At 41.3% G+C, this 115,343-nt stretch carries 88 protein-coding genes, 1 tRNA gene and 3 pseudogenes (1 of these 92 running past the window's edge); 46 read left to right on the top strand and 46 right to left on the bottom strand.

Going from position 1 to position 115,343, the window contains the following annotated elements; all coding sequences use genetic code 11:
* Nucleotides 1–335: the 5' portion of a CPBP family glutamic-type intramembrane protease gene (locus N3A72_05060; protein ID MCX7918971.1), read on the bottom strand. 298 nt of this gene lie to the left of the window's left edge; 335 of the gene's 633 nt are visible here — the first part of the coding sequence; it begins with the start codon at nucleotides 333–335; the stop codon falls past the left edge of the window.
* 270 nt (nucleotides 336–605) lie between these two features.
* Between N3A72_05060 and N3A72_05055 the strand changes: the two genes are divergently transcribed.
* The 3 genes from N3A72_05055 to N3A72_05045 all read left to right on the top strand — a co-directional run bounded on the left by N3A72_05055 (nucleotide 606) and on the right by N3A72_05045 (nucleotide 7,281).
* Complete coding sequence (locus N3A72_05055) at nucleotides 606–1,757, top strand: transglutaminase domain-containing protein (protein ID MCX7918970.1); 1,152 nt, start codon at nucleotides 606–608, stop codon at nucleotides 1,755–1,757.
* Nucleotides 1,758–1,938: 181 nt separating this feature from the next.
* Entirely contained in the window at nucleotides 1,939–5,475 is a 3,537-nt protein-coding gene (locus N3A72_05050; protein ID MCX7918969.1) for a DUF748 domain-containing protein, read from the top strand.
* 255 nt (nucleotides 5,476–5,730) lie between these two features.
* Entirely contained in the window at nucleotides 5,731–7,281 is a 1,551-nt protein-coding gene (locus N3A72_05045; protein ID MCX7918968.1) for a discoidin domain-containing protein, read from the top strand.
* Nucleotides 7,282–7,515: 234 nt separating this feature from the next.
* On the opposite strand, the gene N3A72_05040 is transcribed toward N3A72_05045, so the two are convergent.
* The 12 genes from N3A72_05040 to N3A72_04985 all read right to left on the bottom strand — a co-directional run bounded on the left by N3A72_05040 (nucleotide 7,516) and on the right by N3A72_04985 (nucleotide 27,382).
* Nucleotides 7,516–9,423 carry a DUF4914 family protein gene (locus N3A72_05040; protein MCX7918967.1) on the bottom strand — a complete coding sequence of 636 codons (1,908 nt, stop codon included), beginning with the start codon at nucleotides 9,421–9,423 and terminating at the stop codon, nucleotides 7,516–7,518.
* Between the two features lie 101 nt (nucleotides 9,424–9,524).
* Nucleotides 9,525–10,163, bottom strand: coding sequence for an SGNH/GDSL hydrolase family protein (locus N3A72_05035; protein MCX7918966.1), 639 nt, complete (start codon nucleotides 10,161–10,163; stop codon nucleotides 9,525–9,527).
* Nucleotides 10,164–10,284: 121 nt separating this feature from the next.
* On the bottom strand, nucleotides 10,285–10,992 hold the full coding sequence (locus tag N3A72_05030; GenBank protein ID MCX7918965.1) for a class I SAM-dependent methyltransferase: 708 nt from the start codon (nucleotides 10,990–10,992) through the stop codon (nucleotides 10,285–10,287).
* Nucleotides 10,993–11,097: 105 nt separating this feature from the next.
* Nucleotides 11,098–11,817, bottom strand: coding sequence for an ABC transporter ATP-binding protein (locus tag N3A72_05025; GenBank protein MCX7918964.1), 720 nt, complete (start codon nucleotides 11,815–11,817; stop codon nucleotides 11,098–11,100).
* A gap of 151 nt (nucleotides 11,818–11,968) precedes the next feature.
* Complete coding sequence (locus N3A72_05020) at nucleotides 11,969–12,934, bottom strand: ChbG/HpnK family deacetylase (GenBank protein MCX7918963.1); 966 nt, start codon at nucleotides 12,932–12,934, stop codon at nucleotides 11,969–11,971.
* A gap of 531 nt (nucleotides 12,935–13,465) precedes the next feature.
* A complete protein-coding gene (locus N3A72_05015; protein MCX7918962.1) occupies nucleotides 13,466–15,364 on the bottom strand; it encodes an O-antigen ligase family protein in 1,899 nt (632 codons plus the stop codon).
* Nucleotides 15,357–15,821 (bottom strand): Mut7-C RNAse domain-containing protein, encoded by a 465-nt coding sequence (locus N3A72_05010; GenBank protein MCX7918961.1) that lies wholly within the window; start codon nucleotides 15,819–15,821, stop codon nucleotides 15,357–15,359. Before N3A72_05010 ends, N3A72_05015 begins: the two co-directional genes overlap by 8 nt.
* Before the next feature lie 111 nt (nucleotides 15,822–15,932).
* Nucleotides 15,933–20,597, bottom strand: a complete 4,665-nt coding sequence (locus tag N3A72_05005) for a translocation/assembly module TamB domain-containing protein (protein MCX7918960.1) — start codon at nucleotides 20,595–20,597, stop codon at nucleotides 15,933–15,935.
* Between the two features lie 776 nt (nucleotides 20,598–21,373).
* Nucleotides 21,374–22,777, bottom strand: coding sequence for a discoidin domain-containing protein (locus tag N3A72_05000; protein ID MCX7918959.1), 1,404 nt, complete (start codon nucleotides 22,775–22,777; stop codon nucleotides 21,374–21,376).
* 157 nt (nucleotides 22,778–22,934) lie between these two features.
* A complete protein-coding gene (locus N3A72_04995; GenBank protein ID MCX7918958.1) occupies nucleotides 22,935–24,101 on the bottom strand; it encodes a glycosyltransferase family 4 protein in 1,167 nt (388 codons plus the stop codon).
* A gap of 3 nt (nucleotides 24,102–24,104) precedes the next feature.
* Nucleotides 24,105–25,655 (bottom strand): DUF2079 domain-containing protein, encoded by a 1,551-nt coding sequence (locus tag N3A72_04990; GenBank protein MCX7918957.1) that lies wholly within the window; start codon nucleotides 25,653–25,655, stop codon nucleotides 24,105–24,107.
* A gap of 95 nt (nucleotides 25,656–25,750) precedes the next feature.
* Entirely contained in the window at nucleotides 25,751–27,382 is a 1,632-nt protein-coding gene (locus N3A72_04985; GenBank protein MCX7918956.1) for a glycosyltransferase family 39 protein, read from the bottom strand.
* A 159-nt stretch (nucleotides 27,383–27,541) separates the two neighbouring features.
* On the opposite strand from N3A72_04985, the gene N3A72_04980 reads away from it, so the two are divergent.
* Nucleotides 27,542–28,762: a DUF401 family protein gene (locus tag N3A72_04980; GenBank protein ID MCX7918955.1), complete on the top strand. Its 1,221-nt coding sequence runs from the start codon at nucleotides 27,542–27,544 to the stop codon at nucleotides 28,760–28,762.
* A gap of 256 nt (nucleotides 28,763–29,018) precedes the next feature.
* On the opposite strand, the gene N3A72_04975 is transcribed toward N3A72_04980, so the two are convergent.
* From N3A72_04975 to N3A72_04945, 7 genes are all read right to left on the bottom strand, one after another.
* Nucleotides 29,019–29,504, bottom strand: coding sequence for a type II secretion system protein GspG (locus N3A72_04975; GenBank protein ID MCX7918954.1), 486 nt, complete (start codon nucleotides 29,502–29,504; stop codon nucleotides 29,019–29,021).
* Between the two features lie 99 nt (nucleotides 29,505–29,603).
* On the bottom strand, nucleotides 29,604–31,325 hold the full coding sequence (gene recJ, locus N3A72_04970; protein MCX7918953.1) for a single-stranded-DNA-specific exonuclease RecJ: 1,722 nt from the start codon (nucleotides 31,323–31,325) through the stop codon (nucleotides 29,604–29,606).
* A 291-nt stretch (nucleotides 31,326–31,616) separates the two neighbouring features.
* Nucleotides 31,617–32,597, bottom strand: a complete 981-nt coding sequence (locus N3A72_04965) for a peptidylprolyl isomerase (protein MCX7918952.1) — start codon at nucleotides 32,595–32,597, stop codon at nucleotides 31,617–31,619.
* Nucleotides 32,598–32,751: 154 nt separating this feature from the next.
* Nucleotides 32,752–34,170 (bottom strand): sigma-54 dependent transcriptional regulator, encoded by a 1,419-nt coding sequence (locus tag N3A72_04960; GenBank protein MCX7918951.1) that lies wholly within the window; start codon nucleotides 34,168–34,170, stop codon nucleotides 32,752–32,754.
* 54 nt (nucleotides 34,171–34,224) lie between these two features.
* Nucleotides 34,225–35,928, bottom strand: a complete 1,704-nt coding sequence (locus N3A72_04955) for an ATP-binding protein (protein ID MCX7918950.1) — start codon at nucleotides 35,926–35,928, stop codon at nucleotides 34,225–34,227.
* Nucleotides 35,929–36,102: 174 nt separating this feature from the next.
* Nucleotides 36,103–37,026: an NAD(+)/NADH kinase gene (locus N3A72_04950; GenBank protein ID MCX7918949.1), complete on the bottom strand. Its 924-nt coding sequence runs from the start codon at nucleotides 37,024–37,026 to the stop codon at nucleotides 36,103–36,105.
* Between the two features lie 56 nt (nucleotides 37,027–37,082).
* Nucleotides 37,083–37,916 carry a TlyA family RNA methyltransferase gene (locus tag N3A72_04945; protein MCX7918948.1) on the bottom strand — a complete coding sequence of 278 codons (834 nt, stop codon included), beginning with the start codon at nucleotides 37,914–37,916 and terminating at the stop codon, nucleotides 37,083–37,085.
* A 193-nt stretch (nucleotides 37,917–38,109) separates the two neighbouring features.
* On the opposite strand from N3A72_04945, the gene N3A72_04940 reads away from it, so the two are divergent.
* From N3A72_04940 to N3A72_04905, 8 genes and pseudogenes are all read left to right on the top strand, one after another.
* Nucleotides 38,110–39,054 carry an ABC transporter ATP-binding protein gene (locus N3A72_04940; protein ID MCX7918947.1) on the top strand — a complete coding sequence of 315 codons (945 nt, stop codon included), beginning with the start codon at nucleotides 38,110–38,112 and terminating at the stop codon, nucleotides 39,052–39,054.
* Between the two features lie 105 nt (nucleotides 39,055–39,159).
* Entirely contained in the window at nucleotides 39,160–39,936 is a 777-nt protein-coding gene (locus N3A72_04935; GenBank protein ID MCX7918946.1) for an ABC transporter permease, read from the top strand.
* A 9-nt stretch (nucleotides 39,937–39,945) separates the two neighbouring features.
* Nucleotides 39,946–40,707, top strand: a complete 762-nt coding sequence (locus tag N3A72_04930) for a soluble NSF attachment family protein (GenBank protein MCX7918945.1) — start codon at nucleotides 39,946–39,948, stop codon at nucleotides 40,705–40,707.
* Nucleotides 40,708–40,812: 105 nt separating this feature from the next.
* Nucleotides 40,813–42,339 carry a PAS domain-containing protein gene (locus N3A72_04925; GenBank protein ID MCX7918944.1) on the top strand — a complete coding sequence of 509 codons (1,527 nt, stop codon included), beginning with the start codon at nucleotides 40,813–40,815 and terminating at the stop codon, nucleotides 42,337–42,339.
* 15 nt (nucleotides 42,340–42,354) lie between these two features.
* Nucleotides 42,355–43,755, top strand: a complete 1,401-nt coding sequence (locus tag N3A72_04920) for a sigma-54 dependent transcriptional regulator (GenBank protein ID MCX7918943.1) — start codon at nucleotides 42,355–42,357, stop codon at nucleotides 43,753–43,755.
* 319 nt (nucleotides 43,756–44,074) lie between these two features.
* Nucleotides 44,075–44,176, top strand: a pseudogene (locus tag N3A72_04915) (prepilin-type N-terminal cleavage/methylation domain-containing protein).
* A 395-nt stretch (nucleotides 44,177–44,571) separates the two neighbouring features.
* Nucleotides 44,572–44,664 (top strand): annotated as a pseudogene (locus N3A72_04910) (prepilin-type N-terminal cleavage/methylation domain-containing protein).
* 530 nt (nucleotides 44,665–45,194) lie between these two features.
* Nucleotides 45,195–46,832: a tetratricopeptide repeat protein gene (locus N3A72_04905; protein ID MCX7918942.1), complete on the top strand. Its 1,638-nt coding sequence runs from the start codon at nucleotides 45,195–45,197 to the stop codon at nucleotides 46,830–46,832.
* A 24-nt stretch (nucleotides 46,833–46,856) separates the two neighbouring features.
* On the opposite strand, the gene N3A72_04900 is transcribed toward N3A72_04905, so the two are convergent.
* Nucleotides 46,857–48,875 carry a DUF2723 domain-containing protein gene (locus N3A72_04900; GenBank protein MCX7918941.1) on the bottom strand — a complete coding sequence of 673 codons (2,019 nt, stop codon included), beginning with the start codon at nucleotides 48,873–48,875 and terminating at the stop codon, nucleotides 46,857–46,859.
* Between the two features lie 312 nt (nucleotides 48,876–49,187).
* Here N3A72_04900 and N3A72_04895 point away from each other — a divergent pair, with 312 nt between their 5' ends.
* The 19 genes from N3A72_04895 to atpA all read left to right on the top strand — a co-directional run bounded on the left by N3A72_04895 (nucleotide 49,188) and on the right by atpA (nucleotide 65,917).
* On the top strand, nucleotides 49,188–50,231 hold the full coding sequence (locus N3A72_04895; protein ID MCX7918940.1) for a DUF1611 domain-containing protein: 1,044 nt from the start codon (nucleotides 49,188–49,190) through the stop codon (nucleotides 50,229–50,231).
* A 480-nt stretch (nucleotides 50,232–50,711) separates the two neighbouring features.
* The gene (ndhC, locus tag N3A72_04890) at nucleotides 50,712–51,068 is read left to right on the top strand and encodes an NADH-quinone oxidoreductase subunit A (GenBank protein ID MCX7918939.1); all 357 of its coding nucleotides are present in this window, start codon (nucleotides 50,712–50,714) and stop codon (nucleotides 51,066–51,068) included.
* A 17-nt stretch (nucleotides 51,069–51,085) separates the two neighbouring features.
* Complete coding sequence (nuoB, locus tag N3A72_04885) at nucleotides 51,086–51,568, top strand: NADH-quinone oxidoreductase subunit NuoB (protein ID MCX7918938.1); 483 nt, start codon at nucleotides 51,086–51,088, stop codon at nucleotides 51,566–51,568.
* A gap of 191 nt (nucleotides 51,569–51,759) precedes the next feature.
* Nucleotides 51,760–52,137, top strand: coding sequence for an NADH-quinone oxidoreductase subunit C (locus tag N3A72_04880; protein ID MCX7918937.1), 378 nt, complete (start codon nucleotides 51,760–51,762; stop codon nucleotides 52,135–52,137).
* A gap of 133 nt (nucleotides 52,138–52,270) precedes the next feature.
* On the top strand, nucleotides 52,271–53,425 hold the full coding sequence (locus tag N3A72_04875; protein ID MCX7918936.1) for an NADH-quinone oxidoreductase subunit D: 1,155 nt from the start codon (nucleotides 52,271–52,273) through the stop codon (nucleotides 53,423–53,425).
* 69 nt (nucleotides 53,426–53,494) lie between these two features.
* Nucleotides 53,495–54,553 carry an NADH-quinone oxidoreductase subunit NuoH gene (nuoH, locus tag N3A72_04870; GenBank protein MCX7918935.1) on the top strand — a complete coding sequence of 353 codons (1,059 nt, stop codon included), beginning with the start codon at nucleotides 53,495–53,497 and terminating at the stop codon, nucleotides 54,551–54,553.
* A 108-nt stretch (nucleotides 54,554–54,661) separates the two neighbouring features.
* A complete protein-coding gene (locus tag N3A72_04865) occupies nucleotides 54,662–55,084 on the top strand; it encodes an NADH-quinone oxidoreductase subunit I (protein ID MCX7918934.1) in 423 nt (140 codons plus the stop codon).
* A gap of 59 nt (nucleotides 55,085–55,143) precedes the next feature.
* Complete coding sequence (locus N3A72_04860; protein MCX7918933.1) at nucleotides 55,144–55,740, top strand: NADH-quinone oxidoreductase subunit J; 597 nt, start codon at nucleotides 55,144–55,146, stop codon at nucleotides 55,738–55,740.
* A gap of 50 nt (nucleotides 55,741–55,790) precedes the next feature.
* The gene (gene nuoK, locus N3A72_04855) at nucleotides 55,791–56,099 is read left to right on the top strand and encodes an NADH-quinone oxidoreductase subunit NuoK (protein ID MCX7918932.1); all 309 of its coding nucleotides are present in this window, start codon (nucleotides 55,791–55,793) and stop codon (nucleotides 56,097–56,099) included.
* A 77-nt stretch (nucleotides 56,100–56,176) separates the two neighbouring features.
* Nucleotides 56,177–58,102, top strand: coding sequence for an NADH-quinone oxidoreductase subunit L (gene nuoL, locus N3A72_04850; protein ID MCX7918931.1), 1,926 nt, complete (start codon nucleotides 56,177–56,179; stop codon nucleotides 58,100–58,102).
* A gap of 43 nt (nucleotides 58,103–58,145) precedes the next feature.
* Complete coding sequence (locus N3A72_04845) at nucleotides 58,146–59,651, top strand: NADH-quinone oxidoreductase subunit M (GenBank protein ID MCX7918930.1); 1,506 nt, start codon at nucleotides 58,146–58,148, stop codon at nucleotides 59,649–59,651.
* The gene (locus N3A72_04840; protein MCX7918929.1) at nucleotides 59,648–61,078 is read left to right on the top strand and encodes an NADH-quinone oxidoreductase subunit N; all 1,431 of its coding nucleotides are present in this window, start codon (nucleotides 59,648–59,650) and stop codon (nucleotides 61,076–61,078) included. The genes N3A72_04845 and N3A72_04840 overlap by 4 nt, the downstream gene beginning before the upstream one ends.
* A 75-nt stretch (nucleotides 61,079–61,153) precedes the next feature.
* Complete coding sequence (locus tag N3A72_04835) at nucleotides 61,154–61,399, top strand: AtpZ/AtpI family protein (protein ID MCX7918928.1); 246 nt, start codon at nucleotides 61,154–61,156, stop codon at nucleotides 61,397–61,399.
* A complete protein-coding gene (locus N3A72_04830; GenBank protein ID MCX7918927.1) occupies nucleotides 61,389–61,778 on the top strand; it encodes a hypothetical protein in 390 nt (129 codons plus the stop codon). The genes N3A72_04835 and N3A72_04830 overlap by 11 nt, the downstream gene beginning before the upstream one ends.
* Nucleotides 61,779–61,783: 5 nt before the next feature.
* Nucleotides 61,784–62,602, top strand: a complete 819-nt coding sequence (gene atpB, locus N3A72_04825; protein ID MCX7918926.1) for a F0F1 ATP synthase subunit A — start codon at nucleotides 61,784–61,786, stop codon at nucleotides 62,600–62,602.
* Between the two features lie 77 nt (nucleotides 62,603–62,679).
* Nucleotides 62,680–62,910, top strand: coding sequence for an ATP synthase F0 subunit C (gene atpE, locus N3A72_04820; protein ID MCX7918925.1), 231 nt, complete (start codon nucleotides 62,680–62,682; stop codon nucleotides 62,908–62,910).
* 125 nt (nucleotides 62,911–63,035) lie between these two features.
* Complete coding sequence (gene atpF / locus N3A72_04815) at nucleotides 63,036–63,542, top strand: F0F1 ATP synthase subunit B (GenBank protein ID MCX7918924.1); 507 nt, start codon at nucleotides 63,036–63,038, stop codon at nucleotides 63,540–63,542.
* A 75-nt stretch (nucleotides 63,543–63,617) separates the two neighbouring features.
* Nucleotides 63,618–64,178: an ATP synthase F1 subunit delta gene (gene atpH / locus N3A72_04810; GenBank protein MCX7918923.1), complete on the top strand. Its 561-nt coding sequence runs from the start codon at nucleotides 63,618–63,620 to the stop codon at nucleotides 64,176–64,178.
* 224 nt (nucleotides 64,179–64,402) lie between these two features.
* On the top strand, nucleotides 64,403–65,917 hold the full coding sequence (gene atpA, locus N3A72_04805) for a F0F1 ATP synthase subunit alpha (protein MCX7918922.1): 1,515 nt from the start codon (nucleotides 64,403–64,405) through the stop codon (nucleotides 65,915–65,917).
* 24 nt (nucleotides 65,918–65,941) lie between these two features.
* On the opposite strand, the gene N3A72_04800 is transcribed toward atpA, so the two are convergent.
* Nucleotides 65,942–67,324: an MFS transporter gene (locus tag N3A72_04800; protein ID MCX7918921.1), complete on the bottom strand. Its 1,383-nt coding sequence runs from the start codon at nucleotides 67,322–67,324 to the stop codon at nucleotides 65,942–65,944.
* Between the two features lie 415 nt (nucleotides 67,325–67,739).
* Between N3A72_04800 and atpG the strand changes: the two genes are divergently transcribed.
* From atpG to ssnA, 8 genes and pseudogenes are all read left to right on the top strand, one after another.
* The gene (atpG, locus tag N3A72_04795; protein ID MCX7918920.1) at nucleotides 67,740–68,642 is read left to right on the top strand and encodes an ATP synthase F1 subunit gamma; all 903 of its coding nucleotides are present in this window, start codon (nucleotides 67,740–67,742) and stop codon (nucleotides 68,640–68,642) included.
* Between the two features lie 65 nt (nucleotides 68,643–68,707).
* The gene (gene atpD, locus N3A72_04790; protein ID MCX7918919.1) at nucleotides 68,708–70,123 is read left to right on the top strand and encodes a F0F1 ATP synthase subunit beta; all 1,416 of its coding nucleotides are present in this window, start codon (nucleotides 68,708–68,710) and stop codon (nucleotides 70,121–70,123) included.
* 148 nt (nucleotides 70,124–70,271) lie between these two features.
* The gene (locus N3A72_04785; GenBank protein MCX7918918.1) at nucleotides 70,272–70,694 is read left to right on the top strand and encodes a F0F1 ATP synthase subunit epsilon; all 423 of its coding nucleotides are present in this window, start codon (nucleotides 70,272–70,274) and stop codon (nucleotides 70,692–70,694) included.
* Nucleotides 70,695–70,734: 40 nt separating this feature from the next.
* Entirely contained in the window at nucleotides 70,735–72,087 is a 1,353-nt protein-coding gene (locus tag N3A72_04780; GenBank protein ID MCX7918917.1) for a cation:proton antiporter, read from the top strand.
* 164 nt (nucleotides 72,088–72,251) lie between these two features.
* Nucleotides 72,252–72,341, top strand: a pseudogene (locus N3A72_04775) (prepilin-type N-terminal cleavage/methylation domain-containing protein).
* Nucleotides 72,342–73,222: 881 nt separating this feature from the next.
* Nucleotides 73,223–73,993 carry a tetratricopeptide repeat protein gene (locus tag N3A72_04770; GenBank protein ID MCX7918916.1) on the top strand — a complete coding sequence of 257 codons (771 nt, stop codon included), beginning with the start codon at nucleotides 73,223–73,225 and terminating at the stop codon, nucleotides 73,991–73,993.
* A 6-nt stretch (nucleotides 73,994–73,999) separates the two neighbouring features.
* A complete protein-coding gene (locus N3A72_04765) occupies nucleotides 74,000–74,902 on the top strand; it encodes a tetratricopeptide repeat protein (GenBank protein MCX7918915.1) in 903 nt (300 codons plus the stop codon).
* Nucleotides 74,903–74,945: 43 nt separating this feature from the next.
* A complete protein-coding gene (gene ssnA / locus N3A72_04760) occupies nucleotides 74,946–76,283 on the top strand; it encodes a putative aminohydrolase SsnA (GenBank protein ID MCX7918914.1) in 1,338 nt (445 codons plus the stop codon).
* 3 nt (nucleotides 76,284–76,286) lie between these two features.
* On the opposite strand, the gene N3A72_04755 is transcribed toward ssnA, so the two are convergent.
* On the bottom strand, nucleotides 76,287–79,085 hold the full coding sequence (locus N3A72_04755) for a molybdopterin-dependent oxidoreductase (protein ID MCX7918913.1): 2,799 nt from the start codon (nucleotides 79,083–79,085) through the stop codon (nucleotides 76,287–76,289).
* Nucleotides 79,086–79,238: 153 nt separating this feature from the next.
* Between N3A72_04755 and N3A72_04750 the strand changes: the two genes are divergently transcribed.
* Nucleotides 79,239–80,462 carry a sugar phosphate nucleotidyltransferase gene (locus tag N3A72_04750; GenBank protein MCX7918912.1) on the top strand — a complete coding sequence of 408 codons (1,224 nt, stop codon included), beginning with the start codon at nucleotides 79,239–79,241 and terminating at the stop codon, nucleotides 80,460–80,462.
* A gap of 103 nt (nucleotides 80,463–80,565) precedes the next feature.
* Nucleotides 80,566–81,948: a sigma-54 dependent transcriptional regulator gene (locus N3A72_04745; GenBank protein ID MCX7918911.1), complete on the top strand. Its 1,383-nt coding sequence runs from the start codon at nucleotides 80,566–80,568 to the stop codon at nucleotides 81,946–81,948.
* 10 nt (nucleotides 81,949–81,958) lie between these two features.
* Here N3A72_04745 and N3A72_04740 read toward each other — a convergent pair whose 3' ends face one another.
* From N3A72_04740 to N3A72_04635, 22 genes are all read right to left on the bottom strand, one after another.
* Nucleotides 81,959–83,995: an O-antigen ligase family protein gene (locus tag N3A72_04740; protein MCX7918910.1), complete on the bottom strand. Its 2,037-nt coding sequence runs from the start codon at nucleotides 83,993–83,995 to the stop codon at nucleotides 81,959–81,961.
* Between the two features lie 135 nt (nucleotides 83,996–84,130).
* Complete coding sequence (locus N3A72_04735; GenBank protein ID MCX7918909.1) at nucleotides 84,131–84,544, bottom strand: VanZ family protein; 414 nt, start codon at nucleotides 84,542–84,544, stop codon at nucleotides 84,131–84,133.
* Between the two features lie 179 nt (nucleotides 84,545–84,723).
* Complete coding sequence (locus N3A72_04730) at nucleotides 84,724–86,433, bottom strand: hypothetical protein (GenBank protein ID MCX7918908.1); 1,710 nt, start codon at nucleotides 86,431–86,433, stop codon at nucleotides 84,724–84,726.
* A 155-nt stretch (nucleotides 86,434–86,588) separates the two neighbouring features.
* Nucleotides 86,589–87,314, bottom strand: coding sequence for an ABC transporter ATP-binding protein (locus N3A72_04725; GenBank protein ID MCX7918907.1), 726 nt, complete (start codon nucleotides 87,312–87,314; stop codon nucleotides 86,589–86,591).
* Nucleotides 87,315–87,401: 87 nt separating this feature from the next.
* The gene (locus N3A72_04720) at nucleotides 87,402–88,910 is read right to left on the bottom strand and encodes a transglutaminase-like domain-containing protein (protein MCX7918906.1); all 1,509 of its coding nucleotides are present in this window, start codon (nucleotides 88,908–88,910) and stop codon (nucleotides 87,402–87,404) included.
* Between the two features lie 133 nt (nucleotides 88,911–89,043).
* Nucleotides 89,044–89,628, bottom strand: a complete 585-nt coding sequence (locus tag N3A72_04715; protein ID MCX7918905.1) for a thymidine kinase — start codon at nucleotides 89,626–89,628, stop codon at nucleotides 89,044–89,046.
* Nucleotides 89,629–89,946: 318 nt separating this feature from the next.
* A complete protein-coding gene (locus tag N3A72_04710) occupies nucleotides 89,947–90,906 on the bottom strand; it encodes a hypothetical protein (protein ID MCX7918904.1) in 960 nt (319 codons plus the stop codon).
* Nucleotides 90,907–91,006: 100 nt separating this feature from the next.
* Nucleotides 91,007–91,180: a Trm112 family protein gene (locus N3A72_04705; GenBank protein ID MCX7918903.1), complete on the bottom strand. Its 174-nt coding sequence runs from the start codon at nucleotides 91,178–91,180 to the stop codon at nucleotides 91,007–91,009.
* Nucleotides 91,181–91,229: 49 nt separating this feature from the next.
* Nucleotides 91,230–92,111, bottom strand: a complete 882-nt coding sequence (gene dapA / locus N3A72_04700; protein ID MCX7918902.1) for a 4-hydroxy-tetrahydrodipicolinate synthase — start codon at nucleotides 92,109–92,111, stop codon at nucleotides 91,230–91,232.
* Nucleotides 92,112–92,575: 464 nt separating this feature from the next.
* Nucleotides 92,576–93,205 (bottom strand): DUF4433 domain-containing protein, encoded by a 630-nt coding sequence (locus N3A72_04695; protein ID MCX7918901.1) that lies wholly within the window; start codon nucleotides 93,203–93,205, stop codon nucleotides 92,576–92,578.
* A gap of 527 nt (nucleotides 93,206–93,732) precedes the next feature.
* Nucleotides 93,733–94,116, bottom strand: coding sequence for a four helix bundle protein (locus N3A72_04690; GenBank protein MCX7918900.1), 384 nt, complete (start codon nucleotides 94,114–94,116; stop codon nucleotides 93,733–93,735).
* Nucleotides 94,117–94,218: 102 nt separating this feature from the next.
* Entirely contained in the window at nucleotides 94,219–95,199 is a 981-nt protein-coding gene (locus N3A72_04685) for a DUF1566 domain-containing protein (protein ID MCX7918899.1), read from the bottom strand.
* 304 nt (nucleotides 95,200–95,503) lie between these two features.
* A complete protein-coding gene (gene dapF, locus N3A72_04680; protein MCX7918898.1) occupies nucleotides 95,504–96,400 on the bottom strand; it encodes a diaminopimelate epimerase in 897 nt (298 codons plus the stop codon).
* A 120-nt stretch (nucleotides 96,401–96,520) separates the two neighbouring features.
* The gene (lysA, locus tag N3A72_04675) at nucleotides 96,521–97,762 is read right to left on the bottom strand and encodes a diaminopimelate decarboxylase (GenBank protein ID MCX7918897.1); all 1,242 of its coding nucleotides are present in this window, start codon (nucleotides 97,760–97,762) and stop codon (nucleotides 96,521–96,523) included.
* A gap of 155 nt (nucleotides 97,763–97,917) precedes the next feature.
* Nucleotides 97,918–99,234, bottom strand: a complete 1,317-nt coding sequence (locus N3A72_04670; GenBank protein MCX7918896.1) for a hypothetical protein — start codon at nucleotides 99,232–99,234, stop codon at nucleotides 97,918–97,920.
* Between the two features lie 40 nt (nucleotides 99,235–99,274).
* Nucleotides 99,275–100,684 carry an argininosuccinate lyase gene (gene argH / locus N3A72_04665; protein ID MCX7918895.1) on the bottom strand — a complete coding sequence of 470 codons (1,410 nt, stop codon included), beginning with the start codon at nucleotides 100,682–100,684 and terminating at the stop codon, nucleotides 99,275–99,277.
* A gap of 114 nt (nucleotides 100,685–100,798) precedes the next feature.
* Nucleotides 100,799–101,866: a bifunctional phosphoglucose/phosphomannose isomerase gene (locus N3A72_04660; protein MCX7918894.1), complete on the bottom strand. Its 1,068-nt coding sequence runs from the start codon at nucleotides 101,864–101,866 to the stop codon at nucleotides 100,799–100,801.
* An 81-nt stretch (nucleotides 101,867–101,947) separates the two neighbouring features.
* Complete coding sequence (gene ptsP, locus N3A72_04655; protein MCX7918893.1) at nucleotides 101,948–103,681, bottom strand: phosphoenolpyruvate--protein phosphotransferase; 1,734 nt, start codon at nucleotides 103,679–103,681, stop codon at nucleotides 101,948–101,950.
* A 91-nt stretch (nucleotides 103,682–103,772) separates the two neighbouring features.
* Nucleotides 103,773–104,069, bottom strand: coding sequence for an HPr family phosphocarrier protein (locus tag N3A72_04650; protein MCX7918892.1), 297 nt, complete (start codon nucleotides 104,067–104,069; stop codon nucleotides 103,773–103,775).
* A gap of 118 nt (nucleotides 104,070–104,187) precedes the next feature.
* Nucleotides 104,188–105,117 (bottom strand): PTS system mannose/fructose/sorbose family transporter subunit IID, encoded by a 930-nt coding sequence (locus N3A72_04645; GenBank protein ID MCX7918891.1) that lies wholly within the window; start codon nucleotides 105,115–105,117, stop codon nucleotides 104,188–104,190.
* 68 nt (nucleotides 105,118–105,185) lie between these two features.
* Nucleotides 105,186–105,896, bottom strand: a complete 711-nt coding sequence (locus N3A72_04640) for a PTS sugar transporter subunit IIC (protein ID MCX7918890.1) — start codon at nucleotides 105,894–105,896, stop codon at nucleotides 105,186–105,188.
* 253 nt (nucleotides 105,897–106,149) lie between these two features.
* Nucleotides 106,150–106,761, bottom strand: a complete 612-nt coding sequence (locus tag N3A72_04635) for a histidine phosphatase family protein (protein MCX7918889.1) — start codon at nucleotides 106,759–106,761, stop codon at nucleotides 106,150–106,152.
* 174 nt (nucleotides 106,762–106,935) lie between these two features.
* Here N3A72_04635 and N3A72_04630 point away from each other — a divergent pair, with 174 nt between their 5' ends.
* The gene (locus N3A72_04630) at nucleotides 106,936–108,561 is read left to right on the top strand and encodes a glycosyltransferase family 39 protein (GenBank protein ID MCX7918888.1); all 1,626 of its coding nucleotides are present in this window, start codon (nucleotides 106,936–106,938) and stop codon (nucleotides 108,559–108,561) included.
* Between the two features lie 111 nt (nucleotides 108,562–108,672).
* On the opposite strand, the gene N3A72_04625 is transcribed toward N3A72_04630, so the two are convergent.
* Nucleotides 108,673–110,241 carry a calcineurin-like phosphoesterase family protein gene (locus N3A72_04625; protein MCX7918887.1) on the bottom strand — a complete coding sequence of 523 codons (1,569 nt, stop codon included), beginning with the start codon at nucleotides 110,239–110,241 and terminating at the stop codon, nucleotides 108,673–108,675.
* A 147-nt stretch (nucleotides 110,242–110,388) separates the two neighbouring features.
* Here N3A72_04625 and mgtA point away from each other — a divergent pair, with 147 nt between their 5' ends.
* From mgtA to N3A72_04605, 4 genes are all read left to right on the top strand, one after another.
* Nucleotides 110,389–113,028 carry a magnesium-translocating P-type ATPase gene (mgtA, locus tag N3A72_04620; protein ID MCX7918886.1) on the top strand — a complete coding sequence of 880 codons (2,640 nt, stop codon included), beginning with the start codon at nucleotides 110,389–110,391 and terminating at the stop codon, nucleotides 113,026–113,028.
* Nucleotides 113,015–114,400 (top strand): MFS transporter, encoded by a 1,386-nt coding sequence (locus N3A72_04615; protein ID MCX7918885.1) that lies wholly within the window; start codon nucleotides 113,015–113,017, stop codon nucleotides 114,398–114,400. Before mgtA ends, N3A72_04615 begins: the two co-directional genes overlap by 14 nt.
* A gap of 122 nt (nucleotides 114,401–114,522) precedes the next feature.
* Nucleotides 114,523–114,810: a hypothetical protein gene (locus N3A72_04610; protein MCX7918884.1), complete on the top strand. Its 288-nt coding sequence runs from the start codon at nucleotides 114,523–114,525 to the stop codon at nucleotides 114,808–114,810.
* A gap of 134 nt (nucleotides 114,811–114,944) precedes the next feature.
* Nucleotides 114,945–115,020: transfer RNA gene (locus N3A72_04605), tRNA-Thr, on the top strand.
* Nucleotides 115,021–115,343 lie beyond the last annotated feature (323 nt).

Below are 115,343 nucleotides of genomic sequence, written 5' to 3'. Positions count from 1 at the left end.
ATACCCCAAATCGGATATAATAAACATATCATCCAGAACGTCTGCGGTAACAGATAGTGGCCAGTTAATATACCGTATCCAACCAACAATGCGATAGCTGGAATGGTGAAATATAAACAGGACCGGATCGAAGGCAGAAAATTATCACCGCGGAATCCCCAATAGGTAAGAATCCCTTTATTTTTAACTGCTTTCCAGACCACATACCCTACCCAGGCAATGATGATACTAATAGAAACTATTTTTATATCCGGAATAATTCGGATAAATTCTAATAGAACATAAACGATACTGCTAAGAATTAAAAAACTTAATTCGAAATAATTCGGTTTCATTAGTTTAAAAAGAACAGAAAAAACAGATTAAACGGTCACACCGGTTCTACCTATTTTTAACCACGGCGGTCTAACAGAGGGTTTAACGCCTTTGACGGAAAACCTCGATAACCCACAGCTACCCCCCGGGTAGAAGTTTTATACGGCGATTCAGCGCATTGGGAATATTAGATACCTTAAGGTTTCTACAAAAAGCAGTCGAAACTGCTGGTTTAATCAGAATAAGATATGATATTATTATGTAAAACTCGCTGGTTAGGATAGTGAAAAATGCAAAAAAAATATCAATGTATTATTTTATTAATATGCGGTTTAAGCATATCCGGTTGCGCAGGATTGCATACTTCAATCACGCAAAAATCTAATCAACCGAGTTCGATTATGAAATCCTATTATATAAATCCGCGAGAAGTAGAACTGAAGATAACCTATGAATTGAAAGGAATCAAGCTAGTTAATTCGGATACAGTCACGCTGTATGAATTCTCTGAAGAACCGGTCTTCTGGAAGATGGAAAAAAATCCAGGCAGACCGATTTTATTGCTCTATATTGCCCGGCAATCAGAACAACCGAACCAGCGGAATGTAGAATATCTTTCTATTTCGCCGCAACCCGACCGGATCACTGCTAAAGATATTGACGGGAACATTATTGAGTTCTGGGATTTATCGAACCAAGTCGAAGAAGGAAAAGATATAACTATCACCCGACATTTTAAGTTCATCGCATATGAAACCGCATTTAAAATCAACCCTGCGCGAGTCGGTTCCTACGATATGAACGACCCGATGTATAAATATTATACCCGAACGCAAGAGTTTATCGAGCTGACTCCGGAAGTAGTCCAATTAGCGAAGGAGATTATCGGGTCGGAAACCAATCCTTACTATCAGGCGAAAGCAATTTATACCTGGTGTATCAATAATATCGCGTATGTGTATCCGCCGAATCGCGGGATTCGGTTTTCACTCCCTCGGAAAACCGGGGATTGTGGCGAGTATAGTTTGATATTCACTGCGTTATGTCGTGCGGTCGGCATCCCGGCGAGAGTCGTTAATGGGCATTGGTGTTGTGCCGCAAAAAAGAACTATCATGTCTGGAATGAATTTTATCTTCCGAATTACGGTTGGATACCTGCGGATGCTACTGACGGTAGAACGAATATCGATGCACCTGGAAAACTCGCCGGAAATGGTGACCCGTATTATTTTTTCGGCAACCTTGATTCCGGCCGGTTCATCTCCAGCAAAGGGACATCAATCCAGCTTGAGCCATCACCGCCATGGCATGATTGGGGGTTTGCGGATACCAACCGGAACCCGATTTTCTTCCAGACCGCAGCAACGGTTTATTCCGGACTGACGATTGAAAAACAGGGAATAACTATGGAAATAATTAAAGGAAATGATATTCTCTGGTAACACCTCTTAAAAGTAATGGTTTTAGTTCCCTCATAATTCATAATTGCTTTCAAAACAAGTAATTTAAGGTTATTATTTATCCTAAGTGCTATACTATATCTACCAGATTTAACGGTAAATTGTAATGTTATAATTTTGATTTATAATCAAAATACCCCACACCCGCTGGGGAGATACAACCATGAAACCGCTATCGTCGAAACATAAAAAAATCGGAATATGGTTCCTCGCCATTCTAGTAATATATACCATTCTCGGATTTGGTATCTTACCGCCACTGGTCAAACATTATGCGCTTAAAAAATTATCGCAGGTTCTGCATCGGGAAGTGAGTATCGGAAAAATCAAACTGAATCCATATACCTATGCAATAACCATTAACAATTTCCAAATTCAAGAACTGAAAAGCCAGCGGAAATTTATTGCTTTTGACGAACTCTATCTGAATTTCCAGTTAAGTTCGCTATTCCGTGGCGGGTATGTATTTCATGAAATCAGACTCAAAAAACCATATATTAATATCGTTCGGAATCAGGATTTAACCTATAACTTTTCGGATCTACTCCCCGCCAAATCTACCCCACCGCTAAATGAGAAACCGAAAAAAATCCGATTCTCGTTGAATAATATCCAGATTAGCGATGGTATCATTGATTTTGCTGACACTCCGAAAAAGACTAACCATCGTATCGAACAGCTGAATTTAAACGTTCCGTTTATTTCTAATTTACCGGCGAAAGAAACGATTTTCGTCCAACCGTCATTTTCCGCAATCATTAACAATGCGCTGGTTACATCAGCTGGGAAAACCAAACCATTTTCGAGTTCGCGAGAAACCGAGTTTACGTTTAATTTCAAGAATATCGATATTCCGTATTATCTCGCGTATATCCCGATAAAAATGGAGTATAAACTCGCTTCCGGCTATGCGAATTTCAGCACCAGTTTTTCGTTTATCAATACCACCAAGGATTCACCCTCATTAATTGTCCGCGGGTTGATTACCCTGCAAAACCTAGAAATCCAGGATTTGAAAAGCAATCCAATGCTGATTTTCCCATTAATTCGAGTTGATATTAACACCGGCGATGTGTTCCGGAATCAATGGCATCTGAATGAATTCACGGTTTCCTTAGCGACAGTTAATGTTATCCGAAATAGAAATGGGAATTATAATTTGGAAGTATTAAAACCGAAATCTGAAAAGAAGAGCGAATCGGGCTCGGCTCAGATTAATATCGACTCGTTTCGAATAGAGCAAGCCAGAATTGCGTTTCAAGATTTTAAACCAGCAAATCCGTTCCAGACCGTTATTGAATCGTTCGACTTAACTGCAGAAAATATTAGTACTGCCTCGTCAAGTTCAGCTAGATATCTATGTTCTCTAACTACGAAAGAAAAAGAAGAAGTTACGGCTGCTGGCACCCTCATCATTGAACCGTTCGCATCACAGGGAACGTTTGCGTTCAATAGAATTCCGGTAAAAAAATATACCCCGTATTATCAAACCGAAATTTTGTTTCAAGTAAAAGATGGAACATGTCAAGTCGCTGGAAACTATAATGTTACGCAGGAGCCGACGAAACCAATACAACAATTTTCTGCGGTCACGATTACCATCAGCAATTTGAAACTAACAAAAGATATCGGACAACCAGATTTCGTCATTATCCCAAATTTCACTGCAAAAGATATTGCGGTCGATGTGCTGAATAAAACTATACTCGCTAAAGAAATAGCGAGTTCTAAAGGGAAATTAGTGGTTGAGCGATATCCCTCCGGTCGATTTTCTTTCGATTCACTATTTCAAACCACGAATCCTGAACCTACGATACCGGTTCCATCGCAACCCACCAACCTTGAACGGCAATGGAGAGCGAAAATCGAACGAATCAATCTTGATAAATATACTATCAACTGGATTGACCAAACGCTCGCACGAGCGGCAGAAATTAATTTAACTGACCTGAAACTTAATATCGCCAATCTCTCAAATGTAAGTAGTGATGGAAGAGCGCGGTTAAATTTATCGTGCCAATTCGATAAAAAAGGGAGTTTTAATACTTCCGGATGGTTAACCTTAACTCCGGTCATGCTGCAATCGGATTTAGCGTTGCAGAAACTCGAGGTGTTTTTATTGCAGCCCTATATTGAAGATAGAATAAAAATCCTAATCACTAGCGGATATGCATCTATCACAGGCGCAATAACGTATCGCACTAATCAGAACGGAACGCCGGTGATAACCTATACCGGTCAAGCACAACTTGCTGAATTCGTTTCTAAAGAAAAGTTAACAGGAGAAGATTTTTTAAAATGGAATTCTTTTGAAGTTAATGGAATCGAGTTCGCTTCTGACCCGTTTACCGTTCACATTCGCGACATCGGATTAACTGATGTTTATACGAATGTGGTGATTAATGCGGATAGTACTATTAATTTATCGGATATTTTCGTTTCGAACGACACGACACAAATTGTTACGGTTAGCACTACTAAACCGGCAGAACCACCGACTAGCAAACTGATTAAAATCGACCGGATTACTTTAAATCAGGGAAAAATAAATTTCGTTGATAAATCTATCTCTCCCGCATACACAACGCAATTTAGTGATATAACCTGCCAAATTATCGGATTGACTTCTGAATCCACCACAGCCGGAGATATCATGTTAACCGGCAGAATTGATAATACCGCACCCATTCAAATCATCGGTAAAATCAATCCGTTACGCGAGGAACTCTATATCGATTTAAAACTGGCGATGAAAAATTTCGATATGAATGCATTAACTCCATTTTCCAGTAAGTATGTTGGATATACAATTGAAAAAGGGAAATTATTTCTCGATATATCCTGTTTAATTGACAAACGGAAACTCGATTCGAAAAATACGGTTTTTCTCGACCAATTCGATTTCGGGAATAAAGTAGATAGTCCGGACGCGCTGAAGTTACCGGTTAAACTAGGGGTAGCGCTGCTGAAAGATTTAAATGGTGAAATCCATCTTGATATTCCGGTGTCCGGCAATCTTGATGATCCGAAGTTTCGTATAGGAACGATTATTCTAAAAATTATTATAAATATTTTTACGAAAGCGCTCACTTCGCCATTCAGTTTACTCGGAGCGATTCTGGGGGGAAATGCGGAAGAATTTTCGTATCTAGAGTTTGCGCCAGCTCATTATCAGATTACCGAAGCGAATATTCAAAAGCTAGATAAATTGGTTGATGCACTGGTTAAACGGCCAGCATTACAGCTTGAGATTACCGGATATGTTGATGTTAATCAAGACCGGGAAGCGTTGCGGGAATTAATGTTCTCCCGAAAATTGAAATCGCTAAAGTTGCAGGAGTTGATTAAAAAAGGCGAACCTGACCGACCGGTTGACGAGGTGGTTATTGACCCTAAAGAATACGAACGATATCTCACTATCGTGTATAAAAAAGAAAAGTTTCCGAAAGAAAAAAATATTATCGGATTAACCAAAACTTTGCCGGTACCGGAAATGGAACAACTTATCCGGCAGAATATTATTATTACCGATGATGATTTGAAACTACTTGCGGCTAACCGAGCAAAATCAGTCCAACAATATATTATTGCAACGAATAAAGTTAAACCCGAACGGATATTTTTAACCGAACCGAAACAGTTGGAACCGGAGAAAAAAGAGAAATTAAGTAATTCTCGAGTAGAATTTAAATTGCAGTAAACTTTGGAATGCGGTAGCTTGCTACCGTTTTGATGTTCCGAAGCTTGCTTCGGAAAATGTTATTATGGTTGAAGCAAGCTTCAACCATTGAAAGCGCAAGTAAGCTTGCGCAATCCAGAGTAAACAATCAAATTGCAAATTTTGTCATTTGGTTCATGCAAACGAATTGAACGGATTACCGCCTTGAGTTTTATTTCTATGCACCGCTTTTTCTTTCGAATCATTTCCATTCTATGCTACAGTATAATCTCAATTATGCGAAACTATAAATTGAATATCCTAAACATCCTTTTTCTACTTACTATTTTTTCTCAAATGTATGCGGTGCCACGCGAGATAATCAAACCGTATGGTTCAGAATTTTATCTGAATGGAACCACATTTCGGTTCGTTGGGGTTAATATTCGCGGGTTAGTTCATTATGGTTATGGTTATCCATTATACTGGCCTACTTCCGGGCATATTGACGAAAATCTCGATGGGGTTAAATCGTTCGGTGGAAAGGTTATCCGGATTTTTGCGCCTGCAGCGAATACAACACATCAGGAAAATGTCAACCGGTTGAAAACCGTTCTCGATAAAATGGATGCTCGTGGATTGAAAGCGATTATCTGTTTAACTGATGGATATAATACTGGATATTGCCCAGCAGGAGATTATAGCTATTATTCAACGCAACCCGGCGGATGGACGCTGCTCGATGATGTCTGGTTCGCTGGCGGGTTCCGAGTTAATTATCTGCCATTTGTTAAACTTGCGGTATCCCAATTGAAAGACCATAACGCTATTTTCGCCTGGGAACTCGGCAATGAACTGACTGATATCAAGAATCCGAATAATATTATCAATTTCGCGCTTGAAGTATCGTCAACTATCAAATCGATTGATACGAGCCATATGGTTACTACCGGATTCATCGGAATTGACCATACGCAAATCGGCGAAACTGCAGGGTATAACCTTTATGCAAGTCCATATCTCGATTTTATGACCCAGCATTGCTATAACGGGGAAGACCAAACCCAAAATTGGACGATCCATAGCCGGCTCCAGAAACCGCTGATTATCGAAGAATTCGGCTGGGAAACAACCTACGGTAATCGAACAGTGAACACCGTAGCGCAGATGACTAAATGGCTGGATACTCGCGGTGCGCGCGGGTTTATGCATTGGGGGTATCAAGCACAAAGTTATGATATCGGCGACGGTGATAATCGGTTTGGCATTGACCGATATCATTTCACCGACTACTCGCAAATGGTTTCGATTTATAGCTCTCGAGCAGCGCAGTTTGCAGCGATAACCACCACGCAACCAAAACGATTAACCCCGATTGGAACTAACATTGCGTTATCGTGCGCGAGTTCTCAAACAGATAGTATCTATGGTTCCGGTTGGGAAGGGTATAAAGCGTATGATGGGGTCATTAGCGGCAGTAGTAAATGGTGTTCGAACGGAACTCCGCCACCGCATTGGTTGGCGCTTGACCTCGGCCAACCGCGGTGGGTTAGCGGATTCACTGTTCAAATGCCGGGAGCAGCAGGTGAATGGATTATATACAATTTCAAAAATTTCCAAATTCAATCCGGAACATCTTTGAACGGACCGTGGACAACCGAGTTTACGGTGGATAATTCACCGCAGTTCAGTTCGGTTAACTGCCTCTACAATACCCCGAAGCAACTTCGATTCATTCGGATATATATCACCAACTGCGGAATTGATAACTACGCGCGACTCCCTGAATTTGAAGTCTATGAAACGCTCCCCACGGAAATAAAATCGTTCTGGCAACTCTTCGAATAACAAAATTGTTACCGAATTATGCTGGGATTACAAGCGGAGTGTCTACGAACGAGATGATATCTCGTTCGTAGACACTTCGGTATCGAACTGAAGTCAAATCTATACAGAAAGATGAACAACTTGAATTATCGTCCCGATACGAATTTTTACAAAATGAACTTCATCATTGGATAGCTACTGCCATAGATGTGACGATGTAAAGGTTAGAGAGTTGCAAGAGTAAAAATTTTTTTATTATTCGTGCTGAATAAACTGAACATAATCGCTAATTTTGCCACCGTCTAAACAGCAATAAATAATGTTTTGTCCTAAAACATCAAGGTCAGGTTCAAGATATTTTACTAATTCCTGCCGGAAGAAATCATAGAGGATTTGCGCGCCTGCATCATATCCTTCCAGCCCAACCTCCGGTTGGGTTTCTACCTGGAGAAACCAATGGGGAATTGTGGTTCCTTCGACATGCATCGAATAAATCGCATAGCCTAATAAGGGACATCGGGCAGGTTGAATTTGGTCAGATTTGAATTTTGCACTGCCACGCCGAGCGAGATATTCTCGCATAATCCATTGCGGCATAAACCCAACTCGCCATGCGCCAATATATTGGTTAGGACAAAGAACATAGCGCACCCGCGGAGTTTCGATAATCTGGCGTAATAATAAGTTCGCTTGGTCAACTCGCCGCCCAGTGGTAAATGGCCAATATGATCCTACTCCTTCACTACTCAATCCTTCGGTTTTGATGATACTCGGATTCGCATGACCACGTGGTGCAACCAACCGCCATAACCATGCTAATGCTGGCGGTAAAATATGAAACAATCCAATAATTCCATAACTTGGATTCTCTTTAGTACAAGGCGGCGTGCGAACTCCGAAACTTCGAATATCAACCGCGACTGCGCGATTAACTATCTCTGGAACGATTTTCCGCGGAATAATTACTCGCGGATTCGGACATCGTTTTCCCGGTTCATCTTCGATATGCTCCCAGATAAGCGCCCGACTTTTCGGTACCGCATCAATATTGAGAAATAATAACGGGGTATCCGGTTGCGCTGTAAGTTTTTCAAGAAACGGGTCGGTTCCATATTCGGTGATATGATCAACTCGGACAAACCATGCATCTTCTGCATCCGTCAGATACAGTTTCCCATCATCTTTCTGTAACGATGGATGACATAATGCTATATCATCATTAACTGGCGCAAGGTCGCAGGCGCGCGGTAACGATAAAAACCGTTGTTCTCCCGTAACGATATTCTGCCCGATTAATAACCGTCCGTCCGGTTGCCGATGCACATGTTCGAGCATCTCACTTTTCCCGCCGCCACTCGCTCCTTCATGCATTATGGTGATAGAATTATCATACGGCGTTATCACCTGTACCGTAGAACAATGCGCCGCAACCCAACCTTCTCGCGCACCAAGTTCGATTAATACACCATAAATTCCTTTTTTCGCACTCGGTCCCGGGTAAAGATTGTATGCAAATATCTCATGGAGTTCTTCATGGCGATTATGCACGACTATCTGTTTTCCATGAAAATGTGAATGCCGAAACGGCGGTGCAATATAAACTATCGCTCTCGGCTTAAATCGAGGCGATAATTGATTCGGTGCGATTATTCCTTGTAATAATGCTAACCCGAGCGCAAAAAACCCAGCATTATCTGGCGCGATTGCTACCGCATCAACGCCCATTTCTTTCTGTCCAGCAATAAACGCAAACACCAATAATTTCTGTTGTTTCAACCAAGCGAATGTTTCCTGCCGTAATACTTCAAAATTGTTGCCAAACAATTCGTCGAACCGTTTTTTATCTGTTGGTTTATCATCCGCAACGATTAGACTATCCGGATCACGACGGCGCATATATGGGTCAGTATAATTTGCAACGATGCCATTTCGTACTCGGTTCACAACCGCTTCAACCACCACACCTTTTCCGGGAACATCATAGGCGACTGTAAATGTATCACTGTTTGGTCCGCCGCAAGCAACATCAACTAACTGCTCGATATTCTCTCCAAGAGTCACCTGCGGACTCGCTGATAATATCGCATCAACTTCGGGTGGTAAATGTAATATCGCCCACGGCGGAGTTGCGTTAAACGATTGTAGTTTATTCGACAATTGCATAATACATCGGTTCGAGTAGATACGTTATATATTATTATATTATATCCTATAATAAACTAATTTTCCTAGGGTTACGTTCGTTGACGAACAGGTTCGCTCCACTAACTGACGGAATTAAATAGTAATAAAGGTTCAACTTTTTGTAACCAATATTGTGCCATTAACGCATGACCTACGGGAGTCGGATGGACGCCGTCAACGGCCCAGAATGATGGTGGACGGACACTTGATACCTGTTGAAATATTTTATCGAAGGGAACCAGAATCGCATTAAATTCTTCTGCTAATTTATGTACCACTGCTATTTTCGGATTTAAATCTTCTCGATATCGAATCCGGTCTTCTGAGATATGGAGAATAAACGGTTCGCAGAGCACTATTTTTGCGCCGCACTGGCTGGTTTGATTCAAAATATCCCGATATTTTACTTCAAACTGTTCAGCGGTAGTCGGGTCGTTCTGGTCGTACCGACGCCAGGTATCATTGATGCCGATAAGAATCGATACAATATCCGGGGTTAAGTCCAAGCAATCTTGCTTCCAACGCGCTTGTAAATCTTTTATTCGATTTCCACTAATCCCACGGTTTAAAAATCGAACTGGTTTTTCCGGATGCGACGCATGAAACCAACTCGCAGCAAATAATACATAGCCAAACCCTAACGAATCCGATTCATTTCGATTTCGTCCGGCATCGGTGATACTGTCACCTTGAAATAAAACCGTTATATCTTTTACCATAATGTAAAGCTAACCGCAAAGCACGCAAAGGTTAAACAAAATAAATACACACCGTATTCTCGTTACGAGCCCATGTGTGATGAATCTTTGCATCTTAGCGATTAAATATTTTTTATTTTATTTAATATTTTATTTTTCTTGCTACAACAGAAATCCTACTGGCAATCAGTGGGTGGTCAGTATGTTTCGGTGGGGACCGTTTCAATTCAAGAATTTCAAATGCTGCTGTGTTAAGTTCAGTGAAGAACTCCTTCTCCCGCGAGAGATAATAATATGGGAGCCCGTGCTGAGTCAAACATTGGGTTTGCGGGTCGAAAATATTATCCGGATTAATATAATATCGGTCCTGTAAGGATTCATTCAGCAGGAGCGCAGCTGCGACGAATAATCCTGCTGGTTTTAGAACACGACAGATATTCGATAGACATTGTTTACGGTCGGAACCGATAACCATCTGCAAACATTCGCCGTCAATAATGCAATCGAAATAATCGGTACTATAATCAGCTAACTCGATTATATTACCCAGGGAAAAGGTAGCAGATAGGCCAAGGAGTGTTTTTTTCTCTTCCGCCCAAGCGATGGCTTCGGGACTTAAGTCGATACCAAACGCTTCATAACCGCGTTCCGCAAGATACAAAACAATATTCCCAGCACCACACCCTAATTCGAGTATTCGACAATGTTGCGGTATTGAATATCTGGCAAGAAATTCGTTGATTTGAACGAACCGCATCTGATAACAATCATTCCAGCCAGCTCTCCCATCAGCTTTCTGTTTCCGATATCTGACATCAATATTGGTTCTTTGCGAATAATCAATAATCATTGGTCTATCTATAAATCACACAAACACAAATAGTATATACTAAAAGAAAGTCCATTAAAAATAAATGCTGGAAAGTATATTGCGGTAAGACAAAGGTATCTAATCTTACAAACTTTTTATTTCTTTGGCTATAATCCGGTCTTTTTCTTGTATCGGATGGTCAAACTGAATTTTACCGTCTTTAACGAAGATGATACGTTTGGCATGCTGCGCAATATCATGCTCGTGAGTAACTAGAACAATAGTTCTCCCCATTTCGTTAATTTTTTGAAATAGCGCCATAATTTGTTCGCCAGTTTTTGTATCCAAGTTACCGGTTGGTTCATCCGCAAGAATCAGTTTCGGGTCGTTCGCGAGCGCACGCGCAATCGCTGCCCGTTGACTTTCTCCGCCGGATAGTTTGGTGGAAACATGATTCAGCCGATGGCCTAATCCGACAGCATCAAGCAACTCTTTCGCTTTTTTAGTTCGTATCCGACGCGATACTCCGGCATAAATCAATGGCATCTCTACATTCTCAAGCACGGTCAACTGCGGTAATAGATTATGAAACTGGAATACGAACCCAATTTGCGTATTTCTAATTCGAGATAACGCTTTATCATCCAACTCGCTAACTTTAATTCCATCGAGTTGATATTCCCCTTGAGACGGTTTATCTAAACAGCCAAGAATATGCATTAAGGTTGATTTCCCGCTACCGGAAGGGCCCATAATTGCAATAAATTCACCCGATTTAATTTGGATATCAACTCCGCGCAACGCTAAAACTTCGGTCTGATCGAACCGATAAGTTTTATGGAGATTCGTCGCAGAAATTAGCATAGAATAGAAGATAAAAGCTCGAGTCGAAATATATAGGAATTGTTATATAAGACGATTCACTCAGTTCACAGGTTGCTTTTATTATAAAACCAAACTAACTCCCAAATTTTGAAATCCAGAATTTTGTGGTGATATTTGAATTTCGGATTTACTATTTTACCGGTCGAATGGTCGTATCTTGCATCACGGTTTCGTAGGTATCAGAAGTGAACGGACGTTTCATTGTATCCAGTCCTTCTTTAATCAGTTCATTATATCCGATAAGTTGAATCCCTTTCTTTTGAAGTGCTTGTTTGAACTGCGCATTGCAGAGCATATCCGCTTCCGCCTGCCGATGGACAGACATATTTTTTAAACCGAACGGATGAACATCTGTCATCGCTTGCATCTCCGGAGTATCCGTTCCGATATGACAGACCAAGAGATAGGTTCCAGCGGTGGTCATCGCATCAAGGAGTTTTAATCCTTCCGCTAATTTCTGTTCCGGCGGAAACGAATATACGTTCCCGATATCTATCTCTCCGAAATATCGCGAGATCCCGATCCTATATTCCTTTGCGAGTTTCTCCATCTCTTGTTGGAATTCAAGCGTTGATATCGCTGTGCCCATATGATTATCGATATACGAGATTTTCAAACCTTTTCGGAGCGCAAAATCAAGTTGCGCCCGGATTTCTTTCGCTACTTCACCTACTTTCGGTTTATGTGCCATAAATTCTTTCCGGGTGCTATAGAATTTCCCGAATTCATTTACCAGAGTCGGAACCTGGTCATAGGGAAGAATCGGTCCCCATTTATATTCTTTCCATTCGCTATTGAGCGTTAAATGGACACCAACGCTGATTTCCGGATGCTGGTTCAGGATTTCAACCGCTTCATCTATCCAGGGAGTGGTAACCATAACTGAAGCCGCAGTAACCATTCCCTGTTCTGCAACCCGTCTAAATGCCATATTTACCCCGTGACAGAGTCCGATATCATCGCAACGGATAATCAGCCTGGTTCTAGGTTTTTCAACTATGGATGTCATATTGTTGAGTTCTCCTTTAGTCATAGTTACTTCAAATAGAACACCAGATAAAATACTTAAAATTAATAAAAACGAAATAATTCGCATAAGTTTTTTTAACTCCATATTTACGATGGCGCTACAGCGCACGGTTGATATCCCTTTAGGGTTAATTTATGTCCGGCCAAAGACAAATCTAACTCTCGGCGACAGTGATTAGCCCTGCTAAGGACAATTGAGTTTTGCCCAGCTTGGAATGCTCGGAAATTGGGTCGGGTAAACCTTTCGTCCTGTTCGGTACCGCTCAATCAATACCTGAATCGATAACAGTAAGTCTTCTCTAGCGGGACTAATGTGCCAGTAGTTAACCCTTGCATCTTCAACCATGTACATGAAGGGATTAAATACCATCATTCCTTCGGGATTGACCTTCACTTATTTGGCACCAGGGATTTTCGCATCGGCTGCGAATATATGTCGGGGTCGAAATAAAACAACCTCCGAATTGCTAACTATTATTATTAAATAAAATCCTAAATTTAGCAAATGCTGGTTCAATTAAATCTAACATCCAAATTTCATAAATAATCAAAATAACTCCACTAAATTCAAATCGCTAAATACTTAGAGATTGGGTGTTCAATCATTGTTTTTCAGTTCAGTTGCTTTCAGATGCGCTTCATGAGATAAATCAAGCTTTCCAAGTTTTAGATATACATACGATAATCGCTCCCAATATTCCGGATTATCCGGCTGTCGTTCCGTTAAAGGTTTAAAACAGGTTAATGCATCCTGATATCGTTCTGCTAATTGATATGCGACTCCAAGTTCATAAAGTAGATATTTATCGTTCCGTTGTTTTCGAGCGGATTCAAATTCGGTTATCGCTAAAGTAATCTGCCCGCCGTAGTCTCGACCGCGAAGATAGAGCTCGCCAAGATGATAATGCGCATCCGCATGGTTATCCCACTTTGTGGCAGCAATAAATGCAGCTACCGCTTGCGGTTCATTCTGGATTTTTAACGCATCTTTCCCGATACGGAAATAGATATCGGCGATGAACGGACGAACCGCCCAGAATGATAAAAGGATAAATAAGATTGAACTTAGAAGATAGAAGCTAGTAGATAGGGAAAAGCTGATACTTTCAAATTGTGGTCGGGGTTTTGATGTGCTACTATCGAGGATTGGAGATTGATTGCTAAGATTCAAAATAATCTCCGGAATCGCAAGATAGAAGATAAACACCATAGCGGTTGTCGGTAGATGAAGCGGATAACTCATTAATCCATAGATGAGCAGTGCGGTAAACCCACCGATTCCCCCAAGTAAAGAGGCAGACAATAGACAGTCGTTAGTATTTAGAGATTCATTGGTTTTAGGGTTACGAGATAACATTTCAGTCTGCTTAAAGAGTATTCTCCAAACAGAAAAATAGAAGCTAGTAATCAGTAAAAGTAAGATTATAACTCCAGGTAGCCCGAGTTCTGCCCAAGTATGAAGGATCTCATTATGCGCTGCATTCGTATATTCGCCGGAATATGGTTTCATTCGCGGATTCGTTAAAATCTGGGGGGCGATGTAATCAAGATAGCGATAAGTAAAATTGCCGGCGCCGGTTCCAAAGAACGGCTGGGCTTTGATAAGTTCCCAAGTGTTCGACCAGATAACGAATCGGGTATTCCCGCCCTCTTTCCAGCGAGCGGATTTAAATGCTTGGGTAAAAATAGATTCGCCGCGACCATTGAATGGAATCGGTAATGAATAGAACGCAGTAATCCCAGCAAAAATAAGTATTAGCCAGAGCCAACGACGAATATCCTGAAACCAACCTTGTTGTTTCCGATGATAAAACATATATCCGAGAACCAGAGTCATCCCGAGAATCAAACCTGCATTTGCTCCAACTGAAAACGTGATAATTAACGCCGCGTAAATCAAGGATAAGCTGATGAACAAAAAAACTTTCCGTTTCGTTTCAGTAACACCAGCATAGTAAACAAAGCCGAGCGGAAATATCGAAACGAGAAATCCGGCGACATAATCGGAATTACCCAGCCCGGCAACCAAATATCCGCGCCAGTCAGGTAGTCTTGGTAACACTCGGAATAATGGTATTCGGTAATCTTGCAGTATCGTCCAAATAGCGGTTACTAATCCAGAAACAAGTAAACTATACCCAATTTTTTCGAGCTGTTTTTCGGTTCGGATTAGCCAAATAAAAATGAAATACAGCAAAACTAAAAAGACCCATTTCTGGATTTCTTTCGCAGCTAACTGGATGCTTGATGCATAACTAAGCGAGATAATATTGAGAACAAGAAAGACCACTAAGCAGTAAGCAATCAGCGATAAGTGCACATTTAAGATCTGATGTTTAAGATTTCTGATTGATAAAAATAAGATTAGGATAATGCCGAAATATAATAAGGTAAATTTTGGAATAAGATAGGAATCCTCAGCAAGCGGGAAAATAAATTGCGGGAGAAGGAATAATAATATCAGGAGAAGAGAAAATGATAATAACGGTTTATCCATGTAACATCGTATCTATTTTTTTTCGCATCAGATTTAAATGTGTTCCTGCCCAATAGAGGCGGTTGCAGCTCGGACAACGGCTGAATTTATCCTGCGTTTTGGCAACATAGAGCGGCAAACGATGGATGATTTCAGTTTTATTAACTGGAACTAACGGAGTATTACATTCCGCACATCGGGTGAAAATATATTGATTCGTGTTTAATTGAAATGCGGTAACTACTTCTCGAAACTGGTCGGCTAACCGTGTGCTTGAAATTAAGAAATGATTTTTCGCTGATTTCATTTTCGTAAAATGCCGATCCCGGGTTAAGATAATTCGTTGTTCTCGAATCGCTTGCGCCACAATAACCGCATCGCTGGTATGCTTGCGATATACCGTATCATATCCGAGGATACGTAACCAGCGAGCTAACCGACCAAGCATAGCATCTGCAATAAACTTCTTAGATTCCATCAAGTAATGATTACTCAGACTTCAATCTAATTCCAAGAATTTTTTCTTTGGATTTAAATTGAATATAATCGTTAGAATTTTCCGTTTTTACTCGGGCGTAATTGCTTACAATTATTTTGTTCTAAATTTCAGTTCCAAATCTACCGCACCGGTAGCCGTCTGGGTTAACGTATTTTGACCGGTAGACCCAATTAACGATAGATGTTTGCCGAGTTGCAGTTCAACCTGCGCTTTCGGGTCAGCATTTTTAGTTACTCCCATGCTATACGAAACCGTAACGCGTTTCCCTAAATCTTTTTCAACTTTAACCCGGGGTTCATTACTGGTCTCATAATCTACCCCTACCCGGTCTATGCCTACCGCACGAACCAACGGATTCCCAATAGTATTTAAAATTTCTTCACCAATATATCCTGCAGCTAATCCGTATGCAACGCGTTCACTGCCAGTTCCTGTTGCCGTGCGTAATTCTTCCGTGGTTTTTCCGGTAGCTAATAATGCCATAATATCAGATTGCTCTAATGGCGGGTCAGAAGTCAAGGTTATTTCATAATCCTGCAGCGTGCCGTAGAACCGAAGGTTAACATCCATCGTTCGGATTTTTCGTTGTGCAAATAAATCGAGTAATGGATTAAAACTATTCGATTCAAATGGTTTCGCTTCCGCTTTAACGATCTGGAATTTATATCCGCGGAAAAACACTGCGCCACCAACTGACCGAAATTCATATTCAACTTTCGGCTCATTCGCTGGTCCGGTAAGTTTAATCCATCCTTTGCCATCCACTTCGAGTAGATTTGTTTTAAGATGGAGTTTATCTTGGGCTCGAAACAGTAAATCTAACTCTAAGGGAGAAGCTTTAAAATTGGTCACGTGATTTGATTTCGGAATATTGACAGGAGATGGAGCGAACATAATCGGTCCGTTAATATCGGCTTTAGTAATCAGAAAATCGCCAGAAAAAATAGTGCCGGTAGTTGTTTTGCGCAATGATAACTGTGGATGATATACCGCTTGTAACCCGCGAAGAATAGGCCAAGTAACGTCTTGTCCTTGCAGCGTAAATACATAATTTTTTAACCGATATTCCGGCGTTAACTCGATTTCTCCTTGTAAAGTAAATGTTCCGGTTCCATCGGTAAATTTAGCGACCGGGACCAATACCCGATCATTCTGCCAGGTAATAATTACATCCTGCCCATTAACCAATGTCGGGCGAGACCCGAGTCCCCACGATTTCGCTTTTGAAACAATTTGGAATTGGTGAAAGATTGCGGTCGCAGTATGTTGTTTATAGTTCCCATTAAATTCTCCCTGCAAATAAACATCACCAGACTCCCAAAGCGGCGCTTGTTTCCCAGAAAACAGTAAACTCAAAAGATCGAGTTTTTTCCCAGTTAAAGTTAACGTAACCACTCCAGTTTGCAGATTGACCTTTCCTGTTGCGTGTGCACCGCCATCACTTAGATTCGCTTCAAATTGTGACATTTCTACTACTGGGTCTTTGAGGAGAATATTGGCGGTAGCGCGGTCAAACTGTTGGGTCCCGATATGAATCCGATCGCTGCTGAACGTTATTGTTCCCTGCATTGCATCTGATAGTTGTACATAAATCCGCGCCTGTTCCCAAAGAATCCGACCATATCCACCAGCGTCTGATTCGAGTTCGGCAAATAATACCGGCGCTTGTAACGTATTCGTCCAATGCAACGTAAACTGCGCTGCTCCTTTCGTTTTCGGCAACCATTGGGTTAAATCATCCGTATTACCTTTAGCGATTATATCAAGATGCTGGGTTCTATCGAACCAGCCGGTTAAACTCGCGGTAGTATGATTATGGGTTAAATTCGCGGACGTAATCAGCAATTTATCCCGACTGATTTCAACCGTTGCCGTAATCGAATCGATGTTGCGGTTCATAATTCGAACTTGGCTTAAACTCAGATTTCCTTTTCCCACAAAGGTCGTAACATCGAACTCAGACCCGGAAATATTCAAGCTAGCGTTAATCAGTCCGGTAGCATCGCGGAACCGGTCTGTTCCTGGAAGATAGCGAAGTAGGGTATTCGCTTGCATATTGCGAATCGTTGCTGAGAATTGGTAGCTAGATGGTTTCGTCATCCATTTAACCGTTCCCGTTAAATCAAATATACCATCACAACTTCTAAACCGGCTATTTGCCACTGTTAACTTTCCGGAATCGAGCTGGAGTTGCAACTGCAAATTTGTTATTGGAATTGAAGAAATAGTCCCATGCACCGCAGTAATTATTCCGTTGCCCTGAATTTGGTTGTTTTGATTTTCATTTGCCCAGCTAAATTCGGTTTTTATATTATCTAAACTTGCGATTAGGTCTTGAGTGGTGGGAGTGTTTCTTTTATAGTTAGTTTCAAACGCTTTGACTGCTCCTGCGATTAATTGGATGTTCCCGGATTTCCCACTGATTTTTCCGGAATAGGTTCCATCAACTACCGATACTTTTTGGTTAGATTTTGCTAGAATTAGGTCTAATGTCTGGCAATTCCCGGACAATAGTAGATTCAATTTTTTCCCGGAGATAGTTCCGGAACCGGTTAACTGAGCGGAGGCGAATTGCACCGGAAACCGTAGTACAGCAGCAATAAGCCGAAAATCTGCTCGTTGAGCAGTAATCAGGAAATGATAGTTCGGGTCTTGTCCAACACCGACGATATTCCCCTGGAGACGATATCCTGCTCCGGTGAGGTCAAGTTCAATCGATTTCTGTGCCATTTGATAACTCAGGGTACCAGTCAAGTCTGATATCGGCTGTCTATTCGCGGTTATTGAATATAGAAAGACTCTGCTGGAAATAACCGGAGCGGTAAATGGTCCAGTAATAGTTCCATCAAGGTTAAATTTACCAGCTATATTCGGTAATATTGCCTGTAGTTGCGAAACATCAGCAAGCGACATTGATTTCCCTGAAAACTGGAATGTGGTAAGTTTTTTGGTTAAATCAATGGTTCCGCTGCCGGCTAATTCTGAGTCACCGCGGGTTAACCGTGCAGAAATTATTTGGAGTTGGTTCCCTTCAAGAAATTTCAATTCCGCGTTCCCGTTTACATCCATTCCATCTCCCACTCGAAGTTTAGAGACTCGGACAATCATCTCATTTTCAGCCGTCATCTGACCGGAGAGCGAAGCAAATTGCAATCTCCCAACCGTTCCGTTATTTACAATAAATGTGCCGGTTATGCGCGGAACCGTTTTCACCGAACCGATTAACTCGAACTCTGCGGTTCCCTGACCAGAACATTCAGGGAGATTCGTCATCTGATTTAATAGCGATAAATTCAATGCGGTTACCTGAACTCGAAACCGATATTCGCTTGAGCTTGGTTTAAATAAGCCCGAACCAACCGCGGTTAATTCCGGTGTCTGAATTCGAGTTTCTTGCAGTGCAACATATCCGGTAGCTATACTGAACCGCGATTCAGCAACAGTAACTGTAATCTTCTTATATCTTCCATTCATCCAAGTTACTCGTCCGGTTCCGGTCCAAGTTTTCGGACTCGTTAAATTTCCCGTCATTTCCAATTCGCTATTGATACTTCCGGAAATTTTTGATTGCGCTTCGCGGGTAGCTGAACTCCGTACTTGGAATTTATCAAGCGCAATATTTTCCGCTTTTACCGCGAGCGAGAATTTATATTCCGATTGATTGTGCTGTAGGTCGTTCCTGCGTGTGGTCGTCGGTGTTTCCACTCTTTCGTTTTGGAGAGATACCGTTGCACTTGCTGTAACCGTCCCGCCGAACATTGAACATTTCACTCTATCGAACGTTATTATTCCAGTCGAGATACTAAACCGCATGTGGAATTCCGAAAACGGGATACTCGTATAACTGCCTTCTGGAATAAAGAGTTCCCCGGTTCCGGTAAGATTTTTTCCGCTTCCAATAATCGTAGCAAAACATTTAGCAGTTCCGGTTAATGGAATCGATTTGGAAACTGGGTGAAGTGCAACCAGATTTTGCAACGGAAGTTTGGTAGCGTTTAGTTCTAGATTAACTGTAGGTTCAGTAGAATTATAGCCAATGATAGTTCCGTTTGCTACCAGCTGGATATTCTTTCCAGTGACCCGTAGGTTCTGAACTACAACCTGTTTATCGTCTAGCCGCAGTGACCCGCGTAACTCTTGAATCGGAATGCCAGCAATAGTCCCGGAACATTTCCGAATCGCGAGATATAATTTGGGGTCGGTATAACTAATACTACCAGCGAAATTGAATTGTTCCAGCGCATAGGTTTTATCTCGATGATGTAATTCAACGGTAGCTGACTCGAGTTGAATCCAACGGAATTGAATTCTCGGTTTCATTCTCTCAGGAACTGCATGACGCGGTTGGGTGAACGTTTCGGTATATAGGATGAGTTTTGGTCGAATCAATTGTAAATGGGCAAATCCGAGATTTCCCTGGAATGCTTCCCAAAGGCTAAACCGAACCGAGACCTGCTCAGCAGTAAATAGATTTTTCAATGTTGATTGTTGCCCATTGATCGCTGAGGTTATCTGAACATTCCGAATTCGAACGCGCGAAAAAATATTTCCAGAAATTTCGCCTATTGAAACTTTCGCATGTAGATTTTTTTCTAGCTCAGCAATTAATTTCGATTTTAGATACCCACGAAACTCCGAGCTTTGTAATAAAATGCCACCTATTAGAAATACATAGCACCAGCCGAGCGCAAAACCTATTAACAGTTTATATCGTAATTTTAATTTGCGAATTTTATTGATCCTATGACGGAACATAGTTACGGTTAAATTCTAATACCCTTTGCTTCAACTTTACTCCCATGGTCTAATGTCGTTCTGAGAAGTTACAGTCAAGGCAACCCGTATTTACGATTATTATAACTGAAAACCACGAACCAAGTCGAGAAACAGTGCACCTTTAATTTCGGATTAAGTTGAGCTAATAATAGTTACGTTACCATTAAATTTCGGATAGAAATAGTATCATTGCAGATTCTACATTAGGACCAATGTATGGACTAAAGTCTAATTCTATTAAAGGTATAAAAATCCGCTTCATCAATAGAAAGGGTTGAACATAAAAGACAAATATTTCTTATGATAAAATTTAGGAATGATTAAAAAATTCAGATGTTGAATTCTCACCGCTGATGACGGATTTTTTCACGGGTAAAGTTAAGTCAAAAATTTCGACGGTGCGCGAAACACCGGTTCTAGACCTGTTAGGGTTGAAAGTCTATTAGCTCTAGTTCCAACGAGTGAGATTCGTTGAGCATAAAATGAAATGCCGGGTGAATGGTTACAGAAACAAGAGGGAGGTCCTTAGGAGGGTTGAATCCCGATTCTTGATACTCGATGTACGAAGGTTTATTCGTTCCCTACAGGTCTAGGATTCAGGCGTTCATACTTAAATAACTGAACCATCCGTTCTATAGGTAAATTCCACTAAATTTTGTATTAGGACTAAGTATGGATAAAGTCCAATTCTATTGATGAAACTTATTCTAATCATTATATCTTACCATAGGAGTTAGTCAGTCGGTTTAGTATGATTATTCCACTTGAAGAGTAAACGGAATCTCTTGGAATACTAAAGAACTTCGATTTTCTGGATTTAGGAGACTTATCCGCAGGATTTTTTGATAAAGTCCAGGACTAGCTGGTGATTTTGATTTCAATTGAAATGAGATGGTTCCAGATCCGCGCAGGTTCGAATACCCCGGGGTATGTTCTGTATCGAAATGAATCGTAGTATGATAATCATCCGCGCTTATCTCCAGAGAACGGCGTAGGTCCGCGTTGGTCCAGAACTCAGTTGCTTCCGGAAGGATACTCGCAGTAAATACTGCGGAATTTTCAGCGGTATATCGAACCGAACAGAATAGCGGATACCAGGTGGTAGTAGCAACAATAATTGTCGGTTTGGAAGTTAATAATGAAGTCGGACTAAGGAGCTGAACCTGATAATTGCGGATGCTCTCAGATGAATAAAGTTTGCGGTCTTTTGGCTGAAAGAGTTCTCGGGTCAAAATGCGCAGTTCGTAAACCCGGGCAATGTTATCTCGTTTACTTCCGTGGGTAATATAGAGTCGAACTTTTTGTGCGGTCAGTTCGGTAAAGGTAAATATTGGATTCTCAATTAGATTATTCTTTTTCCTCGTCCCGGGAATATCAATCCATTCTGTTCCGCTCCAGTATTGAAGCGAAAAATCGCGCAATAGATAATCGAACTGATGCGCTTCACCAGTATATAATTCGATGCGACTAAACGGTTTCATAGTTCCGAACTCAACTTCAAGCCAATGCGGATTAAAACTCGAATCGGAAACCCAGCGACTCGCTAGGTCAACACTATTCCCGTCAATAGCGTTTTCTGCCGGATACTCTACGAGTTGGCTATCTGTGGTAACTCGCGCGCCATTGAACGATAATGCAATATTTTGTTCAATCACTGCTGTTGATGAAATGCTCGCGGATCCGGGTTCTGATACTAACCGGAACAATTTTCTTCCAGTAATTCCTGCGATTGGCAAATTCGTTGAGGCTATCCGTCGCGCAATCGCAATCGTTTCGCTTTCTTTTCGAACCGGACCCAACCAAACTCGATAATACGGCGGGTCATCAACTATCTGCACCGAAGGATATCCAAGCGAATTCAGCGCAGATTGTATCGTTTCCGCTTCCTCATACCTAATTACGCTACCAACCTCTAGATACCAATTGAATATTGATTCAGATTCAGAACCATTCTGCTGAACAATTCGTAATACCATCGCCGGGTCTACCGTGAATGTTCCTCCTTTCCCTTTAATCAGTACCATTCCAGTTACGGTCTCACTGATCTCACCGTCAATCACTTTACCATTTTGGAGATAAACTAAATCTGCTCGGCTTATCGTACCTAACGCTAAACTAGCTAACGCAATTAGTATGATTATAACTATTGATCTTTCCATAGGACTTTTACTCAATGATAATTAATAAATTATATCACTTAATCTGTGAAAACCAAAGAGTTTAAAACCAATCCTTTCGTTTTCACCAATCCATCCTATTGATTCAAAAATTTCCAGTGCAGGATTTTAGAAAAGCTTGATGCCCGAGTTTTGAAAATTAAACTTTACTTCGAATAACGGTAGTATAAATTTCAATAATTCGTCGAGTTAATTCCCGCCAATCATAATAGGTTACCACAAACTCGCGAGCGTTTGTTCCCAGTTCTTCTCGTAACATTTGATTTTTCGCTAATCGGACTATCGCATTAGCTAATAGGGCTAACTTCTCGTCGGGCAGTGACAACGGTGCAGAATATGTTGAAGTTTCGGTATCAAATAAGTTGACCAGAATCCCGCGCTGGTTATCTCCAAGTAAATCCGGATATCCACCTACCGCACTTGCGATGACTGCCTTGCCCATAGCCATTGCTTCTAAACACGCGATACTGGTTGACTCTGCCCGAGATGGAAATACTACGATATCCGCATTTGATAAATAGTCAGGTAATTGTTCGTTTTCAATTTTTCCAAAAAATTTTACATACTGTTCTATCTCGAGAAGTTTGACTCGCTTGCGGATATACTCTTCTAATTCTCCGGTTCCAATAATATGAAATTCAATATCATCTATTTGATTCAATACCGCTGGTATCGCTTCGATAAGATATTGGACACCGTTTTTCGGAACCAGTCGTCGGGCGGTTAGCACAATTATTTTATTTCCTTTATTCTGCATTTTTCTCGGTGAAAATCGGCGCGTATCTACTCCGTTTGGAATAACGGTTATTTTATTCGATGGAACGTATTTCCGAGCCAACGATGCCATTTCATTACTAGTTGAGATAATATACGTAGCGAATTTTAATGATAGAAAGCGATATATCCACCCAAATCTCGACCGACGCGTAGACGAATCTAACGTACCAGCACCATGTAAAGTGACCACGACCGGTATATGGCGGAATTTCGAAACAAGGACAGATATGGCGGTTAAATAGGAGGTATAGTGGCAATGGAGAACATTTTTATCTTTCGAAAATTGATAGAGGTTTTTAACCGTTCTAAGTAGATAAGGAATATAAAGGAAATAGCGATACCGTTGATGGTTTGGCGATCGTGGATATCGATGAATCCGAATTTGGTCGTACTCTGACCAACCTTCAGTAATCGTGTAAATTTCAATTTGAATTCCCGCTGCTGTTAAAACTCGAGCTAAATTGGCTATATGTATTTCCGCACCACCGACTATTGGCAGATAAGAATCAGTGATAATGCCTACATTCATACATTACCTCCATTTTTCAAGCCTGTGTGCAATTGTCGTATCCGGATGTGCCATAACCCACAAATAGTAGTCATTGACCCGAAATGGTAATATTTTAATTGGAACCATACCGCACTGTATCGCCGTGTTGTATAGAGATTGTTCCCAAGGTAGTTTCGGTATAAATATTGAGTCGGATTCAGAAATCAGCACGAGGATGTCAGGGTTCTGTGCAAAAATTATCTTCGGATCACGGTTTCCAGTTAATGCTATTGCAGGGTTATTGAGCCCATAGGTATCTATGGTCCGCCACCGGGAATAATAAGGGACCGCGCCGGCATCCGCAATCGCTAGTGTCAGAGAAGTTGGGTTAGTCCGGTTTTCAAAGATGTAATCCGATTTTAGTTCAGCGAGTTTTTTGCCGAGCGTAATATGAGCGGTAGTTAATCCGCGTGCATAAGTTTGTTTGCGCTTAATTTCGGTAGGTAGTTCCGATAGAAAACCTAGTGAGATACATATACATAAACTGGATACAACTATATGCCAAACGGTTTGCTCCGAATTGATGGCTAGCGATAGATGCCGTTGCAACCAATTAGCGAAGATAACTACTCCTCTAGTCGCGATAATGAATATGAATGGTATTAACGGGAAAAAGTATCGCCAGTTAAATCCCATAATGTGTGATGGGACAGCAAAAAATACTAGTAATATTCCAGATGAAATAATTACTGGTAACAATTCCTTACGTAGTTTCGTTAATCCGATAAACAAAAAAATAGCAAAATGCAGAGTAAGATATTTTAACAAACCAAACCATGACCCTAACCCAGATACATATGGTGGTGCAGTCGTTTTGATATAAAACGGCAATGGAAATAATTGACCGTAATATGCCCATCGCCAGAGAAAATAGATTAGTCCAGGGAGAAGATAAAACAACAAACACTGCCTAATGAATAACCATCTTTTCAGGGTTGGCATAACAATGGTGATAGAACTTAACCCGGTGAGAACTAGTAGGTTGTTTTCCGGACGGGTTAATCCGGCAAAGAGTCCGATTAACGGCAAAATATAGGCAGGTTTGTCGGTCGGATATACGGTATTGAACATTAGCTGATAGAGAAATACGGTTATAAATAACGTAGATAACGCTGTTTCCATTCCTGAAATTGCATGCACTGCCGTTCCGGAAAAACAAACGAGCATAATTATTCCAAACATAGCGGGACGCTTTTTGTGGTCAGGTTCTGGCCAGATTACTATCAATCGAAAAAATCGATAGGTTATGGACAGATAAAGTATCGTAATAATTATCCCGGTTAGTTTAGAGAACAAGACCGTATCAATATTAAGCCAATGTGGGATAGTCATTAATAAGGTCCATAGCCAGCTGGTATATCCTTCAATATGCGGTTCGCCCGGATTCCAGGTCAACCCATTCCCAGCAGCGAAATTCGCGGCATATCGAAATGAGATAAACGCATCATCTGCGGTAAATTGCCAGAAAAAACATACCTGCATTAAAAAAATAATCGCTGATATTCCAAATACCATAGTTGGATATAATTTCATATTTAAAAACCCTCGCGCCTCGACTTCGACCGAGTTTATTGCATAGGTCAACCTTTTGGAGTTGGAGATTATTTTTCAGCTCAAAGTTGGGCTCACTAGCGAGTTATATCATAGATTCGAATCCAAGGACCACCACGGCGATATCCGGCAAAATTCCCATACGGAATGTAAAAGGCATCCTGCATATCAAATACTGCTCGTCCGAATCCGCTCAGTTCCGGTGTAACCGGCGCTATATTCGCAAGTAACCGTCCTGGCTGATATCCCTGTAAATAGTGCGGTGGAGTAGAATAGGGTAATGGATGGTAATCTATTACTAAAATCTCAACATTATATCCATAGATTAACTCGTCAATATACTTCGGTTGCACCCAATCTTTTTTGTTATCAGGCATTCCGATATAAACTAACTGATATTCAGTTTCATTTAATTGCGGTTTCCCCTGCCATCCGTCCATAGCAATTTTAGTCTGCGGTGGTATCGTCGCTTGAATCCATTCGCGGGCTAATGTCCGGGTGTCTTTTTGCTGTAGCAGATAATCAAAATAGCTAAGATTATATATTGAGCCGGAAAGAATAATAAGACTAACTAAAGTCGAGCTGCCATAATTCATAATCGGTTTTCGCAACGAGAACTCTGTAACCATTTCACTAATCCACCGCGCGGTTAATATGGCTATTAACGGCATTAATGGAATAAGATATCGAACAAAAACGGTCTTTCCGCTACTAATCCAAACATAATAACATATTGTTTGGATAACTAGGATATAATCGACTGCGGTTCGTTTCCAAAGTGCATAGGCAAGTCCGATACCTGCAGCCAATACATAGGGTAACCCTAATCCATGATATAGCGTAAATTTCAGATGATACCCCCATCCGAGACCTAAATCAATCCCCCGATGGCCATACCGTAAATTATGTACATTCGCCATAAAATCTGATTTGAACGTTGAAAAATCGAGTAGTGCAAATGGTGTTGAAATAATAAATGCTACCCCTGTCGCTAAAATCGCTATAGTTAAATAATAACTATACTTATTCCGTTTTTCTTTGTCGGAGATGCTCCGGTTTCTAATAACCAGATAATAACTGGTTAGTAATGCAACCAGAATCATTCCGGTATTATATTTTGTTCCGATAGCGAGACCAGCGAAGATACCGAACCAGAGAAAATTTTGTAAAACCGGCTTTCGAACAAGTCGGACTGCAAACCATAATGCTAACATAAAGAAGAACGTGCTCGGAACATCGGTTGTTCCAAAATGGGAATCGCGAACATGCAAATAAGTTAAAGATAACAAAAATGCGGAAAGTAGTCCGACCATTTGATTATACGCATCTTTCCCCAGTCGATATACCAGATATACCGTTGCAACGCTGAATATAACCGTAGTTAATCGCGCTAGGGTTACCATCGCGGTCGGCATTAATAAGGGTATTGACCAGAATTGATGCCAGCTAATATGTTGGAATAAATATAGTACAAAATAAGTTATACTATAGACAATAAACAACGTATAATAGTATAAACTCGGATATACAAAAACGTGCGGATTAAAATCACCGGTTGCTCCGAATCGAACCGCAGTCTGAATAATGTTTCGTTCATCTGGTCGGAAATCGTCCGGTAGTCCGTACTGCAAGCCAATCAGGCGAACAAATATCGCTAGCAGAAGAACTAGTAAAATCGGGAGACTCTTTTTATTTTCCTGGAATATCATAATATTTCACTATCAGATGAACAATTTCTGATATAATTTTTTTCATTATACCAATTATTGCTAAGGATTAACTAGGTGAGTATTGTAATTCGGGATTTGAGACCCGAGTAATTTAGTTTTTTCCTATCTACTTAGATCTCAAACTACGTATTTGTTTTTATGCTCTATCCTTTAATTAGTCTAATGGGTTGCCTAATTCTCATTATTATTTTAGTTCGGGTAAAGTGTGATTTAGGAATTGCTTTGCTCATCGGTACTGCAGTATTAGGAATGTCAGTTACCTTTTCATTTTTCAAAACCGGACTTGCAATTTGGCAAAGTATCATCGACAAAGATACGCTATATTTGATAGCGGTAATACTCTTAATCCAATTTTTCGGCGATTTATTGGAAAAGTTAGGGTATCTTGACCGATTCGTCTCTGGGCTTAAGAAACTTTTTGTCGATAACCGTCTAATTCTTGCAATAATCCCAGCAGTAGGCGGGTTGCTTCCCATGCCAGGCGGCGCTATGCTAACCGCACCAATGGTTGACACGGTTGCCCAGAATACAAATCTAACTCCGGAACAGAAAACGTTCTATAACTATTGGTTCCGTCACGTCTGGGAATATATTTTACCCTTATATCCCGGGGTGATATTAAGTAGCGTGATTTTCAAGGTGCCGGTACGTCAGATCATCTATAGTTTATTCCCGCTAACATTAAGTGCGATTACCACCGGATTAGTCTATATTTATGCAACGTCACATGCGGGGAAAAATATCGTTTCAACGGAACGAGAACGACTCGTAAGTATCAAATCTATTTTGCAAGGAGTATGGCCAATTCTCGTTATTGTCAGTAGTGTGCTCATATTCAAAGCAGATTTATTCACAACTCTTCTTCTAATTCTGCCGTTAGTCACCTTAATAAATCATGTTGGTCCAAAACTTGCTTGGGAAACCGCGCGAGAAACTGTTTCTTATTCAACAATAACATTAGTTTTCGGCGTTATGGCATTCAAATGGATGCTGGAAGTAACCGAAATTGTTAGCATTATTCCCGAATTTCTATCGCAACTAAACTTTATCCCACCAGCTATCATTTTTCTGGTACCCTTTATTATCGGATTAATTACTGGGGTTACGCAAGCATTCGTTGGGGTAGCGTTTCCGGTTGTACTTCCGTTTATGCTAACGCCGGAGTTGAATATGAACTATGTTATGCTTGGATACGCTGGTGGGTTTATCGGGGTTTTATTATCGCCCGTACATCTCTGTTTGATTTTAACCAACGAATATTTTAACGCAGATTTATTCAAAACGTACCGGCAAATGCTTATCCCGATTATTATCGTCACGCTTATTGCGATCATACTTGTCATCGTTCGTTCCTGGTAACGTATATATCATCTTTTTTGCTGTCGAAAAACAAGTTACATTTCCGAGGTTAAGCAAATATAATATGAGATACTGGAACCGTATGCAAGGTATATTCGCCGAAAACAATTGATATGTAGTCTTTACTCTACTAGGTAAAGAACGAACTCGCTATCCATTACTATAAATCAGAAATACCGAAAATTGATGAACTCGGCGATTCTAATTCAACCATAACCGTTACTAATTAACGATATACTATCACTTTGCTCATTATTTATCGGTTAATTTCAATTTCCTGGTCGTCAGAAGTACCGAACGCTTTATCCGGTCCCGCCGTTATGATATAGAACTTATTATTCACTAATTTCGATTGATATTTTGTTCCCCACGGGTCGTTTAACCCTGAAGAACCTGATAAACTCCCGGTTTGCTGGAGCTCGTCAAGATTATTCGGCATTCGGTTAAATCGGCTTTGAAATTCAAATACCGCATTGCGAATTACCGCAAGTTCTGCATCGGAAATTTTCGTTTTCGCGCGCTGCAGAGCCCCAACCTGAGTTGCGCCGGTTAATCCGTCCGCTGCTTGATCAATCGCAATACCGAACCCAGCCGCTGCTTGTTCTGGTGGCCGCGTTGGTGCTGGTGTATATTCTCTAATCAGATTCGAAATAATCAGTTTTCCTGGTTCCCAGAAGAAGTAAACCACCCCGCAGAGTATCCCAAGAAAAACAAGCCAACCAAAAATTTTTTTTAATGTCATCTTTTCCCCTCCCTTTATTGGTTGATTTTCCTATTGCCTATATAAACTGAACAGAATTACTCAGTTGTTTTCTTTGACCTTCGGTGTCCATTGATCATTCTATTGGGATGGCCGAATATCTTTAATTACTAATTCAATTGTTTCTGTTCCCTGATAGGAATGCAGTCGTGGCGTAAAAACGATATCGTATGTTTCCCCATAGGTTATCGGAACTGAATCCGGTTCGTGATCTACATAACGATACATCATTCCCGTACAGGAGATATTCTCCGGACTACGAATACGGAATTTAAGATGTTTCTCCTTCATTAATTTAGGTTCATCGCTTATGGTTGCGTGACGAACTAAAAATGTTGGTTCCGGATACCCCATTCCGAATGGTTCTAGTCGCGGCAGCTCTTCTTTCAGGAATTTGAATGATAATTCCGCAAGATTTACTTCTGCATCTATTGCAAGCGGTGATATCAGTTCGAGTTTAGCCATTCGTTGATTTGCTACCGTATAAAACTGTTCGCAAAATAGATTCAAGTTCGCAGGATCAACAGCAATACCTGCTGCTTTTGCGTGCCCACCGTAATTTGTCAGCGAATCACAGCACCGTAACGCGGAAATCAAATCGAAGCCATCAATGCTACGAACCGAACCTGACCAGCGAACTCCATCAAATCCTAACAACGCTACTGGCCGCTGATATTTTTCCGCAATCTTGCCGGCGACGACCCCCAAAATACCTTGATGCCAAGATTCATTCCATAACACTATCGCTCGATTTCGAATTAAATCTGTTTCCGAAAGAATTTTTTCTTCAGCTCTAGTGAACAGTTCGGATTCAAGTTGACGCCGATCGCGGTTTAACTCATCCACTTTGTGGGCAAGTTCATTTGCTTGTTCCGGACTATCGCTAAGTAATAAACGCAATGCCGTATCAGAATGTGCTATTCGCCCGGCTGCATTTAATCGCGGCCCTAGACTAAACGCTACCTGCGACGCGGAAATGTGTTTATTTCCTAATCTCGAAATAGCTAATAATGCTCGTAGACCCGGGCGGGTTGTTCGTTGCAACTGCTGAATTCCGAATTTGGTTAATAACCGATTTTCGCCTACTAACGAAACAACATCACAAATGGTACCAATAGCAACTAAGTCTAATGCATCTATTAATTCGAATTTCGCTAGTTCCCGCCGGTGCTCAACCATTGCAGAGATCGCTTGCGCGAATTTATACGCTACACCAACACCCGCTAATTCGCGATATCGTTCTGGAGTATCCGGCGCTTGAGTATGGAGAATAGCCGTCGCCCTCGGCAGAACGTCGATGCCGATATGGTGATCGGTAATAATTAAATCTATATGTAATTGTTTCGCTAATTCGGCTTCCTCAAGTGCGGTAATTCCACAATCTACGGTTATAATCAAATTGATATTATCTCGTTTTGCCTTTTCAACTGCTGTTGTATTCAGTCCGTATCCTTCTTCAATCCGATGGGGAATATAGTAGTATACTCGGTCAGTATATTTGCGTAAACAAGAATATAATAGCGCAGTGCCGGTTAATCCATCCGCGTCATAGTCACCGTAGATTAGGATAGGAGTTTTTTGGGAAATGGCTTGAATTACTCGATGCACCGCACGGTCCATCTGTGGAAACATAAATGGATCGTGTAGAAGGTCAAACGATGGCATAAGTTCTTCAGTAACAGATTCCGGAACCACAATGTTGCGATTCACTAATAGCAGGGCAAGCAATCGTGACATCCCGGTTCGTTCGACAAGATTATGAACCGTATTGGTATCGGGTTTTGCTAAAATCCATTTTCTCATAAACAACTAATTACAGTATTTTGCAAAATGAATCTTTTGTTTCGTATGTCCACCCTTGCAAGTCATCAGGAGATTTAGGGTCAGAGCCCCAGGAACTTCTATGCATCCGTTCTCCTGAGTTTCAGCTCAGGGCAACTGACACCGGTGAAGAAACTAGACCCTATTTCAAGATAAAAAGAATTAGAATATGTTTCAGCAATAGAATCGGACTTTTTTCTATACTTGCTCCGAATATAATCCAGGATTATGCAGAATAACCGTTTTTATAACCAGATTATTTCCGGAAGCGTATTATGGTAAATTTTCTGGAAATAATTCGATTGAATATTGGGTACGCAATTCAGCTAGATACTGGTTAAATCGTGCGGTAACTCGTTCGCGAGTTAACTCAGTTCGAATCTGATCACGCACCTCCCAAAAACTTTTTCCACGCGCAGCAACTTTCCCTTCAACTTTAAGAATATAATAGCCGTATTTCGTCTCAATCACATCACTAATTTCTCCGATATCAAGTGAAAACGCAATATTGCAGACTTCTGGTGCTTTTTCCAGCATCTCACGAGTAACGTACCCAGCATCACCGCCTCGAGCCGCATTCTCGCTATCCGAGAAGGTTTTAGCTATATCTTCAAACGCTGACCCGAGTTTGAGTTTCATCAACGCTAGTTTTGCTTTTGCCAATTTTTCTCCTTTTTCTTCAGCGGTTGCGGTTGTCGGAACTTTAATAAAAATTGTCCGCAATCGAACTTTTTCTGGTGAAATATAACGAGCTGAATTTAAGGTATATACCAGTTTAACTTCTTCATCGGTAACGGTAACGTGTGAATATACATGACGCAAAAGAAGTTGACGGATGCGAAGGTCATCTGCGAGATATTCCCGATATTCTTTAAGAGAAAAACCTTTTTTTCGTAAAGACTTAATAAACTCTGATTCGGTCGGATAATTTGCTTTTTCGACGGTGATCATTTGTTCAATTAGTTGCGGATCAACAGTAATTCTTTCTTTTTTCGCTTGTAAAAATAATAGATGTCGGTCAACGAGCTGGTTTAATACTTCCCGTTTTTCCTGCTGAGATTCTGCAGTTGTCGCCGTAGATAATTCCGGTCGCTCCTGGTCTTCCCATTCTTTGATAAAATCCTGAACGGTGATTGTGTCCTGGTCAATTCGCGCAACGATATTCCCTGCACATAAAGCGCACGTACTCAAGAACAAAAAAAACATGCTTACTATTCCAAACCTTGGAAATTGTTTGTTAATTCGATAGTTCATTTCTTTTCCTCTCCTTAATTTTCAAAAATTCGAATTGATGATGTCTTTTTGTATCGCGAACTCGGTGTATCGAGAAATCATTGATACGCTACTGTGCTGAATATACTTATATTGGTGGCTTACTCAGATATATATTCCGAATTTCTAACCCCAATCACTGAAATTCTTCCGGGTTAATTTTATACCGGTTTAATTTTTCATAAAAATTTTTTCGATGCATCCCAACCGACTCTGCTGCTCGTGATATGTTTCCATGGCAAGCGCGTAACGCTGCGGTAAAAAATTGCCGTTCGAACGACGCCAGAACCTTCCGCTTGGCTTCCTGATAATTTGTTATTTGGATTCCGATATCTTGTTCCGGCGATGGAAAAACTTCTGCCGAAGCAATTTTGCGACCCGGCATTTCTTCCGCACCGAGGTAAAAATCCGCTGGTTCTAACTGTTCCTTCTGACATAAAACCACAGCGCGCTCGATTAAATTCTCTAATTCACGAACATTTCCCGGAAATGAATGGAACTTTAGCAATTTGATTACTTCCGGCGAAATTCGACTGATTTTTTTCCCTGTTTTTTCACAGAATTTCCGTAGAAAATATTCCGCTAGTAACGGTATATCTTCCCGTCGTTCACGTAACGGTGGAATATGAATTGGAACAATATTTAAACGAAAATATAAATCTTCACGAAACGTTCCCCGATTAACCAATTCTCGCAGCGGACGATTGGTTGCGGCAATAACTCGCACATCAACCTTTTTCGGCATAGTTCCTCCTACGGGTTCAAACTCTCGTTCCTGCAGAACGCGTAATAATTTCGATTGCAATGCTAAACTCATATCGCCTATCTCATCGAGAAAAATGGTGCTTTTATCCGCAAGTTCGAATTTGCCAGGACGAGTTGAGATGGCATCGGTAAACGCACCGCGTATATGACCGAATAGTTCACTTTCCAACAACGTATCTGGTATCGCAACGCAATTCACTTTTATCATTGGCATTCCGGCACGTGGACTTGATTCATGAATAGCTCGAGCTACTAGTTCCTTCCCGGTCCCACTTTCGCCGGTAATTAAAACGGTACTCGACGTCGGAGCAACCCGGCGGATAAGCTCAAATACCTGCTGCATTGCCGGACTCGTTCCGATAATTTGTTTAAACGGATGCTGCTGGTTAATTTCCTGCCGTAAATATTGATTCTCAATAAGCAGCCGCCGCCATTGAATTGCTTTCGCTACAGTTAACTCAACAGTATCGAGTTTATCAAATGGTTTAAGTAAATAATCGAATGCCCCTTCACGCAAAGCGGTAATTGCAGATTCTACCGTGGCAAATGCTGTCATCAAAATCACGGGAATAGTTACATCAATCTCTTTAATCGTTTTCAATAAATCTAAACCATTCATTCCTGGCATGCGAATATCCGATACGACTAAATCTACAGTGGTCTGTTTTAATACCACAAGTGCTTGTTCTGCGTTGTGGGCAATCTTAACTTCGTATCCTTTTTGTTCTAAAGCCATTTGCAGAACTTCGCAAAGTCGAATTTCATCATCAATAATCAAAATCGTAAACATATTTTTTTACCGGAAGCAAGATTTATGATCAAAAGAGATGCGATTTCTTCCATCTCAACTCTCACGCCTAACCAATGGCAAATAAACCGTAAACGTCGTGCCTCTATTCGGTTCAGAACTTACCTCGATTCTGCCGCCATGCGTTTCAATAATCTGATGTGCAATTGCAAGTCCTAATCCAGTACCTTCCTCTTTGGTCGTAAAAAACGGGTCGAATATCTTTGATTGATTTGCATGCGGTATTCCAACGCCTTGGTCTGAAAATGATACGCCGACTTCGGTAACATTCGCACGAAATGCAGTTATAGTTAATTTCCCACCGCTAGGCATCGCTTGACATGCGTTCAAAATCAGATTCAGAAACACTTGCTGGATTTGTTGCAAATCAACTGAAAGATAATCTTCGGCACTAGTCTGATTGTGCCATTCGATTTGATACGCTTGTTTAACCAACTGACTCCGCGCTAATGTGAGTGTTCGGTCAATAATTGTTTCCACGTTACATTGTACCATATTTGGAGGACGTGGTTTTGCAAAAGTTAAAAAATCCGTAATCAATAAGTTTACTCGATTAGCCTCATCAAGAATATAATATTGGATTTGTTTATATTCCGATGTTTGCGGATCAAATTTTCGTTGAATTAATTCAGCTGCATTTTTGATAATCGTTAACGGATTTCGAATCTCGTGCGCTAACCCTGCGGAAAGCTGGCCGAGCGCTGCCAGTTTATCTTTCAATCGGAGTTGCTCTTCAATCAGGCGATGTTCATATAGTTTTTGTGCCATATGATTAAATGTACTGGCTAATTCACCGAGTTCATCGCGTGAACGAATTGGAATTCTTTGTTCAAAATTTCCTGCAGCAATTTGTTCGGCACCTCCAGCAAGTTCCCGAATCGGTTTAGAAAATCCACGTGCCATAAACCATGCAATAATAATTGCAAAAATTCCACCGGAAACTATCGTAACAAAATAGAACATATTCCGATATTTATTCCATAATTTATCAATCGGCTGTTGGGGTAATCCAAGAAAAACCACTGCGTTCGTTTCGCCGCGAGAACTTTTCAACGGGATAAACAATGCTTGGTATTGAATGTCAGAAATTAGGAATTCTGTTGCATAATACGAAAGACCTTGGTGAACCAGTCGATTCAATAGTTGGGTTGAAGCGATTTTCTTAAATGCAGCACTATCTATCGGGAAAACTGCTGCATTTACTCCACTCGTTGCCATGATACCTTCAGCAATATTCTTTTCAAATTGATACCCAACCCGAACTCCACCAAGGAGTTTTCCGTTATACTCAATTTTGTATACGGTCACCATCATCAGCCCACGACGAGGTTCAATTGCTGGAGGTAGATACCCTTGCCAAACAGGGTTACTAACCTGCTGGATTTTATTTCCTTTCGGAAAAAAATCCGATTGTAATTGCGCTGGATTTAAATAAACCACTTCATGAACTCCGATACGTTCTAGTACCTGCTTAAATTCACGTTCTAGCATCAATTTATCTCTATTTCGAATCGCCTTAATCACCTGTGGATTCGATGCTAGCAGCCGTGCCGCTGATTCCGTTCTCGTTAAATACCGTTTTTTGCTCTGCTCAATAAACGGAATAGTAGAAGTTAGTTGATTATACACTGCGGTACGCAAGAGACGAATATTAACGGTAATTGCTAAATAAACCGCGATAACCATTGGGATGATGCTAACGATTACAAAGGCGATACTTAGTTTGGTTCTTATCTTCATCTACAATCTGTTAAATGGTTAGGTAAGTTAAATGAGTTTTTACAATGAATATCAGGAAATCAGGATTCCTGATATAGATTCAATTATTAATTTAATCTCAAACGCGTATCGGCTTCGCATTATGCGGATGCAAGAAATATTTGTATTAGTACTTCGTACGCAGTTCTTGCTTTTTTATCTACCGCCCCAATGGAGTTTGGTACGTAAAACTTCAAAATAACTTTTATTCACTGGCATAATCAAATTGACTGATTCTTTTGCTTTCTTCACGAGAACATACTGTTTCGCTAAAAGCGGAATTCCTTCTTGTCCATCAAGCGTTAAATAAACCGCTTGTTCCGGAGTATGCACTGCAATAGAAATCTCGTCATTTGCAGAAATGATCAGCGGTCGGTTACTTAATGTATGGGGACATATTGGAGTAATCACAATCGCTTGTTGGTTCGGATGTACAATCGGTCCTCCGGCAGATAATGAATGTGCTGTGGTCCCGGTCGGAGTTGCAATAATCACACCATCAGCTTGATATCGAGCAACAAACTCCTCGTTGATATATATGGTCAACTCTATAATTCGCGCAAGCGCTTCTTTCGTGATGACGATATCATTCAATGCCAGGAAAGATTGAGCTGAAAAACAGGTATTCGGATGAACAGATGACAAAATCTTTTTCTTCCTAGCGCTGATTTGCTGAACTTCTGGTTCGGTTTGTACAATTTTGGCTGTAAGCATCATCCGTGGTTGGAGTTGATACTTTTTGCGCAAAACAAGTTCTAAGGTCGGTTCTAATTCAGTAACGGCAACGTTCGCTAGAAAACCAAGAGAACCGAGATTAATCCCAAGAACCGGACGAGAACCAAGCGCGCGATTCCTGGCTGCATACAGTAGTGTCCCATCTCCTCCAAGAACAATGATTAACTCAGAGTGTTTTGCTAACGCTTGCAACGGAACCCGATTTTGTTGACGATGAATACATTCACCCAATCGCTCTTCAACAAAAACCGTTTTTTGCTTTTTTTCAAGATACGCAATTAACCGGCGGACAACCGGTTTCGCCTGTGGTTTATTTAAATTAGCAATAATGCCAATTCTTTGCATAAAAACAACGGCGATAGATTGATACGGACTCAAACAGTTAATGCTGCCATTTGTGTTTAATCCGCTTTTCTATCCATTTGCGTCTTCTTTACGTAAATAAAATATTCCTGATTTCCTGCGGGACCAGGAATAATACTCGGAATAGTTCCGATAACCAATAACCCTGATTCTTGACAGAATTCAACAATGGATGCAATTGCAGTATCACGCAGGGTTTTGTCGAGAACAACTCCTCGTTTAAACAACTTTGGATTTTTTATTGCTGATTTTGGAACTTCAAATTGCGGTTTAACTAACGCAATAAGTTCACCCTCTAATTTCAGTAACGGGACTATTGCCGGGATAATTTTGGTTAACGAAATAAACGATACGTCAATCACTGCCATATCGAAATACTTGAAGGACAACGAATTAACCGTATTCTCGAGTTTCACGTTCCGAGTTTCGAATTTCAATATTGTTTCTCGAGTGAGATATCGGGCATTGGTTTTTTCGAGCACGACAACCTGCGGATGGTTTCTCAATTTCTGATGTAATTGGCCTGAACCGACATCAACCGCATAAACTAATTTCGCTCCTCTTTGCAACAAGCAATCGGTGAATCCTCCTGTAGAAGCGCCAATATCAAGTACGATTTTATCGACCACTGAAATCTGGAAATAATCGAGTGCACCAGATAACTTAATTCCACCTCGACTTACATACGGAATTCCGGAATGAGTGATGGTAATTTTCGTTTCCGGGTCAACTTTCGTCCCTGGTTTTAAATTCGCACGGTTTTCGATTTGAACTGCACCAGAAAGTATCAGCGATTGCGCTTTCGTTTTCGATTCCGCTAAACCACGGTCAACTAACAGTTGGTCTAAGCGAATAGTTTTATTCCCAGCCATATATTACAATGATACCATAAATACCGTATCTATTTCGAATTTTATGCGTTATACCTTTCTCTGGAAATCCTAATTCGGATTACCTTATTACTATCAATTGTCAATTGATAACAAAAGAATATTGATGTATAGTATTAATGTATTTTAAAATAACCAAAATTAAAACTTAAAATTACTTAGCTACTAGAACTTTATGCAACAAGAAGAAACACTCATTCGAATCGAGCAAGTAACGAAAATATATCAGAAGCGATTTAGAAAACCGCGACGGGCTGCAGTAAATGATTTAAGTTTATCAATTCTACGGGGAGAAATATTTGGATTTCTCGGACCGAACGGCGCTGGGAAAACTACCACCATTAAACTGATGCTCGGATTTATTTTTCCAAACCGTGGACAAATTTTGTTATTCAATCAGCCTCCAGGGTCACCTGCAGCGAAAAAACGGCTCGGGTTTCTGCCGGAACTCGCTTATTATTATCGCTATCTTAAAGCGCGTGAACTATTAGCTGCGTATGCTGAATTATTTGGTTTAAGTAAACAAGAACGAACCCGCAGAATAGAATCATTACTCGCATTAGTCGGATTAACCGAATTCGCAGAAACCGAACTACGCGAATTCTCGAAAGGAATGTTGCAACGGTTCGGGCTTGCCCAGGCTTTGATTAACGACCCGGAGCTGCTGATTCTTGATGAACCAACTTCTGGACTTGACCCGATTGGCAGAAAAGAAATTCGGGATATAATCCTGCAGTTGCATCGGCAGGGTAAAACGATTTTTTTCTCTTCGCATGAACTATCGCAGGTTGAACTTATCTGTACCCGGGTTGGGATCCTTAATCAAGGGAAATTGGTCCGTGAAGGAAAACTAGCCGACTTGTTATCTAGCGCAGGAAAATTACGGATTGAAATAGCAAGGGTTAACCCGGAATTACAACGCAAACTAGAGCAAAACCAACAACAGCTTGGTATAATCCCAAAAACGCTGGGAACAACAACTGAACTAATATTATCTGATAAATCGCAGCTCTATCCATTATTACATCTCTTGGAATCTGAATCTGCAGAACTGGTTTCAGTGAATCCCGAACGAGAAACATTGGAAGACCTGTTTGTGAAAACCGTCAAACCCCAATAAATCGGGTTTTGTTAAAGTTACATAAGGTATATAAGTTAAATGGGTTAAATTAAAATCGCAAAACGAGGGTTTTTCTTATTTAACTCATTTAACTTGGATTAAGGTATGAAAGGTATTTGGGTGATTGGGAAGATAGCGCTTATCGAAAGTATTCGTGGACGAAAAATCCTGCAGGTACTTCTGATTATCAGCGTATTAATTATCGCCTGGATTAGTTCGTTGCAGGTATTCACACTGGGGGTACAGGTGAAGTTTATTAAAGATATTTGTTTATCAGCTATTTCAATTATTGGAACGTTAATTACATTAGCAGTAAGTTGTGGCCATCTCCCAAGCGAACTTGAAAATCGAACTATCTATCCGCTGCTAGCAAAACCAGTCAGACGCGGACATCTTGTTCTCGGAAAATTTCTAGGCTCAGTTATTACCATCGCATTGAATATCGCAATTATTAGCGGTATATTTCTTGCAGTGCTGTATAGTAAAGAAAAAACGTTCGATATTCCAATGCTAAAAGCTATGTATCTCATCGGGGTCGAATTAATAGTTATTTGTGCACTTTGCATCTTCTTTTCCACCTTCTTTTCAACTGCAGCCAATGTAACAATTAGTTTCGTGATATATATTTTTGGCCATGTAAAAATCGCGTATTTAAATTATCTCGTTGAACGGATGAACGAACCAGTCACTCGCATTCTGTTAACTCTGCTTTATAATCCGATACTCCCACCGAACCTCGAATATTTTAATATTAAGGAAGCAATCATCTGGAGTAAAGTCGTTAGTTTATCGCATCTAGGATTGGTAACCCTTTACGGCTTACTCTTAATTAGCATTTATCTGACCGCAGGATATCTAGTTTTTCGAAAGAAGAATCTATAAAATCGAGCAATGCAAAATGTTAAATTAGCGATGAAAAATTATCAATTAAAATCAGAACTATTGCTCTTGATTTTACTCATCGCAGTTATTCCGGTCAACCAAATAATTCGGAATCAACGAATGCAGTTTATTCCGCAGACTGCGATATATTATGAGACACCGAAACAATTGTTCTTCGGTCTGCTCGGCGAATTTCGGGCGACCATCGCGGACATTCTGTGGATTAAAGTAGACGATTATTTTCATTCAGCTGTTTCCCCGGAAGAACATGCACGAATTCATCCGGAACATAAAGATTGGAAACCAAGCGAACAACAGCGTCATCATTCTGCAGAGGCAGAAGCAGAGTTTATGCCATTAATCCGATTTGTGACTTGGCTCGACCCGAAATTTATGATGGCGTATCAAGTCGGTGCGTGGTGGTTAACGTATAAACTTGATAAACCTGAAGAAGCGATAACTTTTCTCAAAGAAGCAATTCAGCATAATCCGACCCGATTTGAGCCGTATTATGAGATCGGCTGGATTTACGAACGAAAAAAGCAAAATGATGCAGAAGCAATTAACTGGTTCAAACAAGCAGTTCGCAATGCAACCCAACCGGAAGATAAAGTAATGTTACAAGCAATTGTTGCGGCACTAAATGAAAAGCTGGGAAATACTACGGAAGCGATCCGACTCTGGCGGGAAATTGCACAGACTGGGATTGACCCACAAGCTACCACAGCAAAAAAACGCTTGCAAGAATATACTAAACAAGCTGACCACTAAATTCGTAACGATTAACTCGGCAAGCTTATCAAGACGTTAGTATAGTTTTTCCTGTATTTTATCAGTACGGGTTTGCGGTTAAGGAGGGAGAAGATTAAATTAATCATGCCGCAATCATTAAATCAAACCAAACCGAAAAAAACACGGCCAGCGCTCCGTATCCGGTTAATGGTAGCTATTCCGATGCTAGTGATTGTTACGGTCTTTCTGACCGGTATCGTCTTTCTGAAAATTGTTGAAATCAAGCTCTCTTCTGCGTCTACTGATGCGAATGTTGTTCATACCTTATTGGATTATTTAACCACCGCGTTATGGCTCTGCGTAATATTTGCGGCGATCGCTGGGGTCATTCTTGGTTATACCATTGTGCAACCGATTAAACAGATCACTTCAACCGTAGATAAACTTGCGACCGGTGATTTATCTCGAACTATCCATATTGATACGCATACTGAATTTGATCAGCTCGGTAATAGTTTCAATCGGATGGTCAGCAATTTGCGAAATTTCGTTTACGAACGCAATAAATATATCATTGAAAGTATGGCTGGTGCTGTAGTCACGCTCGATAAATCCCGAACGATAACCATGGTGAATGCAGCAGCAGAATCTCTATTGGGAATATCCGCCTCCGATTGTATGGGCAAACCAATTGAACGGATTATCCCGATGGTATCAGATAACCAACGGCTATTAGCTTTTATTCGCACGGGATTAGAAGAACAGAAAATGTATTCTTCTATCGAGTTAGACTTGGTCACTACGGATAAAAAACGGCTCCCGATTGAACTAACCTCTTCCCCATTAAAAGATAAAAACGACCAGGTCATCGGGCTTATTCTGACCTTTAAGAATTTATCGAAACAAAAACTGATTCAACAGCAATTGCATCGTTCCGACCGATTGGCAGCTATAGGCACATTAGCAACTGCGCTGGCACACGAAATCCGAAACCCACTCGGGTCAATGCGTGGATTAGCTCAATTGCTGCAAGAGGATATTCCTGCGGATGATCAGAAACGGCAATATACAAAAGTAATCATTAAAGAAATCGACCGATTGAATAAAATCGTTGAAGAGTTATTGAGTTTCGGTCAAGCAGGTTCCGCAGGGATGGAATTCGGTGAGTTCAATATGCTGGTTAAAGAAGCGCTTGCGATTGCGAAAGAATCAGCAGCATCAGAACGAAACATTCAGGTGAACCAGAAATATGATGAGACGATTCCCGTATTTAAAATGGAAAAAGAAAAATTAATTCAAGCGTTTTTGAACCTGATTATTAATGCCTATGAAGCGAGCCCGGAAAATAGCACGATTGAAATCTCGACTCAATATGGTTTTCGTTCACCCGAATATCCAGTTCCGAACCGCGGGTTCGCTATTTTTGAAATAAAAAATTATGGGTCGACGATTGCGCCGGAAGACTACGAACGGATTTTCGACCCGTTTTATACTACGAAAAAAAATGGAACCGGTCTTGGATTATCAATTGCACATCAGATAGTTGCAGCGCATAGTGGTATCATACAAGTTGAATCGGTTCGTGGCGAGAGTACAATATTCCGCATCCGATTACCGATAATTGATGAGACTATCCAAACAACGACAAATCAGGGAAATTTGAACAGTTGAAATTTACCTTTATTTATGACGAATTTATTAGTTCACCCAAAGATTTTAGTGGTCGATGATGATGAAGATATGCGGTTTACCTTGCGGGAAGTTATGACTCGCGAAGGATATCAGGTCGTAACTGCAGCTGATGGTATTGAAGCGTTGGATAAGACAAGGGAGAGCGCATTCGACCTGGTTATTTTGGATATGAAAATGCCGCGATTAGATGGAATTGAAACCTTACGACAGCTTCGGGAACAGGATCCGGAATTAACTGTGATTATGGTAACCGCATTTGGCACTCGGGATTTAGCGCTGGAAGCAATCCGACTCGGCGCTTATGATTATTTCAACAAACCGTTCGATCTAGGCGAAATTCGAATTGTAGTTCGTCGAGCATTAGAGAAAATTCGGCTCCAGCGGGAGCTAAAAAACTTACTGGAAAAAAAATGGGAAACGCTTACCTTTGAAAATATCGTAGGAAACAGTCAGGTTATGCGAGATATCTATCGTCAAATCGAGCAGATCGCAGAATCAGATGTAACCGTAGTCATTTATGGAGAAAGTGGTACCGGAAAAGAGCTGGTTGCTGAAGCCATCCATAAACGGAGTAAACGAAGCGAAAAACCGTTTATTCGGATGAATTGCGTTGCGATACCAGAAGGTTTGCTGGAAAGCGAACTTTTCGGTCACGAAAAAGGCGCGTTTACCGGCGCATACCAACAACGGATTGGAAAATTTGAACTCGCAAACGGTGGCACCTTATTTCTCGATGAAATCGGCGATATGAGTTTAACCACACAAGCAAAAGTTCTACGCGTGTTGCAAGAACGGGAGTTCGAGCGAGTTGGCGGCACGAAAACAATTAAAGTTGACCTGCGATTTATCGCAGCTACCAATAAAGATTTGGTTACCGCGGTAAAAAATAACACGTTCCGAGAAGATTTATTCTATCGAATTAATGTCGTTCCGCTCTATCTGCCGCCTCTCCGCGAGCGAAAAGAAGATATTCCCTTACTCTTAGAACATTTTCTCAATATTTATAATCAGAAATTTAATAAAAAGGTTAAACATGTTTCGGCATCTGTAATGAAAATACTGATGGAACGTGAATGGACTGGGAATATTCGCGAATTCGAAAATGTGATTCAGCGTGCCGTGGTTCTAGCGCAAAATGAGGTTATTGATATTGATTCACTCCCATTAGGTACCATAACCTTTCCGGAACGACCACTCTTTTCAGAAGAGCTATTATTAAGTCAGCTTCCAATGCAAGAGAAAGTTGACCGATTAGTTGCAGAACTTGAAAAGCGACTAATACTTCAGGCATTAGCGACAACGTCGGGAAATCGAACTGAAGCTGCGAAACTACTTGGAGTAAGTCGAAAAGGACTGTATGATAAACTCGAAAAATACGGAATTACATCTCCATAACTCGAACAACATATAGAAGGTTAACATTACCAACATAATTTTGCATCTATAATAATCTTTAGTTAATTTAGCGAGATTATGTAACAGCATGTAAAGTAACCTATACATTTTTGAAACTGAATCTCGAATATTACCTAGATAGAACCGTTCAGCATAGAAATATTAATTACATTCAAATAATTGAATATATTATGGTTATATTATTTATCTTCTAATATATTTTCAAAAGTACATTTTGGCATAACTATTGCACTTACCAGACGAACCGTAAGGCTTAATAATTTATTAAAATTACTATCAGAAAGGAGGGGATAACTTTATGTTAAGCGTTTTCAAATCCAAAAAAGGATTTACCTTAGTAGAAATCATGATTGTGGTTGCGATTATTGGGATATTAGCCGCGATTGCGATCCCGAACTTTATTAAGTCTCGGAAAATGTCGCGTGCTAAAGCTTGCGTGTCCAACCTGAAACAGATTGACGGCGCGGTTCAGCAATGGGCGCTCGAAAATAAGAAAGCTGGAACATATACGCTTACCGCAGCTGATAGACCCGGAATTGAAGCCTATTTACGTGGTGCGTGGTCAACTTGCCCAACGAACGATTCGCCGTACGCACTTAACTTCCAGGTACAATCAAGTCCAGTATGCCCGAACTACTCAGCGACTAGCGACGAATTCTCATTGCATGTTTTACCATAGTAGTGGCGAGGTAATTGTATAAACTCGGTATTAAACTATGTTGGCGGCAGTAATATCTAGTCAGAGCTAGTATATTACTGTCGCTTATTTTGAAATCAATATTTTCTTTCCTTCCTATGAAACGAAATAAATTCGGGTTTACGCTAGTTGAAATAATGATAGTTGTTGCGATAATTGGCTTATTAGCGGCAATTGCGCTTCCGAATTTTTTGAAACGGCGAAAAGCTGTTAACGCGAAAGTTTGTGTTAATAATTTACGGGTTATTGACCATGCGGTTCAACAATGGGCGCTCGAAAATAAAAAAGCTAGTACCGATATTGTTCCTGACCCGTTAAACGATGCCAACAGCGAAATTGCAAAATATCTCCGGTCTGCCTGGTCGGTCTGTCCGACGAACAATTTACCATACCCTGGCGGATTCCAAGTTGCTTCAGGTCCGGTCTGTCCAAACTATAACATCAGCAGCGATGAATTTTCAACCCATATCCTCCCACCAGAACGATAACCAGCGATAACCATTAATGGTATCGATATCTTCTATCCCTAAAAGTTCTTCCCCATTCACTCCGGAAAAACATATTCTGATGGATTAGTAATCTGTTTGAAACGGACTCACGGGCAACTGACGGTTTTCTCTATTCGATTTTAATCGAGAGTAGCGTGGTTTTAGCCCTAACTCTAGAGTGGGTTAGTAGGAAAATTCCTATCTCACGTAATTTCAAAATTTACGCTATAATAATGGCAAATATGCTTAGAGAATTTTCTCTTCCATCAATATTGCAACGGGATTTAAGTCAATGCAGCATAATAATCCTTTTAGTTCTAATAAGCTATTTTCCGGCATTATTTGCAGGTTTTATTTGGGACGATGATGCTGTAACTGATAACCCGCTGTTACAAAACTTTGATGGACTCTGGAAAATTTGGTTTTCACCAAAAGCAAATATCCCTGAATTACATTACTGGCCAGTGGTTTATACTTCTTTCTGGATTGAATATCAGCTCTGGGGCGCGCATCCGTTCGGCTATCATCTTATCAATATTGTATTGCATGCAGGTAATGTCATTTTGTTATGGAGTATTTTAAAAAAAATAGAGGTTCCTGGTAGATGGTTTATCTCACTGATTTTTGCATTTCATCCGGTGCATGTCGAATCCGTTGCCTGGATTATTGAACGGAAAGATGTATTATCCGGCTTTTTCTATCTCAGTTCATTTTTAGCGTATCTAAATTTTTTAACCGCGTCTACCCAAAACCGACGGATTGCGGGGTATTCTCTTGCCCTCTTACTATTCATTCTGGCGCTTTTGAGTAAATCTATTACCGTAAGTTTACCGATTGCCCTCTTGCTATATCTATGGTGGAAAAACGGTAGAATTACCCGCGTGGATTTTATTCCGATTCTGCCGTTTATTGCAGTTGCCATTATCATAGTTTATTTTGATATTTGGTTTGTCAACCAACGGCAATCTCTAGCGGTGATCGAATTATCTCCAATCCAACGTGGGTATATCGCCGGCAAAGCGTTATGGTTTTATTTAACCAAATTAATCTACCCAGTTAACCTTCTGACTGTTTATCCTCGCTGGAATTTAGCGGTTGGATTATTTACCCAACTGGTTTATCCATTAACCTATCTAGTTTTTTTAGCTACACTTTATGCCGGAAAAAAATATATCGGTCGTGGCGCTTTTGCTAGTTTCGCTTTTTTTACTGTTACACTAGCACCAACGTTAGGGTTTATTAGTTTTAGCTATATGTATCATTCATTTGTGGCTGACCGATTCCAATATCTAGCCAGTATCGGACCGATCATACTATTCGGTTCGTTAGGATATAAACTCTATGATGTAACCGTAAAAACAACCAGAAAATTAATCCTACGCATCGCGGGAATCGCTATTATTACACTCCTCGGTTTTCTCACGTGGAAACAGGCGGAACGCTACGAAAGTGATGAAACCTTATTTCGCTATACACTAGCCAAGAATCCTGCATCCTGGTTAGCGTGCAATAATCTCGGATTAGCACTCGCGGAAAAAAATCAATTCGACGAAGCGGTGAAATATTATCGAAAAGCGTTGGAACTTAAACCGGATTTCGCTTATCCATATAACAATCTCGGTATTTTATTATTGAAAGAAGGGAAACTCGACCAAGCGATACCCTATTTCAATCAAGCGCTAGCGCGATATCCAACGTTCACAGAAGCGATGAATAATTTAGGCATAGCGTTAGCGTTACAAGGGAAATTGCTGGAAGCAAAGCAATGTTTTCAAAAAGTATTGGAATTAAACCCATATAACACTCGTGCGCAATATAACCTTGAGAAAGCTATTAAGGAACTCCAAAATCGAGAAACAAAAGAACCATAAAACGATTATCTATGCATATAGCTCTTAGCTGGTAGGAGTTAGTGGTTGTGCAGATTTGTTCAAACGGTCAAGTTTTTGCTTAACCTCCGGGAAGTCCGGCTGCAAGAGTAATACATTCTCAAACGCTTGTTTCGCCCGGTTGTAATCTTCTAAAAATTCATAGAGCAGACCGAGCCGAAAATATGACTCCGCACTGTTTGGTTTAACATTCGTTGCCTGAAAATATTCGTCTACCGCTTTCTGAAATTCTTTCCGTACCGCAAAATAATCCCCTTGTCGAATATGGTAATTACAGAATTGTAGAACTGCAAACTGCGTCCAATCATCATCGGATAATCCATCTTCCGGTTTCCCTCGATATCGATATGTTACCAACGGTGGACGATACTTCAATTCGCCTAACTCCGCTACTTCTATCGGCACAGTCGTTACTACCTGATAGAGTAATCCGGTTCGAATAATCGTATATTTCTGATTCAAATTCGGTTTCGGCGAAAATAAGAAGTAAATGGGCACGCGTTCAAGATTGAGGTCAATAAATTCATTCATCTTTTTATCGAGATATTCCTCCATTAACTTAACGTTATCCGGTTCAAATTCGGGTATCCGTAATTGATTCGGATTATTCTTTTTAAACTGGTCGTAAAACCACCATTTATACATCGTACTCCGCGGAATTATCGTTACGTCCGGTCGTTTCGATTCAACGATTTGAAGATATTGTACTGGAAAGATAAATGGGTCATCTTCCGCAAAATAAACCGCATTCGGTAGCATGGTATCAAGAATCGCTTGTCCTAAATCTTCCGCGAAATAATAATCGGATTTATCTTCTTCGTGATAATGAGCGAATAATATCGTCAAGGGAATAACCACTCCTACGAGGATAACGATTGAACGGCTCCGATGTAATGCCAGTGCTCGGCAATTGATTGTAATCCATCTCAATCCGAGCGCTAACCAGATTGTAAACAGCAGATACGCCGGAATAAAAAACGCTTCTCGCGTTTTGATATAGATATTATATTCCATCGGAAAATTAGTCACGGCAGCGAAAAAACCCCAAATGGTTAACGCGAGCAACAAAATGAATCCGGTAGTTTTCCAATCGGTTTTAAGCATTCGCCATAATCCGATGATCCCGAGCCAGAAAAAGAAAATCGTAAATTGGCTGATTAAAGTGAACGCAGCCGCACTGATTTGACTCCACGCTACTGGCAGCGACCGCGCCCAGCGGAATTTATGATAATCCGCGCGCGAAATTAATAGGTAGAAGTCTTTCCAGGTCTGTGGATTATCCCAATTCCGAACCGGATTACGAACCGCAACCAGCGGTAAATAAAGATGTACCGCCCAGCCAAGAAAGGCAAAGGCGAACAGGAATACCAAAACTTTCATTTCGAGCACTTTTTTCAGAACACCTTTACTCCAGAAAAATAAGAGAATGATTGGTAGATACAACACTGACGTTTGATGCACGCCGAATGCTAATCCCCAGAGTAACGCTGCGGTATAAAGATACCGCAGTTCTTCAAATTTAACGAAAGCAAAAATGGTTAGGATTAATCCGAGCGTAAAAACGGCGTTGAGCGTATGCACTTCTGCGATAACCGCTTGCGACCAGAAACTGGAAGTAAAAGCGAAGGATAATGCACCGAGAATGGCAATACTATGTTTTATCCATTCTGGAATCTCGATGTTTCGATTTTCACGAAGTAGTTCATCGTTTGGATAAAACCATTGTTGGACACGAAGGATTAATAGATAAAGCAGACTCACGGCGAGTCCTGCACAAAATGCACTCAAGAGATTTATTCGAAATGCGATATTGGCTCCTATCGGCAACCAGCTGAATAGTTTTGCACTAAGCAAATAGAGCGGATATCCCGGCGGATGGCAAATCCCGAGCACATACGCTGCGGAAATGAAATCTCCACTATCGCCGAAACTAACCGTTGGCGCTAATGTTTTCCAATAGACGATAAACGATAGAGAAAACGCTATTGCCATTAAAAGAATTATTATTTTTGTTTCTTTTTGCATAGAAAAATGCGGACTGCGCAAGCTTGCTTGCCCTTTGCCTTTAGGAAGCTTGTTTCCTTCATGATCATTTTGAAATAGTTGCGTCCTATTGTCGATTTATGATACAAAATCTATTCATTTTATTGCTCAAAAGTATACCATAATAAAGGTAAATCCGCATATCGAATATCGAAACAAAAGCGAAGTCTTTACCCCAGAGACCGCTACGTTCGCTGAGATTATCTTTCGGTAATAAACCAAAATAATATTTTCTCTGCGGGCTCTGAGGTAAACTTTTGTTTCGGATTCCGATTTTGCTATTGCTATACGTTTATGCAACTTAACATCAAACGTATCGTTATCCTTGCTGAAGGATGTTTAACCATATTGCACGGAAAAACCGCAATTGGAGTTCTACGATATCGCGGGCAGGATGTCGTTGCCGTGATTGATTCGACGCACGCAGGAGAAGATATCCGTCAGCTGGTGCTCACTTCATATCAGGTTCCTATCGTCAAAAATCTGGATGAAGCGATGCAATATGAACCGGATAGTTTATTGATTGGATTTGCACCTATAGGCGGATTTCTACCGGAAACATATCGGCATGTTGTTCTCGATGCAATCAATCGCGGACTCCATATCGTCAGCGGATTACATTACATGCTCGGTGACGACCCAGAATTTGCAGAAGCAGCAAAAAAAGCTGGGGTTAAAATCTACGATGTTCGGAAACCGGAACCGGATAATTATGTTGCGCGCGGGCTAGCGAAAAACCTCAAAGCGAACACCGTTCTATTTATTGGCAGCGATTGCGCTTGCGGGAAAATGACCGCGGCGCTCGAATGCCATTTAGAAGCGAAAAAACGCGGATATAAATCCGAATTTCTCGCTACCGGGCAAACCGGAATTATGATTGCTAATGGCGGGATACCGCTCGACCGGGTTATCGCTGATTTTATGGCTGGTGAAATAGAAAAAATCTTGCTAAAATATCCGTCGGATACCGATTTTATCTTTATTGAAGGACAAGGGTCAATCTTGCATCCTGGATATTCCGGCGTAACCTTAGCGCTCATGCACGGGAGTATGCCGAAAACCATGATTTTATGTCACGAAGCCGGTCGAACTGAAATAGATGAATATCAAGGATTTCCGTTTCCTCCGTTCCCAGAACTCATCCAGATGCATGAACAGCTGCTGAAATATATTCGTCCATCGAAAGTGGTCGGAATCGCTTTGAATACTAAATGGATGTCAGAAGCTGAAGCATTGAAAGAAATCGCTCGACTTGAACAAGAAACCGGACTTCCTACCACTGACCCAGTTCGATTCGGTGCTTCCAAACTCATTGATACTCTCGAAAAATATCTATAATTCCCCTAACTCTATTCAAACCAACGGATTTCATTAGTGTCGGCTATTTTTAACCTACGGTGAGGAAACGGAATTGAACCATTCAACTCCGTTTCCCCACCGTTCTCAGTTCATTTTTGTAATCGAAAACGAACAATAAATATGTAGAAAGATATAGGTATAACGATATTCCTAGATTCTTTTCCGCATAAAATTCGGAAAAACCATGCTATTGTATGAGTCGATAATTCTAGTTGTCTGCAACAAATCCTTCTCCTTGGCTTTTTCCTCACAAGGCAACAATTTCATCTAAGGTTGAATCGAAAAAATTATGGTTTAATGACATCATTGATTGCATTAGAAATAACCTGAAAAATCGAGTCTCTCCAACTGAAATCTACTTGCTGAGATTTAGATGAAATCGGTATATATCCTCTTTGACAGGAATATCATATTACGATATAATATTTAACCTTATCTAACTAAAAATAAGGATAAATTATGCTCACTGACTACGCGCTTCTCGGCGTGTTTTTTATTGTCGGCATTATATTCCCGATAGCCGCATTTATTACCTCTTGGTTGCTTCGCCCAAAAAAAATTGTCGGCGAGAAAACTATCCCATATGAATGCGGCGAGAAAACCATCGGCGGGTCACGGTTCCAGTTTAATGTTCGGTACTATGTGATTGCATTAATTTTCGTTATTTTTGACGTTGAAGCGTTATTCATCATACCTTGGGCGGTAGTATTCAAATCGCTTGGCTGGTTTGCGTATCTTGAAATGATGCTATTTATTGCGATTCTTATCATTGGTTTAGCGTATGCGTGGAAAAAAGGAGCGTTAGAGTGGCTGTAATCAATAAAGTAGCTGATATACTTGATAAAGTTCCCGGGGGAAATGTGGTCATCGTTCCAGCGGATTTCATTCTCAACTGGGGAAAACGGTCATCATTATGGCCGTTAACCTTCGGCTTGGCGTGTTGTGCGATTGAAATGCTTTGTACTGGCGCATCCCGGTATGATATTGACCGATTCGGTGCGGGATTGTATCGCGCAACCCCCCGACAAGCAGATGTGATGATTGTCGCTGGAACTGTAAACGAGAAAATGGCTTCTCGATTAAAACGGCTTTATGAACAAATGCCGGAACCGAAATACGTTATGGCAATGGGAAGCTGTGCAATTTCCGGTGGACCGTTTTACCATGATTCATATTGTGTGGTTAAAGGAGTAGATTTGGTGGTTCCGGTAGATGTATATATTCCCGGCTGTCCGCCTCGACCAGAAACATTGCTCTATGGCTTAATGCAGTTACAGGAAAAAATAAAAAAAGAAACGATTAGATCTAAAAAATAAAAAATTTTCTACCACCAAGACACAAAGTACACCAACAAACATTAGCAATAAAAATAAAAATTTAGTATAACTCCGCTTCGGACGGCTTGGTGCCTTTGTGGTGAAGTAGTCAAATGGAACCACAAGATATTTTAACTCGATTACAAACCGCTTTCCCGCAGACGCCATTGCGTATAGATGCAACTCAGGCGATGATTGTTCCTGCGAATAGTATTTATCCCATCTGTCTCTATCTGAAAGAAACTTCAGATTTAGCGTTTGATAGTCTGATGTGTTTAAGTGGTGTTGACCGCGGGGAAAACCTCGAGGTTGTATACCATCTGTTTTCCATGATTCATTTGCATAAAGTAACTTTGAAAGTGCAAACTCCGCGAACTGACCCGAAAATTCCGACCGTATCAACATTATGGCGAACCGCAGACTGGCATGAACGAGAAGTATATGATTTATTTGGTATCGTTTTTCTCGGGCATCCGGATTTGCGGCGGATTCTTATGCCGGATGATTGGGTAGGATATCCGCTCCGGAAGGATTATAATCGAGAAGGAATGGTAAAATTAACTAAATAATATAATGTCAAATGCCTGATATTAAATGTAAAATCAGTACCTAAGGTTAAAGTTCTAATATCAATCTTTTTAGCATTAAATCATTTGGCATACATTTGAAATTTAACATTTAAAAGTACCTTATTTGATGAGAATGACTAAATCAGAAAAAAACCGTATAACTGAACCGTGTCCAGACGTTTTGGTGTCAGATATCGAAACCGAAGAGTTTGAAGTGAATATGGGACCGCAGCATCCGAGTACACATGGGGTTCTGCGGTTACTCCTTAAACTCGATGGCGAAGTGATTAAACAGGTTACTCCTTATATCGGTTATCTGCATCGAAATCATGAAAAAATTGCAGAAAACCGAACCTATACGATGTATGTTCCATATTCTGACCGGCTAGATTATCTGGCGTCAATGAATATGAATATGGGATATTGTATGGCAGTAGAAAAATTGGCGGGAATTCAGGTTCCGGAACGTGCGGAATATATCCGCGTGATTATGTGCGAATTAAACCGTATTGCGAGTCATTTAGTTTGGCTTGGAACCTATGCACTCGATCTTGGCGCTTGGACCCCGTTACTCTATTGCTTCCGGGAGCGGGAAAAAATTATCGATTTGTTTGAGATGACTTGCGGCGCTCGATTAACGTATAACTATTTTCGCATCGGCGGCGTCCGCTTTGATTTACCGCAAGGATTTATTGAACACGCGCAAAAGTGTATCGCTTATTGTCGTTCGCGAATTAAAGAATATGAGGATTTATTAAGCGATAATGTTATTTTCGTTAATCGAACAAAAGGAATTGGCATTTTACCAAAAGATATGGCAATAAATTATGGAGTTACCGGTCCGAATCTTCGCGCCTCCGGTGTTAAATGGGATTTGCGGAAAAACGAACCGTATTCAATTTATCCCAGGTTTAACTTTAATATTCCCACCGGAGAAACCGGCGATTGTTACGACCGATATAAAGTACGGATTGACGAGATGCGGGAAAGTTTGAAAATCGTCGAACAAGCGCTAGAAAACATTCCGGATGGTGAAATTATGGCGAAGGTACCGCGAGTTATCCGCCCGCCAGTAGGCGAATTGTATTTCCGAACCGAAGCGCCGCGCGGTGAAATTGGCTTCTATATTATCAGCGATGGAACACCAAAACCGTATCGGCTTAAAATCCGGTCAGCGTGTTTTAGCAATCTGAGTGTTCTACCGGAAATTGCGAAAGGATGGAAAGTAGCGGATATTGTTGCTATTGGCGGTAGTTTAGATATGGTCATGGGCGAATTGGACAGATAAGTAAGTCGATGGAAAAGGGTAAAAATTTCTTTTTTAGCACCTGATACTTGGTATTTGGTATTTGCAATTATGGTAGATTTACAGCGATTAGCAATAACAATATTAAACCTCGTACGTGATATATGCACAGAGAACGGGCTTCCGCCAGTTTTGACGGAATGGATAGTATTCGGAACGGATGTAGCGTTTATGTTCTTAGTTGCTGGAGTTATTGCGGCATTTATTGCTATCCATGGATTTTTCGTTATCTGGATGGAACGAAAGGTTAGTGCGCATATTCAATCGCGACTCGGTCCGATGCGCGTAGGATACCATGGAATACTCCAGAGCATTGCAGATACGATTAAATTGCTGCTAAAAGAAAATATTATGCCGGAAAAAGTTGATAAACTGCCGTATCTAGCGGCGCCGGTCGTGGTTATGTTCCCAGCATTTATGGCTTTTCTGGTTATCCCATTTGATAAAGGATTGATTCCGAAAGATTTGAATTTAGGTTTGTTATATATTTTAGCTATCGGAAGTATCGCGGTTATCGGAATTTTTATGGCTGGGTGGAGCTCGTATAATAAATATTCTCTCATCGGCGGGATGCGAACTGTTGCCCAGATTGTGAGTTATGAGGTCCCGTTGCTGTTATCCGTTATAAGTGTCGTAATGATGGTTGGGTCGTTGAGCATGGTATCAATTGTTGAAGCGCAGAAATCCGCATGGTTTATTTTCATCCAGCCACTTGCGTTTATTATTTATTTCATTGCAGCCACCGCTGAAACCAACCGAACCCCGTTCGATATTCCGGAAGCGGAATCAGAACTCGTTGCTGGATTTCATACCGAATATAGCGGAATGAAGTTCGCTATCTTTTTCGTTGCCGAATATACCAATATTTTCACCGTTTCCGCCATAGCTACCACGTTATTTTTCGGAGGATGGCAAGGACCATTTTTCCCATCAATCATCTGGTTCTTGCTGAAAACATATTTTCTGGTATTTGTGTTGATGTGGTTCAGATGGACATTTCCACGTGTCCGAGTTGACCAAATGATGACATTCGGTTGGAAAGTCCTAACCCCGTTAGCGTTTATGAATATCGCCATCACCGGATTATTAATGTTAATATTTAATAAATAATAAAAAATAAATCAGATTTACCGGTTTACCGACGGTGAATCTGATGTTAACACATGAGTTTTCAATTGTAAGCAAAGTCCGAAATTCGGACTTTGCTCTATAGTCGCTATGCTGAATTATTTTATAAAGATAGTATCCGGTCTCTGGTCGCTGCTGGTCGGAATGAAAGTCACGATAAAATATTTATTCAAACCGGCGATAACCTTGCAGTACCCGGATGAAAAATGGAATATGCCAGAACGATTCCGGGGACAATTGAAACTCCATGTAGATAAATGTATCGGATGTTTAGCCTGTGCTCGCGCTTGTCCGGATAATGATTTGGAAATTGTAACCCATCGAGAAGAGAAAAAAAATGTGCTGGATAAGTTTATCTGGTATGCTGACCGTTGCGCGTATTGCGGATTATGCGTTGATCCGTGCCCAACTAATGCGATCGTTTTCTCTCAAGATTATGAATGGGCAACATATACTCGACAAGAACTATATGTTGATTTGTTAAAAAAAGGAAAAGAAAACAAACAGGATTAAGTCGTAGTAGTATGCTGATTTTTTATTTCGGACTTCGGTCTTAGCACTGGATTTATATTATGGATTTTCTAACGCAACTTAATTTAACCCCGTCGGAAATAATCCCGGCAATGATTTTTTATTCGCTCGCAATATTGATTATTATCGGAGCGATTCTCGTCGTCACCTTGCGGAATCTATTCCATTCGATTATCACGTTAGCGGCAGTGTTATTCTTCATTGCAGGGGTTTATCTCCTCTTAAACGCTGAGTTTCTAGCGTTAACCCAAATCCTGATTTATGTCGGAGCGATTGTAACGCTAATAATTTTTGTGGTGATGTTAACCGCGCGGGTCGGCAGCCCGTTAATCCGGCAGACAAATGAACAGAAATTAGTTTCATTCATTGTTTGTTTAGCGTTAGCGGTAGTTCTAATCATCATTCTGGTTTTAACCCCGTGGAAATCGCTTTATGGTGAAACCAATCTCGCGAATATAACCAAACTCGGTGAAGCATTGTTAACCCTTTATGTTTTCCCATTTGAAATAATTTCAATTATTTTATTAATCGCATTAATCGGTGCGATTATTCTCGCAAGAAAAGAGATAGACTCTTTGGGAGTAAAGTCCAATGACAAAATCCAAATGGCAAACAAATCGGTTAATCACCGAACATAATCGAAACGGATTAAATGATTTGGATTTTGAAATTTGGAATTAAACGATATATGGTTCCATTATCGCATTATCTTATTCTCGGAGCAATTTTATTCTGTATCGGGATTTATGGCGCATTAACTCGACGGAATGCGGTCGGGATTCTGATGTCAATTGAATTGATTATTAACGCGGCCAACATCAACCTGGTAGCTTTCTCACGATTTATGAATCCGGCGGAAGGAACTGGTCAGATTTTTGCTATTTTTACGATTGGACTAGCGGCAGCGGCGGCAGCTGTCGGATTAGCGATTGTTATTTCAATTTATCGAAATGCGAAAACGGTTTATGTTGATAAAACGAACCTGATGAAATGGTGATGATACTAACTAAAGAACCGAAAAACTAAGGAACTAAAGAACCCTATCGGTTCTCCCGTTCTTTCATTTGTTATTATATGATAAATTATTCTTATTTAATTCCAATATTCCCGTTAGTCGCGTTTATTATCATTATTCTTTTCGGGAAACGAATCCCGAAATTAAGCGCATACATCTCGATTTTTGCTATCTTCTGCTCGTTGATAACTTCACTCGGTGCATTCTTAGATACATTTCACGGTAGAAGTATCAATACTAATCTCCTCCCATGGTTAACCTTTGGCAGTTATCAGCTCAAGTTTGGGTTTATGGTCGACCCGTTAACTGCAATGATGCTAATGGTAGTTACGACTATCGGTATGCTAATCCAAATCTATTCTATCGGATATATGCATGGTGATAAGCGATATTCTCGGTTTTTCGCTTATATGTCATTATTCACATTTTCTATGCTTGGGTTAGTGCTCGCGAATAATTTTGCAGAACTATTTATTTTCTGGGAATTAGTCGGGTTATGTTCGTATCTTTTAATCAGCTTCTGGTTTGAACGGATTTCAGCAGCGAACGCTGGCAAAAAAGCGTTTATTACCACTCGCATCGGTGATACGGGTCTGCTCATTGGTATTTTCATCCTATTTTATACTACCGGAACACTACATTTTGTAGATTTAACCGAATCAGTTGTCAACCAAGGTGGATATTTATTAACGATCGCTGCAATTCTAATTTTCTGTGGTGCAATCGGGAAATCAGCGCAGTTTCCGCTTCATGTCTGGCTTCCAGATGCTATGGAAGGACCAACGCCGGTCAGCGCGTTAATCCATGCAGCAACCATGGTTGCTGCGGGAGTGTATCTCGTTGCACGCAGTTATATTGTATTTCATTACCACCACGAAGCAATACTCATCGTCGCTTATATCGGAACCATCACCGCATTTATGGCAGCTACAATAGCGCTGGTTCAAAACGATATAAAACGTATTCTCGCCTATTCGACAATCAGCCAGCTCGGATTTATGCTCGTCGGTCTTGGCGTCGGCGGATATACTGCCGGAACGTTCCACTTGTTCACGCATGCGTTTTTTAAAGCGTTATTATTTCTCGGTGCAGGGAGTGTTATTCACGGAACCGGAACCCAGGATATTCGCGAAATGGGCGGTTTATATTCGAAAATGAAAATAACGGCAATAACATTTTTGGTCGCTTGTGTCGCAATCGCCGGTATCCCACCGTTCAGCGGGTTCTGGAGTAAAGATGAGATTTTGCTGGCAGCGTATCGTTCGGGACATATTGCAATTTACCTTATTGCTACCTTAACCGCATTTATCACCGCGTTCTATATGTTCCGTCTCTTCTTTATGACCTTTACCGGAACGTTGAGAAATAAAGAAATCCATGCGCATGAATCTCCAAAAGTTATGACTATCCCGCTTATTCTATTAGCATTCGCTGCAGCCGTGGTTGGTCTTCCCGGCTCACCTTTATTTGGTAACTGGTTCCAGCATTATATCTATTTCGGGAATGAACATAGTGAACCGAGTTTAGTTATTATGGTTATTTCTGTTCTGGTTGGAGCTGCTGGAATTGTCGTAGCGTATTTAGCGTATGGGAAAAAACCGGCTACGTTATCTATGTCAGCAATTGCCGGTCGATTACCATTTATTTATCGCGTTTTGATTAATAAGTATTACTTCGACGAACTCTATGAATACATGATCATTCGACCGTTCTTTAAACTAACAAAACTCGCATTTGCGTTCGACCAGCTGATTATTGACGGAACGGTTAATGGGGTAGCGTGGGCAACAGTGTTATTAAGCAAACTGAAAAATTTAATTGATATTTATATCGTTGATGGCTTGGTTAATTTCACCGGGTGGATTACCCAAACCAGCAGCAGCATTTTCCGAAAAGCGCAAACCGGTATCATTCAGAACTATACGCTATTCCTAATTTTAGGGTTAGCTATAATGATTTTGATTAAATTAATTCTTATATTTTAAACCGCGAACTTCGCGAATGTAACGAACTAATAAAGGATTGAATATGCCGATACTAACCTTAATAACATTTGTACCGATACTCGGTGCAGTAATAATTCTATTTACGGATAAACAAAAGGAAACGCGCATCAAACTAATTGGTATTGTAACAACGTTCATCTGCCTCTTGCTAAGCTTGGTTATCATCTATCAATTCGATGCGCAGAATCCGGGATTCCAGATGCAGGAACGATTCTCTTGGATCCCAGCGTTAAATATTGATTATTATATGGGCGTTGATGGAATTAGTGTTCCGATGGTATTTTTAACCGCTTTGCTTTCATTTTTAGCAGCGATTGCATCTTGGAATATCAGCCCTCGAATTAAAGAATATTGGGTGCTATATCTTCTGCTCGAAACCGGTATGCTCGGAACTTTTGTTTCTCTGGATTTATTTTTGTTCTATATCTTTTGGGAAGTTATGTTAGTGCCGATGTATTTCTTGATAGGTGTCTGGGGTGGTCCACGTAAAGAGTATGCGGCAATTAAATTCTTTTTATATACCCTTGCCGGAAGCGTGTTTATGCTAGTAGGTTTTTTAGCGCTATATTTTGCTTCTACCCCACATACGTTCAGTATCCCTGAACTAGCAGCGCAATCGCAATCACTTACCACCGGATTAAACGCCGGAATTTCCTTCTTCCGATTCGGAGGGGCACAGTTAGTATTCTTAGCGTTATTCCTCGGATTCGCAATTAAAGTGCCGGTGTTTCCGTTCCATACCTGGTTACCTGACGCCCACGTTGAAGCGCCAACCCCAATTTCAGTCATCCTAGCCGGAATTCTCTTAAAAATGGGTACCTATGGATTCTATCGAATCAGCCATCCGATATTACCGCAAGCAGCACATGAGTTCGCGGTTATGTTCGCAGTACTTGGAGTTATCGGAATTATTTATGGCGCATTCGTCGCGATGGCTCAGCAGGATTTCAAGAAACTGGTTGCGTATAGTAGCGTTAGTCATATGGGATTTATTCTGCTGGGACTCTCAGCATTCACTATTGCCGGTTGGAACGGCGGATATTTCCAGATGTTCAGCCACGGTCTGTTAACCGGCGGAATGTTCTTGCTCGTTGGCGTTCTCTACGACCGGGCGCATACCCGCGATTTGAATGCATTCGGTGGGCTGGGTGCTAAAATTCCAGTTTACGCAGGTGTGTTAACCGTTATTTCACTCGGGTCGTTAGGGTTGCCAGGTATGTCAGGATTCGTCAGTGAATTTATGGTTTTACTCGGAACCTATAAAGTTTTCCCGATATATACCATTATTGCGGTTATCGGAATCGTTCTAACCGCAGGATATATACTCTATATGCTCCAACGCATTCTACTCGGTCCGTTTAATGAAAAATGGAATGCGCTAACGGAGATTAACAAACGGGAATTATCAACATTAATTCCGCTGATTATTTTAACGATTCTTATTGGGGTGTATCCTGCTCTATTACTGAATCTGATTAATCCGACCATAACTACATTGATTGCGAAAGTTGGAGGCGTATTACCGTGAGTGTAACCCAGAGTATACCTTATTTTATTCCGGAACTTATCCTGCTCGGATTCGGATTTCTCATTATTCTCCTCGATTTAGGATTACATAATAAACGGTTTATCCCGCTTTGCAGTTTAGCCGGGATAATTATCAGTTTGTGGGTATTGGTATTTATCCCTACGACTGGGGATACCTTATTCTCCGGAATGCTCGCTGGTGATGGGTTTGCGATTTTCTTCAAACTGATCTCCTTACTGATTATCGCCGTGGTTATTCTAATGTCTATCGAGTATAAACAGCAGCCGCAAAAGTATATCGGCGAATATTATGCATTACTATTATTTATCGCCGTTGGAATGATTCTCATGGCATCGTCATTAAACCTGATTATGATTTATATGGCAATCGAATTCGTTAGTCTAACTTCATATGTTCTCGTTGGATTCCTAAAGAAAGATATTAAATCGAGCGAAGCAGCATTAAAATATTTTCTATTTGGTGCATTATGTTCCGGGATTATGCTTTATGGAATGTCACTTTTATATGGATTAACTGGAACGCTGGATATTAACCAAATTGCCGTATCTCTTGGCACCGGTAGTGATTATAGACCAGCGATTTTCTTATCGTTATTTCTCATTCTCGCTGGATTCGGATTTAAAATTGCTATGGTTCCGTTTCAGATGTGGGTACCGGATGTTTACGAAGGTGCACCGACCCCGATAACCGCATTGCTTTCCGTTGGTTCTAAAGGACTCGGATTTGCGGTGCTCCTTCGGGTGTTCATAACCGCATTCGGTTCGATCAAGTCAGATTGGAGTTGGTTAATCGGTTTGTTAGCAGTATTAACGATGACTCTTGGGAATATTGTTGCGATAACGCAAGAGAACATCAAACGGCTTCTCGCATATTCAAGTATCGCGCAGGCAGGATATATCCTCGTTGGACTAGCAGTAGCAACTACGTTAGGGCAGCAGAGTGTTTTAATCTATCTATTCGTTTATTTCCTAATGAACCTCGGGGCATTCACCATCGTTATTTTCATTTCTAATGCGTTAGATAGCGATTTATTAGCCGCATATCAAGGGTTAGGACAACGAGCCCCGTTTCTCGCTGCAGCGTTAGCGCTTTTTTTACTTTCACTGACCGGGATTCCGCCGTTAGCAGGATTCATCGGGAAATTTTATGTTTTTTCTGCAGCAATACAAGCAAACCTCTTCTGGCTAGCCGTCGCGGTCGCAATCAACAGTGTCGTAGCTGCATTTTATTATTTCCGAATAATTCGACTAATGTATCTTGAAGAACCTGAAGAACGAACTCTAATCCCGCGCCCAGTTTTTCTGCAGACGGCATTAGTCATAACGTTGCTGGGAACAATTTGTATTGGTTTTTATCCCCTACCGTTAATTCATTTTATTCAAAACTGTATGCTTGTGAAATTCTAGTCTCGTGAGAACCTGTTTGGGAACAAGGTGCAGATTCGATAAGTACGTGGTACAATAAATTATGAGGGTTCGATTGTGTCGGCACCGAATCAGGATAATAAATATCTGCTATTACGTCGGGTGGGATTGCTTACCGCAATTCCCCTTTTGCTCGGAACCGGACCAATTGTTGGGTTCTATATCGGGGATTGGTTGGACAAAAGATTTAATACTGCGCCCTGGCTAATGCTCAGTTGTTTACTGCTCGGGTTTATTGCCGGAATAAAAGAAACGATTACCCTGATAAAAATGGCAATGAAAGAGCCGAAAAATGGAAATTAATTTTCTTAAACGATGCTTGTTAACCACCGCTTGGGTAACGATAATAGTTGCGCTTTTCACCGCATACTATTATAATTTTCTATTTGGGCTGGGATTAATGATCGGCTCCGCTTGGAATATTGGGAATTTCTGGTTAATCATGCGATTGGGGTCTGCCCTATTAATTAAGGAAAGTAACGACCGCAAACGAATCGGTTACTTATTAGCGCTGAAGTTTCCGGCGTGGTATGGCATCGGTTATTTAATATTACGGTACGCGCAACTACCAATATATGGGCTATTAGTCGGATTTTCAATATTATTCATTGTTACTTTATTAAAAGCTCTCGGGCTACAAATAACCAAGTCGAATGGAAAAACGGAAGAACTTAACAACTGACAACCATGCTTGCCGTTGATACCATACCGTATTTTGCAATTACTACTGAATCTGCGCACGCTCCTACTGAAAGTAGTGCGCCGGAACTCCAGAATATTATTACCCTTCTCTACCAGCAGTGGAAGGATATACCGTTTATCGGGATTCTCCATCATTGGGAAAATATCGTTTTTTCGATTCTTATAGCTTTCTGTTTAATTATCGTTGCGTATCTAGCTACCCGAAAACAAGAGCTTATTCCGAACAAACTGCAGAATTTTGTTGAATTGATTGTGAGCGGATTAAATGATTTTATCCTCGGTATTTTAGGAGAACGCGGGAAACAATATGTACCATTTTTAGGTACGCTATTCCTATACATCGTGTGTATGAACCTTGCTGGATTGATCCCGCTGATGAAATCGTCTACGTCCAGCATTAACACCACAGCCGCGTTAGCGATAGTGGTTTTCTTCTATGTCCAATATATCGGAATCAAAGAACGCGGACTCATTCGATATCTAGACCATTTGGCTGGAGAACCGAGAAATATCGTTACGATCTTATTGGTTCCGTTGATGTTACCGCTGCATATTATCACGGAGTTAATTAAACCGGTTAGTTTATCGTTACGTCTATTCGGTAATATTATGGGGGAAGATGTATTAATTGCGGTTTTTTTAGGATTAGGAATCTTCATACTCGGATTTCTCAAAATTCCGGTTGGGATTCCGCTCCATTTCCCGTTTCTCTTATTAGCTATGTTAACCAGTCTGGTGCAAGCAGTGGTTTTTAGTTTATTAAGCACAGTCTATATCCTCATGATGCTTCCGCACCATGAATAGGTGTTCGTTGTTAGACAAACAACCAAAACCTTATTTTGGTACTTGGTATTTGATACTAAGTACTCGGAGGTGATTTTATGGACTACCATGCCGCATTAGCATTAGCATTACCGTTAGGAGTAGCTATTGCTGCGCTCGGCTCTGGTATCGGTTTAGGGAAAGCGGTTAGCGCAGCTATGGAAGCGACCGGTCGTCAGCCGGAAGCAGCAACGAAAATTATGATAAATATGGTTATCGGCTGCGCATTTATTGAAGCGTTAACTATTTACGCGCTTGTTACCATGTTTGTTCTCAATGGAAAAATCTAATTGCAATTGAAAATTCTTAACCGCAAAGACGCAAAGAAAAATCGCTAGGAACGCGATGATACATTGTTATTGTTTAGCGAGCTTTGCTAACCCTTATGAACTTCACGGGTTAACCATTATTGTTTATGCAGCTTGATTGGTCGCAAATTGTAACCCAAATCATTGGATTTTTACTGCTGGTATGGCTATTAAAAAAGTTCGCTTGGAAACCGATACTTCAATTACTTGAAACTCGGCGGAATAAAATTATTGCTGAATTCGAAAGAATTGACCGGACGAAACAGGAAGTCGAGCGACTGAAACAGGAATATGAACAGCAGTTGAAAACTATTGATGTTCAGGCGCGACAGAAGATTCTTGAAGCGGTGCAAGAAGGACAGAAAATCGCACTCGAAATCCAAGAGCAAGCCCGCGATGACGCTCGGCAACTCATTGAAAAAGCGAAACAGAATATTGACCTCGAAATTGCAAAAGCGAAAGTAGAATTGCGGAATGAGATTGTTAATATGACATTACAAGCGACGGAAAAAATGATTCTTGAAAAACTCGATGACCAGAAACATCGGGAACTGATTACGCAATACATTGGTTCTCTTGAAAACATAAAAGGAACGACTAAAACACAAAACTAACTATAAAGAAACCATAAATCTATGATGATTGTTAAAACACCCGGGTTTTTGGTTTCCTAATCATTGTCCGTCTTTATGCGAGAAAAGATTATCGCTGAAATTTATGCAAAAGCGCTCCTCGCCGCGGCAAAACATCGGAAAGAAATGGATTCGTTAGCGGATGAAATCGAGTCGCTGTTCCCGGTTATAACCGCAAAAATCGGACTAGGTAGATTCCTTCAATCGCCGCGAATCAGTCTGGAGAAAAAATATGCGGTAGTTGAACAGGTGCTTAAAGGAAAGGTTTCCGAACTATTACTTTCATTACTATGGCTTCTCTTAAAAAAGAAACGGATAGAATACGGGGTAGATATTCTTAAGGAATATTTACGGCTCGTAGATGCAGAGCAAGGAGTTATCACCGCAAAGATTATTACTGCGAAACCGCTTGACAATGAGAAACATAAAGACCTTATCCGTTCAATTACCAGCCAGATTGAACGGATTACGGAAAAGAAAGTCAGACTAGAGCGGGTGGTTGATTCGCGAATCATCGCCGGTGCCATCGTTTCCTTCGAAGATACGTTGATTGATGGAAGTATCCGAAACAAATTGAATAAGCTACGGGATACTTTACTCGCTACACCTGTTCATTGATTAGAAAGGACTAAATAACATATCAAGTATCAAGGGAAAAAGAACCAAGCACAGTCGTCAATCGGTCGCGGATAAATAGTGATTATTGAGCTCGGTTTCGATAACGAAAGAAAACGAATTCCGTAACCGCCATCTAAAAGACGACTCGTTGTTGCAACTTCCGTGTTGACCGAATAACATTTTTCCCTTTGGCCTTTGTCTTGGTACTTAGGACTAAAAAAACTATGCCATTACGACCGGAAGAAATAACCGCCATTCTACAAAAAGAACTAGAGCAATACGAATCCGAATTAAAAATGGAAGATGTTGGAACCGTGTTACAGGTTGGGGATAGTATCGCACGGGTTTATGGACTGGAAAAGGTTATGGCAGGCGAATTAGTTGAATTTCCTGGCGAAATTATGGGTATGGTTTTGAATCTAGAAGAAGATAATGTCGGGGTAGTTCTATTCGGTTCTGACCGTGAGATTAAAGAAGGCGATTTAGTTAAACGTACCGGTCGGATCGCTTCGGTTCCGGTCGGAGAAGCGTTACTCGGTCGCGTAGTGAATGCGTTAGGTCAGCCGATTGATGGGAAAGGAGCAATTGCTGCAACAAAATATCGGCCGGTAGAAAGTACTGCACCGAACGTTGTCCAGCGTCAGCCGGTGAAAGAACCGGTACAAACGGGGCTGAAAGCTATCGATTCGATGATTCCTATCGGCCGCGGGCAGAGAGAACTGATTATCGGCGACCGACAAACTGGAAAAACTGCCATTGCAATCGATACGATTATCAATCAGAAGAACAGTGATATCTATTGTATCTATGTGGCTATCGGCCAGAAAGCATCGAGTGTTGCGGCAGTGGTTGAAACCTTAACTAAATACGGGGCAATGGAACATACGATTATCGTTTCCGCAGATGCGGATGAACCAGCATCGTTACAATATATTGCACCATATGCCGGCTGTGCTATGGGTGAAGAATTCTTATATAACGGTAAACATGCGTTGGTGATTTATGACGATTTATCGAAACACGCGCAAGCGTATCGCCAGCTATCTTTATTACTTCGTCGTCCGCCAGGACGGGAAGCGTTCCCCGGTGATGTTTTCTATCTCCATTCGCGGTTATTAGAACGTGCAGCGAAACTGAATGATAACTTGAACGGCGGGTCGTTAACCGCACTCCCGATAATCGAAACGCAAGCAGGCGATATCTCCGCTTATATCCCAACCAATGTTATCTCGATCACCGATGGTCAGATATATTTAGAAACCGATTTATTTTATGCTGGAGTTCGACCAGCGATTAATGTTGGGCTATCCGTTTCCCGAGTTGGTGGTGCCGCGCAGGTTAAAGCGATGAAACAGGTTGCTGGTCGTTTGCGCATAGAACTCGCGCAATATCGGGAACTTGCTGCGTTCGCGCAGTTCGGCTCAGATCTCGATAAAGCGACTATAGCCCAGTTAATCCGTGGAGAACGAATGGTAGAAATTCTTAAGCAAGACCAATATGAACCGATGCCGGTATCCAAACAGGTGATTATAATTTATACCGCTACGAAAGGATACCTCGATGATTTACCGCTGGAATCATTAAAACGATTCGAAAAAGAATTGTTTACGTTTATTGAAAAAGAATATCCAGATATCGAGCATCAAATTGAAAAAACAAAGGAATTATCTGATTCGATAACGAAAAAGCTAGATGAAGCAATTCAACGATTCAAATCCGAGTATAAAAACAAAACTTAATCGCAGAACTGGTAGGTAGTTTTTCTAGCAGCGAGAATGTTCATTGCTTTTTCGGATTCCGCGCATCATATCCCGCAACGAGACCGACTCCGGTTCATGCACCCAGAATAACATCGGCGCCGCGATAATCCGCAATACCCCCGCAATTAAAAATATCAGTTTTAACGAATCGATTTCGTACCCTCCGAATGTAAACATATCGTTCTGTTTCGCGAACAGGGTCATCCACCCAGCAATAATCGGGGCAAGAAACGAACTGAGGTTCATACAGGTAGTATAGGTCGCCATATATGCGGTATTATCACTTTTCGGTGAAATTTTATACAGCAGATTTGATGCGCTGAATACCATCGCGATATCAAGACAGAAAAAGAGTCGGGTGATGGTTAAGGTAATCCAGTAGTTGTTCGGCGTAACGAATAACCAGGCGAAACAATAGAATCCTTTCACAATATAGGTTAAGATAAGCACCGGTTTATTCCCGTATCGGTCACATAATTTACCGAAATATGGCGAACACGCTAACGCTAACCCTGCTCCGATAAGCCCGAATGTCTGGATAATGGTATATTGCAAATTCAGCTTCTTAATCATGAACACATTGAAATACGGTGAAGCGAACATCAAGGCGAAAATCCAGAACATCCGGGTTAAAATATACCGACGGAAATTCTTATCTTTCAATGGAATAAACATTTTTTTCCATGGTGTATCTTGCTGCGGCGAAGATACCATTTGCGGTTCTGGTATACCTTTTAAGAGATAGACTGAAATCAGACCACAGATTAATCCAATCAAAAAGATAAATGAAAATCCAAATATCGGCGGTTTCCCTGCATTTTTAAGTTTCCAAGCGTCATACAGAAGACCGCCAGCTAACGCTGTTACCCGCCCGACAATGCCGATATAAAAATTTCGTTTAGCAAAATATCTCCCGAGCCGTTCTCGAGGCACAAGGTCGCTCATCCAAGATAACCAACTAACAACCCCGATGGCATTGAGTCCATTAAACACGCATAATACGCTGATAATGATCCATATCGTATAGGTTGGTGAGGTTGATGGCACGAACATGAACGGCAGCAGAATCATAATCAACCAAACTATTCGGCTGATACCAAATGAGAAAACCGTCAACTCTTTCCGTTTTCCACCGAACTGACGTAGTATCGGGGGAGTAAATAGTTGCAGTAAACTGATGAATGGCGGAATCGCCGCAATAAGGCCTAAATAGAAATTGTTAGCGCCAAACTCTAACGCAAATCCGGTTATGAACACGCCGCCAATCAGATAATCCATAACCGTATAGAACGATCCTTCGACGATTGACCGGTTCAACGCCCACTCTAGTTTCTGGTCAACCGTTTTATTTTGAACTGCGCTAGATTGAGAATTAGTTTCAGTCATAAATGAGAAAAAAAGTAAAAAGGTTAAATATTTTATCATAAAGAGAATATTTTTTATATAAAAAGATTTTTTATATATAATAAATTATCGAGTTAGATAATTTGTTATTTTTTGTAAATACAATGTAGCAATGCGTATTCCAGTGACGAAATACTACGACAACCGAAAAAAATCAATTTATCGAATCCAAAAATTGCTGGGTTAATAAAAATTTTTTTCCAATATCTTGGATACAAAATTCAGGTTGCGCGATTTCCTATTTTCCCTGATAATTATTTATTATATTGAAACTAACTTAACCGCAGAAAACGTCAAGTTACGTTAAAAACGCAGCGAAATACTTTGCGAGCTTTTCGTGGTATCTACGTTTTTGCGGTTAAAGATTTTGATTGTATTACGAATTTGCATCTAAGGTATGGCATCGTTACGACAAATTCGTCGGCGGATTCGCAGTGTGCAGAATACCCAGCAGATAACTCGAGCGATGGAAATGGTTGCCGCTGCGAAATTAAAACGTGCACAAGCGCAGTTATACGCCGCTCGGCCGTATGCCGAGAAAATGAACGATTTGTTATCCCGATTATCCGCACGCTGCGCTGACGGTATCCATCCATTTTGCGAACAGCGGGAAGCACATAATATCGCTGTCGTTCTTATTACTGCGGATAAAGGGATGTGCGGTGCGTATAATGCGAATATTATCCGCTTTGCCGAACAGTATCTTGAGCAATATAGCGTTGCCCAGGTTAAATTGATTCTCATCGGGAAACGTGGGATATTCTATTTTCGGAAACGGTCTTGGGAAATTTTGGCTACTTGGCAGGATTTCGGTGGAAAACTCAATGTTAGCCAAGCGAAAGAAATTGCGGATAGTTTAATTTCGTTTTATCTATCTAAACGAGTTGATGCGGTATACCTTCTGTATTCGCAATTTATTTCCGGAATGACCTATCGTCCGCACATAACCAAATTATTGAATATTGACCCTGCTGAGGTAAAGGGACAATTTACTTCGCCCGAAATAAAGACTGATGCATCGCCATCCTTCTCCCGAAGCTATGATTATATCTTCGAACCGAACGCAGAACAGTTATTCAACATTTTACTACCCCGATATATCACCACTCGAGTCTATATCGCATTAGCGGAATCGTTTACTTCCGAACATAGCTCGCGAATGCTGGCGATGCGGAATGCAACGGATAACGCGGATGAAATGATTGAGCAATTAACTTTATTACGCAACAAACTGCGTCAAGCGAGTATTACGAAAGAAATAACGGAGATAGTTTCCGGCGCTGAAGCGCTAAAAGGATAGTTAGTTCACATTGCAAATGTATTGCATTGCAAATTTAACATTCAAAATGAAATAAGGAAGAATATATGGCTAATATAGGTAAGATCGTTCAGGTGATTGGACCGACGGTTGACATTGAATTCCCACAAGAGCATCTCCCGCAGATATTGAACGCGATAAAAATTGATATCCCAGACCAGAATCGAACGCTGGTAGTTGAAGTCGCGCAACATCGCGGAAATAACATTGTTCGCTGCGTTGCGCTCGCTTCAACGGACGGGTTAATTCGCGGAATGCCCGCAGAAGATACCGGCGCACCGATAACCGTTCCGGTCGGGGAACAAACACTCGGTCGGATATTTAATCTTCTCGGAGAAACGATTGATGAACTTGGTCCGGTCCCGAATCCAGAACAACGGTATCCGATCCATCGGCCAGCGCCGTCACTGGAAGACCAAGTTCCGGTTGCATCGTTATTCGAAACTGGGATTAAAGTTATCGATTTACTTGCTCCTTATCCGAAAGGAGGGAAAATCGGGTTATTCGGTGGTGCAGGTGTTGGAAAAACAGTTATTATGCAGGAGTTGATTCATAATATTGCGGTCGAACATGGCGGATTTTCCGTTGTTGCTGGCGTCGGTGAACGAACTCGCGAAGGTAACGGGCTCTGGTTGGAAATGAAAGAATCTGGGGTTTTAAATAAGACTGCACTGGTATATGGGCAGATGAACGAACCGCCGGGAGCACGGTTACGTGTCGCGCTTTCCGCATTAACTATGGCAGAATATTTCCGTGATGAACTGAATCAAGATGTTCTTTTATTTATCGATAATATATTCCGATTCGTTCAAGCGGGGTCGGAAGTTTCCGCGTTACTCGGGCGGATGCCCTCTGCGGTTGGTTATCAGCCGACGTTAGGCACTGAAATGGGCGAACTCCAAGAACGGATTACTTCTACCAAACGAGGGTCAATCACGTCCGTCCAATGTATTTATGTTCCAGCCGACGATTTAACTGATCCAGCGCCAGCAACCACGTTCTCTCATCTGGATGCAACTACGGTCTTATCCCGTCAAATTGCGGAACTGGGAATATATCCAGCAGTTGACCCACTGGATTCAACTTCGCGGATACTCGATCCGCGGATTGTTGGCGAAGAGCATTATACGGTTGCGCGGTCAGTCCAGCGGATTCTGCAACGATATAAAGATTTGCAGGATATTATCGCTATTCTCGGGATGGATGAATTATCTGATGAAGATAAAATTACGGTGTACCGCGCGCGGAAAATCCAGAAGTTCTTATCGCAACCGTTTTTTGTTGCTGAAACATTTACCGGAACCAAAGGCAAATATGTTAAACTAGAAGATACAATCACCGGTTTTAAAAAAATTATCAATGGTGAACTCGATGAAGTTCCAGAACCCGCATTTTTTATGGCTGGCGGAATCGAGGAAGTGCTTGACCGCGCTGAAAAAATGAAAGAAACCACCACTGTTTAACCCGAGTTGATGAAATAAACGTTGATATAGGTCAGATGGCGAAGAGATACAAGAGCGGGTCGAAGCCGCTCTTGTTCCACTTCGTTCTCATTTCGAGGGCAATAACGCCATTCGGAACAAAGTAACTTTATATTTATCAATAGTATATATGCAATCATTTTTATTAACGATTGTTACCCCTGAAAAAAAGGTCTTTGAACAGCAAATCCGGTCAATCATCGCGCCGGGAAGCGAAGGTTATTTAGGGATTTTAGCGCATCATGCACCGCTTATAACCAGTCTAATTCCGGGAAAATTAACTATTAGAGATAACCAGAATCAAGAATTTATTTACGCAATTAGCGGCGGTTTTCTCGAAGTTGCCGGGAATAAAGTGACAATTTTAGCTGATGCTATCGAAAAGGTTGAAGAGATTGATATAGCGCGAGCGAAACGTGCGGAAGAACGGGCGCGTGAAATTCTCGAGTCGAGAAAACGTGACCAAGTCGAATTCACTCGTGCTCAAGCAGCGCTAGAACGAGCGTTGAATCGTATTCGAGTTTACAATGGTCACAATCATCAAAATAAATAATACCCTTGACAGGTAAACTCTGCTATTTGGTTTTGCAACTATGAATCATCTATTACAACTGCTCTTGCTATTATCAGCAATAATATTTTTAGCAAAATTAGGCGGCGCTTTGTCAACTCGATACGGTCAACCAGCGGTGTTCGGCGAGATATTGGTCGGGTTGATTCTTGGTCCGACCGTATTAAATATTCTCGATTGGCAAATGTTCAAAGAGGCGCATATTCCCTTGCTTATCGGGGGTAGCCATCCATCGTTGCTGGGGATAATCTCGGATTTAGCGGAAATCGGGGTTATACTGCTCATGTTCGTTGCTGGCATGGAAACGGATTTAGAGGGATTAAAACGGGTCGGAAAAGTAGCGTTCTGGTCAGCAGTCGGTGGCGTAGTGCTACCATTATTCAGCGCGTTATTTCTTTGTCATTATTTATACAACTACAACTGGTCGAGTAGTTGGTTTGTTGGTGCAATACTAACCGCAACCAGCGTGAGCATATCAGCACAAACTTTAATGGAATTGAAAGCATTGAAATCGAAAGAGGGGTCAACGATACTCGGCGCAGCGGTTATTGATGATGTTTTAGGTATCATTGTCTTATCGCTGGTCGTAGCATTCGCTGGCTGCCAAACCGCTGATTCGATTCCGCAAAGTAGTAATCAGGAAAGTTTCTGGTGTATTGTATGGATTAGTATACGGATGGCATTATTTTTTGTTGTTTCCATCTATTTCGGACATAAATTCTTAGGGAAAATAACTGAAAAAGTAGTGAAGATTCCAGCAAGTCAGGCGTTAATGGCGTTTGTGGTTGTAGTCGCTTTTCTATATGCCTGGGCAGCAGAATATTTTGGAAACGTAGCTGCAATAACCGGGTCGTATATCGCAGGGGTTCTGTTTGCGCAAACGAAGTTTAAAAAACACATTGACCAAGGGATACATCCGATAACCTATTCGATGTTCGTTCCGATATTTTTCATCAGTATCGGCCTGAAAGCAAACGGTAGAGAGCTGGGAAACGAACTGAGCTTCTTAATTCTAATTATCGGGATTGCAATTGTAACTAAAATTATCGGGTGCGGACTCGGAGCAAGGTTAACAGGATTTAATAATCGAGAGTCGGTTCGGGTAGGAATCGGGATGATTTCTCGTGGTGAAGTAGGATTGATTGTTGCTGGGTATGGACTATCGCATGGGATTATCACCCAAGACGTTTTCTCGGTAATGATAATTATGGTTTTAGTTACCACGATGGTTACTCCACTATTACTTCGCTTGGTATTCCCCAAAGTGGCAGAAATCCCTGCAGAACCTGTGTATGAATCGATAGCGCATATTGAAAATAATACCATAGAGAAGGAAATTAGCGAAAATTCTAAAAAATACGAAAAAAATACTTGACAAGAACTAGGTTTCTCTGATATATTTCATATAATATAAATAGGGATATTTTGCATTTTTTTGTGACAGTTCAAGGTGTTCTGTGTTAAACTAGAAGGCAGGGGATGTAAATACATTACAATTCGGCTATAGGTGAATTTTGAAAAGAAAGGAGGGATAATTGAATGAGGGGACATAAAGGATTTACGTTGATCGAGTTATTAATTGTCGTTGCTATTATTGCTATCTTAGCAGCAATTGCTATTCCGAACTTTTTAGCAGCACAGACTCGATCGAAAGTTTCACGCGTTAAAGGTGAACAGAATATGTTGGCAACCGGATTAGAAGCCTACTTTATCGATGCCAACGTATATCCTTCACCGGCAAGTGGTCTCGGCTATGCACCAGAATCACGTGACGGTACCGCAGGATACGGTGCAACTCAAGACGGTGGTATTGTTCCGGTAACCTTAACCACACCGATTGCATATATTACTTCAGTTCCGAGAGATCCGTTCAAGAAGAACGGTAAAGGATACTATGAATACGGTGGAGGTCCGGGACTTACCAGTGGTGCTGGTACTGCAACCAACACAAGTCCAGCAGCTGGACCGAGAGACCATAGTGGTATTTGGCCGCCTTCCGGTTGGATTGTAACCAGTTATGGTCCAGACGTGGTTGATGGTAATTCTGGTGTTTCTGGTGGTGCAGCTCTTCGTGAAGAATCATGCTGGTCTGATGATCAAGCTGGTATGCAAGTATCAACATCTAACCCATTAGCAACCAGCGGGTTAACCTATGACCCGACGAATGGAACCACTAGCGCAGGCGATGTCTGGCGTCGTGGACCGTAGTCGTGAAGGCGTAGTTGTTGTATAAGTTAGCTGAGAACTTGGAAAGGTGATCCTGATGATAGTAAGTAATCAATATTTTTTATCAGGGTCACCTTTTTTATATGGATTTTCTTCCTTAAAATAAGGGCATAGTAGTATAATAACAGATTTATGCTCTAATACTAACTAAGATGGATGCTGACGAGTTTATTTATCGTAGATTTATACATTTTTTTCTAGCCTTATATTTTTTATTATGTTCTTATTCGTTCGCCACCGATGAAGTTCAAGGTATCGATGGGATTTTTCGGTATGCCGAAAGTTTGTTTCACAATCAGCAGTATGCTGCTGCAGAAACTGAATACCTACAGTTATTATCCATTGATTCGCAATATACGCAAGCTGATATCGTTCGATACCGACTGGGCTGGTGTGCATATTATCTAGGAAAATATGAACTAGCCGTAATGCAGTTCTCTCAGCTCATTACCTCATTTCCTAAAAGTCCGCTGGTTAAATCTGCTCGTGAATCTCGGCAATTTATTTACGAAATCGCTGATTTTGTTCCTACCATAGATTCTGATCCAGCTATAATTCCATTTAATTTAGCGAGAAAATTCCAGAACGAAGAGAATGATGCGGATGCAATTAGTTTTTACGAACGAGTCGTCCAAAATTATCCAAAATCACCGTATGCTAGTTATGCCGCATATCATATTGCTCGGCTTCACCTAGCTAATTATAAAAAACTTACCACAGCGTATCGGAATAAAAAAACTGAATATCAGCAAGTGTTACATAGCAAAGTTAATCCTCAGGTAATCGTTCAACGGTTTGCTGAGTTCGCATTACAAGAAGAATTGATGTACCAACAATTATTGCAAACCGAACAAGCGTATGCCCGAGTAACCGCACAGTTTCCAGATAGTTTTCAGCGGCAGTTAGCGCATCTTGATTTAATAGAACTATATCTCGAAATTGGGGACAAGATAAAAGCAACCGCTGAATGTGAAACACTTATTGAGTTAACCAATGAATTTCCTAATAGTTTGCTCGGATATCACGCTCGAACAAAACTTAAATTATTGAAATGATTGTATATGCATCGTAACCCGATTATCGTATATCTCGGTTCATTTGGATTACTGCTTTTTTTACTTGCAGGAAGTATCTCGGCTAAATCTCCTGCACCGGCAATAGACTATTATGCTGAAGAAAAAGCAAAACAAGCGTATCTGCTCGCTTCAGCGTTATATGCTCAGCAGTTATATCAGGAAGCAATCGCTGAAGCGGTAAAGTTACTTGCATTATATCCCAACACGGCGAAAGTTCCGGATACGCTATATTTAATTGGAACCATTCATGCAGATACTTCAAATCCAAAGAATAATCCGCTATTAGCGATTAAAACCTGGGAGGAGTTACTCGCTCGATATCCGGAATATTCTCAAGCACCAACAGTATTAATGAAGATTGCTGAAACATACGAATCGGTTTTTAATTGGGATAAAGCAGCGCAAACCTATGCTCGGATTATACAACTATACCCGAAAAGTGAATTCGCTGATGATGCATTATTTTGGGCAGGTTGCGCCGAATATACGTTAGCGCGTTTCGATAAAGCGAAACAACATTGGACAACAATAGTTGATAAATATTCTTCAGGCACCGAGGTTACGCTGAAATTAAATAGTGAATTCCTTGATGATGCATATATGATGATTGCTGAGGTATCGCTTATCCAACAAGACACCACCGCTGCGGTTACTGCGTACGAAAAAGTGGTATCACTGCATCCTGCAAGTCCATATTTGCCCGTAGCGTTATTTCAGTTAGGGAAGATTTATCAGGAAACCTACTATCAGCCTACCTACGCTAGTTCGTATTATCAACGGTTACTGGAATATACATCTGACCCGACCTGGCAACGACTCGCGAAACTCAAACTTGACCAATGTCAAAAAAAATATTCTGAGCCCGATGCTCATAGTCTAAAGTTCTAATAAAATATTTATTGACAGTTTAATCCCTTCACCCTATCAAATTATGTTTCTTTTAACCAATGGTTTACTATTAACCTTCGATAGCCGCAACCGAGTCATTGATAATGGCGCAATCGCAATTGATGGCTCTTTGATTAAAGATATAGGTGCTACTGCCGCAATCAAAAGAAAATATCCAACCGCAAAAGGTTATGATGTCAACGGTGCGCTCGTTCTTCCGGGAATGATTAACGTCCATACCCATTTGTATAGCGCTTTTGCTTGCGGGATGCCAGTCTCGGGGTCACCGACAAACTTCGTACAAATCCTGAAACGAATTTGGTGGAAATTAGACTGCGCGTTAACCGAAGAAGATATTTATTATAGTGCTTTGGTTACTGGCATTGAAGCGATTAAATCTGGTACGACTACGATTTTCGACCATCATTCAAGCCCTCGAGCGGTTCCCAATAGTTTGGAGCATATCGCGCGTGCTCTCCTGCAGCTCGGGTTACGCGCTAATTTATGTTACGAAGTATCCGACCGTGACGGAAACAGGATTGCGCAACAAGGGTTGCAAGAAAATTTACGATGGATTACCAACAATTGTAGCGTTCAACACAATCCTTTACTGTCAGCATCGTTTGGACTTCACGCGTCGTTTACCTTATCGGAATCGACGTTACGGCAAGCTGCAGAGCTCGGTAATAGTCTTAATTCTGGATTTCATATCCATCTTGCTGAAGATACGGTTGACCAAGTGATAACTAAAAAGAAATATCGGAAATCGGTAGTTCATCGACTAGCGGATTTAGGAATTTTAGGTAAGAAAACGATTGCCGCCCATGGAATCTATCTTTCCGCTTCTGAAATAGATATTTTAAAGCAAACTGATACCATTATAGTCCATAATCCGGGGTCAAATATGAATAATGCAGTTGGAGTAGCGCCGGTTATTGAAATGCTCAAAAGAAATATCCTGGTTGGACTTGGTACTGACGGATTAGGTAATGATATGATTACAGAACTGCGACTCGCTGGTTTACTCCATAAATTAGCGCAGCATGACCCACGCGTTTTTTCTCCTGAGCTGGCGTTAAAACTCGCTATCGAAAATAATCGAAAGATTACCGCCCGGTTTTTTGCAGTTCCCGTGGGTATGCTAACACCGGATGCTGCTGCTGATATTATCGTGATTAAACAATATCCTGCAATAAATCTTTCGGCTAAAAATATTGGTTCTTATGTGGTGTATGGTATGCGTCCTGTTCCGATAGATACAGTTTATATCGCCGGTAAAAAAGTGCTTGAACATGGCAAAATTTGCGGGATAGATGAACAAAAAGTTTATCAGCAAGCGCGGGAACGAGCGAAACGGGTATGGAGCCGACTGTTGCAGTAGTCATTATTCTTCTTTCAGTATCGAAATGATTTTATTTTTACTCGCAGGTAATTCATAGATTCTTTTCCCAAGAGCATTAGCTATCGCATTAAGTATCGCCGGCGCAGTTGGTATCATTGCGGGTTCCCCAATGCCTATAGCGCCAAACGGACCGGTTGGTTCCGGCGCTTCTAAAATAATCGGAATTATCTCCGGAATATCAGTTGATTTCGGTATGCGATAATGCTGAAAATTCACCGTCTTGGGAATCCCCTCGGAAATGACGAACTCTTCGGTTAGTGCCATTCCGAGTCCCATAGCTATTCCACCGTATAGCTGACCGAGAACGTTGCCCGGGTGAATCGCTTTTCCGACATTATGCGCCGCAAGAAGCGTTAATACCTTCACCTCCCCGGTTTCGATATCAACTTCAACTTCAGCGAGCTGTGTTCCAAAGGTATAGGGATAGTAAGCCTCTCCTTGACCGGTAATAGGGTCTAACCGTTGTGTCACCGGTTTAAACCGCGCTTGTTTTTTTGTCGGTCTACCCGCAGCTCGCATCTGCTGAATAATCTCAGACAGCGGAATCTTACCCCGAGGTTCTAACTGAATACTATTTTCAATCAAGGTAACTGCGTCTTGAGAAATCCGGTATTTTTCGGCAACGAACGATGTAATTTCACCTCGTAATTTCTCAGCCGCAGATTTAACTGCATTCCCGGTGACATATGTCTGTCGGGTGGCTACGGTTGAACCACTATCCGGGGTCAGTTCGGTATCGCCAGTAATAATTCGAACTTTATCAAGTGTTAATCCTAACACCGCTGCGGCTATCTGACAGAAAATGGTCGCTAAACCCTGACCGTAATCTATCGCACTGGTTGAGATTACTGCGCTTCCGTCGGTGGTTAATTCAATAATTGCAGTGCCTATATCCGGTATCCCATAACCATAACCAATACCGTAAAATATAGTAGCCAACCCGATTCCATATTTTTTACTGCTATGGTGCGGTCTCGCATCTTTTCTATTATGGATAGCATATTGTTGTACCACCGCATCTAATGTTGCACCAGGGTCAATTGCAGAGCGTAGCACCTGCCCGGTCGCAGTAGTATCTCCGTTACGGAGCAAGTTTCGCCGTCGGAATTCGACTGGGTCGAACCCGATAACTTTTGCGACCTCATCCATTTGTGATTCATAGGCGAACGCAACTTGTGTTGCGCCGAATCCGCGCATTGCGCCAGCCGGAACATTGTTCGTATATACCGCATAAGCGTCAACTACAATATTCGGTATCGAATAGGGACCCGCAGCATGTACCGCCGCTTTTCGAAGAATATTTGGTGCCCAAGAAGCGTATGCGCCGGTATCTGCGATAATTTCAACTTCTACTGCGGTAATTTTCCCATCGTTCGTTACGCCGGTTTTATATCGCATTTGCATCGGATGCCGTTTGGTAGTCACCGTAAACGTTTCTTCCCGAGTAAACACCAGTTTAACCGGACGGTTCGTATAATACGTTGCTAACGCGACTAAAATTTGACCGTAGATATCTTCCCGTTTACCGAAACTCGCTCCCATCGGCGATTTAATCATCCGAATCTGCTCTTTATCTATACCAAGCACCCGAGCGATTTCTCGCCGGTCGAAATAAACATTATGCGACGGCGCAGTCACCGTCAGTTTGCCTTGTTCGTCGTAACATGCAATTGCGGATTCCGTTTCTAAACAAGCATGTTCGAACCACGGGGTAGTATAGGTTCGTTCGATAATCGTATCCGCTTGTGCGAATCCAGCTTCTATATTCCCTTTTCGAATCGGGAAATGATATAGGATATTCCGGGTATTTACTGCATCGGAATGTGGAGCAAGTGATTGATAGATTTGTTCAGTATGGATCTTGGGAGCATCCGGTTTCATAGCATCAAGCGGATGATATACTGCAGGTAACGGGTCGTATTCAACCGATATTTTTTGCAAAGCTGACTCGGCGATTGGTTCTGATTCAGCAATAACCAACGCTATCGGTTCACCGAAATATCGAACCCTATCAACCGCTAACACCGGTTGGTCTTGCACCGCTTTCCCATAGAATTTACTGCCTGGAATATCCGCTGCGGTTATAACCGCAATGACGCCATTGATTTTTTTCGCTGCAGCGCTATCGATTTTAACTATCCGGGCAGAACTATGCGGACTGCGATATACCTTCGCATATAGCATTTTGTCTAGGGTAATATCCGCAGTATATTTCGTCTTTCCGGTAACTTTATCTACAATATCCACGCGTGGTACTGATTCCCCGAGTATATAACTCGAACGGTCAATATTTACTCGGTACTTGGTATTTGATACCACGTCAATAACTGCATCAATAATTTGTTTATAGCCAGTGCACCGGCAAAGATTTCCGGATAATGCCTGTTTGATTTGTTCCGAGGTAGGAGATGGATTTTCTGCTAGAAACGATTTAATGGTCATAATCATTCCCGGCGTGCAGTATCCACATTGTACTGCATGATGACGTATCAACGCTTCCTGAATCGGGTCTAATTTCTCTTCGGTTCCTAATCCTTCAATAGTAACAACTTCTTTTCCATTCGCTTGTTCTGCGGAAACAACACAGGCACGAACTGCTTTCCCATCCATAATCACGGTGCAGGTGCCACAGAGTCCAATCCCGCAACCCTTTTTGGCACCGGTTAACCCCAGTTCATTCCGCAAGATATCTAACAACGAGGTGTTGGGTAGAATGTCTAATTTCACCTCGGTATTATTCACTACCAATGTAATCGGTATTTTGGTATCTTGGTCCTGCATAAAAATTCAAAAATTAAAATTTATAGTTGACAGAACGATGCTTTTCTGAGCATAATATCAGAACATAATATCATTCAAATCATTCATTTAACAAGTCAATCTAGGTTGTTTTCAGGCATATCTACTGGAAGATAGAGGAGAGAACTCGGTTTTATGAACAACGTTAACCAAGCGATTATTATGGCAGCAGGTAAATCTACCCGCACCTATCCATTAACACTGACCAAACCAAAACCGCTATTACCTATTGCAAATAAACCAATCCTTGAACATACCTTGAATCAGTTTGTTGGTTTAGTTGAAGAAGTGATTATTATTGTCGGATATCGGAAAGAAATGATTCAAAATTATTTCGGTAGTTCCTATCAAGGGATGAAACTGCGATATGTTGAACAGAAAGAACAACTCGGGACGGGTCATGCGGCGATGCAGGGAGCTCCGTTTATCCACGATCGGTTTATTTTAACCAACGGTGACGATTTATTTTCTCGAAAAGATATCGAACGCTGTTTACAATATCCCTATGCAACATTAGGAAAAGAAGTAGCAAATCCTGAGAAATATGGGATTTTCGAGGTTGATAACGGTAAATTAATTAAAGTTGTTGAAAAATCAAATAATCCGCCGTCGAAAATCGCTAATATCGGATTTTACGTTCTCGACCGGAAAATATTTGAGTTATTAAAAAAAATTAAGTTAACCGACCGGGGCGAATACGAGGTTACCGATGCGCTGAATCTTCTCGCTGAGTCAGAAACTGTAGTTTGCGAGTTAGTTCAGGATTATTGGCTACCTATAGGATACCCTTGGGAACTATTGAATGCGAACGAATATCTCTTAGCTAATATTAAGACTGACATCAAAGGTACTATTGAAGAACGAGTTACGATAAAAGGTGAACTTGTCGTCGGTGAAGGAACGATAATTAAGAACGGCACCTATCTAGAAGGACCAATTATGATTGGGAAAAATTGCACGATTGGTCCGAACTCGTTTATTCGCGGATTAACCGCAATAGGCGATAATTGTCGGGTAGGACAATCCGTTGAAATCAAGAATTCGATTATTATGCGAAACACGTTTATCAGTCATTTAAGTTATATTGGCGATTCGGTGTTAGGTGAATATGTAAACATTGCTGCCGGAACGGTTACCGCTAATCATCGGCATGATGATTTAACCGTTAAGTCGGTAGTAAAAAGTAAACTAATTGATACTGGCAGAAAAAAACTCGGTGCGATTATCGGCGATAGGGTTAATACCGGAATTCATACTGCGATTTATCCGGGTCGGAAAATCTGGCCGTATCAGATGACGTTACCTGGTCAAGTGGTCAAACAAGATATTGCTTCGCCGATGTTGATGAATGAAAGGTAAACTCTTGCATACCGCAGGTAAACTTTGAACATTAATTTCATAGGTAATGATATAATATGATATATAGGTATTTAGGTTCTACCGTTATAGGATTGTTTGAACTATGAACCAAATTCTCATTGCTGACGCAGATTCCGAGTTTCGCGGGAATATGGCTCGGGTATTAATCAATGAAGGGTATTCTGTAGTAGAAGCGGCATCCGCAGAACAAGCGATTGCTGAAGGACAACGGTTACATTTCGATATCATCCTGGTTGACCTTGATATCCCGCAGGCGGGTGGATTGCAGGTGATGAAATCCGTGCAGGATACTGACCCGAGTGTAGCAATAATTTTAATAGCAGGTTCGTCCGGTCGGGAAGAGACTGCACGTATGATGGTCAATGGTGCCGCTGATTATTTAAAAAAGCCGTTTAGTCCACGCGAATTACTTGGCAAAATTAATTCGGTTCTGAAACGGAGAACCGAAGCGAGAGAATTAGCGTTTCTCCGTCACGATCGGCGGGTTGTATATAGTTTTAATGATATCATCGGGCAAAGTAAACAGATGATTGCGGTAGTTGAATCGCTCAAAAAAGTAGCGAAAACCGATGCTACCATTCTCTTGCTTGGCGAAACCGGAACCGGAAAAGAAATGCTAGCGGGTGCAGTGCATTATAATAGCAATCGAAATACTCGCCCGTTTATTAAAGTTAACTGCGCTGCGTTGCCGGAAACCCTGCTTGAAAGTGAACTGTTCGGTCATGAAAAAGGTGCGTTTACCGGCGCTCATAAACAGCGGATTGGCCGGTTCGAACAAGCGCATCTCGGCACGTTATTTTTAGATGAAATCGGGGATATGAGTTTATTTACACAAGCGAAAATTCTGCGGGTTCTGCAGGAGCAGGAATTCGAACGGGTCGGCGGAACGAAAACGATTAAGGTTGATGTACGGTTAATTGCAGCGACTAATCAGGATTTAGCGGCCGCAATTGAATCGAATAAGTTCCGGCAGGATTTATACTATCGGTTGAATGTATTCAGTGTAACCATTCCGCCGTTACGTGAACGAAAGGAAGATATACTATTACTAGCGCATTATTTTCTAAAAAAATATGCACGCCAGTATGGCAAATCTATTTCCGGATTCACGCCGGAAGCCGAAAGTTTACTCCGCAACTATTATTGGCCTGGTAACGTTCGTGAGCTCGAGAATACCGTCGAACGCGCGGTGTTACTCGTTGAAAACAACCTAATTCCGGCAGATGCACTTTCGTTTCTGAAAGGAACCTCTGCGGAAGCGGGAAAATCAATCTATCAGTTCCGGTTACCGCCGGAAGGAATTTCGTTAAAAGACGTCGAAAAACAGCTGATTCTCCAAGCGCTTGAGATGACGCAATGGGTACAGAAAGATGCAGCGAAATTGCTCGGATTATCACGCCGTGCAATGAATTATCGGATTGAACAATACAACATCACCCATCCGCGCTGGGCAAAGAATAAATAGCAAGTTTAGCTTACTTTAGTCTTTCTCGTTCAAGTCGTTCACTTGTTTGGCTATTCTTCAATCTTTTAATCTCTTCAACTATTGCAAGCGCATCTTCCGGTTGATAAACTAACCGTAAATAATGTTCATAGTACTGAATCGCTTTATCTGGTTGAGGTAGGTATTGGCTATAGAGCATCCCGAGTAAACGCGCTGGTTCCGGGTCAGCTGGATATATTCTCGCTGCTTTTTCCAGTTCAATGGCTGCTGCGGGATAATTTTTGATCGCGAAATATGTTTCTCCTAAATTAACATATTTCCGATAATCATATCCAAACGCTTGCGTATAATGATACACTGCACGGTCGAACTGACCGAGGTTCTGATAAACCAAACCGAGCGCGAACCGGGTTTCATTTTCAAACGGGTCTAATTTTGCGGATTTCTCCAGTTTTTCTAATGCCGGTTGTATCTGTCCGAGCAGAACCTCTTTCCGTGCTATTTTTAATAGAATACTCGCTTGCACCGACCGATAAATTGCACTCAGTAACACGATACTGAAAATGACCACTATTACGCTCCCAAGTATCCGAATGAGCAGAACAGATATATTGTTTGGTACATGTTGTTTGCTACTTGGTGCCTTATCCATGGTATTCGGCATCTCAATACAAATGCTGTTACTAAACAACGCGAGTAGAACCCAGAAAAATAGCCCATTTCCCGGTAGCATAAACGGAAAGTTTACCGCTGCATCAATGAATATTGCAATTAACGCTAAAAATAATCCGGTTATCCGCAGTTTCCGAATCGAATCAGCTTCTGCTCGAATCGACTTAACGCCGAAATAGATAACGGTAGCAATGAACCAGAAGAATAGCGCAATTCCAACCAATCCGAAATCAACGGCAAATTGTAGATAATCATTATGCGCTTGATTTGCGTTACTTCCCTGCCAGTTGTTTACCGTCGGCACATAAATCTGGTTCTCATCCTTTTCCATGAATTGAGCTAAATATTCCATAAAATTGATTCTAAATCCGCCGGCACCCAATCCCCAGACCGGATGCGTTTGAATCATGTTAAATCCAATTTGCCAAATGAGGAACCGTTCCTGGAACTGATGAACATCGGATAAGGAATATATCCGCAGTTTCAGCCACTCTGGATGTCGTGATGCTTTAAGGATTACCCCACTCACAACAACGACAAGAAATATGAATAGAATAATTATCCATATTCGCGAAACAGTAATGTTATTTTTGAGTTTGGTGTTCGGAGTTTGAATTTCTTCTTTGCTCCTTGTTGGGGTTTGGTTCTCCGATTGTAACTTCGGGGTACCCTTGCTCTTGTTGCGCAACAGCATCCAACCGATCAGCGCTACGAGCGGAAGACCGACCCATGCTTCGCGCGCTCCGCTTATCATAATGCAAGTTAATAAAATTATCACTGCAATACCAGCGACTGCTTTGCTCAATGACTTCGTTGCAGTAATGAACAACCAGGTTAATCCAACAATTGCTATCGGCTGAAGATATTCTGCAACATAATTCGAGTTCCCGAAGGTTGAGATGACGATATCTTTTCCTTTCGGAGCAATTCGACCAGACCATGGCATCGGGTCATAGCCAAAATATTGGAGGATACCATAGAGTGCGACCACGGTTCCGGTTCCGAGCAGACACCAAAAAATAGGATAAAATGTTTTTTTCTCCCGAAAAATGTCTAGGCAGACGAAATATAGACCTATCCATAACAAGAATAATTCGCTTTCTCTCCAAGATAATAGCGGAATCGGACTGAAAATGTTCCGGAACATAATCCAGCCCGCAAAAAGCAAAAGCGGTATACTGAATGGTGAGTTGATATATCCAACTAAATCCGAAATCCGAAATCTAACTTTTTTATTCCATAGCACCATGTTGAGCCATAGCGCGATAATAATCACGAGCAGAAATTCGGAAAAGAACAGTTTCGAATTCACCGCTGTATAATATATCGCCCGGACTAATATCAGCGGAGTTACCACCAGTAATATATAAATCAACATTCTAATCACTAAACGCATATATTCCTAAATTCCACGTTCAAAATAAAATTACCTGAACAACGTAAGAACGAAAGAACGGAGGAACACAAAATGATAGGTTTTGTTCTTTAGTTTACTCGTTCTCCCGTTTTTTCGTTTCGTTTTCATTTGACATTAAGATTTACGATTATGGATACATTTTTGTATAAACTGTCCTATACTCGCGCCTAGTGCATCTGCCATTAAATCAATAGCGTCAGTTTCTCGCGGGGGAACAAACGATTGATGAATTTCATCCGATACCCCATATAAGAAACAGAATATGATGGCAAATAGCCCAGCATACCGCGAAAATAAAGATTGATTCGTTTGCGATAACGCTCGGCGAGTGAAATATCCGAGGAAACCGTAAACAATCCCATGCATTAGTTTATCGAAATAGGGAATGGTTATTTTGCTCGTTGGCGGTTCCGGAATCGAAGAAGTGATAAAAATAAACAGCGCTATCGTGCAGACCGGACCCCAATAATTCAGCCACGGATACTCCCGGATAAATCCGATAACCTGCTGAGATTTATTCTTAATCATTATGGTTTAATATTTCGGCTAATTCGCAGAGTAACAATATTACCACGAAACCACGACATCATACCACCAGGTCACAACGCAATAAGGAAAGGAGCAGCTACGAACGAGATAATATCTCGTTCGTAGTAACTCCACTACATTGCGAGGAATCGCCGTGCCAATATGGCATGGTGAAAGGGTTATTTTGTTCGTTGCTGAAGTTTTCTCAGGCCGAATTTTATCGGAAGGATAGTTGCAATGATAGTAATCAAAATTAACATTCCTGCAGGATAAATCAGCGCTAACGGATGGATATTAGCGGGGTTTGCGCCGGAAGCGAAATAGATATGCATCGGATAGGCAACGATACTTAACGTTGCCCCGAGATAGAGCATACTCAAAATAACGGTTAACACGGCACCGATGCCAGTCGTTAGTTGCATTGGATTCTCAACATTAAACGTTGGAAAGAACGCACCGAGTCCCATCGCTAATGACGTTATTCCAATACTAACTACTGCTATCGTCGTTAATGATAAGATTGCAACGAATATATCCAGCCGCAATAAATAGATGGAAAGACCGGTTAATCCAAGTCCGATAACCAGCATACTGGTTAATGCTAGCCAGTATTTCACCCAGAAAAAGGTTGATACTTTCAGCGGTGAACTGCGGATAATCCAGATATTTCTCCCTTCAAGACTGATAAGCGGATAGACGAACCGAATAGCTAAATTCCCGAGAACGAACCCCGTTAACCCGAGGTTGACTAACCCAATCAGCTGCCGCCAGAAATAATCGAGGTCACCGAACCCACCACGAGCGAGAAAACTGCGCGTGTTAAATAGATATACCAGCACCAACGCAACTAGTAACGTCAACTGACCCCATTGGGTTAAATCCCGCCAGAAAATCTTGATATCCTTAATCAACAACGCTTTGATAGAAGAAGGAAGTGGCAAGAATGACCAAGGGTGACCGGTGAAAGTTTGGGTTTGATATTTGGAACTTGGTACTTGGTGTTTCCGAGAAACCGCTTCGCCGGCTTTAATCCAGCCGAAATGATATAGTTTACCCGCTAACTGGATGCAGAGCTGGATAATCAAAGCGGCGGTGGTAAATAGTAGCGCGGTATAAAACAGTAGGTCGGGATAATTGCGTTCCGCAGCGGATTGGAATATCTGGGTTAGCCATTGGTTCGGCAGATATGGCGTCGTGCTTAATCGCAAGTTGAATAGATAACTACTTAAATCGGTTGCGGTACCTTCGATACCGAGTATCCGTCCAGTCTGCAGAAACCGAAGATATAAAGCGACCGAGAAGAAAACTAATCCGATGAGAACAATCGTAATGGTTCGTGCGCGGTTCGCTGGAACGAAATAGGCGATTAGCAAAGTTACCATAACCGCTAAACCAGCGGAAATAACCAGAAACGGGATATTGCTGAATATCACAACCGGATAGAAATACCAATCGACATTGAACACCCAACCATACGCGAGATATAACGGCACACCGAAACAAATCACCGCCCAGGAACCATAAAAAATCGTCTGGATAAATTTATCCAGAAAAATGCTATTCGGGTTAATCGGATGCTGATGTAACAGCGGTAAATCCCGAGAAAGATACATAATGGATAACGCGGTGATAATATCACTGAACCCGGTCATCAGAAATAATGCGAGAAATATTAATGATAGCAATCGGTTAATCAGAATCGTTCCTATCGGCGGGATGTTGTTCAAATATGATAGAATAACCCGAAAGAAAAAGAAACCAGCTAGCCAGAATAAGAACAATAATCCGAGCACAATTGCTATCGAAACGATATGCTCGATATTGAACCGTTTAATCCAGTTCCGCCAGATACGCGGGCGGATGCTCAGGAGCCAGAATGTATGGTTCATATCAATTTAAAATTATCTAGAATTGAATAGCCCCTATCTTTAGATAGGGGAAAAAAATAAGCGAACCTATTTGGACTTTCGTCCTATCTATAGGTTAAAACCCGAAATATCTTTTTATACCGAATCCGAGCTAAAGCTCAAGACTATTCAATAAGCTATTCTCCCGTTAGTTTCAGAAAAATCGCTTCTAACGAAGTATCGCTTGTTTCTTTTGCAATTTGTTTTAACTCTGGAATACTTCCGGTAGCAATCAGAGTCCCCTGATGAATAATCCCTACCCGGTCGCATAATTCTTCCGCAACGGTCAAAATATGGGTTGAAAGGAAAACCGTCGTTCCATTTTTTGCGAGTTCTTTCAATAAATCTTTAAGTTTTTTGGTGCTGCGCGGGTCGAGACCGACTATCGGTTCATCAATAATCAAGACCTGCGGGTCGTGCAGTAGCGCTGCGGACGTAACCAGTTTCTGTTTCATCCCATGCGAATAACTTTCCGTTAGCTGGTCCGCGGTTTGGTTCAACTCGAAGAAATCTAGCCAGTATTGAATTTTTGAGGTAACGGTTCGGGTATCCAGCGAAAATAACCCGCCGATAAACCGCAAGAATTCGCGTCCGGTAAGTTTATCGTAGATAAACGGGTCATCCGGAACATAGCCGATAAGTTTCTTAGCGGCAATCGCATCCCGCTGGATATCGAACCCGCCGATTGTAACCGTTCCGAACGTCGGTCGGAGTAATCCGGTCATAATTTTAATCGTGGTGGTTTTCCCAGCGCCGTTCGGACCGAGGAATCCGAACAATTCTCCTTTAGCGATAGATAAATTCAGATTCGATACCGCCGTCACGCGGTCGAATTTTTTGGTCAGATTCTTAATTTCTATCATAGGAATTCATGAGTACAACGATAAGGACATCCGATTACATTGATTTAAATCGCTGTAATCGTTTTCAATAAATCGGTGTAATCTGGTTTATAAAATTTCAATATTGATTTTCCCGACTAAGGATAGTAATTTTATCTGCTGGTCGAGGTCACCTTCAATCAGTTTAATATGGGTTGCATCAACGGCGGTCTGGCCGAACGTCGCATCGATCGGAACCCATTGCCCGACCCAGACTTCGTTCCATGCATGGTAAAAGAAATATCCATCTTTATATACCAACCCAGCAACAATTTTCGTTGGAATCCCAACCGACCGCGATAACGCCGCTAATAATACCGCATGCTCGTTGCAATCCCCTTCCCGATTTTTTAACACTTCAACGGCCGAAGGAACGCTAACCAAGATTTTTTTTCGGATATTCCGATATACCCATTGGGTTAATTTAATCGAATTTCGTACTGCATCTCGGTTGTTCCCGATAATGTTCAGTGCAGTTTTATATATTTCAGGGTCGGTGCTCTGGACTAACATTGACGGCGCAAGATATTGTATAAACTCTTTTGTATTTACTTCTTGCATATACGGTGGCAATTTCGATAAATCTACGGTTTGAATCCAGAGAATAACCCCGTTTCTGGAGATTTCTTTCGAAGGTATTAAGTCGAGTTGGGCAATTTGTTCTTCAGAAATATCCGAAAGTCGAACGGTTAGTTCGGTTACTTGTCGCGGGTTCGCAATTTCCCGATTCGCTGGAATACTGCTGGTGAATAATAAATCTTGCGTTGACCGTCGAACCACGTGCAATTTCGTTTTATCCGGTTCGAATTCTTTCATCGCGAGCAAGGTTAATCCAGCTAACCGTGCTTCTTCTTTGAGCACTTCGCCCTTACTATTCACCCAAACGGTTTGCGTTACTCCTTTAACCGTTTCTTTAATTTCATACGCAGGATACTTCTGACCGTTTAGCTCAACCGTAGTCTTGCCAACTGTTTCAGCTTCAATTACTTGCGCGGATAATGTTGTCGGGTCAAATATCGGTATCCGATATTTTTTTCCAAGCGGAAATTTATCTTGTAACATCAGCAAATGGACTACGTCGGGAGCATAACATCGTTGGGTAAGCGGAATCCGCCGTTCAGTTTCATTCGTACCGCTGCCAATCCATACCCGCAACTGGTTATTTCCGAAAATCCCACGTACCCGAAACCGTTGTCTGCCAGCTTTCAATTCCTGATTAAACTGGAGCAATGTTAAATCACGGTCAAGCGTTACCGTTCCAGCGAATTGAATATCCTGATTCATCCCCGCAACGAGCAGATATAAATTCGTCTCGTTATTCAACACATATACCTTCTTATTAGCGAAAGAACCTTCTTGCAACGATACTTTCGAATATCCCACTGGTTCATTATTTAAATAGATTCGTTTCCATTCTTCGCGGAGAATAACATCGCCGGTATCAAATGATATTTTTGGTTCGGATTCCAGGATTGAATGCTGGCTATTCCGATAATACAGGAGCCCGATTAGAATCAACCAGATTATCGGAACAATGGAGATGCTAATATACCGTAATAATTTCTCGGGTAGGTTCATTGCCAAATTCAGGTTGGTTTATGGAAATACACTAACCGCAGAGTATGTTAACGTCGATGCACCGGATACTATGAAAACCTATTTTGCATGGTCAATCGGTTTGTCTTTTTACCGTCGTTGCAACTAAGATACTTTACTTTATTTCAAGTTGTTTTTCTTCCCCGAACGGCTGGAAACAGCGACGGCAGCGCGGTTCGTACGTATCCTGGCTCCCGAGCAAGATTCGTTCTTCACTTTGCACTTTCCGATACGACCGGTTCGCTGGATTCCCACAAACTACGCATATCGCTAACGCTTTAGTAACATATTCCGCTACTGCCATCAGTTGCGGTATCGGTTCAAATGGTCTGCCGAGATAATCCTGGTCGAGTCCGGCAACGATAACCCGTTTCCCTTCATTTGCGAGCTTCTCACAAACCGCAACTAATCCGGAATCGAAAAATTGTGCTTCATCAATTCCAACCACCTGAACTTCTGCATCAACGTTCTGATATAACTCAGCACTATCACGAACCGAAATAGATGGAATCCGTGCTTGATTATGACTCACGATTTCAGTTTCACTATATCGAGTATCACGTTGCGGTTTGAATACCGCAATTTTCTGTTTCGCTATTTGGCAGCGACGGAGCCGTTTAATTAACTCTTCACTCTTTCCAGAAAACATACTGCCACAAATAACTTCTATCCATCCGATATTTTTAATTGAAATATCCATTGCGTATAACTCCTTGTATAAAAAATAACAAAGAACAAAAGAACGGATGAACCATAAAACGGAAGAACCGCAATGATTAACCCAAATTATGTAATAGGAAATTTTCGTTTCGTATCTCCAACCCAGCGCGAAATCAGGTCATCCAGGTTCGGGGTTAAAACCCCAAGGATTTTGTTTGCACCAGTGCCCCCGAGCTTAAGCTCGGGGCTATTCACTCCCAAACCGTTCCAAATGCACAATTTGGAATTAACCGCAATTTGTTGTTCTTCCGTTAATATATATGCTTATCCGCTATTGCATAACCCTTTCATGATTAATCTAGTTACCAACTCGTGTCGTATCCGAGCTTGGCAGTCTTGGTGGTAACGGCGGTCTATCCGGTAGCTGCGGCGGTTTCGGTTTATCAGGTACATCCGGTGGTTTTGGTGGCTGCGGCGGTTTCGGTCTATCCGGCGGTTGGGGTGGATTATCAGGTTTATCTGGTGGTTTCGGCGGTTTTGGCACCTCTGGTTTATCCGGCGGTTTTGGCGGCAGCGGCGGTTTATCGGGTTTCTCGGGCTTATCCGGCGGTTGAGGTGGTTTCGGCGGTAACGACGGTTTATCCGGTTTATCCGGTCTCTCTGCCAACTGTGGCGGTTTTTGCGGTTTATCCGGTTTATTTGGCGGCAATATCGGATTCAGCGGTGTTTCCGGTCGTGGAGTTGTGGGATAAATTCGGTCAACTTGTGCTTGTTGCGGAACAATATCTCCCGGTGGGAACCCTGGCATTACATCTCGCTGGACTGGCACCGGTAGCGTTACCGGTCGCGGGATATATTTCCCGCGAGGGAGATACTGCAACCGTTGCGCTTCTTTTTCAATCCGATTCGCTTCACGATAGGGAATCCGCCATTCATAATAATCGAGAATAAGTCGCATCCGGTCGCGAGCGCGTTGTATCATTTCTTCTGCGGTTGACCGGTCGCGGTATTCCCGAGTAGCAAGTTTCGCTAATTCGAGCAGTTTCATTGCGGAAAGGGTCGCCGGGTTCATCAATTCCGCTTCTTTAGCTGCAGCGTATAAAAAATCGAGCGCTAATTCCGGTTCGTATACCGACCACCATGCTCGTGAAATATCGTAGCAGAGCTGATAATTCAGCAGACTATTTTGCGTATTCGCTGATTGCTCCTGAATCCGGTTGGATAATTCCTGAACGGAATCGCGCGCGCTGTTAGCCCAGCTGAATAGAAATACAATGCTGATAAGCAAACAAACAATATTTCGATATGTTATTTTCATTTTATTAATGATTATTACCCGTGCGCGAAAGTTTATTCCTGTTGCAAAACAACGGGGCGCTATCGAAAACTGATACCGTCGAGACAGGCGGTACTACCTCTTACTTCTCATCGGTTATCGCTTCATCAACCAGCATTATCGGAATATCATCTCTAACCGGATATTTCCGGCCGCATTTGGTGCAGATAATTTGTTGTTTTTCTTCGTTATATATCACATCCGTTTTACATACTGGACAAGCGAGTATCTCTAATAACTCTTTATTTAATGCCATAGTACCTCCCTTTTTTCAAACTCCGAAATTCGGATTTTGATATTCGGAGCTAAATCAATTGATACTGGCTAAGTATTTCTTTCAGTTTATCTAGATTTTTGTTACTCATCTGATATAGTGGCAATCGCAATTCCGAGTCAATTTTACCCATTACTGCTAACGCAGTTTTAACCGGTATCGGATTGGTTTCTAGGAACATTGCTTGCGTTAACGGGAGTAGATAATAATGTAACCGTCTTGCTTCGTTGATATTTCCGTCGAACCACGCGGTACACATCGCTGCCGTTTCTTTCGGAACAACATTTGCTACAACGGAAATGACACCGTGCCCGCCGAGCGCTAATAGCGGTAATGTCGTAAAATCATCGCCGGATAGTATCATAAAATCTTTCGGACAAACCGCAATAGTTTCAGCAACCTGTTTCATATCGCCGGTCGCTTCTTTCACGCCGATAATATTTTTTAATTCAGCGAGTCGCGCCATGGTATCCGGTAAAATATTGACTGCGGTTCTACCGGGAATATTATACAAAAATAACGGGATATCTACCGCTTCTGAAACCGCTTTAAAATGCTGATAGAGTCCTTCTTGTGTCGGTTTATTATAATACGGACTAATCAGCAGCGCAGCATCCGCACCAGCTTTTTCCGCAAATTTGGTTAACCGAATCGCTTCCTTCGTGCTATTCGACCCGGAACCGGCGATGACCGGAATTCGACCACGAACGGTTTGAACGGTAATTTCAATAACCCGTTCATGTTCTTCGTGGGATAATGTAGCGGATTCGCCGGTAGTCCCGCAGGGAACTATCCCATCAGTTCCGTTGGCGATATGCCATTCAATCAAATCGGTTAACGCTTGTTCGTCAATCAGCCCGTTTTTAAACGGGGTAACGATTGCAACTAGTGAACCATAAAACTTCTTTTTCATTTTGTATCGTATCTCCTTTCTCTTTTCCTTTTTAATTATATAAAGAATTGACAAATGTTGCTAGATTATTTATCCGCGTTTACAAACGGAATGCACCGATTGGTAATAATGTTCAGGTGGCGAGAAGTATCTCGGTTCATCCGTCCCTATCGGGACTAATTTGGAACCGTGAATTTTGAACCCAGAACTGCCGTTCTGGGCTATAACCATCTATCCCGTTCAGGGATGAGTGAATTTAGCCCAGCCATTTATGGCTGGGATTGATAAGTCGTCCCGGTTAGTTCAGTCCCGTTCGGGACGACTGAAATTTTTCTCCTGTCAGATTGACTGCAAGGGAGATAACGAGCGGATTTTTTTTGTAGGCACTAAATTTATCTATCCCCTAATTTGGGTTCAATGCCCTGGCTTTTGCCAACAGGGGGAACCGCCAGGATGTAAGTCCGTAGTTAAATATTCAATAACGGTTAGAATAACTTCTTGTTTGGGTCAACGAATAATGGTGGGTAGGAGAAACCATACCGAGGGAAATTACTCCATTTTTTGAATAACCAGACCCAGAAGTAGCGTATGTTACCTTTCCACGTCGGTAGATATATCGCCTGTATATCCGATATCGGGATAAAATCTTCAACCAGAATTTCTGATAATCGATTTTTCGGGTTCGGTTCATCCGGATTACGAAATAACCGAACGAAATCGTCAATTGTATCCTGCGATTTTAATACGACTACATTAACTTCGATACTTGCGCTACTGCGCAACGAAAACAGTGTGCCTTGATATCCGGCGACATACGGTTGTATCGCCAGCGCTAAATATTGCTCGGTGCTCTTATCCAGCATCCATCTCGGCGGAACTAAACTTAAACAGATATAATCTTCGAGTTCTTTCCATTTATCACCCCATCCGTGGATTTCTATCGGCTGAATATTTCGTAACCGTGCCTGATGCCGACTATAGATTCCGCCAGCAGATAATATTTGCGGGAGGTTTTTTATCGGAGTATAATGATAGAACGATTCGAGTTTACGGGAAGATATTTCTTCCAGATACGCATTCCAATCAGGTTTACGGAGTTTAGCTGGTGGGTTCAAATAAGGTTAACCCGAAAAATTTCAGGATCGTACCGCAGGCTGTCAGCCTGTAAAAAAAGTAAATAAAATTGAACTATGATATCGGCTAATAGCCGGCGCTACTCTCAAGTATTCAACTACAGTACCACAGGCTGTCAGCCTGTAAAGTAAATTTAAATACAAATTATACTCTGTCACCGCCTAACAGGCGGCGTTACTTTCGCGTCCAGAGGGGTAAACCCTTCTGGACTTCCCAAAACCTCAAACAATCAAAGATTCAAATAACCAAATAACCAATATTACCTTCGGAAACGGACAGCCAACACCCGATTGTTGTTGGAGTTGTCGCGGTTGTTCCAGTTCTCGTTGCCATTGTTGAAGTTTAAGTTCCAGGCACCGGAAGAACCTTTTTTCCTTCCACTTCCTAGCCGGAATACCCGGCTAGCCATCGGAAATCGAGTCCGTTTCGGATACCATTTCCTGAATATCTATGCCACCTGGGCGGGAAGGACAAGGTAATGTTACTTGGCTCGCTCACATTCCTACCTTTAATGAGGATTGGGTTGTGATTCAGACCGATTCCCTCGAGTCGAAGAATGTTTGAGCCATCCCTCGTTCTGTTTCGCAATCTCGATTACTTGATTAATACTAGTTTGAAATGAATTGAAATTGGGAAATACCTGTAGCTCTTTACAAACGTGAATCACCTGTTTTAACTCTTCGAGTTTTAGCCGGATTTCTTCTAGAACCGGTTTTTTATCATAACTGTTATTTGCGCGAATAATCAATAGCAGGATATCTCGGGTAATATTCCTTAGCGCTGAACCGTGAGTATATTTATTATATCGGCTGAAATTCCTGACTATTTTCTCAAAGTAAACCAGTAAATCAAATGTGGATTTATATATCTGGAGATGTTCATATTGTGCCATGTTCTTTTCCCTATAAAAAAATTTCGCGTCCAGAGGGGTAAACCCCTCTGGACTCCCCAAAACCTCAAATAATCAAAGATTCAAATAACCAAATAACCAATATTACCTTCGGGAACGGACCGGCAAGACTCTGTCGCCGTCGGAGTCGTCGCGGTCGATCCAGTCCTCGTAGCCATCGTCGAAGTCCAAGAGCCAGGCACCGGAAGAACCTTCGCTTTCGTATAATTCCGAACTCCACGCCCAATATCCGCTAAACTTAAATACCGGATCAATCTTTATTGTAGAACCCCAATCTTCGTGCCCGTACGGTTTATGCTCTTTCGATGGCTCATACAATCCTTTTAATTCCGCTCTGGTAGGGAGTCGCCAGTCAGTATATCCGCCTAACGTCAGATTTTCGGCATACTCTTTCGCTTGATACCACGTTCTATCTCCGCCAGGGTCTGGTGCCCACATTAAATCCGTTCTCGTATCCAGAATAATCCCCTCGCGGGTAACCTTAAACCGACCATCAGCACTCTGGTCAACAAATTCCAAATCTCCAGCCTTCTGATAGGTAACTGATTTCGGTTTCAGCCGTTCGCCAATTAAAATCTCGACGATTTGGTTGCACATCCGTGGTATTTCTTCTTCGTTCGTGCAGGTTAAATTCTCGCTTTCTTTCGCGGTTGCGGTTTGTACGTCAATAAACCGTGGGGTTAACGTATAACTTTTCCCCATTTTAATGATACTGCCGGTAACAATCGTTTCTGCACCGAGAAATTTCCCGACTTCAACCGCACTTTTTGTGTCAACTAAATCGGTCATCTGTAATTTCTGCTCTTTCAGCACCTTCAAGAGCGCACTCCGTTCAATCACACGATATTTTTTCGATTTGATTAACGCAGAAGATAAAATCTCTGCGACTCCTTTGCCAAACTCGCGGTCAACCCCGCTCCCGATAGCTTCAAAATCAACTACTGCAACTCGCGATAGCGCCGTATCTGAACTCGGTTTATCGGTCTGTTGACTTATCGCTATCCTAGATAACATCAGCGTGAATAGAAGAATATTGAATAGGAAATATTTATTTTCCCTGTTCATATTTTTTCGGACCAGCGTTAGTCAAGGGTTGTTCAACTACGGTTTCGCACACTGGTACCTGTAAAAGGACATTGAAATACACCTTATCCTCTTTCACCGCCTAACAGGCGGCGCTATTCTCAAGGACTCAGCTATAGTACCGCAGGCTGTCAGCCTGTAAAGTAAATTTAAATACAAATTATATTCTCTACCGCCTAACAGGCGGCGTTACTCTCAAGGACTCCGCTACAGTACCACAGGCTGTTAGCCTGTATGAAATTTCCGACCTAGCGCGTTCGCGGTATTTAAATATTTATTATGGATATTATTTTACCGCATCTGCATAGATTATTCCATCATACACGAACCGGGCATCGCCTTCAAGATAGACGTTGGTAATGGTATCCGGGGTCGCTTCGAAATATACTTTTAGTAAACTTCCGCTACGTGTATGCACGGTTACTGGCGAACTAACTCGACCTAACCGATACGCAATAATTGTACTCGCAATTGAGCCAGTTCCGCAAGCGAGCGTTTCATTTTCAACCCCACGTTCATAGGTTCGAATCCGTAACGTCTGTTTATTCTCGCATTTAACGAAATTAACATTCGTTCCTGCTGGCTGAAATTCTGGATGATACCGAAGTTCCCTACCGAGATTAACCACATCAAGGTCATCAAGTGTAGTCGGTCGTTTCAACATTTCGAGAATATCAGAAATGAAAACGACAACGTGCGGAACTCCGGTATGAATAAAATGGGTTCGTAATTGCCCGGATTTAACCGTAAGCATAATATTCAATTTCGGCTGACCGGGATCGCTCATTTTAACTTTAACCAGATTCTGGTCAGTTATTTCCGCTTCATAGAGTCCGGCGCGGGTTTCAACCCGCATCCGGCGTGGCGCGATTTGTTTCAGAAACGCGAATCGAGCAGCGCACCGAGCGCCGTTCCCGCAGGTATCCGCTTCAGAACCGTCAGCGTTAAAATATCGCATTTTAAAATCCGCTGTTTTCGAATTTTCAATCAGAATAACGCCATCCGCACCGACGGATAACCCCCGACGGCAGAGTCTATTGATAAGCGTCGGTAGCGCAAGCTGGTGTGTGGAACCATTCTCATCGGTAAACGAGATACCGTCTGACGATATGTTCTGCTCACGATTATCAATCAGAATAAAATCGTTCCCAGCTCCACTAAATTTACTGAATGGAATATTCATCCGGTTTTATACCTCCCTATCAAACTCATGGAAGAACGAAAGAACGTAGGAACATAATCTTATCGGTTCTTATTCTTTAGTTTCTAGTTCCTCCGTGCGTTCGTTTCTCAAATCTCTCAGTTATTTCTCATTTTTTAATAAATCTTCGTAGGTTTCCCGTTTCCGCACAATGCGATACGTCGCATGCTCAACTAAAACTTCTGCTGGACGCGGCCGGCAATTATAATTCGATGCCATCGAAAATCCATACGCACCCGCACTCATTATCGCTACTAAATCGCCGGATTGAACTTCTTGAATTTTCCGATTATGTGCAAAAAAATCGCCGGATTCACAAACCGGTCCGACAATATCCGCTTCGAGCATTTTTGCAGAATCGTTTTTTACTACCGGAAGAATTTCGTGATATGCATTATAAAGTGCTGGGCGAATTAAATCGGTCATTGCCGCATCAACGATAACAAACGTTTTTTCGTGCGTTTTTTTAACATAGAGCACTTTGGTTAATAATATTCCGGCGTTTCCGACCAGATACCTGCCAGGTTCTAAAATGAGCCGACATCCGAGATTTGCTACTAACGGGACAATTGCGGCAGCAAATTCAGTTGCGGGCATCGGTCGTTCGTTATGGTACACGATACCCATCCCACCACCCATATTGAATACATCAAGATGTATTCCGGAATCGCGCAGTTTATGCAAGAGCGTGATAACCCGTTTAATCGAAGCGATATACGGTTGCGGGGTCTCGATTTGTGAACCGATATGAATATGCATTCCGACCACAGCTAGATTCGGTAATTGTTTAACCCGATGATAGAATTCCGGCGCATCGTGGTAATCTATTCCGAACTTATTTTCTTTTTTTCCGGTGGTAATATAGTCGTGGGTATGCGCATCAACATCCGGATTAACCCGAATCGCTAGTTTAGCGGTTTTCTTTAATCGGGTAGCAATCTGACTGATGAGTTCCGCTTCCGGCATCGATTCAACGTTGAACATTAAAATATTCGAGTTTAAAGCGTACTCGATTTCTTCTGCCGTTTTCCCGACGCCAGCGTAAACAATTTTCTGCGGGTCGAATCCGGCTTGTAACGCGCGATATAATTCGCCACCGGACACAATATCCGCTCCGCATCCTTGCTCGCACAGAAGTTTGCATAACGCTAAATTGAAATTCGCCTTTATCGAATAGCAAATGAGATGGTCAATCGCAGCAAATGCGGTATCGAGTCTCCGATAATGTTCAATTAACGTCTGCCGACTATAAAGGTAAAACGGTGTTCCGACCTGTTCAGCAATATCTTTGATACGCACCTGCTCGCAATATAATTCGTTGTTTCGATATTGAAATTGATGCATAATTTTATCTCATTATCTCGTTCGAATCTCGTATATCGAAATTGGAAATAAAACGATACGGTTAAAACCTACCCTCTGCGTTTGAATCGTTTTCAGCTGATTTCAATTTCCGATATTCCGATTAATCCTTTTTAGAATAGAGAATCTAATTTTGGTTAACTTGCGGTAACTAATTCCGTACAGCGTTTTTCCTGCCATAGTTTTCGTTCCAGTTCGCGTTTCTCAGCGAGTTTATCGCCAAGAAACGAGGGCGCAAATTTATTCCATCGCTGCGTTTTTTCAACTGGGTATTGGAATAAATCTGACGATGCGGGTACCGATTTAAATTTCGCTAAGAATTCCTGCTGTTTACTGAGCAACCGATTCCGGGCATCGATAACGTTCGGAAACGCTAATCCGCCAAGCCATTCTTTAACTAACAACACTTTTTGCACCTGTTTCGTATGGTAATCTGTTCCGTGCGAATATTGCTCTAACTGGATTGCTAATTCTTTCGGAAGATAAACATAAAATTCTCGGTTTCTCTGATACGTAGCAATCATTTTCTGGAATGCAGTTCCCGGTTGCCATTGGTCAAGAAAAATCGCTTTAACATTTTCAGCGAAAAAACTCGCTGCAAATGCGGGTTTTGTAGATTGAATTCGAAATGCATTATCAGCATGTTGTCCGGTTAATTGCATACTCGCAGTTTCCGGAACAACTACCTTCTGTTTCTCCTGCGAGAAAATCAGTTTTTCCTTTAACAGATATTTGCAAAACGTTTCGATTAATTCAAAAAGTATAACCACCGCGGTTCGAACCAACTCTTTAACCAGTTGATATCGTTCTAATCCTAATCGGAACCAATTCTGCAGTAACTTCGTTAAATCGAACATAAACGGTTGCCATCGGTTAATGTTCATCCGGGTCGCGCGAGTGAAATACAATAATAAATCGCGCGTGGTTTCAAGCTGTCGTAACGTATCCGCAACGGCAAATTTCCCATCAACTAACGCTGGGATAAAAAAGTTTAAGGGCGATATTACCAATCGGTCGTTGAGAAATGAGCACCAGGTAAACGACCGTTCTTCTTCCGGTAAAAAATTGAACCTGATTTCCGGACCGTGTACTCGCTGGAGTGATAACGGCGGTGAAAGCTGATATATTTCGCGAAAGATTCGTTCGGGATACAATCGAGGAAAATAAAATATGGGGGTATCAGAAATCAGTTTCCGGGTAGCAGCAATTAATCCGGATTCGACCACTTTAACATCGTGATGGTCATGGAGCACATAAATCAAATCTAGTTTGGTTATTCCAGGATAAATCTGATAATTAGCAAGATAAATTGAATGTAATCCAGCAAACCGGGTTATTTCGCGAATCAATCGGTCGCGATTCTGAACAACCATAGCGTCTGTCAATTCGACTGGGTCGGCGAAATATTCATACGCCGGGAGTTTGATAGCATGTAATACTTCAGTAACGGTCATACTAATCAAAAACTAAATTTCTGGAAATGATAATATTAAGCTAAGCGTAACGGTTTGTTAGCAGTTCTTTTTTTAATCTCTTTTTCGCTTCGGCAATAGCTTTTGTTACCTGAACCGTAGCGGTTCCACCCGGGAGATTTCGCGAATCTACACTATGTCGAATATCTAAAATTTGATAAATATCTCGCTGAAACTTTGGGTGGAACTGTTGGTATATTTCCAGCGGGAGTTCTTCCAAAATTTTCTTATGGCGGATGCAATATTGAACCAGCTTTCCGACAATGGTATGCGCTTCTCTGAATGGAACCCCTTTTTTCGTCAGATAATCGGCTACATCTGTAGCGTTAGCGTAACCCAACTCTGCCATTAACCGCATTCGTTGCACATTGAACTTTATGCTCGGTAGCATTTTTATCAAAACCGATAAGGTTCCGATAATGGTATCAATCGAATCGAATAATGGCTCTTTATCTTCCTGTAAATCGCGGTTGTAGGATAACGGTAATCCTTTCAAAACTGTTAACACGGATATAAGGTTTCCATAAACGCGCCCGGTTTTCCCGCGGATTAACTCGGCAACATCCGGATTTTTTTTCTGCGGCATAATACTACTTCCGGTACAAAACGCATCGCCTATTTCGATGAACCCGAATTCCGGCGTTGACCATAACACTAACTCTTCAGCAAGTCGCGATAAATGCATCATCAGGATTGCTGTATCGTTTAGAACTTCGATGATAAAATCCCGGTCAGAAACGGTATCAATACTATTCTTCGATATTATCGGAAACCCAAGCTGTTTAGCAACATAATTCCGGTCAATCGGAAACGAGGTTCCAGCAAGTGCTCCGGCACCAAGCGGCATAACATTAACCCGACGATAAGTTTCACGCAGCCGGTCGCGGTCGCGGTCGAACATCTCAAAATACGCTAGTAAATGATGTGAAAGTAGCACCGGCTGTGCATGCTGTAAATGGGTAAACCCCGGCATAATTATGGTAAGATTTTTTTCCGCTAATTGTATCAGGGTCTGTTGTAAGTGTTTTAGATACCCGTCAAGGTCAGCTATCACTTCGCGTAAGTATAACCGCATATCTAACACAATCTGGTCATTCCGACTGCGAGCGGTATGCAGTTTTCCTGCTGTGGTGCCGATTTTCTCGTGTAATCGCTTTTCAATACTCATATGGATATCTTCATCCGCGGGATTATATTTGAATTTTCCAGATTCGAATTCATGCAATATTTCCTGTAACCCGCGAATAATTTTGTGCATTTCAGCATGGGAAATAATCCGGCATTTCCCAAGCATCCGCACATGGGCGATACTGCCGAGAATATCATATTTATATAATCGTTTATCGAAATGCAACGAAACGGTATACTGTTCTACGTCAGTATCGGTAGCTGTTTTGAATCTACCTGACCACAACTTATTCGAATGGGACATACTATACGTAACCGAAAAACATAAAAACGGAAGAATAATTCTAATTCAATGCCGGCAATTCTATAGATGGTAACCGATAACTTTCTGTTTTCAAATTTTTCGGTTTTTCAATCGTTATTTTGTCAATTTTTCTTTTAAATAGTTAATTTTGGTAACCGGGGTTGGGTCGACTTCGTTTAATATCGCTAGATAATAACTCACATAATCGCCACAATATAACACCGACCACATCCGGGCTAATAGCGAATTCCCGATTGTCCATAGCTCAGTTATCCCATCCGCATATTCTTCAATCAATTCCCGGGTTATCTGAAACCGTTTTTGCACTTGCGGATGGTCTTCTTTATCGCGGATGTAAATAACATGCATCTTCTGCATTAACTCTTTTTGCACTTCCCAACCAACAATTTCGTTATGATTTAATTCCGGGAATACCTGAGAATTCGCTAAACATTTGCTATTTTCGTTTATCTGACAGCGCCATCGCATAACGATACTTTCAAATCTATCACCAGAAGCATAAATGACCGGGAGTTTACCGTAGAGCCGACTTGCGATTTGTTTTGTCAGGTTCTGTTCCATAGCAACTTCTGGCGCATATTGTTCACGTAACCGTTTTAAGAGAGCGATAACCTCGGTTGCCGCAGATGTTTGTTCCGGAATCAACGCTAAGTTAGCTAATGCTATTAACGCCGGGAAAAACGAATAGCCGATAGCGGTTCTTGGTGGTAATCCTGAAGGAATAATGATAACCGGAAATCCATCGTTTACCGCGCGTTCGGCTAATTTTCCACCGCTGGTAATACAAAGAATTTGCGCTTTCTTTTTCTTGGCGATATCATAGGCAGACAGGGTTTCTTCTGTGTTTCCTGAATAACTACTCGCAATGAATAAGGTCGTAGAACCAACGAAATTCGGTAAGGTATAATTTCGACTTACTACTAGCGGTACCGCCAATTGTTCTGCTAGATAATTGCGTAATAAATCACCACTGATTGCTGACCCGCCAAGCCCAGCGAACAGGATGTTCGTAATATTTGTGTTATTCGAGTTTCGCTTAAATTGTTCTCCGATAGTAACCGCTGCTTGACATTGTTCTGCTAAATCATACAGCAATGCACCCATATTATGCTGGTCAATTTTCTCGATCTTTTGAATATTATCAAAAATAAAAGTTGACATATAACCGTTCAGGTGTAAATCCGAAATCGACGTCGTAAATCTCAAGCTCAGGACTTAGGACAATTCATTTCGGACAATTCTTTACACCAGTTCTGGTAGAATTTGTGAAACGCGCCGTTGCAAATATTCACGAATTTCATCTGCAGTTGATAAATTGAATACCGTTCTCGCTAACTCTTTCGATTCCTGCATGCTAACTGATCGAATAATTTTTTTAATTCCGGGAATCGCTACCGGTCCCATACTAAATTCATCTAATCCTAATCCGAGAAGAATCATCGTAAACATTGGGTCTGATGCCATTTCACCACACATTCCGACCCAAATCCCCGCATTATGCCCAGCATCAATCACCCATTTAATAAACCGCAATATTGCAGGATGAAGTGGGTCGTATAGATGCGCTATCCGTTCATTTACTCGGTCAACCGCTAGCGTATATTGAATCAAATCATTCGTTCCAATACTAAAAAAATCAACTTCTTTCGCTAAAATATCTGCGGTCATCGCTGCTGATGGAATTTCAATCATAACCCCGACCTGCAAATTCTGGTCGTATTCAACTCCTTCAGCAGCTAATTCCCGTTTGGTCTCATCAAGAATCGATAACGCCGCACGAAGCTCTTTAACGCCGGATATCATCGGGAACATTATCTTAACTGAACCAAACATACTTGCCCGAACAATAGCACGTAACTGAGTTTTAAATACATCCGGACGCTCTAAACAGAACCGAATCGCGCGACATCCTAAAAACGGATTCATTTCCGCAGGCATATCGAGCTGTGAAATAAACTTATCACCACCAAGGTCAATCGTCCGGATAATCACCGGTTGCGGAGCGAGACTTTCCGCTACAACCCGATATGCTTCAAACTGTTCTTCTTCTGATGGGAAATCCGGTCGGTTCATGTATAAGAATTCAGTGCGGTATAATCCGACACCATCAGCGCCATGCTTTTTAACGTGCTCAATTTCTTCTGGCAACTCAATGTTTGCAGCTATGGTTACTCGATATCCATCAGTCGTTTCTGCCGGTAACCCTTTAATTTTTTCTAATTCCCGCTCGAACAAAATGTAGCGCCGTTGCTTTTCCTGATATTCCGCTAAGGTTGCTGGATCAGGATTGACGATAACTACCCCGTGTGAACCATCAACGATAAGTGTATCTCCGGATTTCACTGAGGCAGTGATGTTGCCCAATCCAACCACTGCGGGAATTTCAAGTGCACGCGCCATAATCGCAGTATGCGATGTTCTACTCCCAGTATCAGTGGCAAAACCAATCACTTTCTCTTTGACCATTGAAGCGGTATCTGATGGAGCAAGGTCATACGCAACCACAATCACTTCTTCTTCCAATTTCGCTAATGTTTCCCGTTCTTTCCCAAGCAGATTGCTAATCACTCGCCGTCCAACATCACGTAAATCGGTAGCTCGTTCCCGCAAATATTCGTCTTCCATTTTCGCAAAAACCGCTATCATTTTCTGTAGAACCTGCGTGAAGAGATATTCAGCATTTGTTTTATCCTGACGAATCCGCTCGATGGTCTGCTGGATTAAACTCGGGTCTTCTAATAACATCAAATGAGTCGCAAAAATTTCTGCCGCGGTTGCTCCTATCTCCTTTTCTACTTTCGTTTTCAGGTCCATCAGTTGTTGTTTGGTCTGCTCAACCGCTTGGCGGAATCGTGATATTTCATCAGCAATCTCCGATTCACTAAGTTTCCGTTCCGGAACAAAATAGCGGTCACTATCTAATAAAAAAACTTTGCCGATCGCTACTCCCGGCGAAACCCCTATACCTGTTAGCATAATTAATCATAACGATAAAACGAAAAAACTGTTGAACTTCCGTCCTTATGGTTTTCCCGTTTTTCCGTTCTTTCGTGCTTCCCTAACTATTTTATATTCCTACTGTTTTATCATTGGATAACTCCGCAAATTGCGTCGTAAATAATTCTTCTAGCGCAGCAACCGCGGCCTCTGCATCATCACCCTCAGCGCTAATCACCACCGTTGAATTTGGTTCCGCTCCGAGCATCATTACGCCCATAATACTTTTCGCATTCACTTTCTCTCCATCTTTTTCAAGCGTTATCTCGGATTTATATCGGTTCGCTACTTTAACTAAAATTCCAGCTGGGCGGAGATGGAGCCCAAGTTCATTTAAAACTTTTACTGGACGTGATACTTTCGCCATGGATCCCCTGTGGATTAGCCCAAATAAAAATAAAAAAGTCTATTTATCTAAATAATGAAGTAATTACGACCAAAATATATCGTTGAACGTGTTAATGGTATCTTTTTTGATGTGCGCTTTAGCCTTTCGCTTGTTCTTTAATATCTCCCCAAAATACCACGGTAAAATAGAGCATCATAACGATACCGACTAGCGCAAACCCGTAAATCTGCCCGAGTCGATATTGTATAGTCAACTCATAACCGCTTATTGCTAATAATCCCAGGAGAAATATTCGGGTCGTATGCATCTTTTTATGCAATCCAATATACACAATTAGCGTCAATATCAGTATTTTAATAGCGAACCACAATCGCTCATAGGTCAGGCTATGCCAATCCGATGTGGTGGAGCAAAAATATAATCCTGTCAACCCGAGAAATATCCCAGCTATTGCGAGACCGACTTTTTGTAGTTTCTCAATCGTATTCGCGAGATTAAACTGCCGCAACCATAACACTATATCATCGCCAAGTTTATACCCACGATAGACCCCACCGATGCGAATATAAATATGTGCTACATTATACCATACGACGAACCCGATTGGGGCTAGCGCTGCTACGGTCCAATTAGGGATATTTAAAATTACCATCATTACGGCTAATAATGCTAAAAATGGACGGAATGTTGACCAGAAGAATGTGTCTCCGAGAGCACCGAATGGACCCATTAATGTAGTTTTGATATTTTGAATATCCTGTTCAGCTCGCAAAAATGCTGCATCAGATGGTTGTGCGTTTTCGTTAGCTAGTTTTTCTTCTTTAGCAATAACTAATCCTAAAATGTATGAAGCAAAATAGGGATGGGTATTGAAAAATTTCAGATGCCGGGATAACGCTTGTTTCCGTTGCTCCGCAGTCGAATATAACCGGCGCAAGACCGGCAGGAGACTATACGTGAATCCGATATTAAGCATCCGTTCGAAATTCCATACTGCCATGATACAACTTGCGCGAAGCCCAACCCAAAATAACGTTAATTTAGTTATCGGTTTACTCTCCGCCATTATATTCTCCCCTATTTCCCATTTATCAGCCGGTATGATTTGCTATTCTCTCCAATTATGGTTATTTTTCAGATTTTGAATAGATAAGTATATACAACGGTCAATATTAAACCTGCGCTGAGCCCTATCAAGAAATATCGTTTCCGATTCGGCAGTTGGAATAAATCTAAAATAACCGCAATACCTATCGCGACTAACAGCAATACCGTATATTGCAGCAAATTTAATCGGATAACCGAAGGGATTCCAACAACGAAAATAGATACGGGAATAATCGTTCCGATAAAAATCAATATGGTCGCAGTACTCCAAATCAATAAAATCGAAATAAAATTTATTGTATCTATCTCATGGAACATTCCGCGTTCTGCAGCACGGTCCGCCATGCGATTAAACCGATTATTGAATTTCCGAATCGCTATGGTTAGCGCACCACCAATCCATCCGTTAATTATTCCGCAGACCAGCGCAGCAGCTAATGCTAATGAACCGATTGGACCAACCGCATTCTGGATGAAGCTAATATAGATGATTGTTGCGGTTATCGCCGAAATAGGCGCTTCAGGCGGAACATGCGACCCGATAGGCAGCTTCCCAATCCAGAGGAGTTCTAGTAGTGCTCCAATAAGTAATCCGCTCTGCCAATCGCCGAGAAACCATCCTAGCAATGGCGCACAAACGATCGGTTGCGAAACCATTATCTGCGCTACTGCTGCGGAATCAAGGAAAATCAATCCACCGAGCATAGCTGCATTAAATATATCTAACCAAAAATACATAATAATACTTAATATTTATCGGTTGAATTTTATCAAAGCTTGCTTATTTTGAGCAAGGTAAATCTCTCTGTACTATAAACACTACAAACGAAAAACCTACATCACAAAAAAATATGCACCAAGTTCACCGGGGTTTTACCAATAATCATAGATGAAAGACCTTGGAAATATTTCTCATAGTTTAATATACTATCCTTTTATGATAAACAACAAACGTTGCGCCTTGGAGAGTTGGTACTAAAAGACGTTATGGTTAAGTGGAAGAAGATGCGGACGACCCTAAATAAAGAATTTTACTTTTGCCATTATCATATTCAACGATATGATACCGAGCGTTATCTAGCCAATATTTCGATCGAGCGATTAACCCTTCGCCAGTAATATATTCCATTGCAACTGCAAGGGAACCGCCGTGAGCGACAATAGCAATAGTCTGATTCGGATGACGATGGATAATCTCTTGAATTGTTTTTACCACGCGAGTCAATAATTGATGTCTACTTTCTCCGCCGGTGCGTATTGCATGAACTGGGTCGGCTTTGATTCGAGCAACTTCTTCCGGGAACTGGTTTTGCATCTCTTCAAAAGTTTTCCCTTCCCAAATACCGAAACTGCATTCGCGTAATCCCGCATGTTTATGAATCGGAATATTTCTGCCGTTAGAAATAATGGTTGCAGTCTGAACTGCACGGATTAAATCGCTAGTATAAATAACGTCAATCGGTTCGTTTTCCAACTGTTTCGCTAGCATCCGTACCTGATGGCGACCGTTCTCGTTCAGCTCGGTATCACTATGTCCTTGGTATCGCTGCTGGATATTCCAATCGGTTTCACCATGGCGGATTAAAATCAATTTCGTTGCCATAAAATATGGTTTAGTTGACTCCGTATATCGAAATCTAGAATAAATCCTAATGAAATTTTCAATTAAAAACAAACATTTTTAGTTATATTTTAGATTTAAAATGTATGCTGTTTAAACGGCCTATATTCTTTTACTTACTAGTTTACCTTAAAATACGATAAAATAAAAAGCGGTATGCAAAAATTTGATTTGATAATTATACTCATGTTGTTCTTAACAACATTTTTTATATTGAGCGCGACCAGCGGTCATTATGGTCTTGCTTGGGATGAACCATATAATTTTCAACCAGCAATCGATGCATATCGTTGGTTGAAACTTCTGTTCACGCATCCGACTCAAGCCATTTCAGATACCGCAATCACACAATATTGGTTTAAGATACATGAACATCCGTCATTTTCAAAACTAATCACTGGGATAATGCACGGTTGGTTTGCGGGTATTTTCGGTGATCTATATGCGTTCCGGCTAGCAGAATTTATTCTATTCGGCTTGCTTATCGTTTTGATTTACCTATTTACCCTAGAACACTTCGACCGGTCGATAGCGCTATTTTCATCCGTTGCCTTTTTTTTAATGCCACGCATTTTCGGACAGGCACATTTTGCTACCACTGATATCCCATTAACGTTACTCTGGTTTGCAACCGTATTTTGTTTTTATAAAGGACTTGCCTCTACTGGTAACGACCAACAACGGTGGAAGTGGAGTGTTATAACCGGTCTTATCTGGGGAATAGGTTTGGCAACGAAAATTAACGTATTGTTTCTCCCGATACCACTTTTTCTATGGGCGCAACTCTATCGGCGGAAAGAATATGGAACCAACGCATTTTGTATGTTATTTATATCACCAATTGTTTTCTTCCTAACCTGGCCTTGGCTATGGTTCGATACCAAACATCGGATTATGGAATACCTTTTTTTCTACGCGCAACATAAGTTTACTACCGTGTACTATTTCGGAAAAATGTATCTACTCGTCCCTGCACCGTGGCATTACCCGCTGGTGTATACCTTGACAACGATTCCATTAACAATGTTAATCCTGATTGGTATTGCTATGTTCACAATGATATGGGAGAAAATGCCAAATGCAAAATTCCTAATACCTAATGTTAGTAAACAAAATCAGGTTGATTTTAAAATGCTAATATTGTTTAACGCCATGTTTCCGATTTTACTCCAATCAACTCCGGCAACCCCGAAATATGACGGCATTAGATTGTTCCTGCCGGCGTTTCCGTATTTAGCTATCCTCGCCGGGATAGGGTTCAAGTATCTTCAAGAGGGCATAAAAATAATTATCTCGAAACAATTTGGGGCTGATATATCACTCCCTTACATTTCGATAATATTATCAATTATCCTATTGGTTTTTCCGGTGTATCACGTTATTGACTCGCATCCATATCAGTTGAGTTATTATAACCAACTCGTTGGCGGAATCAATGGCGCTCTTCGGAAAGGGCTTGAATCGACCTATTGGTGTGAAGCAGTCAATTGTGATGTTCTGCGATATTTAAATAGGTTAGTTCCTGAAAATGGGAAAGTTCGGTTTCTGTCATTTAGCGATGAAGTGGTTCAATGGTATCAGGAACAAGACTATTTGCGGAAAGATATTCAATGTTTTTCTTCTGAAGAACCAGAATATTATATTCTTCACTGCCGGCAAGGGTTTTTTGGGGCGCTCGAATGGTATCTTTATAACACTGCAACTCCAATAAAATCATTTGGATATAAAAGCACTGTTCCACTGGTTCTCGTCTATAAAAATCGCTCGAAATATACCCGGTAAATAGGTTGTTTCATGCTAACGAAAGGAATTAAATGTCTGGATTAGAGTTTTATTAGACAGACTCCTAATCATAACTGCCAGACGTTTTTATCTAGCTTAATTAATTACCTATTACTGAATTGTAATAACCCGATAAGCGGTATAGACATGTCCAAACATATCCGTCGTTCTCACCTGAATAAGATGGCTCCCTTTACCTAAACTGGCAGGAATTGATGCGCGCCATATATGTGGGCATAGGATTGCGTTCGGTATCCAGTTAGGTTTCTCGGTAATTAGTTCAAACTGTTTAGTATAATAAGGGTCAGGAAGCGATACCTTTTCCATAGGAAACCAAGATCCTTTTTTCCCGAACTTAATTTCAACTTTCGATTTCGCTGAACCGGCAAAAATATTTACGATAATTCCTGTAGTTGTTATCTGGTCAATGGTAATTTCATCCGGCGCATAGAGATGCATCTGGAACGAGTTCGGTTTCTGCGCGACTTTATATTCGATAGAGTATTTATTCCCGGTAAATGTTATAATCGCATATCCGCTAGGTGTCCCATCTGACATCATTGAATGCGGAATACCATATTCATCTGGCATTCCGTACCACCAATTTCCGCAAACCGCACCGGCAATATAATGATGATGCGGTTCCACTCCAAACCAGCCATCCGCGCGGGTAAGAAACCGATGTTCCATAGTATGCTCATGCCCGGAAATTGAAAACGTATACGGAAACTGTTCCAACAGACGAAATAAACTCCCTTTTTCTCTAATATCCATAATCGGGATATGCATGGCGAGAACAATTAAATAATCTTTCGGGACAAGCGCTAAATCGTTCTTGATAAACTCGAGTTGGTCACGACCGAGTCCGCTGGTATATGGTGCAAGTTTTTGTCTCTGAGAATCATAGCTCCATGCAATATTTTCCAGCACTATAAAATGCACTTTCCCATACTCAAATGAATAATACACCGGACCGAAATAACGAGAATAGGTTTCATGGGTATATTTTTCTGTTGTAACATCATAATTCGAATCGTGGTTGCCGAACGTAAAATATATCGGTATACCAATATAACCAATTACCGATTTCAACTCAGGATATAAATCGAGAATATCACTCACGTTATCTCCTAGCGTTACCCCAAATTTCGCATCTGTATCAATCAGCTCTTCAACCACAGAACGCGCAAAATATTCGATGGTTTTACGATTCCTAACCTGAATATCGCCGAAAAAGAGCACTTTGAAATTGCTCGGTTCATCCTGCGGATAAAGCGGAAAATCGATTGATTCGGGTAATGCTCCAGTTGGAGTACTGCCTGCAAATCTCGTTGATGGTGACCCGTATGGTTTATAGATATAATAAAATTTCGGGAAATTATCCGCATCGAATGCGGTTGTCCATCCGGTAGGTTTAATAACAAAAAGAATCATATCCGCTTCGATAGGAATTCGATACCTACCCTGAACATCTGTGAGAACAATATCGCGACCATTTGAAACCCGAATGTTCGGAATCCCTTTTTCTCCAGGGTCATAAATCTGGTTACGGTTCGCATCATGATACACGAAACCGACAGCAAATAGTTGCGCTTGTTCTGATTTGGCAAAAAGTATCCCCACCACAAGTAAACTACAAATGAAAACTAAACAGCGAACTCGATACAAGAATTTTTCCATATAGCTATCCTTTCCTTGTTTGATTTTATCTTATTTTGAAGGTTAGTATTGAAGCATATAATTCAATTAGTTTGCAAATGAAATTCAGGGTATAATATTCAGCTATACCTACAAATCTTTTTTAAAAAATTAATTCTCCTAGTTTATATGATAAAACAGTTTATTTCGTGGTTCTTTAATCTCAATCAAGATAAATCGTTCTATACCCAAGGACCATCTGAACTATCGAAAAAGATGAGCAAAGTAGCAACATTGGAAATCTTTGAGGTATTCCGCTTCCTACACACTTCTGCTAACGGATTAACCAGTGAAGAAGCCGAGGTTCGGGTTAAAGAGTTCGGGTTGAATGAACTGGCGCATACCCGAAAAGGAAACACAGTTCTTGATTTGCTCGTTCGGTTCAAAAATCCGTTGGTGATCCAACTTCTTGTAATTGGGATCTTATCCTATATTATGGGTGAAATCCCGTCAACGATAATCGTTTCGGGAATGTTGTTTTTGAGCGTTTTCCTATCCCATTATCAGGAATATCGCTCGTCGAAAGCGGTGCAGAAACTCTACGCGATGATACGAACAACTGCTACCGTTGTCCGTGATGGGAAAAAACAAGAAATCCCGCTCCGGAATCTGGTTCCTGGTGATATTGTGCATCTTTCTGCCGGAGATATGATTCCGGCTGATGTCCGTCTGATTTCATCAAAAGACTTTTTTGTTAACCAATCTGCATTAACCGGCGAATCTATGCCGGTAGAAAAATTCGCTCAACCATTACCGACCATTGGAAACAATCCGTTAGAATTCCAAAACGCATGTTTTATGGGAAGCAGTGTTTATAGCGGGTCAGCGACCGCAGTTGTGGTTATGACCGGCACCAGAACTTATTTTGGTGGCATTTCGAAAAAACTTATCGGCCAGCGAGTTGAAACGAGTTTTGATAAAGGGTTGCGTCAGTTTACGCTAATGATGATTCGGATTATGGTCGTTATGGTAATCGTCGTGTTTGCGATAAACTATTTCCGCTGGGGAAAATGGCAGGAAGCGGTATTATTCGCGTTAGCGGTAGCCGTCGGCTTAACACCGGAAATGCTCCCGATGATTGTTACTGTGAATCTATCAAAAGGGGCATTAACGATGTCCCGGAAGAAGGTTATTGTTAAACGGTTGAACTCTATTCAGAATTTCGGTGCAATGGATATCCTTTGCACCGACAAAACCGGTACTTTAACCCAGGATAAAATCGTTCTCGAACGATATGTGGATGTTACCAACCAAGAAAATGAAGAAGTATTGCGCTATGCTTATATCAATAGCTATTACCAAACCGGATTGAAAAATCTGTTAGACATCGCGGTACTCAATCATACCGAATTTGCTGTTGAACAACATTATAAGAAAGTTGATGAGATTCCATTCGACTTCTCTCGACGGCGGATGTCGGTTATCGTTGAAGACCAACAGGCACCAGGAAAACATCTTTTGATTTGTAAAGGGGCACTGGAAGAAATTTTCCAAGCTTGCGACCGATTCATTGTTGAAGATGAAATCAATGAAATCTACGAATCGCTGAAACAAGATTTACGCGATGAATATCGGTCGTTAAGTGCTGAAGGGTTTCGCGTTCTTGCGGTAGCTTATAAGAATATATCTGAACCGAAATCGGCTTATTCCGTTCAAGATGAAACTTCGCTTATCCTTTTAGGATTCATTGCTTTCCTTGACCCGCCGAAAGAGACCGCTAAAGAAGCAATCGAATTGTTGCGAAAGAACGGAGTGGTAACCAAAATCTTAACCGGAGATAACGAATTGGTTACGCGCAAAATTTGCCGCGAGGTTGGTCTCGATTTTATTCCTCTCGTTACCGGAGACCAATTGGAAAAATTATCGGAATCAGATTTCATTGATGTCTGCGAACACGCAACGGTTTTCGCTCGGTTAACTCCAGAACATAAAGAAATGATTATTCGTGCATTACAGAAAAAAGGGCATGTAGTTGGATTCTTGGGTGATGGAATTAACGATGCGCCAGCATTAAAAACTGCTGATGTCGGAATATCCGTCGATACTGCGGTCGATATTGCTAAAGAATCGGCAGATATTATTCTCCTTAAAAAAAGCTTGTTAGTTTTAGAAGATGGTGTTCTGGAAGGACGGAAAATATTCGGAAATATAATTAAATATATCAAAATGGGTGCTAGCTCGAATTTTGGAAATATGTTTAGCGTTGTCGGTGGAAGCTGGTTTTTACCGTTTATTCCTATGGCACCGATTCAAGTGTTGGTTAATAATCTGCTATATGATTTTTCGCAAACCGGGATTCCGACCGACCGGGTAGATGAAGAGTATCTTCGTCAACCGCGAAAATGGAATATTGATAATATCCGGCGATTTATGTTTTGGATTGGACCAGTCAGTTCGATTTTCGATTATACCACTTTTTTCATAATGCTCTATATCTTTAACTGCTGGATTGCCGACAGTTATCACGAACAGCTATTCCATACCGGCTGGTTTATCGAATCGCTTTTAACCCAGACTTTGATTGTTCATATTATCCGCACGAATAAAATCCCATTTTTCCAAAGTCGCGCAAGCAAAATGATGAGTTTAACCACTCTTCTGGTTATGGGGATTGGAATTATGTTACCCATTTCACCGCTCGCGAAAAGTCTTGGGTTTGTAACTCCACCACCACTTTATTGGTTCTTATTAATAGCGATTTTGCTCACCTATTCTATTTTAACGCATCTGGTTAAAACCTGGTTTATTCATAAATATGGCTCTGATTAAGAATAACATCATTCCGCATAAATCCGTAGTTCTATTGATAACAACTCTCGGGTCGTTTCTTACTCCCTTTATGGGTTCTGCGCTCAATATTGCACTGCCGGTTATTGGCACTGAATTCCAGATGACTGCAATTGGTATAAGCTGGATAGCCACCGCCTATATGCTTGCGGCAGCAATGTTTCTCGTTCCATTCGGTCAACTAGCAGACATCTATGGTCGCAAGAAAATTTATCTTGTTGGAATTGCACTGTATACGGTTTCTTCATGTTTATGCACGTTAGCGAATTCGGGCGTTACATTAATCATTTTCCGTATCTTGCAGGGAATCGGCGGGGCAATGGTTTTCGCAACCGCAGTTGCAATTCTCACTTCGGTGTATCCGGTACAAGAACGCGGAAAAGTGCTCGGGATTAACGTTGCAGTAGTATATTTTGGGTTATCGGTCGGTCCGTTTCTCGGTGGAATACTTACGCAACATTTCGGTTGGCGGAGTATTTTTCTGATTAACGTCCTGCTAGGAATATTTATTCTATTAATCACCCTATGGAAACTTACTGGCGATTGGAAAGAAACTGATGAAAGGAAATTCGATATTATCGGTTCAATCATTTATGGAATAATGTTGATTGCGTTTATGTATGGATTAACACGTCTGCCGTCATTATCAGGTGGCGGATTTATTCTCATCGCAGGTGTAGGTCTATTAACTTTTATCGTTTGGGAAAAGAAAACAGCATCTCCGCTCGTTGAACTTTCAATATTACAAAATAACCGGGTATTCGTTTTTTCGAATCTAGCGGCGTTAATTAATTATAGTGCAACCGCAGCGGTGAGTTTCCTGTTAAGCCTATATTTACAATATATTAAAGGACTCTCCCCGCAATATAGCGGGGTTGTGCTTATTTTTCAACCAATGGTTCAAGCAATATTTTCCCCTGTTGCTGGTCGAATTTCGGATAGTATAGAACCGCGCATTGTCGCTTCGTTCGGTATGGCACTAAGTGCTATTGGATTGGCTTTACTTATCCTGATAAACACTACTACCCCCATATGGTATAGTATATTCAACTTGATGTTGCTTGGATTCGGTTTTGCGCTATTTTCTTCACCGAATACTAACGCGGTTATGAGCTCAGTCGAAAAACGGTTTTATGGAGTAGCTTCGGCAACAATGGCAACGATGCGGTTACTTGGTATGACCATTAGTATGGGTATAATCACGTTAATATTTTCAATATATATCGGTCGGGCTAAATTATCGCCAGAAAATTATCCACTACTTTTAACTAGCATTCGTATAGCATTTATTATTTTCACCATTCTTTGTGGTTTCGGTATATTAGCTTCATTAACACGCGGAAAAATTCACTAGTGTTTTTTAATTATGAACCATAGTATGTGCGCTGAACATTTATGGTATAATGTTTTCCGTATAGAACATTTAAAATACTATCTGATACCATTTAACTGAATCCTCAACAATCACTTTTGAACATGTTCCGTAGAATACTCAAAAAGTTATTGTTACCGAATACCAACCGAGACGTTATTTTCTTACATATACAATGTAGCCATTGTGGCGAAAAATTCATCATCCGGGTAAATCCAAAAGCAGATTTGGTTGCTGAACCAGGGAAAACGCCTGGCGCCTGTTATACTTTGCATAAAGAAGCGATGGATAATAAATGCTATCGGTTAATTAGGATATATTTGGAACTTGATGCAAACTATACCATTATTAGTCAGGATATCCAAGGAGGACAGTTGATAAATAATCATTGAATATATCATACCTTGCTTGACAAACCCATCTATGCTAGGGTATCTTATTTAATGGAGTTGAGATGATAAAATTTAGGACTAAGGACATCATGTTCTTAGTCCTTTTATTCTTAAACCCGTTTACCAGTAAAGATGCCCAAGTAGCTCAGTCGGTAGAGCACACCCTTGGTAAGGGTGTGGTCAGCGGTTCGATTCCGCTCTTGGGCTCCATCGAAAATTCAAAGTTGTAATCTTAAAATAGTATTAATCACTATCACGTATTAAAGTTCTGCTACTGTTAGCCCAAGTTTAGCTTACAATCAACGAGTTTAAAATGGAATTTGCCTTTTTATATCCTATTGTGTTATAATAATTATTTAAATTAGATATAAACGGTAAATTTTACTATATAAACTTAGTAAAACCATTAAATTACTTAATCTTTAATATCAACCTGAATATTTAGGAGGATTTAAGTATGGCGAAGCCGAAGTTTGAGCGGACGAAGTTACATGTGAATGTGGGTACGATAGGGCATATTGATCATGGGAAGA

The organism is bacterium (assembly GCA_026416715.1).
In the GTDB taxonomy this organism is placed as follows: domain Bacteria; phylum UBP4; class UBA4092; order JAOAEQ01; family JAOAEQ01; genus JAOAEQ01.
Note: the sequence above shows the minus strand (reverse complement) of the source record. Positions and strands in the feature narration are given on the sequence as shown.

Bases quoted from the DNA above. Each gene is read 5' to 3' on its own strand.
- N3A72_05055 (MCX7918970.1), top strand. From the start codon at position 606: ATGCAAAAAAAATATCAATGTATTATTTTATTAATATGCGGTTTAAGC.
- N3A72_05050 (MCX7918969.1), top strand. From the start codon at position 1,939: ATGAAACCGCTATCGTCGAAACATAAAAAAATCGGAATATGGTTCCTC.
- N3A72_05045 (MCX7918968.1), top strand. From the start codon at position 5,731: ATGCGAAACTATAAATTGAATATCCTAAACATCCTTTTTCTACTTACT.
- N3A72_05040 (MCX7918967.1), bottom strand. From the start codon at position 9,423: ATGCAATTGTCGAATAAACTACAATCGTTTAACGCAACTCCGCCGTGG.
- N3A72_05035 (MCX7918966.1), bottom strand. From the start codon at position 10,163: ATGGTAAAAGATATAACGGTTTTATTTCAAGGTGACAGTATCACCGAT.
- N3A72_05030 (MCX7918965.1), bottom strand. From the start codon at position 10,992: ATGATTATTGATTATTCGCAAAGAACCAATATTGATGTCAGATATCGG.
- N3A72_05025 (MCX7918964.1), bottom strand. From the start codon at position 11,817: ATGCTAATTTCTGCGACGAATCTCCATAAAACTTATCGGTTCGATCAG.
- N3A72_05020 (MCX7918963.1), bottom strand. From the start codon at position 12,934: ATGCGAATTATTTCGTTTTTATTAATTTTAAGTATTTTATCTGGTGTT.
- N3A72_05015 (MCX7918962.1), bottom strand. From the start codon at position 15,364: ATGGATAAACCGTTATTATCATTTTCTCTTCTCCTGATATTATTATTC.
- N3A72_05010 (MCX7918961.1), bottom strand. From the start codon at position 15,821: ATGGAATCTAAGAAGTTTATTGCAGATGCTATGCTTGGTCGGTTAGCT.
- N3A72_05005 (MCX7918960.1), bottom strand. From the start codon at position 20,597: ATGTTCCGTCATAGGATCAATAAAATTCGCAAATTAAAATTACGATAT.
- N3A72_05000 (MCX7918959.1), bottom strand. From the start codon at position 22,777: ATGGAAAGATCAATAGTTATAATCATACTAATTGCGTTAGCTAGTTTA.
- N3A72_04995 (MCX7918958.1), bottom strand. From the start codon at position 24,101: ATGAATGTAGGCATTATCACTGATTCTTATCTGCCAATAGTCGGTGGT.
- N3A72_04990 (MCX7918957.1), bottom strand. From the start codon at position 25,655: ATGAAATTATATCCAACTATGGTATTTGGAATATCAGCGATTATTTTT.
- N3A72_04985 (MCX7918956.1), bottom strand. From the start codon at position 27,382: ATGATATTCCAGGAAAATAAAAAGAGTCTCCCGATTTTACTAGTTCTT.
- N3A72_04980 (MCX7918955.1), top strand. From the start codon at position 27,542: ATGCTCTATCCTTTAATTAGTCTAATGGGTTGCCTAATTCTCATTATT.
- N3A72_04975 (MCX7918954.1), bottom strand. From the start codon at position 29,504: ATGACATTAAAAAAAATTTTTGGTTGGCTTGTTTTTCTTGGGATACTC.
- recJ (MCX7918953.1), bottom strand. From the start codon at position 31,325: ATGAGAAAATGGATTTTAGCAAAACCCGATACCAATACGGTTCATAAT.
- N3A72_04965 (MCX7918952.1), bottom strand. From the start codon at position 32,597: ATGAACTATCGAATTAACAAACAATTTCCAAGGTTTGGAATAGTAAGC.
- N3A72_04960 (MCX7918951.1), bottom strand. From the start codon at position 34,170: ATGTTTACGATTTTGATTATTGATGATGAAATTCGACTTTGCGAAGTT.
- N3A72_04955 (MCX7918950.1), bottom strand. From the start codon at position 35,928: ATGAAGATAAGAACCAAACTAAGTATCGCCTTTGTAATCGTTAGCATC.
- N3A72_04950 (MCX7918949.1), bottom strand. From the start codon at position 37,026: ATGCAAAGAATTGGCATTATTGCTAATTTAAATAAACCACAGGCGAAA.
- N3A72_04945 (MCX7918948.1), bottom strand. From the start codon at position 37,916: ATGGCTGGGAATAAAACTATTCGCTTAGACCAACTGTTAGTTGACCGT.
- N3A72_04940 (MCX7918947.1), top strand. From the start codon at position 38,110: ATGCAACAAGAAGAAACACTCATTCGAATCGAGCAAGTAACGAAAATA.
- N3A72_04935 (MCX7918946.1), top strand. From the start codon at position 39,160: ATGAAAGGTATTTGGGTGATTGGGAAGATAGCGCTTATCGAAAGTATT.
- N3A72_04930 (MCX7918945.1), top strand. From the start codon at position 39,946: ATGCAAAATGTTAAATTAGCGATGAAAAATTATCAATTAAAATCAGAA.
- N3A72_04925 (MCX7918944.1), top strand. From the start codon at position 40,813: ATGCCGCAATCATTAAATCAAACCAAACCGAAAAAAACACGGCCAGCG.
- N3A72_04920 (MCX7918943.1), top strand. From the start codon at position 42,355: ATGACGAATTTATTAGTTCACCCAAAGATTTTAGTGGTCGATGATGAT.
- N3A72_04905 (MCX7918942.1), top strand. From the start codon at position 45,195: ATGGCAAATATGCTTAGAGAATTTTCTCTTCCATCAATATTGCAACGG.
- N3A72_04900 (MCX7918941.1), bottom strand. From the start codon at position 48,875: ATGCAAAAAGAAACAAAAATAATAATTCTTTTAATGGCAATAGCGTTT.
- N3A72_04895 (MCX7918940.1), top strand. From the start codon at position 49,188: ATGCAACTTAACATCAAACGTATCGTTATCCTTGCTGAAGGATGTTTA.
- ndhC (MCX7918939.1), top strand. From the start codon at position 50,712: ATGCTCACTGACTACGCGCTTCTCGGCGTGTTTTTTATTGTCGGCATT.
- N3A72_04880 (MCX7918937.1), top strand. From the start codon at position 51,760: ATGATTGTTCCTGCGAATAGTATTTATCCCATCTGTCTCTATCTGAAA.
- N3A72_04875 (MCX7918936.1), top strand. From the start codon at position 52,271: ATGACTAAATCAGAAAAAAACCGTATAACTGAACCGTGTCCAGACGTT.
- nuoH (MCX7918935.1), top strand. From the start codon at position 53,495: ATGGTAGATTTACAGCGATTAGCAATAACAATATTAAACCTCGTACGT.
- N3A72_04865 (MCX7918934.1), top strand. From the start codon at position 54,662: ATGCTGAATTATTTTATAAAGATAGTATCCGGTCTCTGGTCGCTGCTG.
- N3A72_04860 (MCX7918933.1), top strand. From the start codon at position 55,144: ATGGATTTTCTAACGCAACTTAATTTAACCCCGTCGGAAATAATCCCG.
- nuoK (MCX7918932.1), top strand. From the start codon at position 55,791: ATGGTTCCATTATCGCATTATCTTATTCTCGGAGCAATTTTATTCTGT.
- nuoL (MCX7918931.1), top strand. From the start codon at position 56,177: ATGATAAATTATTCTTATTTAATTCCAATATTCCCGTTAGTCGCGTTT.
- N3A72_04845 (MCX7918930.1), top strand. From the start codon at position 58,146: ATGCCGATACTAACCTTAATAACATTTGTACCGATACTCGGTGCAGTA.
- N3A72_04830 (MCX7918927.1), top strand. From the start codon at position 61,389: ATGGAAATTAATTTTCTTAAACGATGCTTGTTAACCACCGCTTGGGTA.
- atpB (MCX7918926.1), top strand. From the start codon at position 61,784: ATGCTTGCCGTTGATACCATACCGTATTTTGCAATTACTACTGAATCT.
- atpE (MCX7918925.1), top strand. From the start codon at position 62,680: ATGGACTACCATGCCGCATTAGCATTAGCATTACCGTTAGGAGTAGCT.
- atpF (MCX7918924.1), top strand. From the start codon at position 63,036: ATGCAGCTTGATTGGTCGCAAATTGTAACCCAAATCATTGGATTTTTA.
- atpH (MCX7918923.1), top strand. From the start codon at position 63,618: ATGCGAGAAAAGATTATCGCTGAAATTTATGCAAAAGCGCTCCTCGCC.
- atpA (MCX7918922.1), top strand. From the start codon at position 64,403: ATGCCATTACGACCGGAAGAAATAACCGCCATTCTACAAAAAGAACTA.
- N3A72_04800 (MCX7918921.1), bottom strand. From the start codon at position 67,324: ATGACTGAAACTAATTCTCAATCTAGCGCAGTTCAAAATAAAACGGTT.
- atpG (MCX7918920.1), top strand. From the start codon at position 67,740: ATGGCATCGTTACGACAAATTCGTCGGCGGATTCGCAGTGTGCAGAAT.
- atpD (MCX7918919.1), top strand. From the start codon at position 68,708: ATGGCTAATATAGGTAAGATCGTTCAGGTGATTGGACCGACGGTTGAC.
- N3A72_04785 (MCX7918918.1), top strand. From the start codon at position 70,272: ATGCAATCATTTTTATTAACGATTGTTACCCCTGAAAAAAAGGTCTTT.
- N3A72_04780 (MCX7918917.1), top strand. From the start codon at position 70,735: ATGAATCATCTATTACAACTGCTCTTGCTATTATCAGCAATAATATTT.
- N3A72_04765 (MCX7918915.1), top strand. From the start codon at position 74,000: ATGCATCGTAACCCGATTATCGTATATCTCGGTTCATTTGGATTACTG.
- ssnA (MCX7918914.1), top strand. From the start codon at position 74,946: ATGTTTCTTTTAACCAATGGTTTACTATTAACCTTCGATAGCCGCAAC.
- N3A72_04755 (MCX7918913.1), bottom strand. From the start codon at position 79,085: ATGCAGGACCAAGATACCAAAATACCGATTACATTGGTAGTGAATAAT.
- N3A72_04750 (MCX7918912.1), top strand. From the start codon at position 79,239: ATGAACAACGTTAACCAAGCGATTATTATGGCAGCAGGTAAATCTACC.
- N3A72_04745 (MCX7918911.1), top strand. From the start codon at position 80,566: ATGAACCAAATTCTCATTGCTGACGCAGATTCCGAGTTTCGCGGGAAT.
- N3A72_04740 (MCX7918910.1), bottom strand. From the start codon at position 83,995: ATGCGTTTAGTGATTAGAATGTTGATTTATATATTACTGGTGGTAACT.
- N3A72_04735 (MCX7918909.1), bottom strand. From the start codon at position 84,544: ATGATTAAGAATAAATCTCAGCAGGTTATCGGATTTATCCGGGAGTAT.
- N3A72_04730 (MCX7918908.1), bottom strand. From the start codon at position 86,433: ATGAACCATACATTCTGGCTCCTGAGCATCCGCCCGCGTATCTGGCGG.
- N3A72_04725 (MCX7918907.1), bottom strand. From the start codon at position 87,314: ATGATAGAAATTAAGAATCTGACCAAAAAATTCGACCGCGTGACGGCG.
- N3A72_04720 (MCX7918906.1), bottom strand. From the start codon at position 88,910: ATGAACCTACCCGAGAAATTATTACGGTATATTAGCATCTCCATTGTT.
- N3A72_04715 (MCX7918905.1), bottom strand. From the start codon at position 89,628: ATGGATATTTCAATTAAAAATATCGGATGGATAGAAGTTATTTGTGGC.
- N3A72_04710 (MCX7918904.1), bottom strand. From the start codon at position 90,906: ATGAAAATAACATATCGAAATATTGTTTGTTTGCTTATCAGCATTGTA.
- N3A72_04705 (MCX7918903.1), bottom strand. From the start codon at position 91,180: ATGGCATTAAATAAAGAGTTATTAGAGATACTCGCTTGTCCAGTATGT.
- dapA (MCX7918902.1), bottom strand. From the start codon at position 92,111: ATGAAAAAGAAGTTTTATGGTTCACTAGTTGCAATCGTTACCCCGTTT.
- N3A72_04690 (MCX7918900.1), bottom strand. From the start codon at position 94,116: ATGGCACAATATGAACATCTCCAGATATATAAATCCACATTTGATTTA.
- N3A72_04685 (MCX7918899.1), bottom strand. From the start codon at position 95,199: ATGAACAGGGAAAATAAATATTTCCTATTCAATATTCTTCTATTCACG.
- dapF (MCX7918898.1), bottom strand. From the start codon at position 96,400: ATGAATATTCCATTCAGTAAATTTAGTGGAGCTGGGAACGATTTTATT.
- lysA (MCX7918897.1), bottom strand. From the start codon at position 97,762: ATGCATCAATTTCAATATCGAAACAACGAATTATATTGCGAGCAGGTG.
- N3A72_04670 (MCX7918896.1), bottom strand. From the start codon at position 99,234: ATGACCGTTACTGAAGTATTACATGCTATCAAACTCCCGGCGTATGAA.
- argH (MCX7918895.1), bottom strand. From the start codon at position 100,684: ATGTCCCATTCGAATAAGTTGTGGTCAGGTAGATTCAAAACAGCTACC.
- N3A72_04660 (MCX7918894.1), bottom strand. From the start codon at position 101,866: ATGTCAACTTTTATTTTTGATAATATTCAAAAGATCGAGAAAATTGAC.
- ptsP (MCX7918893.1), bottom strand. From the start codon at position 103,681: ATGCTAACAGGTATAGGGGTTTCGCCGGGAGTAGCGATCGGCAAAGTT.
- N3A72_04650 (MCX7918892.1), bottom strand. From the start codon at position 104,069: ATGGCGAAAGTATCACGTCCAGTAAAAGTTTTAAATGAACTTGGGCTC.
- N3A72_04645 (MCX7918891.1), bottom strand. From the start codon at position 105,117: ATGGCGGAGAGTAAACCGATAACTAAATTAACGTTATTTTGGGTTGGG.
- N3A72_04640 (MCX7918890.1), bottom strand. From the start codon at position 105,896: ATGTATTTTTGGTTAGATATATTTAATGCAGCTATGCTCGGTGGATTG.
- N3A72_04635 (MCX7918889.1), bottom strand. From the start codon at position 106,761: ATGGCAACGAAATTGATTTTAATCCGCCATGGTGAAACCGATTGGAAT.
- N3A72_04630 (MCX7918888.1), top strand. From the start codon at position 106,936: ATGCAAAAATTTGATTTGATAATTATACTCATGTTGTTCTTAACAACA.
- N3A72_04625 (MCX7918887.1), bottom strand. From the start codon at position 110,241: ATGGAAAAATTCTTGTATCGAGTTCGCTGTTTAGTTTTCATTTGTAGT.
- mgtA (MCX7918886.1), top strand. From the start codon at position 110,389: ATGATAAAACAGTTTATTTCGTGGTTCTTTAATCTCAATCAAGATAAA.
- N3A72_04615 (MCX7918885.1), top strand. From the start codon at position 113,015: ATGGCTCTGATTAAGAATAACATCATTCCGCATAAATCCGTAGTTCTA.
- N3A72_04610 (MCX7918884.1), top strand. From the start codon at position 114,523: ATGTTCCGTAGAATACTCAAAAAGTTATTGTTACCGAATACCAACCGA.